96 protein-coding genes and 1 pseudogene (2 of these 97 only partly in view) are annotated in these 115,343 nt (G+C 35.6%); 49 read left to right on the plus strand and 48 right to left on the minus strand.

The genetic code is table 11. The features are described from left to right. Positions 1–284: the 5' end (the start) of a chitobiase/beta-hexosaminidase C-terminal domain-containing protein gene (locus ACM6F9_RS06505; RefSeq protein ID WP_414844937.1), read on the minus strand. Its footprint begins 583 nt before the window's first position; 284 of the gene's 867 nt are visible here — the first part of the coding sequence; the start codon lies at positions 282–284; its stop codon lies beyond the left edge, outside the window. A 207-nt stretch (positions 285–491) separates the two neighbouring features. Between ACM6F9_RS06505 and ACM6F9_RS06510 the strand changes: the two genes are divergently transcribed. Both ACM6F9_RS06510 and ACM6F9_RS06515 read left to right on the plus strand, forming a co-directional pair. Further along, complete coding sequence (locus tag ACM6F9_RS06510; protein ID WP_414844938.1) at positions 492–2,486, plus strand: prolyl oligopeptidase family serine peptidase; 1,995 nt, start codon at positions 492–494, stop codon at positions 2,484–2,486. 131 nt (positions 2,487–2,617) lie between these two features. Next, positions 2,618–3,109 (plus strand): DNA-deoxyinosine glycosylase, encoded by a 492-nt coding sequence (locus tag ACM6F9_RS06515; RefSeq protein ID WP_414844939.1) that lies wholly within the window; start codon positions 2,618–2,620, stop codon positions 3,107–3,109. A 139-nt stretch (positions 3,110–3,248) separates the two neighbouring features. On the opposite strand, the gene ACM6F9_RS06520 is transcribed toward ACM6F9_RS06515, so the two are convergent. From ACM6F9_RS06520 to ACM6F9_RS06545, 6 genes are all read right to left on the minus strand, one after another. Beyond that, positions 3,249–4,283 (minus strand): phosphotransferase enzyme family protein, encoded by a 1,035-nt coding sequence (locus tag ACM6F9_RS06520; RefSeq protein ID WP_414844940.1) that lies wholly within the window; start codon positions 4,281–4,283, stop codon positions 3,249–3,251. Beyond that, a complete protein-coding gene (locus ACM6F9_RS06525) occupies positions 4,274–5,188 on the minus strand; it encodes a nucleotidyltransferase family protein (RefSeq protein WP_414844941.1) in 915 nt (304 codons plus the stop codon). Before ACM6F9_RS06525 ends, ACM6F9_RS06520 begins: the two co-directional genes overlap by 10 nt. Further along, entirely contained in the window at positions 5,178–6,575 is a 1,398-nt protein-coding gene (locus ACM6F9_RS06530) for a Gfo/Idh/MocA family protein (RefSeq protein WP_414844942.1), read from the minus strand. Before ACM6F9_RS06530 ends, ACM6F9_RS06525 begins: the two co-directional genes overlap by 11 nt. Before the next feature lie 222 nt (positions 6,576–6,797). Continuing rightward, positions 6,798–8,333: a peptidase M61 gene (locus tag ACM6F9_RS06535; RefSeq protein WP_414844943.1), complete on the minus strand. Its 1,536-nt coding sequence runs from the start codon at positions 8,331–8,333 to the stop codon at positions 6,798–6,800. A 57-nt stretch (positions 8,334–8,390) separates the two neighbouring features. Next, entirely contained in the window at positions 8,391–9,083 is a 693-nt protein-coding gene (locus ACM6F9_RS06540; protein ID WP_414844944.1) for an AIM24 family protein, read from the minus strand. A 33-nt stretch (positions 9,084–9,116) separates the two neighbouring features. After that, complete coding sequence (locus ACM6F9_RS06545; protein ID WP_414844945.1) at positions 9,117–9,833, minus strand: hypothetical protein; 717 nt, start codon at positions 9,831–9,833, stop codon at positions 9,117–9,119. 154 nt (positions 9,834–9,987) lie between these two features. Between ACM6F9_RS06545 and queA the strand changes: the two genes are divergently transcribed. The 5 genes from queA (at position 9,988) to ACM6F9_RS06570 (ending at position 15,457) form a co-directional block, all read left to right on the plus strand. Continuing rightward, positions 9,988–11,037, plus strand: a complete 1,050-nt coding sequence (gene queA / locus ACM6F9_RS06550; protein ID WP_105704468.1) for a tRNA preQ1(34) S-adenosylmethionine ribosyltransferase-isomerase QueA — start codon at positions 9,988–9,990, stop codon at positions 11,035–11,037. Between the two features lie 71 nt (positions 11,038–11,108). After that, positions 11,109–12,143, plus strand: a complete 1,035-nt coding sequence (rlmN, locus tag ACM6F9_RS06555) for a 23S rRNA (adenine(2503)-C(2))-methyltransferase RlmN (protein WP_105704467.1) — start codon at positions 11,109–11,111, stop codon at positions 12,141–12,143. A 74-nt stretch (positions 12,144–12,217) separates the two neighbouring features. Beyond that, positions 12,218–13,168, plus strand: a complete 951-nt coding sequence (locus ACM6F9_RS06560; RefSeq protein WP_414844946.1) for a sterol desaturase family protein — start codon at positions 12,218–12,220, stop codon at positions 13,166–13,168. Positions 13,169–13,497: 329 nt separating this feature from the next. Continuing rightward, positions 13,498–14,406 carry a hypothetical protein gene (locus tag ACM6F9_RS06565; RefSeq protein ID WP_414844947.1) on the plus strand — a complete coding sequence of 303 codons (909 nt, stop codon included), beginning with the start codon at positions 13,498–13,500 and terminating at the stop codon, positions 14,404–14,406. Between the two features lie 73 nt (positions 14,407–14,479). Next, on the plus strand, positions 14,480–15,457 hold the full coding sequence (locus ACM6F9_RS06570) for a polyprenyl synthetase family protein (RefSeq protein ID WP_129039741.1): 978 nt from the start codon (positions 14,480–14,482) through the stop codon (positions 15,455–15,457). Between the two features lies 1 nt (position 15,458). Here ACM6F9_RS06570 and ACM6F9_RS06575 read toward each other — a convergent pair whose 3' ends face one another. Next, positions 15,459–15,752, minus strand: a complete 294-nt coding sequence (locus ACM6F9_RS06575; RefSeq protein WP_414844948.1) for a hypothetical protein — start codon at positions 15,750–15,752, stop codon at positions 15,459–15,461. Positions 15,753–15,890: 138 nt separating this feature from the next. Between ACM6F9_RS06575 and ACM6F9_RS06580 the strand changes: the two genes are divergently transcribed. Beyond that, complete coding sequence (locus tag ACM6F9_RS06580) at positions 15,891–18,323, plus strand: thiamine pyrophosphate-dependent enzyme (protein ID WP_414844949.1); 2,433 nt, start codon at positions 15,891–15,893, stop codon at positions 18,321–18,323. A gap of 54 nt (positions 18,324–18,377) precedes the next feature. Here ACM6F9_RS06580 and ACM6F9_RS06585 read toward each other — a convergent pair whose 3' ends face one another. Then, a complete protein-coding gene (locus ACM6F9_RS06585) occupies positions 18,378–18,794 on the minus strand; it encodes a carboxymuconolactone decarboxylase family protein (RefSeq protein WP_414844950.1) in 417 nt (138 codons plus the stop codon). Between the two features lie 108 nt (positions 18,795–18,902). Continuing rightward, positions 18,903–19,295 (minus strand): winged helix-turn-helix transcriptional regulator, encoded by a 393-nt coding sequence (locus tag ACM6F9_RS06590; RefSeq protein WP_414844951.1) that lies wholly within the window; start codon positions 19,293–19,295, stop codon positions 18,903–18,905. Between the two features lie 167 nt (positions 19,296–19,462). Here ACM6F9_RS06590 and ACM6F9_RS06595 point away from each other — a divergent pair, with 167 nt between their 5' ends. Continuing rightward, positions 19,463–20,524: an NADH:flavin oxidoreductase gene (locus tag ACM6F9_RS06595; RefSeq protein ID WP_414844952.1), complete on the plus strand. Its 1,062-nt coding sequence runs from the start codon at positions 19,463–19,465 to the stop codon at positions 20,522–20,524. 186 nt (positions 20,525–20,710) lie between these two features. Here ACM6F9_RS06595 and ACM6F9_RS06600 read toward each other — a convergent pair whose 3' ends face one another. Together ACM6F9_RS06600 and ACM6F9_RS06605 are read right to left on the minus strand one after the other, a co-directional pair. Next, positions 20,711–20,869 (minus strand): hypothetical protein, encoded by a 159-nt coding sequence (locus tag ACM6F9_RS06600; RefSeq protein ID WP_414844953.1) that lies wholly within the window; start codon positions 20,867–20,869, stop codon positions 20,711–20,713. Between the two features lie 196 nt (positions 20,870–21,065). Then, a complete protein-coding gene (locus ACM6F9_RS06605) occupies positions 21,066–22,268 on the minus strand; it encodes an aminopeptidase C (RefSeq protein ID WP_414844954.1) in 1,203 nt (400 codons plus the stop codon). A 196-nt stretch (positions 22,269–22,464) separates the two neighbouring features. On the opposite strand from ACM6F9_RS06605, the gene ACM6F9_RS06610 reads away from it, so the two are divergent. The 13 genes from ACM6F9_RS06610 (at position 22,465) to ACM6F9_RS06670 (ending at position 42,295) form a co-directional block, all read left to right on the plus strand. Continuing rightward, positions 22,465–22,983: an RNA polymerase sigma factor gene (locus tag ACM6F9_RS06610; protein WP_414844955.1), complete on the plus strand. Its 519-nt coding sequence runs from the start codon at positions 22,465–22,467 to the stop codon at positions 22,981–22,983. 12 nt (positions 22,984–22,995) lie between these two features. After that, positions 22,996–25,311: a T9SS type A sorting domain-containing protein gene (locus ACM6F9_RS06615; RefSeq protein ID WP_414844956.1), complete on the plus strand. Its 2,316-nt coding sequence runs from the start codon at positions 22,996–22,998 to the stop codon at positions 25,309–25,311. A gap of 66 nt (positions 25,312–25,377) precedes the next feature. Further along, positions 25,378–28,143, plus strand: a complete 2,766-nt coding sequence (locus ACM6F9_RS06620; RefSeq protein WP_414844957.1) for a hypothetical protein — start codon at positions 25,378–25,380, stop codon at positions 28,141–28,143. 3 nt (positions 28,144–28,146) lie between these two features. Beyond that, positions 28,147–32,670 (plus strand): TonB-dependent receptor plug domain-containing protein, encoded by a 4,524-nt coding sequence (locus ACM6F9_RS06625; protein WP_414844958.1) that lies wholly within the window; start codon positions 28,147–28,149, stop codon positions 32,668–32,670. Positions 32,671–32,801: 131 nt separating this feature from the next. After that, on the plus strand, positions 32,802–33,305 hold the full coding sequence (locus ACM6F9_RS06630; RefSeq protein WP_414844959.1) for a GbsR/MarR family transcriptional regulator: 504 nt from the start codon (positions 32,802–32,804) through the stop codon (positions 33,303–33,305). A gap of 50 nt (positions 33,306–33,355) precedes the next feature. Then, the gene (locus ACM6F9_RS06635) at positions 33,356–34,012 is read left to right on the plus strand and encodes a hypothetical protein (protein ID WP_414844960.1); all 657 of its coding nucleotides are present in this window, start codon (positions 33,356–33,358) and stop codon (positions 34,010–34,012) included. Between the two features lie 76 nt (positions 34,013–34,088). Continuing rightward, entirely contained in the window at positions 34,089–35,030 is a 942-nt protein-coding gene (locus ACM6F9_RS06640; protein ID WP_414844961.1) for a hypothetical protein, read from the plus strand. Then, positions 35,023–35,685, plus strand: a complete 663-nt coding sequence (locus tag ACM6F9_RS06645; protein ID WP_414844962.1) for a class I SAM-dependent methyltransferase — start codon at positions 35,023–35,025, stop codon at positions 35,683–35,685. The genes ACM6F9_RS06640 and ACM6F9_RS06645 overlap by 8 nt, the downstream gene beginning before the upstream one ends. A 152-nt stretch (positions 35,686–35,837) precedes the next feature. Further along, positions 35,838–36,314 (plus strand): SRPBCC family protein, encoded by a 477-nt coding sequence (locus ACM6F9_RS06650; RefSeq protein ID WP_414844963.1) that lies wholly within the window; start codon positions 35,838–35,840, stop codon positions 36,312–36,314. Positions 36,315–36,331: 17 nt separating this feature from the next. Next, the gene (locus ACM6F9_RS06655) at positions 36,332–37,036 is read left to right on the plus strand and encodes a YqjF family protein (protein WP_414844964.1); all 705 of its coding nucleotides are present in this window, start codon (positions 36,332–36,334) and stop codon (positions 37,034–37,036) included. A 97-nt stretch (positions 37,037–37,133) separates the two neighbouring features. Beyond that, positions 37,134–38,033 (plus strand): TIGR01777 family oxidoreductase, encoded by a 900-nt coding sequence (locus tag ACM6F9_RS06660; RefSeq protein WP_414844965.1) that lies wholly within the window; start codon positions 37,134–37,136, stop codon positions 38,031–38,033. A 50-nt stretch (positions 38,034–38,083) separates the two neighbouring features. Continuing rightward, positions 38,084–39,529, plus strand: a complete 1,446-nt coding sequence (locus ACM6F9_RS06665; RefSeq protein WP_414844966.1) for an alpha-L-fucosidase — start codon at positions 38,084–38,086, stop codon at positions 39,527–39,529. Between the two features lie 144 nt (positions 39,530–39,673). Continuing rightward, positions 39,674–42,295, plus strand: a complete 2,622-nt coding sequence (locus ACM6F9_RS06670; protein WP_414844967.1) for a glycoside hydrolase family 3 N-terminal domain-containing protein — start codon at positions 39,674–39,676, stop codon at positions 42,293–42,295. A 58-nt stretch (positions 42,296–42,353) separates the two neighbouring features. On the opposite strand, the gene ACM6F9_RS06675 is transcribed toward ACM6F9_RS06670, so the two are convergent. Then, positions 42,354–42,740: a hypothetical protein gene (locus tag ACM6F9_RS06675; RefSeq protein ID WP_414844968.1), complete on the minus strand. Its 387-nt coding sequence runs from the start codon at positions 42,738–42,740 to the stop codon at positions 42,354–42,356. A gap of 190 nt (positions 42,741–42,930) precedes the next feature. On the opposite strand from ACM6F9_RS06675, the gene ACM6F9_RS06680 reads away from it, so the two are divergent. The 3 genes from ACM6F9_RS06680 to ACM6F9_RS06690 all read left to right on the plus strand — a co-directional run bounded on the left by ACM6F9_RS06680 (position 42,931) and on the right by ACM6F9_RS06690 (position 45,755). Further along, positions 42,931–43,194 carry a hypothetical protein gene (locus ACM6F9_RS06680; RefSeq protein WP_414844969.1) on the plus strand — a complete coding sequence of 88 codons (264 nt, stop codon included), beginning with the start codon at positions 42,931–42,933 and terminating at the stop codon, positions 43,192–43,194. A 228-nt stretch (positions 43,195–43,422) separates the two neighbouring features. Then, positions 43,423–44,811 carry a dihydrolipoyl dehydrogenase gene (gene lpdA / locus ACM6F9_RS06685; protein ID WP_047378183.1) on the plus strand — a complete coding sequence of 463 codons (1,389 nt, stop codon included), beginning with the start codon at positions 43,423–43,425 and terminating at the stop codon, positions 44,809–44,811. Positions 44,812–44,954: 143 nt separating this feature from the next. After that, a complete protein-coding gene (locus tag ACM6F9_RS06690; protein ID WP_414844970.1) occupies positions 44,955–45,755 on the plus strand; it encodes a patatin-like phospholipase family protein in 801 nt (266 codons plus the stop codon). A gap of 109 nt (positions 45,756–45,864) precedes the next feature. Here ACM6F9_RS06690 and ACM6F9_RS06695 read toward each other — a convergent pair whose 3' ends face one another. Continuing rightward, on the minus strand, positions 45,865–46,302 hold the full coding sequence (locus ACM6F9_RS06695; RefSeq protein ID WP_414844971.1) for a hypothetical protein: 438 nt from the start codon (positions 46,300–46,302) through the stop codon (positions 45,865–45,867). Positions 46,303–46,747: 445 nt separating this feature from the next. Between ACM6F9_RS06695 and ACM6F9_RS06700 the strand changes: the two genes are divergently transcribed. Continuing rightward, positions 46,748–48,685 carry an SPFH domain-containing protein gene (locus tag ACM6F9_RS06700; protein WP_414844972.1) on the plus strand — a complete coding sequence of 646 codons (1,938 nt, stop codon included), beginning with the start codon at positions 46,748–46,750 and terminating at the stop codon, positions 48,683–48,685. A 63-nt stretch (positions 48,686–48,748) separates the two neighbouring features. Here the strand turns inward: ACM6F9_RS06700 and ACM6F9_RS06705 are convergent, their stop codons facing one another. From ACM6F9_RS06705 to ACM6F9_RS06725, 5 genes are all read right to left on the minus strand, one after another. After that, the gene (locus ACM6F9_RS06705) at positions 48,749–49,234 is read right to left on the minus strand and encodes a hypothetical protein (RefSeq protein WP_414844973.1); all 486 of its coding nucleotides are present in this window, start codon (positions 49,232–49,234) and stop codon (positions 48,749–48,751) included. An 18-nt stretch (positions 49,235–49,252) separates the two neighbouring features. Beyond that, positions 49,253–49,972, minus strand: coding sequence for an ABC transporter ATP-binding protein (locus tag ACM6F9_RS06710; RefSeq protein WP_414844974.1), 720 nt, complete (start codon positions 49,970–49,972; stop codon positions 49,253–49,255). A gap of 80 nt (positions 49,973–50,052) precedes the next feature. Beyond that, a complete protein-coding gene (locus ACM6F9_RS06715) occupies positions 50,053–50,613 on the minus strand; it encodes a hypothetical protein (protein ID WP_414844975.1) in 561 nt (186 codons plus the stop codon). Between the two features lie 380 nt (positions 50,614–50,993). Then, positions 50,994–51,689, minus strand: a complete 696-nt coding sequence (locus tag ACM6F9_RS06720; protein ID WP_414844976.1) for a LytR/AlgR family response regulator transcription factor — start codon at positions 51,687–51,689, stop codon at positions 50,994–50,996. Next, entirely contained in the window at positions 51,682–52,746 is a 1,065-nt protein-coding gene (locus ACM6F9_RS06725; RefSeq protein WP_414844977.1) for a sensor histidine kinase, read from the minus strand. Before ACM6F9_RS06725 ends, ACM6F9_RS06720 begins: the two co-directional genes overlap by 8 nt. A gap of 183 nt (positions 52,747–52,929) precedes the next feature. Here ACM6F9_RS06725 and ACM6F9_RS06730 point away from each other — a divergent pair, with 183 nt between their 5' ends. Further along, positions 52,930–54,045 carry an acyltransferase family protein gene (locus ACM6F9_RS06730; RefSeq protein ID WP_414844978.1) on the plus strand — a complete coding sequence of 372 codons (1,116 nt, stop codon included), beginning with the start codon at positions 52,930–52,932 and terminating at the stop codon, positions 54,043–54,045. A gap of 270 nt (positions 54,046–54,315) precedes the next feature. Here ACM6F9_RS06730 and ACM6F9_RS06735 read toward each other — a convergent pair. Beyond that, positions 54,316–55,353: pseudogene (locus ACM6F9_RS06735) on the minus strand (serine hydrolase domain-containing protein). Positions 55,354–55,463: 110 nt separating this feature from the next. On the opposite strand from ACM6F9_RS06735, the gene ACM6F9_RS06740 reads away from it, so the two are divergent. Beyond that, positions 55,464–55,976 carry a hypothetical protein gene (locus ACM6F9_RS06740; protein ID WP_414844979.1) on the plus strand — a complete coding sequence of 171 codons (513 nt, stop codon included), beginning with the start codon at positions 55,464–55,466 and terminating at the stop codon, positions 55,974–55,976. 276 nt (positions 55,977–56,252) lie between these two features. On the opposite strand, the gene ACM6F9_RS06745 is transcribed toward ACM6F9_RS06740, so the two are convergent. The 3 genes from ACM6F9_RS06745 to ACM6F9_RS06755 form a co-directional block, all read right to left on the minus strand. Continuing rightward, a complete protein-coding gene (locus ACM6F9_RS06745; protein ID WP_414844980.1) occupies positions 56,253–57,716 on the minus strand; it encodes a RagB/SusD family nutrient uptake outer membrane protein in 1,464 nt (487 codons plus the stop codon). Between the two features lie 10 nt (positions 57,717–57,726). Beyond that, positions 57,727–60,681, minus strand: a complete 2,955-nt coding sequence (locus tag ACM6F9_RS06750) for a SusC/RagA family TonB-linked outer membrane protein (RefSeq protein ID WP_414844981.1) — start codon at positions 60,679–60,681, stop codon at positions 57,727–57,729. A 194-nt stretch (positions 60,682–60,875) separates the two neighbouring features. After that, a complete protein-coding gene (locus ACM6F9_RS06755) occupies positions 60,876–61,025 on the minus strand; it encodes a hypothetical protein (protein WP_414844982.1) in 150 nt (49 codons plus the stop codon). Between the two features lie 414 nt (positions 61,026–61,439). Here ACM6F9_RS06755 and ACM6F9_RS06760 point away from each other — a divergent pair, with 414 nt between their 5' ends. The 3 genes from ACM6F9_RS06760 (at position 61,440) to ACM6F9_RS06770 (ending at position 65,034) form a co-directional block, all read left to right on the plus strand. Next, positions 61,440–62,351, plus strand: coding sequence for an SDR family oxidoreductase (locus tag ACM6F9_RS06760; protein WP_414844983.1), 912 nt, complete (start codon positions 61,440–61,442; stop codon positions 62,349–62,351). An 88-nt stretch (positions 62,352–62,439) separates the two neighbouring features. Further along, positions 62,440–63,360 (plus strand): AraC family transcriptional regulator, encoded by a 921-nt coding sequence (locus ACM6F9_RS06765; RefSeq protein WP_414844984.1) that lies wholly within the window; start codon positions 62,440–62,442, stop codon positions 63,358–63,360. A gap of 165 nt (positions 63,361–63,525) precedes the next feature. Beyond that, a complete protein-coding gene (locus ACM6F9_RS06770; protein ID WP_414844985.1) occupies positions 63,526–65,034 on the plus strand; it encodes an adenosine kinase in 1,509 nt (502 codons plus the stop codon). A 73-nt stretch (positions 65,035–65,107) separates the two neighbouring features. On the opposite strand, the gene ACM6F9_RS06775 is transcribed toward ACM6F9_RS06770, so the two are convergent. From ACM6F9_RS06775 to ACM6F9_RS06785, 3 genes are all read right to left on the minus strand, one after another. Next, positions 65,108–66,319: a winged helix-turn-helix domain-containing protein gene (locus ACM6F9_RS06775; protein ID WP_414844986.1), complete on the minus strand. Its 1,212-nt coding sequence runs from the start codon at positions 66,317–66,319 to the stop codon at positions 65,108–65,110. Between the two features lie 166 nt (positions 66,320–66,485). Beyond that, positions 66,486–67,448, minus strand: coding sequence for a zinc-binding dehydrogenase (locus tag ACM6F9_RS06780; protein WP_414844987.1), 963 nt, complete (start codon positions 67,446–67,448; stop codon positions 66,486–66,488). 25 nt (positions 67,449–67,473) lie between these two features. After that, positions 67,474–68,451, minus strand: a complete 978-nt coding sequence (locus tag ACM6F9_RS06785; protein WP_414844988.1) for an alpha/beta fold hydrolase — start codon at positions 68,449–68,451, stop codon at positions 67,474–67,476. A 94-nt stretch (positions 68,452–68,545) separates the two neighbouring features. Between ACM6F9_RS06785 and ACM6F9_RS06790 the strand changes: the two genes are divergently transcribed. Continuing rightward, entirely contained in the window at positions 68,546–69,412 is an 867-nt protein-coding gene (locus ACM6F9_RS06790; protein WP_414844989.1) for a LysR family transcriptional regulator, read from the plus strand. A 64-nt stretch (positions 69,413–69,476) separates the two neighbouring features. On the opposite strand, the gene ACM6F9_RS06795 is transcribed toward ACM6F9_RS06790, so the two are convergent. The 6 genes from ACM6F9_RS06795 to ACM6F9_RS06820 all read right to left on the minus strand — a co-directional run bounded on the left by ACM6F9_RS06795 (position 69,477) and on the right by ACM6F9_RS06820 (position 72,947). Beyond that, positions 69,477–69,962 (minus strand): hypothetical protein, encoded by a 486-nt coding sequence (locus tag ACM6F9_RS06795; RefSeq protein WP_414844990.1) that lies wholly within the window; start codon positions 69,960–69,962, stop codon positions 69,477–69,479. Between the two features lie 245 nt (positions 69,963–70,207). After that, positions 70,208–70,870 carry a hypothetical protein gene (locus ACM6F9_RS06800; RefSeq protein WP_414844991.1) on the minus strand — a complete coding sequence of 221 codons (663 nt, stop codon included), beginning with the start codon at positions 70,868–70,870 and terminating at the stop codon, positions 70,208–70,210. Between the two features lie 6 nt (positions 70,871–70,876). Further along, positions 70,877–71,512 (minus strand): hypothetical protein, encoded by a 636-nt coding sequence (locus tag ACM6F9_RS06805; protein ID WP_414844992.1) that lies wholly within the window; start codon positions 71,510–71,512, stop codon positions 70,877–70,879. A gap of 12 nt (positions 71,513–71,524) precedes the next feature. After that, on the minus strand, positions 71,525–72,157 hold the full coding sequence (locus ACM6F9_RS06810) for a hypothetical protein (RefSeq protein ID WP_414844993.1): 633 nt from the start codon (positions 72,155–72,157) through the stop codon (positions 71,525–71,527). Between the two features lie 53 nt (positions 72,158–72,210). Beyond that, positions 72,211–72,546: a helix-turn-helix domain-containing protein gene (locus tag ACM6F9_RS06815; protein ID WP_414844994.1), complete on the minus strand. Its 336-nt coding sequence runs from the start codon at positions 72,544–72,546 to the stop codon at positions 72,211–72,213. Beyond that, entirely contained in the window at positions 72,522–72,947 is a 426-nt protein-coding gene (locus tag ACM6F9_RS06820; protein ID WP_414844995.1) for a helix-turn-helix domain-containing protein, read from the minus strand. Before ACM6F9_RS06820 ends, ACM6F9_RS06815 begins: the two co-directional genes overlap by 25 nt. 464 nt (positions 72,948–73,411) lie before the next feature. Here ACM6F9_RS06820 and ACM6F9_RS06825 point away from each other — a divergent pair, with 464 nt between their 5' ends. Then, positions 73,412–74,428, plus strand: coding sequence for a helix-turn-helix domain-containing protein (locus ACM6F9_RS06825; RefSeq protein ID WP_414844996.1), 1,017 nt, complete (start codon positions 73,412–73,414; stop codon positions 74,426–74,428). Positions 74,429–74,508: 80 nt separating this feature from the next. On the opposite strand, the gene ACM6F9_RS06830 is transcribed toward ACM6F9_RS06825, so the two are convergent. The 6 genes from ACM6F9_RS06830 to ACM6F9_RS06855 all read right to left on the minus strand — a co-directional run bounded on the left by ACM6F9_RS06830 (position 74,509) and on the right by ACM6F9_RS06855 (position 84,248). After that, a complete protein-coding gene (locus ACM6F9_RS06830; RefSeq protein WP_414844997.1) occupies positions 74,509–75,009 on the minus strand; it encodes a hypothetical protein in 501 nt (166 codons plus the stop codon). Positions 75,010–75,028: 19 nt separating this feature from the next. Continuing rightward, positions 75,029–77,782 (minus strand): hypothetical protein, encoded by a 2,754-nt coding sequence (locus ACM6F9_RS06835; RefSeq protein WP_414844998.1) that lies wholly within the window; start codon positions 77,780–77,782, stop codon positions 75,029–75,031. A gap of 59 nt (positions 77,783–77,841) precedes the next feature. Further along, positions 77,842–78,420 carry a hypothetical protein gene (locus ACM6F9_RS06840; protein ID WP_414844999.1) on the minus strand — a complete coding sequence of 193 codons (579 nt, stop codon included), beginning with the start codon at positions 78,418–78,420 and terminating at the stop codon, positions 77,842–77,844. Positions 78,421–78,790: 370 nt separating this feature from the next. Beyond that, on the minus strand, positions 78,791–79,291 hold the full coding sequence (locus ACM6F9_RS06845; protein ID WP_414845000.1) for a hypothetical protein: 501 nt from the start codon (positions 79,289–79,291) through the stop codon (positions 78,791–78,793). A gap of 20 nt (positions 79,292–79,311) precedes the next feature. Beyond that, positions 79,312–83,589 (minus strand): hypothetical protein, encoded by a 4,278-nt coding sequence (locus ACM6F9_RS06850; RefSeq protein WP_414845001.1) that lies wholly within the window; start codon positions 83,587–83,589, stop codon positions 79,312–79,314. Between the two features lie 80 nt (positions 83,590–83,669). Further along, positions 83,670–84,248, minus strand: a complete 579-nt coding sequence (locus ACM6F9_RS06855; RefSeq protein ID WP_414845002.1) for a hypothetical protein — start codon at positions 84,246–84,248, stop codon at positions 83,670–83,672. 792 nt (positions 84,249–85,040) lie between these two features. On the opposite strand from ACM6F9_RS06855, the gene ACM6F9_RS06860 reads away from it, so the two are divergent. After that, entirely contained in the window at positions 85,041–85,868 is an 828-nt protein-coding gene (locus ACM6F9_RS06860) for an SDR family NAD(P)-dependent oxidoreductase (RefSeq protein ID WP_414845003.1), read from the plus strand. A 63-nt stretch (positions 85,869–85,931) separates the two neighbouring features. Continuing rightward, entirely contained in the window at positions 85,932–86,852 is a 921-nt protein-coding gene (locus ACM6F9_RS06865; protein ID WP_414845004.1) for a helix-turn-helix domain-containing protein, read from the plus strand. Positions 86,853–86,916: 64 nt separating this feature from the next. On the opposite strand, the gene ACM6F9_RS06870 is transcribed toward ACM6F9_RS06865, so the two are convergent. Next, a complete protein-coding gene (locus ACM6F9_RS06870) occupies positions 86,917–87,387 on the minus strand; it encodes a hypothetical protein (RefSeq protein WP_414845005.1) in 471 nt (156 codons plus the stop codon). Positions 87,388–88,261: 874 nt separating this feature from the next. Between ACM6F9_RS06870 and ACM6F9_RS06875 the strand changes: the two genes are divergently transcribed. From ACM6F9_RS06875 to gwsS, 4 genes are all read left to right on the plus strand, one after another. Next, positions 88,262–88,528: a hypothetical protein gene (locus tag ACM6F9_RS06875; protein ID WP_414845006.1), complete on the plus strand. Its 267-nt coding sequence runs from the start codon at positions 88,262–88,264 to the stop codon at positions 88,526–88,528. 54 nt (positions 88,529–88,582) lie between these two features. Then, the gene (locus ACM6F9_RS06880; RefSeq protein WP_414845007.1) at positions 88,583–89,626 is read left to right on the plus strand and encodes a hypothetical protein; all 1,044 of its coding nucleotides are present in this window, start codon (positions 88,583–88,585) and stop codon (positions 89,624–89,626) included. Continuing rightward, positions 89,610–90,536, plus strand: coding sequence for a hypothetical protein (locus tag ACM6F9_RS06885; protein ID WP_414845008.1), 927 nt, complete (start codon positions 89,610–89,612; stop codon positions 90,534–90,536). The genes ACM6F9_RS06880 and ACM6F9_RS06885 overlap by 17 nt, the downstream gene beginning before the upstream one ends. Positions 90,537–90,699: 163 nt before the next feature. Further along, on the plus strand, positions 90,700–91,788 hold the full coding sequence (gene gwsS, locus ACM6F9_RS06890) for a grasp-with-spasm system SPASM domain peptide maturase (protein WP_414845009.1): 1,089 nt from the start codon (positions 90,700–90,702) through the stop codon (positions 91,786–91,788). 354 nt (positions 91,789–92,142) lie between these two features. Here the strand turns inward: gwsS and ACM6F9_RS06895 are convergent, their stop codons facing one another. Beyond that, complete coding sequence (locus ACM6F9_RS06895) at positions 92,143–93,210, minus strand: alpha/beta hydrolase family protein (protein ID WP_414845010.1); 1,068 nt, start codon at positions 93,208–93,210, stop codon at positions 92,143–92,145. A 561-nt stretch (positions 93,211–93,771) separates the two neighbouring features. Between ACM6F9_RS06895 and ACM6F9_RS06900 the strand changes: the two genes are divergently transcribed. The 3 genes from ACM6F9_RS06900 to ACM6F9_RS06910 all read left to right on the plus strand — a co-directional run bounded on the left by ACM6F9_RS06900 (position 93,772) and on the right by ACM6F9_RS06910 (position 97,217). Then, the gene (locus ACM6F9_RS06900) at positions 93,772–94,911 is read left to right on the plus strand and encodes a helix-turn-helix domain-containing protein (RefSeq protein WP_414845011.1); all 1,140 of its coding nucleotides are present in this window, start codon (positions 93,772–93,774) and stop codon (positions 94,909–94,911) included. Positions 94,912–95,067: 156 nt separating this feature from the next. After that, complete coding sequence (locus ACM6F9_RS06905; RefSeq protein WP_414845012.1) at positions 95,068–96,126, plus strand: serine hydrolase domain-containing protein; 1,059 nt, start codon at positions 95,068–95,070, stop codon at positions 96,124–96,126. 71 nt (positions 96,127–96,197) lie between these two features. Continuing rightward, complete coding sequence (locus tag ACM6F9_RS06910) at positions 96,198–97,217, plus strand: S41 family peptidase (RefSeq protein WP_414845013.1); 1,020 nt, start codon at positions 96,198–96,200, stop codon at positions 97,215–97,217. A 114-nt stretch (positions 97,218–97,331) separates the two neighbouring features. Here the strand turns inward: ACM6F9_RS06910 and ACM6F9_RS06915 are convergent, their stop codons facing one another. Next, positions 97,332–99,731, minus strand: coding sequence for a hypothetical protein (locus ACM6F9_RS06915; RefSeq protein ID WP_414845014.1), 2,400 nt, complete (start codon positions 99,729–99,731; stop codon positions 97,332–97,334). Between the two features lie 508 nt (positions 99,732–100,239). Here ACM6F9_RS06915 and ACM6F9_RS06920 point away from each other — a divergent pair. After that, complete coding sequence (locus ACM6F9_RS06920) at positions 100,240–102,153, plus strand: amidohydrolase (protein WP_414845015.1); 1,914 nt, start codon at positions 100,240–100,242, stop codon at positions 102,151–102,153. A gap of 177 nt (positions 102,154–102,330) precedes the next feature. Here ACM6F9_RS06920 and ACM6F9_RS06925 read toward each other — a convergent pair whose 3' ends face one another. After that, the gene (locus ACM6F9_RS06925; protein ID WP_414845016.1) at positions 102,331–103,152 is read right to left on the minus strand and encodes an alpha/beta fold hydrolase; all 822 of its coding nucleotides are present in this window, start codon (positions 103,150–103,152) and stop codon (positions 102,331–102,333) included. 276 nt (positions 103,153–103,428) lie between these two features. Between ACM6F9_RS06925 and ACM6F9_RS06930 the strand changes: the two genes are divergently transcribed. Next, positions 103,429–104,022: a Crp/Fnr family transcriptional regulator gene (locus ACM6F9_RS06930; protein ID WP_414845017.1), complete on the plus strand. Its 594-nt coding sequence runs from the start codon at positions 103,429–103,431 to the stop codon at positions 104,020–104,022. 233 nt (positions 104,023–104,255) lie between these two features. On the opposite strand, the gene ACM6F9_RS06935 is transcribed toward ACM6F9_RS06930, so the two are convergent. The 5 genes from ACM6F9_RS06935 to ACM6F9_RS06955 all read right to left on the minus strand — a co-directional run bounded on the left by ACM6F9_RS06935 (position 104,256) and on the right by ACM6F9_RS06955 (position 107,094). Then, a complete protein-coding gene (locus ACM6F9_RS06935; protein WP_414845018.1) occupies positions 104,256–104,615 on the minus strand; it encodes a hypothetical protein in 360 nt (119 codons plus the stop codon). Positions 104,616–104,712: 97 nt separating this feature from the next. After that, positions 104,713–105,612 (minus strand): hypothetical protein, encoded by a 900-nt coding sequence (locus ACM6F9_RS06940; protein WP_414845019.1) that lies wholly within the window; start codon positions 105,610–105,612, stop codon positions 104,713–104,715. A gap of 275 nt (positions 105,613–105,887) precedes the next feature. Continuing rightward, positions 105,888–106,019: a hypothetical protein gene (locus ACM6F9_RS06945; protein ID WP_414845020.1), complete on the minus strand. Its 132-nt coding sequence runs from the start codon at positions 106,017–106,019 to the stop codon at positions 105,888–105,890. Positions 106,020–106,141: 122 nt separating this feature from the next. Next, positions 106,142–106,681 (minus strand): hypothetical protein, encoded by a 540-nt coding sequence (locus tag ACM6F9_RS06950; protein ID WP_414845021.1) that lies wholly within the window; start codon positions 106,679–106,681, stop codon positions 106,142–106,144. Positions 106,682–106,860: 179 nt separating this feature from the next. Continuing rightward, positions 106,861–107,094 (minus strand): helix-turn-helix domain-containing protein, encoded by a 234-nt coding sequence (locus ACM6F9_RS06955; RefSeq protein ID WP_047486272.1) that lies wholly within the window; start codon positions 107,092–107,094, stop codon positions 106,861–106,863. Between the two features lie 91 nt (positions 107,095–107,185). Between ACM6F9_RS06955 and ACM6F9_RS06960 the strand changes: the two genes are divergently transcribed. Then, positions 107,186–107,731 (plus strand): hypothetical protein, encoded by a 546-nt coding sequence (locus ACM6F9_RS06960; protein WP_414845022.1) that lies wholly within the window; start codon positions 107,186–107,188, stop codon positions 107,729–107,731. Between the two features lie 381 nt (positions 107,732–108,112). On the opposite strand, the gene ACM6F9_RS06965 is transcribed toward ACM6F9_RS06960, so the two are convergent. After that, entirely contained in the window at positions 108,113–109,330 is a 1,218-nt protein-coding gene (locus ACM6F9_RS06965) for a hypothetical protein (protein ID WP_414845023.1), read from the minus strand. 377 nt (positions 109,331–109,707) lie between these two features. On the opposite strand from ACM6F9_RS06965, the gene ACM6F9_RS06970 reads away from it, so the two are divergent. The 4 genes from ACM6F9_RS06970 to ACM6F9_RS06985 form a co-directional block, all read left to right on the plus strand. Continuing rightward, the gene (locus ACM6F9_RS06970; protein WP_414845024.1) at positions 109,708–110,379 is read left to right on the plus strand and encodes a hypothetical protein; all 672 of its coding nucleotides are present in this window, start codon (positions 109,708–109,710) and stop codon (positions 110,377–110,379) included. Between the two features lie 145 nt (positions 110,380–110,524). Next, positions 110,525–113,029, plus strand: coding sequence for a PIG-L family deacetylase (locus ACM6F9_RS06975; RefSeq protein WP_414845025.1), 2,505 nt, complete (start codon positions 110,525–110,527; stop codon positions 113,027–113,029). Positions 113,030–113,129: 100 nt separating this feature from the next. Next, a complete protein-coding gene (locus ACM6F9_RS06980) occupies positions 113,130–114,821 on the plus strand; it encodes a sodium:solute symporter (protein ID WP_414845026.1) in 1,692 nt (563 codons plus the stop codon). A gap of 35 nt (positions 114,822–114,856) precedes the next feature. Further along, a protein-coding gene (locus tag ACM6F9_RS06985; protein ID WP_414845027.1) for a DUF2911 domain-containing protein crosses the window boundary here: on the plus strand, positions 114,857–115,343 show its 5' portion. 32 nt of this gene lie beyond the right edge of the window; the window shows 487 of its 519 coding nt (coding positions 1–487); the start codon lies at positions 114,857–114,859; its stop codon lies beyond the right edge, outside the window.

Genomic DNA, 115,343 nt, shown 5'->3' on the forward strand with positions numbered 1-115,343 from the left:
CCTGTATAATACTTTTTACTGATTACAGTTGAAGAACTTCCCTGTCCGTTCACAAGAAATGCCTTGATTTCTTTATTCTGATCAATAGAAATCTGCACATTATTGACTGCTGAACTCGAACTCAGCGTTGGAGTGCTTCCATCTGTAGTATAGTAAATAGTTCCGTTTCCCGAAATAGTAGCCTGGTAAGGATTATAATAATGATTAGGAAAAGGACTTATCGTTAGTTGCGAAAAAATGAATGAGGATATAAAAAATGAAGAAAAAAGTAGAAATTTTTTCATATAAAATGGGTATTAGTTTGTTTTTTGTAAAATTAATGAAATTCAGTCATAAATAAGTTATTTATTTTTCAACTTTAGGAAACTTAATTGTTAATTCTTTCGTCCGTTTTTATTTTAAATATTAACTTTGGCAATCTTTGAATTTAATAAAAGGGTGTATTGAAATCAATAGGATTCCATAGATCCGTTAAAAATGAATATCAACATATGAAACTTAAGTACAGTCTGCTGGCTTTGGCAGCTCCGCTTTTAATGAATGCACAACAAGTAATGACGCCTGAAATTCTTTGGACTTTGAAAAAAGTTGGAGTACAGGCAGTTTCACCAGATCAGGGTTCTCTTATCTATAAAGTAGGACAGGTAGATCTGAAAACAGAAAAAACAAAAAACGAGAACTATTTTCTGAATGTTCTTAATAATCAGTCTTCCAAAATTGATTTCGGTAAAAAAGCCCTTATTCAATGGGATAAAAACGGAATCTATGCTCAGGAAGGAGATAAAATCTATCTTTCTAAAGATGCAGGGAAAACATGGACAGAATTTTATACCATCGGTGAAGCTGATAATGTTGTAATTTCTCCGGACGGAAAGAAAATTGCTTTCAGTAAGCAGGTATTGGTAGAAAAAGTGATGGGGAAAGACAAATTCAGTGATACCCCTAAAACTACAGCTCAGGTATATACAGACCTTAACCACAGACACTGGGACTATTTCAATGAAGGAAAATACAACCACGTATTTGTAGTGAATACTTCTGATAAAGTAGATGGGGCTAAAGATCTTCTGGAAGGGAAAACATGGGATTCTCCTCAAAGACCTTTCGGAGGTGCTGAAGACTTTATCTGGAGCCCGGATTCTGCACAGCTTTTATATGTTACAAAACCTAAAAGCGGAAAAGAGTACGCTACAAGTACCAATACTGATATCTTTGCTTACGATTTGGCATCAGGTACAACCAAAAACCTTACAGAATCCAACAAAGGATATGATCTAAACCCAAAATTCAGCCCGGACGGAAAATCTTTAATCTGGCAGAGCATGGCCAGAGATGGGTATGAAGCAGATAAGAATGATGTGAAAATCCTGGACTGGAAGTCAGGGAAGACCACAAACCTTACATCAGGATGGGACGAAAGTGTTTCAGGAGATGTACTTTGGGGTGCAGATTCAAAAACGATCTACTTTACAGCAGCATTCAGAGGAACAAAACAGCTTTTCTCGCTGGATTCAAAATCAGCAAAAGTACAGCAGATTACCAAAGGTGATTTTGACGTTAACGAAATCTTTACAGACAATAAATCTTCACTTTTAGTAGGAAGAACTGATGTAAACCATGCAACAGAATTGTTCTCTGTAAACGTTAAAAATGGAGAAATGAAGCAGGTGACTGAAGCTAACAAAGAAGCTTATGCTAAGTTAGCTCAAGGGAAATCTGAACTTAAAATGGTAAAAACTTCAGATGGTAAAGAAATGGGAGTTTGGTTCCATTATCCACCAAACTTTGACCCAAACAAAAAATATCCTACTTTGGTATATTGCCAGGGTGGACCACAGTCTGCTCTTACTCAGTTTTTCAGCGTAAGATGGAACTTTGCCTTAATGACAGCCAATGATTATATCGTAGTGGCTCCAAACAGAAGAGGTATGCCGGGCTGGGGAACAAAATGGAACGAAGAAATTTCAAGAGACTGGGGCGGACAGCCGATGAGAGATTATCTGGCAGCAACAGATTTTGCGAAAACTTTACCATATGTAGATGGTGACAGAGTAGCCGCTGTAGGGGCGAGTTACGGTGGATACAGTGTATTTATGCTGGCAGGAATCCATGAGAACAGATTCAAGACGTTCATTGCTCACGATGGATTATTTGATATGAAATCCTGGTATCTGACGACTGAGGAACTTTGGTTTGCCAATTGGGATCTTGGTTCTCCGTGGGAAAAACCACAGCCAAAAGCGTATACAGAATTCAACCCAAGCAACTTTGTAGATAAATGGAACAAGCCAATCATGATTGTTCAGGGAGGAATTGATTTCCGTGTTCCTTACGAGCAAGGGCAGGAAGCTTTCCAGGCTGCAAAATTAAGAGGATTAAAATCTAAACTGGTTTACTTCCCGAACGAAAATCACTGGGTACTTCATCCACAAAACGGATTGGTATGGCAGAGAGAATTCTTCGATTGGTTGAAGGAAACTTTATAAGACAAACAACAATTTATGATCAATAGAAACGGGCTTTAGCCCGTTTTTTTTATAATGAATAATCTGACTAGCTTCCAGCCTTCCTCTTCCGGCTTCCTAATCTACAAGTAATAAAATCTCTATATTTGAATATGCAAAACCGTATCTCTTCATTTCCACCCCTTATTGATGCCCAATCTGAAGTTTTAATTTTAGGCTCGATTCCCGGTGTGAAATCATTAGAAAAGCAGCAGTATTATGGTCACCCTCAAAACAAATTCTGGAAAATTATTTTTGAATTGCTGAACGAAGAATTCACAGATGATTACACGCAAAGAATAGAAACCATCAGGAAACATCATATTGCGCTCTGGGATGTCATCGATTCCTGTGAGAGAAAAGGAAGCCTGGATTCTGAAATCAGGAATGAAGAAGCCAATCAGATTGCAGAACTGCTGGAAGAACACCCGAATGTAAAAGCCATTTTTTGCAATGGTGGAAAATCTTACAAAAATTTACAGAAACTATTAGGAAAAAACTATAGATTACCCATTTTTCTATTGCCTTCTACAAGCCCGCTTCATACCGTTTCTTTTGAAAAAAAGCTGGAAGAATGGAAGGAAATTCTTGAATTTTTGGTTTGAGAGTGGAAGAGTTTTAGAGGATAAAGCTAGATTTCTACAGAATGACAAATTGTAGAGATAGATAAAGCACTCTGTTTGTCATTCCGAAGGAATCTAAATGTCGTATGTAATTTTAGTCCAAATAATAAGAATTTAAAAATCATTCACCTTCCAAGTATTCCCGTAGTCCTTTCAACAGCTCCAGCTGGTTTTTTGTCCTATCCAGGTTGTGCTCAGGATGCGTGATAGAATAGTAAGTACTTCCGTTCAGATAATCCGTTAAAAAACGAAGTTCCTGAATATAAATGGCGACTTGTGCTGCATAATCAAGATTCTCGGATTCTGTTGGAGTCAGTTTTTCTTTTAAATAAAACAGAAAACCTTTTTTTACAACCTTATACATTTCGGGATCGAAATTATTTGTGGCATTTCCGTCATCCTCATGGGTTGTATTGGTATAGGACTGGATCATTGTTCCAAAATCATACAAAATTGTAGAAATCATCATGGTGTCCAGATCAATCACAGCCAACGGTTGGTGATTTTGATCGAAGAGAATATTACTGATTTTTACATCGGCATGAATAATTCTTTTGGGAATTTGATTGGTTTTTTCCATTTCAATCCATTGATCAGGCAAGGATAAAAACTGGTTGGTGATTTCTATTTCAGTCTTTGCATTTTCTTTTAAATGGGGAGCCGCATCTTTTAATGCATTTTTATAATCTGCAACCCTTTTCTCAAAATTAAGAAAATTAGGAAGAGAATCTTCTATGGCCGGCAGTTTTTCAGTATTGATGGTGGTAAGGAAATAGCTGAAAGTTTTAGCTGCTTCAAAAGCCACTTGTAAAGAGGGAGCGGAAAGAAAGGTCATACTGTTTTCTACGAAACTCAGCATTCGCCACGGCTGGCCATTTACATCTTCTACCAAGAGCCTGTTGTTTCGAGAGAGGATAGGCTCAATAATTTGAAACTGATAATCATTTGCCTTGAGAATTTCATTAACCATTAAATGATTATTGACAATCACTTCCGGCTGTTTGAAAACATGATTGTTGATTTTCTGCAGGATAAACTTTTTTGCCTGATCTTTATCTTCCAAAAGATAGGTTGTATTGATCAATCCGTCCGTAATAGAAGTGAGTTCATAATTATCTGTACCAATAAACTCATTAATAATGTCATTTAATTCCATAAATCTTCCGGGTATCTGTTGTTCTTAATCTCTGAGGTCAGAAAATCTATAATTTCCTTTTTGTCATCGGCATAAGTAACTCCCATCCATTGGGAAGGAGAGGTCTTTACCTTTACTTTTACTCTGTTTTCGTTCATCATTTTTTGTACTGCAGAAGGAATGTAAAATTCCTGATTAGGCAGCGGATCAGATTCAATGAAATCATAAAAATAGGCTTCCAGATAACAGAAAATATGAGGATGAAAAATAAAAAAGTTCATGGATACCAATGTTTCCGGATCCAGTTTTATATTTTCTCCGTTTTTAATATAAATGATTGAGCTATTTATTTTTTGAATAGAAGTTTGTTCCTCAACTTTGATCAGATAATTTTCAGTATCCAATGTACAAATTCCCCTTGCAACAGCTCCGTTTCCACTCAATGTTGTTCCTACAGGATAGGCAACCATTCCTAATTGTATATCTGAAATATGATGATGGTTAATCTCATGAGCTGCCAGCTGATAGGCTTCTTTTCCATAGAAATCATCCGCATTAATCATCACAAACGGCTCCTGTATCGAATATTTGGCACAAAGAACAGCATGAGCAGTTCCCCAAGGTTTTTCACGATCAGGATAATCAAAGCCCTCCAGTGAAATAGGAATACTGTCTATCTCCTGATATACCCAATGAAGTTCAAAATTTTTATCTTTTGAAATGCTGTTGAGCCTTTCAATATAACTTTCGGGAATCAGTTTGTTGACAATAATAACTATTTTTTGAAAACCGGCCTCCAAAGCATCAAAGACAGAATACTCCAGAATCGGAGAACCGTTATTGAGTATTCCATCCACCTGTTTGAGCCCTTTGTATCGGCTGCCTAATCCGCCTGCTAATATGAGTAATGTCTTTTTAGAACTCATCAGTCATTCCAAATACAGGTTTACGGGTTTTCCATTTTCCATTGGTGAAATCAGGGATATCAACCACCTGGCCCCCTTTGGCAATAGACTCTTCACTCAATGGCGTAATCGAATACCATAAAGCAAGATCATATACATCCATCGGGAATTCTATATTTCGTTTGATACATTCAATAAAAGTATTCATCACAAAGAAATCCATTCCGCCATGTCCGGCTCCTGCAGCAGTATTTTCAAATTTCTTCCATATCGGATGATCATATTCTTTCATCCATTTTTCTGTGTTGTCCCAACGGTGGGTATGATTCATTGTTTTTTCAAAATAAATATTTCCCTGGTTGAAATCCCCCCATCCGAAATCCTGCCACAATCCCTCAGTTCCCTGAACTCTGAAGCCAAGGTCATAAGGTCGCTGCAAGCTTGTATCATGAGTCAGAAGGATGGTTTCTCCGTTAGCACATGCTATTTGAGTGGTTACGATATCTCCCTGGTTGAATTTTACTTTGGCACTTGGATGGTTTTCCCCACCTTTAGGATGTTCAACAATATACTTGTGAAGTCCTACAGATTTTGATGAAAATGAAGATAGTCTTGTTAATCGGTTTCCTCTGTTGATGTCCATCATCATAGCCACAGGGCCTAAACCATGGGTAGGATAAAGCTCACCGTTACGTTTTACATAATGCTCAGTTCTCCATTTCGCTTCACTGAATCCTTTTTCTCCGAACTCAGCGCCGGAATTATAAGGGGTAACACCATCATTGAAAAGAACTCCTCTCAAATCATGCTGATAACCGCCTCTTCCATGTACTAATTCCCCGAACATCCCTTTGCGGACCATATTCAGGATGGCCATGATATCTCTTCGGTAACATACGTTCTCCATCATAAAGATAGGAACTTTCGTTTCCTCGTATACTTTTACAAATTCCCAGCAGTCCTCAAGTTTGATGGCTCCGGAAACTTCCATACCTACAATTTTTTTGGCACGCATTGCTTCTACACCCTGTGTAAGATGCCATTCCCATGGAGTAGCAATTACAACAGCGTCTATTGTTTTTAATTTGAGAAGATTTCGATAGTCATGTTCTCCGTTGGAAAACTCCTGAGCAGCTGGTTTATTATTGTCTTTTAAGATTTTTTGAGACGCAGCAAGCATTTTTTTCTCTGGATCTGCAAATGCTACAATCTCTACATCATTACGTTTTGCCAGTAATTTTACATGTTCCTGACCACGAAGACCTACGCCGATAAAACCGACGCGGACTTTTTTATCTGTTTTAAAATCATGGGAATAAGCAAATAAAGAATTGGGTAAAACCAATGCCCCAAAACTTGCTAGAGCTGCTGTCTTAAGAAAATTTCTGCGGGAGTTACTATTGTCCATCTATTTTTTTTCTTAAATATATAAAAACTTTTGTAAATCCCGATAAGGTGATGGAGAATCGGAGGATGAAGAAGGGGAGACTGTTTGTAAGAATTTGAGGGTTGTTGGATTTTAAAGTTAAATGGTTTTTAAGTTATTGAATTATAGGTTGTTAATTTTCACTTTTTTTCTATTTTTTTTTCAATTTATTTTTTTTACCTGAATTGTTATCTGCATGAAAATTTATTGATTGATCCAAGCTTTTCTTAAAGCCAGTTGTTTTACATCAGGATTGGGTAGAGAAGTTACTTTTCCAGTGGCTTCATCATAGTTGAAACCTACTTTTTCCAGGTACTCTTTTAAAGGAATAGGTTGTGTGCCTTCTATATAATCTCTGAAAAATGTACGAATTTCCGGAAAAGTCATTTTGGTAATTTCATCGAAAAGGTCATCGTCATTAAAATATTTACCCGCTCCATACTTTTTCATGAGCATCTGCATCAGATCCTGGGTTCCCATTTTTCCGTTAGAAAGCTCTCTTAGTCTTATGTCCAGACACAATCCAAGTAAAGCTCCTTTCAGATAAAAATTCATATACTGATCCTGTCTTTCCATGGATTTTTTACTCATTTCTGTAAAAGACAGGGTATTGTCAAATGCTTTCATGCCTCTGATCTTTTCTTCCAGACTTTTTTCAAAATCTTCCAGACTGATCATTTTTTGTTTGATAGGCATGTGGATAGTGGCATACTCGGTCATCCCTTCGTATAGCCAAAGATGTTTAGACATAACAGGATTCAGGAAATCATAATGCTGAATTTCTCCTGAATGAATATTAAGCGGCGTAACGACATGGAAAAACTCATGGGAAGCAACCCTGTTCAAAGCATTCGGCAGAAACTTCATGCTTCCGGAGCGGTACAGACACACTGTAGAGTGGGAGTGTTCCAGTCCGTCACCCAAAAATCCATTCTCATTAGAAGATTCATAATAAATCAGAAATGCGTATTTGTTGACTGGTAATGTTCCGCCAAGATATGCCTGTTGATTTTTCAGAATGTTTTCTATTTCGTGGGCAATCGTTTTGGAATAATTCCTTTCTTTTTTGTTGTAGAATGAGACAAGTACTTTGGTATGGCCTATTTTGAGCCATGTGGTATCAGGAACAGAATATAAAACAGGAGAGTCTACCAATTCCCGGTAATCCTTTGCCCAAACCATATCTGTGATTTTATTTTTCTGTTTATAGTCTAAGGCTGAGGAAGCATAGAAATCCTTGTTTTTTGTAATGGTAATCTGATAGGGAATATCTTTCATTTCTTCAAAATATCCTACTAAAGAATTATAATTGATGACAAAAACGCTGTCTTTTATAAACATGCTGCCGGCAGATCGGGCTTCATTAGATTCTTTTTCCAGAGAGTCCCATCCGTCAGCTACCTGATATGATATTTTCTTTACACGGCTAAGATCATGCACCATCCAGCTGTTTTTGTCCAGGCGTTCGGTTATGATTTTCTTACCGTTTTTATCCGTGGCTGTGAAATCAGAAACATACTGTCCGAAATTCATAGCCTGATAAAATCCGGGTACCAGTTTTGGAATGATAAATTTGCCCTGTTTAAGATTATTCTTTGGGGGCGAAAAAGATACCCGGACTTCATCATTAGACATATGAAGAAGATCTATATTGTATTCGTAATTTTTCTTTGAAGTCTGAGCAATCATTACATTAGGTAGTAGTACGATCACAAAAAATAACTTGATAAGAGTATTCATGAGCTGCAAATTTTAATTATTACGAATATTTTAAATCACTTCTGAATTTGGTCTGTTTTATTTTTCCGTATAGTATACCTCTTCATAAGGCTGAATCAGTACCCACCCATGTCCTGAGAACTTCATCTGGAACTCTTCGCCGCTTCCTCTTCCGATAAGGCTTTTGAATGAAACATTGGTTTTGAGTTCAGGACTTAGGTTTCCGGACCATGCAACAGTAGCATTAGGATCTGTAAATACGGGAGTGTCAGGAGTTACAAGTAAAGTTAAAGGATCTCCGTGAGTAGTAATGGCAATATGCCCCGTTCCTGAAAGTTTTACCTGGAAAAGTCCTCCAGACATCATTCCTGCAATACTTTTCAGCATCGTAATATCACTTTTTACGCTTTGTTCGTGGGCAAGAACGTCATTTCCGTTCACACACACAGATTCATTATTCAGATACAGAATACGGACTTTCTTTCCGGAATCTGCTACATAGAGTTTTCCGGAACCTTCCGCTTTCATCAACTTGGCTCCTTCTCCGCTGATTGCTTTCTTCAAAAGGTTTCCAATTCCTCCGGACAGCATTCCCTGTCTTTCAAAATTGATATTACCCACATAACTTACCATACTTCCTCTTTTCGTCCATACTGCCTGATTATTAAGGTTGATTTCCAGAAGGTGTTTCGTTTCCAGTTCAAAATAATCTCTTTGCTGTGGATTCTCCTTTGTTTCGTTGATAAATGCTTCTATCGAATATTTACTCATAGTGATAATTTTTAATTTGTTGTTTTTATAGTGTTATTGTTTTAGTTTGTCGAGTTTATACTCTCTTTTGTTACTTTTAGGATTCAGATCTACAAATTCGTATTCTTCAAAGTGGGCAAGTTTTGCTTTGAATATTTCAGTTGCTTTTTCTACTGACCAGGTTTTAGGATAATGAAAGCCTTCAAACTTCACATTGAAGATCTGTGCTTTGAATTCATGTGAAAATTCATCATCACCCGTATAGGTCAAGGCTATTTTACCGGTCCATGTAATATCATATTGATTGTTGGCTGTCTTTGAAAACCGGATCTGATGGTCTGCACAGCTGTCATGCCCCAGCAGGTAAATATTGAAAGCAAGATCATCATCATCAAAATGTTGTTCAGATGGAAGATCGTTGCTGAAAAGATCATTTTTAATTACAGCTTCAAAATCCAGTTTTTCATCAAGGTTATTGATCCTGATTCCTCTCTGTTCGCCCCAATAATTTGAGGATAAAGTACAGGCATGATAGTTTCCCCATACGATTTTGGAGTCCCAGTCAGGCAGGTCTTCATCTCCTTCCTCGTTGTTTTCATTATCATTTGCGTAATAATTTTCTGTTTTTAAATGAAAATCAAACCAGATAAATCCATATTCGTCTATTCGTCCACTCCAACTGAATGTTTCAATGGCATGACCGTTAGGGTACGGATTATCAAGGAAGTATATTTTACTTACAGATTCCATATTGAATTTAAATTTTTCCAAAAATACTCTTTTTATACCTTGGAAATCCCCGTAAAATCACGGTTTTATATTTGATTGTAAATAATACTTGACAAAGGGGTATCCAATGTCGTATATTTGCACTCCGAAAATTACACCTTGTAATTTCAATAATTTTTAAACCGTAATTTAAAAAATGAAAACATCAGATTTTAATTTTGATCTTCCTGCGGAATTATTAGCAGAACACCCATCAGAGCACAGAGACGAAGCCAGATTAATGGTACTTGATAGAAAAACACAAACTATCGAGCACAAATTATTCAAGGATGTAGTGGATTATTTTGATGAAGAAGATTTGTTTATCTTCAACAATACAAAAGTTTTCCCTGCTCGTCTTTACGGAAATAAAGAAAAAACAGGTGCTAAAATTGAAGTTTTCTTATTAAGAGAGCTTGATAAAGAAACAAGAGTTTGGGACGTTTTGGTAGATCCAGCAAGAAAAATCAGAATTGGTAACAAATTATTCTTCACAGAAGATGAGTCTTTGGTAGCTGAAGTTATCGATAATACAACTTCAAGAGGAAGAACATTAAGATTCTTATTCGATGGTTCTTACGACGAATTCAGAACAAAACTAAAAGAATTAGGAGAAACTCCACTTCCAAAATATATCAAAAGAGCAGTAGAACCAGAAGATGCAGAAAGATATCAGACGATCTATGCAAAAGTGGAAGGAGCGGTTGCTGCACCTACAGCAGGTCTTCACTTCTCAAGACATTTGATGAAGAGATTAGAAATCAAAGGAATCAATTTTGCTGAAGTTACCCTTCACGTAGGATTAGGAACTTTCAACCCAATTGAAGTAGAAGATCTTTCTAAACACAAAATGGAATCTGAAGAGATCATCATTGATGAGAAAAATGCTGCTATTATCAATAAAGCAGTAGATACTCACAGAAGAGTTTGTGCAGTAGGTACTACAACAATGAGAGCTTTGGAAACTTCTGTTTCTTCAAACAAGAAAATCTCTGCATTCAACGGATGGACTAATAAATTCATTTATCCTCCTCACGATTTTGGAGTAGCTAATGCAATGATTACTAACTTCCACACGCCGAAATCTACCCTATTGATGATGATTGCAGCGTTTGCAGGAAGAGATTTTGTAATGCATGCTTATGAAGAAGCCGTAAAAGAAAAGTATAAATTCTATTCTTACGGTGATGCAATGTTAATTCTATAAAAAAGATAATAGGTAAAAGGTGGCAGGTAGTAGTTATCCGCCACCTGCCACCTATAATCTACAACCTTACAATGAAAGATATCCGTATATTATCACTAGACCAGCTTAAAGACTACTTTGTATCTTTAGGAGAAAAGCCGTTTCGTGCGAAGCAGGTCTATGACTGGCTATGGAGTAAAAACCTCCATTCGATTGATGAAATGACGAATCTTTCGAAATCACTTCGTGAAAAAATTTCAGAAGAATATACCATTAATCCTGTTTCCGTAGATCTTCTTCAAAAAAGTTCTGACGGAACCATCAAAAACGGCGTGAAACTTCATGACGGTCTGATGGTGGAATCTGTTCTTATTCCTACAGAAACAAGAACCACAGCCTGTGTATCTTCACAGGTAGGATGCTCATTAAACTGCGAATTCTGTGCTACAGCCAAACTGAAAAGGATGAGAAACCTTGAAGTTGCTGAAATTGTAGATCAGGTTGCCCTGATTGACAGCCAGAGTAGAATGTATTTTGAAAGACCGCTTTCCAATATCGTATTCATGGGTATGGGAGAGCCCATGATGAATTACAAAAACGTAGTGGAGGCCATCAGAAAAATTACCCAGCCGGAAGGATTGGGAATGTCTCCAAGAAGAATTACCGTTTCTACATCCGGTATTCCTAAGATGATCAAAATGCTTGCAGATGATGAACTGCGTGTGAAGCTGGCTTTATCTCTTCACTCAGCTATCGAGTCCAAGCGTAATGAGATTATGCCTTTCTCTGATAAATTCCCGTTAACGGATATTATGGAGTCTCTTCAGTACTGGTATCAAAAGACAGGTTCTGTCATTACTTTTGAATACTGCGTATGGAAAGGAATCAATGATGGAGACGAAGATATTAAAGCTTTAATCAAATATTGCAAACAGGTTCCTTCCAAAGTAAACCTTATTCAATACAACCCAATTGGGGATGGAAAGTATGACCAATGCAACAAACAGGCGGAAGAAAACTATATTCGTCAGCTTGAAAATGCAGGAATTACGGTAATGGTCAGAAGAAGCCGTGGAGGTGATATTGATGCTGCCTGTGGGCAATTAGCCAACAAAGCGACAGATTAAAATTTCCTTAAAAAAAACCTAAAGCTTCCTTAAAACATAGGCTAAAACCCTACCTTTGCACAAATTATTTTGTGATGATGGATTTTCTAATGAGCGAGGATGGGCTGGAAAATGTGTATGCGTGGTCTATTCCGGTGCATGCTACTGTTATTTTAGCCGAAATGATTTACAGCCACGTTTCAGAAGCTAAGCTATATAGTGGAAAAGACCTTCTTACAAATATTTATCTTGCATTGATGAATTTTGGTCTTGACCTTATCATGAAAGCATTTGCCATGGGCGTTATGTTTTTCTTTTACAGTCACAGACTTTTTTCATGGGATTTGAGTATATGGTATCTGCTGGCTTGTTTTATCATCACAGATTTCGCCTATTACGTACTGCATTATGTAGACCATCGTTCCAGAGCATTCTGGGCAGTTCATATCACACACCACAGCTCAGAATATTTTAACCTTACAACAGGTTTCAGAAGCCCTGTATTACAACCTCTTTACCGATATTTGTATTTTTCACCGCTAGCATTTTTAGGATTCAATCCATGGCATATTATGGTGGCATACGCGATAGGGCAGGTGTATGGAACGTGGGTGCATACACAGACTGTGAAGAGTATGGGATTTTTAGAATATATTCTTGTAACTCCTTCTCATCATCGTGTTCATCATGCATGTAACGTAAAATATCTCGATAAAAACATGGGAATGTGTCTCATCATATGGGATAAGATATTCGGAACCTTCCAGAAAGAAGATCCAAATATTCCTGTTAAATACGGAATTTATCCTAAAATGCCGGATAACAGACCAGATACAGTACTCTTTTATGAATGGAGAAAAATCTGGAAAGATTTGAAGCAGCCGGGATTAAAATTCACAGACAGAATTAATTATATTTTCAACTCGCCAGGATGGAGACATGACGGAACCGGAAAAACGGTAAGACAATACCAGAAAGAGTATTTTGCAAAACAGGCTAGAAAAAAAGAACAACAGCAAAATCAGAAACAGCAGAAATCTGCTTAACTTTTGATTTAAAATCAATAGAAATCTAAGGAAAAGCGGGCTATTTTAGCTCGTTTTTCTGTTATAAGAAGATCATTAACAAAGGTTGAGAGTAAAAAGGCAAAAGAGCAAAGCAATCTGCAAAAAAAAATTATCTTTAACCCTCAAATCCTACAACTTCACTAATCCTTACAATGTTTAGATTCCTTCGGAATGACAAGGTGTACGGATAGGCAAATCGTAGTTTGCCCATTCCGTAGGAATCTACACTTTCGCTCTCAAACGCTCTCACCCTCAAACTCTCAAACTCTCAAACCCACTACCTCAGAATAAAACCCTACTTTTGCCTTATGAAAAAATTCCTTCTGATTGTTGCTCTTTCCGTTGTTCAATCTGCATTTTCCCAGCAGGTTGACTTTCTGAAAATAAAAAAATACAGAGTTAATTATCTGGATGATAAAATTGAGGAAACTTCAGGACTGAATATTTTAAACGGAAAGTTGTATACATTCAATGATAGCGGAAATCCGGCCGAACTTTTTGAAATTGATAAAAAAAGTGGAGAAATTATCAGAACACTGAAAACCAATTTGATTAATACAGATTGGGAAGCTTTGACTAATGATGGAGAAAATTTTTATATCGGAGACTTTGGAAACAATGCCGGAACAAGAAAGGATCTCATGATTTACAAAGTTCCTTTCGAACGTCTTGATATGTCTAATGTAACTAAGATTCCACGTTCAGAAAGAGCTTTAGATGGGACGAAAATTCTTTTTTATTATCCTGAGCAGACTGAATTTATTTCTAAAAATACAAAAAACGACTTCGATGCGGAAGCTATGATTTATTTGAATGGAAAGCTGCATATATTTACCAAAGAATGGGCGTCAAAAGCAACCTCTCATTATATCGTAGATCCTGAAATTTCAGAACTGCAAAAGGCTGACAAAACAGAAACTTATAAAACAGGTTTTGTAGTCACAGATGCTTCTTATTTTGATAAAAAGCTTTATTTGGTAGGGTATACCAAGAAAACGGAAGTCTTTTTAGACATTTTTACAGAAACAGAACCCGGAATATTTTTTAAACAAAAACCTAAACATTATTATCTGGGAACAGCTCTTTCATTAGCTCAGATTGAAGGAATAAGTGTAGATGAAACGGGAATTTATATCTCCGGAGAAAAATTCAGATCTCCATTAGGAACTACAAAACCCTCTTTTTATTTTATCCCGAAAGATCAACTCCAGGATTAATTTTATCTTAAAATTGAGCGAAAAAAATTATCTTTGTGAGAATTAATAATTATTCACCCAGCATTCGCAGATTGTGGCAAATACAGTAGAAGAGATTAAACGACCGATCAATGATGAAATGAAACTTTTTGAACAGAAGTTTTATGAATCAATGCAGAGTAAAGTAGCTTTATTGGATAAAGTAACCCGTTTTATTGTTACCACAAAAGGTAAGCAGATGCGTCCTATGTTTGTGTTTCTTTGTGCCAAACTGGTAGGGGAGGTGACGGAAAAGACGTATCGTGGTGCTTCCATGATTGAACTGATTCATACCGCTACTCTTGTGCATGATGATGTTGTGGATGAAAGTTTTAAACGCCGTAATTTCTTTTCGATCAACGCTTTGTGGAAGAATAAGATTGCGGTTTTGGTAGGAGATTATCTTTTGTCAAAATCCGTTTTACTTTCTACAGACCATAAAGATTATGACCTGCTTGGAGTAATTTCCAGAACCATCCGTGAAATGTCTGAAGGAGAACTTCTTCAGCTCGAAAAAGCCAGAAAACTGGATATCACAGAAGATGTTTATTATGAAATTATCCGTCAGAAAACAGCTACTTTGATCGCTGCCTGCTGTGAGATAGGAGTTCTCTCTAATAATGCAGACGAAGCTCTTGCCAAGAAGATGATGGATTTCGGAACCTTTACAGGAATGGCATTCCAGATCAAAGACGACCTTTTTGATTACTTAAGTTCAAACGTTATCGGTAAACCCGTAGGAATTGACATTAAAGAACAGAAAATGACCCTGCCTTTAATTCATACCTTAAAGATAGCCGATGAAAAAGACAGAAAATATTATTTTGATACCATAAAACGATATAATAACAATCCTAAACGCGTAAAAGAGCTTATTGAATTTGTCAAAAACTCCGGTGGGTTGGAATATGCTATTACAGTCATGAAAGATTTCCAGCAGAAAGCGAAAAATATTCTGAATGAATTTCCGGATTCTGAAGCAAGAAAATCGTTACATATTATGCTGGATTATGTAATTGAGCGAAAATTTTAAGTTAAATAATTTTCAGGGTTACAATAATAACAGCTAGAACTATACAAAATAAAGCAATTAAAAATAAATAATCCGCAATACTCTCAAAGGTAGTTTCCCTCTTTTCAGTTTTGGTTCTGATCGCCAGAAAAGAAAAGAAGCAGCTGCAGGCAAAAAGAATACAGGCAAAACCAGCAAACTCATCCAAATACGTACTCTGACTGATCTTAGAGATTTTTAATGACGTAATAATAATAAGGGAAAATCCTAAAAGATTGCTCGAAGCGTTCAAAATGTGAGGTGACTTTTTTTCCATCATTTACAATTTTTATCAAAATAAAGCACAATTTTTTTTATTATCAAATTTTTAAAAAAGATTATTAAAAATTAAAATTAATTTAAAAAGTGTATATTAGCAAAATACTTGAAGATTAAAAAACTTTTTTACTTAGCTATGCAAACAACCTATATTGAAACACAGCAAATATCCTTTCAAGATTTTAAAAATCAAATACTTGAAGACTACAGGTTAGGAAGGATCTCTCGTGAAATGTCTTATCTCGGAAGGAGAGAAGTACTCACGGGAAAAGCTAAATTCGGAATTTTTGGGGATGGAAAAGAACTTCCTCAGCTTGCAATGGCGAAAGTTTTCAGAAATGGAGACTTCCGTTCAGGATATTACAGGGATCAGACTTTTGCATTGGCAATAGATGCTCTTACAGTAGAAAGTTTCTTTGCACAAATGTATGCAGATACAAGCGTGGAAAGAGAGCCTGCTTCAGCGGGAAGACAAATGAACGGGCATTTCGCAACAAGAAGTTTAAATGAAGACGGAAGCTGGAAAGATTTGACAGCTCAGAAAAATATTTCTTCGGATATTTCTCCTACAGCCGGGCAAATGCCAAGATTATTAGGATTGGCTCAGGCTTCTACAATCTATAAAAGTGTAAAATTTGATGGATCAGAAAAATTCTCAAGAGAAGGTAACGAAATTGCTTTCGGAACCATTGGGGATGCTTCTACAGCGGAAGGACACTTTTGGGAGACTTTGAATGCAGCTTGTGCTCTTCAGGTTCCTATGATTGTTTCTATCTGGGATGACGGATATGGAATTTCGGTTCCTACTAAAAATCAAAGAGCAAAAGGAGACATCAGCGAAATGTTGAGCGGTTTCCAAAGAAAAGAAGGAGAAAACCAGGGGTGCGAGATTATTCAGGTAAAAGCTTGGGATTATCCTGCATTATTAGATGCCTATGCTAAGGCAGAACATTTCGCAAGAACAGAAAGTGTACCGGTAGTAGTGCATGTGATTGATGTTACTCAGCCTCAAGGGCACTCTACATCAGGATCTCATGAAAGATATAAAAACGAAGAGCGTCTGGCTTGGGAAGCTGAGTATGACGGTCTTGCAAAATTCAAAGAATGGATTCTGAACTATTCTATTGAAATTGAAGGAAAAGAAGAAGTCATTGCAACTACTGAAGAGTTGGAAGCAATTGATGATGAAGCGAAAAAGATAGCAAAAGCAGGACAAAAAACTGCTTGGGAAAACTATCAAAAAGCTATTTCAGAACTTATTCAGTCTATTTTACCTTTAGTAGAAAATCTTAAAGGTCAGAATGCCGAAGTTGAAACGTATATTGCTCAATTTAACAAATTGGTTTCAAAAGCTAAAAAAGATATCTTCCATTTGGTAAGAAAAGCTTTATTGGCAACAAGAGGGACAAACTCTACAGAAAGAACTCAATTGATGCAAAAATACAATGAAGTAGCTGCTGTTGAAAAAGACAACTATTCTTCTCACTTATACTCTCAATCTGAGTGGAAAGCTGAAAACATCGAGGAAATCAAACCTGTATATTCTGACAGTTCTGAAGATGTAGACGGAAGAGTAGTGATCAGAAATAATTTTGATAAAATTTTTGAAAAATATCCTGAAACCCTAATCTTTGGAGAAGATACCGGAAATATCGGTGATGTAAACCAGGGATTGGAAGGAATGCAGGAAAAATATGGTGCTTTACGTATCGCAGATACAGGAATTCGTGAAGCAACGATCCTTGGACAGGGAATTGGTATGGCAATGAGAGGTTTGAGACCCATCGCTGAAATCCAATATTTAGACTATGTTCTTTACTGTTTACAGGGAATGAGTGATGATCTGGCAACAGTACATTACAGAACCAAAGGAGGCCAAAAAGCTCCATTGATCATCAGAACAAGAGGTCACAGATTAGAAGGAATCTGGCACTCAGGTTCTCCAATGGCTGGTATTCTGAACCTTTCAAAAGGTATTTTAGTATTGGTTCCTAGAAACCTTACGAAAGCTGCAGGATTCTACAATACAATGCTTCAGACAGACGAACCTGCGATCATTGTTGAATGTCTGAACGGATACAGATTAAAAGAGAAACAACCAGATAACTTAGGTGAATTCACTGTTCCTGTAGGAAAAATTGAAGTAACCAAAGAAGGAAAAGATGTTACTTTGGTAACGTACGGTTCTACATGGAGAATTGTAACGGAAGCAGCTAACGAATTGGAAAAATTAGGAATTTCTGCTGAAGTAATTGATATTCAATCATTAATTCCTTTCGATTTATCTCATGAAATTGCTGAAAGCGTTAAGAAAACAAACAGATTAGTAGTGATTGACGAAGATGTGGAAGGTGGAACTACAGGATTTATCTTACAGCAGATTCTTGAAAAGCAGAAAGCATTCAGATATCTGGACTCAGATCCGTTGACGATCTCTGCAAATGATCACAGACCTGCTTACGCAAGTGATGGTGACTATTTCAGCAAGCCGTCTACAGACGATATGGTAGAAAAAATCTACGCAATGTTTAATGAAACAAATCCTCAGAAATATCCGGCGATATTCTAATTGGGATTACAATAAAAAAGATCGGGCTTTCAGATTTCTGAAAGCCCGATCTTTTTAATCCTCTTCAGCTAAAGTAATTCTCAGCTTATTCAAAGTATTCATTAAAGTAATACTTGCCGTAAGTTCTACGATTTCCTGCTCATTAAAATAAAGCTTAAGTTGTTCTTTTATTTTATTCCATTGATCATTTCCGCTTGTTATTACTTCAGCCCAGCTTAAAGCCAGCTTTTGCTGATCATTGAAGGCATTCGTGTGTTTCCAGCCTGGGAGCCTATTAATGGTATCCTGTTCAAAGCCAAAATCGGATAATTCTTTAGCGTGATAACTGCAGCAATAGGCACAACCATTGATTTGAGAAACACGCAGCTCCACCAAAGCGATCAGTTTTTCATCAATACCGGATTTTCTAATGCTGTTGTGGGCTCTATACAGATTCCCAATCGTTTCCTTTGCAATGTCTTTGTAATTCATAATGAATATTTTTCTGCAAATTTGCATCAGAAATGCTTTTGAACCTATATACTTACCTTTTCGTTCTATACTTACCTTTTTGAAAGTGCAATCCAAAATGAAAGGCTATCAAACATTGACAGCCTTTATATTTTTTACATCCTCATTCAAAAAAGAACAGTTTTTATCTTCATGCTGTCCTTTTACCTGATATTTGGCTTCCCATTCTTCCAGTAAATATAAAATTGGTAACAAAGCCAATCCTTTTTCTGTAAGAGAATATTCCACTCGGGGAGGAAGTTCTTTAAACTCTTCACGAATCACCAGTCCATCAGCCTCCATCTCCCTCAGCTGGTCAGTCAATACCTTTCTGGAAATGACATTAATGCGTACTGCCAGTTCCCCGAAACGTAATTTCCTGTCTTTAATAACAAGAACAATAATAGGCTTCCATTTGCTTCCTAAAGCGGCCATTGCCTTGCCCAGAGGACAGCTATATTGCATCAATTCATTCTTTTTCATAAGGAGAAATTTATTTTAAATAATAGTACGGAACCTAAGTTTCATACGTTACTTTGATGTTACTAATGTAAGTTACTGCGAAGTTACCACTATTTTTTTAATAAAAGATACAAAAGTGAACTATTATTAGTTACTTTGTGTAACAATTATAAAATATAAATTTAAATATGAGCACATCATCATTATTTAAACCGTTTCAATACAAAAATTTACAGCTTAAAAATAGAATTGTAATGGCTCCAATGACCAGAGCACAATCTGATAATGGAGTTCCAACTCAGAATATTGCAGATTATTATGGAAGAAGAGCCGCTTCAGAAGTAGGATTAATTCTTTCTGAAGGAACTGTGATCAACAGACCGGGATCAAAAAATATGCAGAATATTCCAGATTTCTATGGAACTGAAGCTTTAAACGGCTGGAAAAATGTTATTGACACCGTACATCAAAACGGAGGTAAAATGGGGCCGCAGATCTGGCATGTAGGAGATACAAGAATGTCAGAAGAATATCCTTTGGTTCAAATGGAAAAAGCTTCCACAATGACAGTTGAAGATATTCAGGATACGATTGCTCAGTTTGCAGCATCTGCAAAATCTGCCAAAGATCTTGGTTTCGACTGTATTGAAATTCATGGAGCTCATGGATATCTTATCGACCAGTTTTTCTGGGAAGTAACCAATACAAGAACTGACGAATACGGTGGTAAAACATTAAAAGAAAGAAGCAGATTTGCTGTAGAAGTAGTAAAAGCAATCAGAGCAGCAGTAGGAGAGGACTTTACCATTATTATCCGTCTTTCACAATGGAAACAGCAGGATTATAAAACCAGATTGGCATTTACTCCTAATGAAATGGAAGAATGGTTATTACCATTAAAAGAAGCCGGAGTAGATATTTTCCACTGTTCACAGCGCCGTTTCTGGGAGCCGGAATTTGAAGGTTCTGATTTAAATTTTGCAGGATGGGCTAAAAAAATTACCGGACAGCCAACCATTACAGTAGGTTCTGTTGGTTTGAACGGAGATTTCCTTAATGCTTTTGCAGGGCAGGGAACAGAAAAAACAGATCTTACGGAACTGATCAGAAGACTTGATAATGAAGAGTTTGATCTTGTTGCAGTAGGAAGAGCCATCTTACAGGATCACCAGTGGGTACAGAAGATCAAAGATGGAAATACAGAAGCTCTTCTGGACTTTTCAGCAGAAAGTATGGGCGTTTTATTTTAATATCAAATTGAATCATGAATTCGCTTCGCTGTTAATTTTTTACAGCATAATTTAATCACTGCGAGGTAAAATTGACGATAAAAACCAGATATTAAATCAGCATAATTCACTTTATTTTATATTTAATTTTCACCTATTTATTAAAGAATCGGCTTTCAGGATTTCCTGAAAGCCGATTTTGTATGTTTATGGACATCCTATAGAATCCTGAACACATTTCCAGCGAGGTGGAATTCCATTACTGCCGGGAATATAGCAAGCTGTACTTCCTTCAGGACATTCTGGAGCATTTCCCCCGATAATTGTCTTTAAATCTGATTTTAATAATTTTCTTAGATTTTTCATATGTAATACGTTGTTGGTTAAAACAAATATAATATTTTTTAGAAATTAAACAATACTTTGCACTAAAATGGGAAATATATTTTTTCAAATAACATACTCTAAAAACAAACCCGCTTCCGGAATTTCCAGGAGCGGGTTTTAACAGATTTAAATATCTAAAACTGCCTTTTAAAGTGGCAGAAATGATTTCTTTATCTTATAAACCAATATTTTTAGTTGGTTTCAATTGTTTTAAGATGTTTTTTGGAATTGCATTTTTGTGAACAAGGATTGCTGTTGATTTGTATTCAACATAAGGTCTTGTTACATACAAATATCCGGCAAAGTCATTGGTTACTCCCCATGAGTTTTTCACCATATAATATTCTTTACCCGTTTGATCTTTCGCCAAACCTACGATATGCATACCATGATCATCTGTAGTAGAAAGGTTGTTCAACGCTTTCTGACGAATGTCTTCAGTAATGGTTTTATCTTTTTTAGGCTCTGTAAACAAAGTCTGCTTGTTTTCCGCAGTAATTTGATCAAGATCCATATCCGGTACGTAAGCTACCCCGTTTTTATAAGAAAAATAAGGCTCAGAAACGTCAGTTGCCCAACCTACAGAATATCCTTTGTTTACTGCATTATCAATAATTGCTGTAAGATCTTTCATAGGAACATTCCAGTCAGAATCATGGCTCCAGTTATCAGGAATCGGAACTACAAATTTCTCATAATAAGCATAATCTTTATAAGAAGATAATTCTACGTAATCTTCAGGATTGATTCCTACCACTTCTTTAGCAAATGTTTTCGGAGTATAGTTTTTCCCTTCATATGTGAAGTTGGAAGGTACTTTTCCTAAATATTCATCAAGAATAGCATCTACAGAGTCCATCCAGTTGTCTGTCAGTTTTCCTTTTGAAGAAGCCTGAACAAGACTGTCAAGAACCGGCTTTAGTTTCCCCTGCATTTCCTTGAAGTTATTTGTAGTTTGACCGGACTTTAATCCTGTATAAACATCCTGAGGAACCGCTCCGTACTTTTTGTACATATTGATTACGTCGTGAAGTTCTCCTCCGTCACCCCAGCTGATAGCACCATTATTCAAAACGTATAATTTTGCTTTATCATGATAAGAGTTTCTTGCTGTAAAGATTTCGGCAAGATCCACAGGTTTTTTTCCCATTCTCTGCATTTCAGATTCAAGGAAAGAGTTTCCGGAATAGCTCCAGCAAGTTCCTGATGAACCTTGATTCTTTACAGAAGTTGCGCCAACGTCTTTTAACGTTGTGAACTGAAAATTAGCATTTTGTGAGTGGTTGTTTTTTAACTTGTTGATTAAGTCATCTTGGGCAAACATCATACTTCCTGCAGACAAAACAAAAAGTAATGATGCAATTTTGGCATTTTTCATTACTATAAAAAGATTATTTATATTAATAGTCGTTGATAATAGAGATTTGTTACACAAGGAAAAGTTAAATTTGAAATTAAAAAAAATGCTAAAAACTGACTTTTAAAATTATTTTTTCTCCATTTTATTAAAAAAGTTGATCATGTTTCCAACCCTTTCAAAAGTTTCTGCATCTATAATAGTATAACTCCTGACTATGGAACAAGAATTATTATTGGAATGCCAGCGTAGCGACCGCAATGCCCAGCGGAAAGTTTACGAGAAAATGGCGGGCAGGCTCTACTCAGTCTGCAGACGCTATTTGAAAAACGATGAAGATATAGAAGAAGTATTAGCCGATACGTTCTACAAAATCTTTACGAAAATTAACCAGCTTCAGAATGCTGAAACCTTTGAAGCATGGGCAAGAAAAATTACGGTAAACGAATGTCTGCAAAAATTAAGAACCAATAAAGGACTGTTTATTTCCCTGGAAGAAAATTTTATTGATCATTCTGAAGGAGCTACAGAAAGTCTTTCCCTGGAAAAAGATATTTTGAGTTTACTGAATTTTCTCCCGGAAGGCTGTAGGGCAATCTTTAATCTTTTCGCTATTGAAGGATATCCTCATAAGGAAATAGCTGCCATGCTTTCCATCAGTGAAGGAACTTCAAAATCCCAGCTCAATTTTGCAAGAAAGAAATTGCAGGAACTTCTAGTGAATCAAAATATTTAAACTTTTACAACAATGGAAAATAATCATATAGACCAACAATTCAATGAAGCCTCTAAGCTTTCAGAAGAACCAACAGTTTTTCCTGGTTTTGAAAAAGTATGGGAAAAAATTGAAGAGAAATTAGATAAAAAAGAAGATAAAAAGAGAATGATTCCTCTTTGGCTGCCATATGGTATTGCTGCAAGTCTGGTGATAGGTCTGGGAGCTTTTTATTTTATGAATAAAAAAGAAGCTGCAGAACCTTTAAAACCTGTAATAGCAGAGAACACAACGTCAAGAGGTCCGATTAGCAAAACAGATATTGCAAAAATAGACCATACCATAAAAGAGAATATCAGAAAAGAAGAATTGCCTGTATCTGTACCTCTTCCTTTATCGAATCAACCTTCACCGGTTGTAGGAATGAATGTATACAAATCTCCGCCTACATGCAATTTGCCACCAGTACAAGCTCCTGATAGAATAACAGCATCTTTACCCACAATATATCATGATACTTTAAAAACACAAAGTATTGATGAAGTTGTAGTTACCGCACTAGGGATTAAAAAGAGTTATAAATCCGTTGCTTCATCTTCAACAGTTATGATTGCTTCCACAGATAAATCTTCTGTACGTCCTCCGGCTGCAGTATCTTCATTGTCAGGAAGGGTTGCTGGGTTAGAAATAACAACTGGGACTAAACGATCTGGTGAAATACTGATTAGAGGAGTAAAGAGTATAGACGGTCGTTCGATGGGTCCTTTATATGTAGTTGACGGAGTTATAATAGGAAGGAAATCTGAATTTTTTAATACACTTGATCCCAAAAAGATTAAAGAAGTAAAAGTCATAAAAAATGCAGAAGCTACGGCCTTATATGGAAGTAAAGCAACGAATGGAGTGGTTGTGATCACAACAAAAGGACTATCCAGAGCCGAAATAGAAAACTTAAAAAAAATATCTTCAGATAGTATAAAAGAATCCTCAAAAGAAGATGAAGAGCCGGAAAAAATACTTCCTAAAGCAGGTCAGCTGACAGCCGGAGAAGTAAATGATTTTTCTAAATGGGAGTATTGGACAGATATTGCAGTTCCAACCCTTGATCAGTATAAAAATACCTGGAAGTTTTTTCCTGATAATAGGGTTTCTGTTCAATTGGTAAACCGAGATAAAAGACCAGTGGTGGGTGAAAAGGTAAAACTGTTGGATGATAGGAAGAATGTTATTTGGGAAGCGGTTTCAGATAATCTGGGCAATGTGGAATTATGGATATCACCAATGGCAGATGAAAGCACAGACTCGGAAAAATATTATTTATCTGACGGTTCAGGGCAGGTAATCAGTAGTAATCTCAGAACATTTAAAAATGGGCAAAACCTGATAATAGTAGATAAGCCCTGTCTGCAAAAACGTGCATTGGATCTTGCTTTTGTGGTGGATGCAACAGGCTCTATGGGGGATGAAATTTCTTATCTTCAATCTGAGCTTTTGGATGTGTTAAAAAAGATAGAAGGAAAACTTAAGAATACTACAGTAAGGTATGGTTCTGTTTTCTACAGAGACCAGGGGGATGAGTATGTAACCCGGAAATTTGATTTTTCAGACAAAGCAGAAGATCTCGTTGGATTTATAAAAAAACAGAGTGCCGGAGGTGGTGGGGATACACCTGAAGCTGTTGTGGAAGCTCTGAAAGTTTCTGTTGACGAGTTGAAATGGAGTAATGAAAATTCAACCAAAATTATGTTTTTAATTCTGGACGCACCGCCACATCATTCAGAACAGAATATAAAGGAACTTTATAGTAAAATAAAAGCTGCTGCAAAAAAAGGTATCACAATTATTCCACTGGCTGCCAGTGATACAGATAAACAAACGGAATACCTCATGCGGACATTTGCTTTACTTACAAATGGCACATATACATTCCTTACAGATGACAGTGGAATAGGAAACAGCCATATAAAACCTACTATTGATTCTTATGAGGTTGAAAAACTGAATGATTTATTATTAAGATTAATCCTTCAAAGAGCCGTTTTGCCAGAATGCAGCGCTGGAATTTCAAATGATAATATCAATAAAAAAATGCAGACAGAAATTGACAGTCAGACGGATAGTAAAACTGTGATATTTCCAAATCCTACAAAAGGCTTCCTACAGATAAAGACGAGAAAAGAAATTGATGAATTATTTCTTTATGATCTTGCAGGGAAAATTATTATGAGAAAAGAAAAATTGCCAGAAGGTAAAAACACGATTGATTTAACTTATTATCCTCAAGGAATTTATCTTGTACGTGTTAAGACCAATGACCAATGGGAAACGTTTAAGGTCATTAAAAATTAACTGTTAGGGAAAAAGAAATTTCCCCGGAAATTTCTTTTTCCCTATTTTTAAGCATACTAATAACTGATGAAAAAGAATTATTTGCTGTTATTGCCATTTACCATTACCATTTTACAGGCACAAAACTCACAACTATATTATTTCGGAAAATTTTTAACATCTAAAAATAAGGCACAAAATTTTTTAAAGGTTCATAATAAAAACAGTGGAGTCTATGAACTTACTGATGATAAAGGATTTGCCATTATTGCCGCCAAACCGTATGATACACTTGTATGGAATCAAGGTAAAAATGTACATGTTATTGCTGCCTACGAAGTGAGAGAATTAAAATCAATTCTGGAAAATCAGACAGGAAAGAAAAATGTAGAGAATATTTACAGCAAAGCTTATGACAGTCTGGTTTCAAAAGAAACTAAAGATGAGTTTAGTATTGAAAAGACAAAAACACATTTAAGTAAAAAGTCCTATCTTTATTTTAGTGAAATAAGAAAATTAAAACAAAAAAATGATAGTCTTTATGTTTTAAAAAGCCTCAGTCAGAGAACATTCGTGTTGAATGGAAACTTTACCACTTCTCTTGATATTAAAAGCAGAAATGCCATTCCGGGGACTCAAAATAAGTATGTACAGGGAAGATCAGAAAATGGAAACCTTATCTGGAAAAGTCCTGAAACCAATGAAATGTTCAGTTTTGGACCCGATATTTCTACGTTGGGATTTAATGGATTACCTTATGAATATGATAGTAACGGAAGATTAATCTCCTGGGTTGACGGACTTCAGCATGCACAAAAATATAATAACAACCTTTTTAAAACTACAGTTGGTTACAATAATCAGTTGAATGTAAGTGCTTTTATAAAAGAAGGTTATGATGAGAAAATTCGTCTTTCTTTCAATATAGGACAGCAAAAGAATCAGATGTATTTCATCGATCAGTTTGATATTGCCAATACCTTTAAAACAAAGCTGAATACAAATTTTAGCGGATATTTTATCAATCTTACTTTTAATTACGAAGAAGATAAAGCTACAAATACCAATAGAATAGGACTATTCAACAGAGCCTATCAGAATTCATTGCTTACCCCCATTTCTTTTTCAAATGAACAGAAAGCTTTCCTAAATAATGGTCTGCAGAGAAGCTACAGCCAATATGCAGACAATCCTTCATTTCTTTTTGAACAGGACAGCAAATACCGATATCAAAACCGGCAAAGACAGTTTAGTCTTAATCTTGTTAAAACCTGGGGAGATTTTAGATTAAACCTTAACCAGTCTTATGAAAACAACAATATCAGAAACTGGGATCAGTATAAACCTTCTACGTATGGCTTCAGCAGCGGATCTTTTAATGAGAGGATTCAAAATAATGGTTTGTATCACTCTAATGTATTGGGAACATATACATTGGGGGATTATAATTTTAAAAATACATTCAGTCTGAATTTTATTTTAAATGATAGAAAATCTGATGTTTATAATAGTCTTCCTAACCAGAAAACTTTTTATAAGAGAACTTCTCAGGATCATATTTTGAATTATAATATGGATATTCAGGATCGTGACTTTGAAGCAGGTTTTAACCTTGGAAATTCATTCTACATCTCTAATACCTCCCTTAAAAACAGCTACTGGCTGCCAAGAACTAATTTCTATGTAAAATTCAAAGATATCTTTTGGAGTAATTACGATTTTAAGCTGCTCGGAAGTTATACCCAATCAAGCTCCGAACCGGATATTACAAGGTCATATGCCTCATATGCCACAACATTATTGAACGCAGAAAACTATAATCAATATTTCCCATTACAGGAAGTGGAAAGTTTCAGAGGGTTATCCAATATCAATACTAAAGAATGGAAAATAGGGGCAAAATTCAACCTTGGCTATAACATAAGCATAGATGGAGAGTATTTCAATAAAAAAAATGCAGACGATATATTTCCCGTTTTTGAAAACAATCAGTTAAAACTAAAAAACATTGCAGATCATACTTACAGTGGGTATGAATTCAATTTTACCTATGAACACCTCCGTCTTGGATATCATATAAATACAACCCATAAAATCTCCTTTTTCAAGTATAAAGATATCGTAGACGGGATAACTCCTGGATATCAGAATCTGGCAGTATCAGGATTCAAAGACATTTACAAAACATTGTCGGAAGGAGAGGTTTTAGGTGCTGTGATGGGAACTTATTTTGAAAGGAATGCTGCCGGGCAATTGATTATTGATGAGTTCGGATTCCCTAAAAAGGCAAACGGAATGAAAATAATTGCAGATCCTACACCGGATTTTGTCATGAAGTTCAATCATAATTTTGTGTATAAAAACCTTTCCTTAGATATCAATTGGGAATGGAAAAAAGGCGGTCAGATTTGGAACGGAACACAAGCCGTTCTCGATTATTACGGCCGTTCTGAAAGCTCTGGCGAAGAAAGGAATATTAAAAATTATATTTTCGAAGGTATACAGGCGAATGGAACGGTCAATCAGATTCCTGTCGATTTTTATAATCCCAATCGCAATGTTCAGGAAAACAGATGGTCGAGATATGGATATCTGGGTGTGGCAGAAAATTATGTTCAGAAGGCAGATTATATCAGAATAAATAATATCTCAATGTCTTCCAATTTTCCGATTAATTTTGGAAAACAGAATCTCAAACTGACCTTTTACGTCAATAATATAATGCTTTGGCAGGCCAATAAAGGAGTGGGTCCTAATCAGAATTTTTATGATATGGACCATGGAAGAGGGCTGGATTTTTTCAACCTTCCGTCTTTTAAAACTTTTGGATGCATTGTTTCACTTAGATTTTAACCTATGAATTTCAAATTTATATCACCCTATATCATCCTGCTGAGCTTATTATTGTCAACGATTTCTCTGAAAGCTCAACAATCATTTCAGGATTTTGAAAAAGAGAAGACTTACATTCAGACCAATCATGTTTTTTATAAACCTGGTGAGGAAATGTATTTTAAAATGTACGTGGTAAAAGGAAATAACAACCTTCCGACAGATGCCAGCAGGGTTGTTAATTTTGAAATCATTGATCCGGCAGGAAGCACTGTGAAAAAATTAAAATATGAAATTACCAACGGCTATGCTCAAGGCTATTTCTATTTTGATGAAGACATGAAAGGCGGGATTTATAAAATCAGAGCCTATACCAACTGGATGCAGAATGAAGAAGGGAAAAATATTTTCGAAAAAGAAATTACCCTCCAGAAAATAGTATCCCCAAGGATTCTCATGAAACTGGATTTTCCCAAAAAAGGATATGGTCCGGGTGATGAGGTAACCGCCGACTTTTCAATGAGAAGTCTTAGCAGCCTTCCGATTCCTTTTTATGAAGCAGATTATACGGTAATGTGTGATGGAGTTACCATTTCAGAAGGAAAACTGATTACTGATAAAGAGGGCAAAAAACTGTTGACCTTTAAGCTTCCTGAAGTCTTGAAATCCTCTGATGCCCTTTTGAATATCAAAGTGAATTTTGACGGATTTACAGAATCTATTTCCAGAAATATCCCAATTGTTCTGAATAATCTGGATGTGAAATTTTTACCTGAAGGAGGAACATTTATCAATGGAATAGAACAAAATATCGCATTTAAAATCCTTGACGAGTTTGAAAAACCTGTAGATGCCGTTTTAGCTGTTTACAATCAGAATCATGAAAAAATAAAAGAAATTTCGGCCTATAATTTCGGGATGGGAAGCTTTCGTTTTACCCCTGAAAAAGGAGAAACTTATTATGCTAAAGTTCTAAAACCTGAAAATATAACCCAGATTTTTAACTTCCCGGTAGCAAAAAATGAAGGATTGGTTTTGAATGTTCAAAATGAGAACACAAAACTGAATTTCACGATTATTTCAACAGAGGAAAAAAGAATTACCCTGAAAGGAAGTTTCCGTGGAAAGGAAATGTATAGCAAAGAAATTCTGTTAAAAAAAGGAATGAATTCTTTGGAAATTGAGGTCAAAGACTTCCCGACAGGAATTTGCAGATTTACTGTTCTGGAGAACAATATTCCAGTTGCAGAACGTATTGTTTTCACCAATAAAAAGAACCATCTCAATATAAAGGTTACCCCGGTGAAAAAGCATTATCAGCCAAGAGAAAAAGTTATTCTGAATATTGAAACTACCGATGAAAATAATAAACCTATTCCTGCCAATCTCGGAATGAGCGTGGTAGATGATAAGCTTTGGACATATGCAGACGATAAGCAGAATCATCTCATCTCATGGCTTCTGATGGACTCTGAACTGAAAGGGAAAATTGAAAAACCTCAGTTTTACTTCGATAAGAAAGAAGAAAAAGCCGATAAAAGCCTTGATCTTGTTATGCTGACGAATGGTTACAGATATTTCGAATTGATCCCCGAAGTACTGAAGACCAACAAATACAAATACCTTCCCGAAAAGAAAAATACAATTTATGGAGTAGTGGAAGATGAAAACAAGAAAACAGTGAAAGCTGATGTTTTCCTTGTAAGCACAAACGATAAAAAAATGCTTAAACAGGCTGTTGCAGAAAACGGAAAGTTTTATTTTTCAGATTTAAATGCAGGAAATTCATACAAAATTATTGCAAAATCTTATCAGCCAAAACAAAAACTGAAAATCAGAATTTTATCTTATAATCTGGATATTAATCCTTTAGAAAAACAAAAACTATCCAATATAGATGTTGAAGAAATTATAAAGGAAGCTGAAAAAAAGGAAGAAACAAAAACCGAAAACAGAAACAACACCAGTCAGGTAAATCGTCCGGGAAGATCAAAAACTGATACAATCAGTAAAAATAAAAGTATTGAAGAGGTCGTAGTATTAGGATATAGTTCAATAACCAGGAATAAAAGTATATTGGCATCCAATACCATAGCATCTTCTTTAGAAATTCAGAATCCCAATATACCTTCATTATTAAACGGAAAAGCTGCCGGCGTAATAGTAACTCCAGTTGGGCAGGCTGGTGCAAGTGCACAAATCAGAATAAGAGGAGCTGCTTCTATTGCCAATAAGAATCCATTATTTATTGTGGATGGAGCTCCTGTAGAAAATTTCAATACTACTATAAATCCCAATGATATCAACAGCATTACCATTCTGAAAGACGCAGCTGCTACTGCACTTTATGGAAGCAGAGCCTTAAATGGAGTGGTGATTATTAACTCATACAAAAATGGAAGTTCACAAATTAAGTGGGATATCACTCCGAAATCTTATATTGCTGTAGAAAGTTTACCATCCGGAAGACTGGTGTCATATGCTGCTGCAAGAGAATTTGCCTACCCGGAATATGAAACTACTAACACTTCGTATCGTTTCGATTACAGAGAGGCACTTTACTGGAATCCGGTGGTAGAAACGGATAAAAACGGTAAGGCGGCAGTGACATTTTATAATTCAGATGCCAATTCTACGTTCAGAGTAATGACAGAAGGTATATCTGCAACAGGACTTTTAGGAAGAGATGAAACCACATATGCTGCGCAGAGCCTTATTTCACTGGATGCAAAAATTCCGCAATACCTGACGAGAACAGATCAGATGATGATTCCTGTGGTGATAAAAAATAATTCTTCTGAAACCCGTAAAATGACCATGGATGTGATTGTTCCTAACCATGTAAAACTAGTCAGTTCTGATAGTATTATTACTCTAAAACCACTGGAATCGGGAAGATTATTTGTCAAAATACAGACTGATGAGATTGTGAATTCTGACATTCAGTTTTCAGTGAGATCCGGAGATTTTAGAGAAACGATGATTCTTCCATTTAAAGTAGAAGAAAAAGGTTTTCCACATCAGTTTTCCATTATTAATAATAAAACAGAAGATATTAAAATCAATATCCCGGAATACATCAACGGAACTCTGTATTCATCCTATTATGTATTTGAAAATACTGCACTGAAGCTATTTGAAGATTTGGAACAGCTGAAAAGAGAACCTTACGGATGCTTTGAACAGCTTTCCTCAACAGTATATCCTAATATTTTTATCCTTGATTATTTAAAATCAACTAAAAAAATAAATACAGCAACAGAAAATCTGGTGATTAAAAACCTGAAAAAAGGTTTCCAGAAAATGCTGAGCTATAAAAATAAAGATGGAGGGATCGGATATTTCAGTTCTGAAGAATCAGATGTAGCACTTTCTACATTTGCATTACTGGAATTTACAGAATTAAAGAAATACGTAAATCCGGATGCTAAAATTATTCAGGGACTTTCTTCATTTATTTTATCCAGAAAAAGCGGAAATGGATTATTTGAAGTCAGAAGACCTTATGAATCCAAAAAAACGTATTCCGAATATTCCTGGTCGAGAAATATGTATGTTGTTTATGCTTTATCCAAACTGGGCTTCAAAAATGAAATTGAAGATACCTTTCAGGTCACCCTGAAAAGAGCTTTGTCTACAAAAGATACCTATCAGCTGGCTTTACTTGCCAATGCGGCGGCTGATCTTGGAAAACAACAGGAATATGACGATCTGATGAAAATTCTTGACAAGCAGTATGAAACGAAGAATATAAAATCTGAAATCACTTTTACAGGTTCATGGGGAATGTCAGCAGAGGCAGAAACCCTTTCATTGTATATTATGGCACTTCAGAAAGATGAAAAATTAAACCAGTTGAAAATTGCAGAAGCAGTAGATATGCTGATTAGTTTCGATGGATATTTTGGGTTCGGTTCTACCCAGGCAACTACACTGGCAATACAGGCGCTGTCTGAGTTTTTCTCTAAAAATGAAAAAATATATGGAACTGAAAAGCCTGTTATCAAGATTAATCAGACACAAATTTCACCTATGATAAGCTTTTCGTCAGCATTTAAAGCTGGAGGTAATGATATCAGTATTCATTATCCGTCGCAAAAAGGACTGCCTTATAAACTGGGATACCAGTATTATACCCTACAGGCTCCGGAAAGCAAAAATATTCCTCTTACCATGGAAACAAAATTGAAATCCGGGATATCAAAAGTAGGGGAGACCAACAGAATGACTGTTACCATTAAAAACAAAATAAATGGTCAGCTGCCGATGACGATAGCGAAAATAGGTATTCCAGCAGGGCTGACCCTTCAGAATGCCTTATTAAAAGATCTGATTGATAAAAAGCAGATCTCTTATTATGAGATTTTCGACAACTATTTGGTTCTGTATTGGGAACATTTTGATGCTGAGGAAACAAAAACCATTAACCTTGATCTCAAAGTAGAATTTGCAGGGACTTATACCGGAAAATCAAGCAATGTGTATCTGTACTACATGCCGGAAGCCAAGTACTGGAACCAGGGGATAACTACTAAAATAGAACCTTAATTTTAAATTTTACAAATCTAAACAGGCATTCTCAAGGATGTCTGTTTTATTTTAAAAATTAATTTTCAGAAATTATTGAAAATTCAAAAAATATAATTACATTTGTTACAGAAATTAAAAAGGGAAACAAAATGCAACTTTCAGAAGCAAAAGAAAAATACATTCAGACCTGGGGAACCTTTGCTACCAATTGGGGGATCAACCGTACGATGGCACAGGTGCATGCACTGCTTTTGGCTAGTGGAAGACCCCTTTCTACTGATGATGTAATGGAACAGCTGGAGATTTCAAGAGGAAATGCCAATATGAATCTTCGAGCTCTGATAGACTGGGGAATCGTGAAAAAAGAGTTCGTGAAAGGTGACCGTAAAGAATATTTTGTAGCCGAAAAAGATGTTTGGTACCTGTTCAAACAAATTACAAAAGAACGCAGAAAAAGAGAAATAGAACCTGTAATTTCTTTTCTCGAAGAATTAAAAAATATTGAAGATAAAGATTCGGAAGAAGCTCAGGAATTCATTAAGCTGATGAACGACTTCAGTTCTGTAACCGGAAAAATTAACAATATTATGGATCTGGCGATAAAAAGTGATGATCACTGGCTGGTAGGGAAGATTACTAATCTGTTGAAATAAATTTTCAAAAAATGAGAAGTCTTTTATTATTATGTCTTTTAAACCTAATAATGAGCTGTCAGAAAAATGTAATGGCAAATTTCGACATTCATATAGAAAACTCTGATAAGTATGATGATAGGCATCACGATTTGTATAAACTTGAAATCTATAAGGATAATAAGATTTTCAAAATTCTAGAACCTGAAGAGTTTGCCCCTTCCCTATATCCCAATATAAAGCTGGATAGTTTAAATGAAGGAAAATATACATTTGTTTACGAAAACATTTTTGGAGAAAATATAAAAAAAGAAATAGAAGTTGTTGAATCTATAACATATAGAGTTAGTATTACTCCTGATTATTTATTAAAAAAAAATAAAAAATCTGTTTTTGAAAATCTAAAAAATTCAGAAGCAAAACTAGTGTTTCAATCTATAGGATGTTTTCATCAGGATAAAGATTCAATTATGATCATTAACAAAGACAACAATTACTTTCTCCGCAGAAAAAATGGAAGTTTGAAACCTATAGATAAAGCAGCATGGGCATATTTTGTAAAAACCGAAAATAAAATAAGAGAAATCCCTAAAAATGGAGGTTGTACCACCAGAGATGAATATATTTTCTATCATAAAGGGAAGTCAGATACCATTCATGACGGCACGTGTGAATTTTCTATCTGGTATACGCTGAAAGACTATTTAAAAAAGAATAAGCTACAATAAATAAATTTGGATGAAAATCCTTTTTTATTTCAATGTAGCTTTCAAAAATTACTGAAAATATAAAACTTATAATATTATGAAAAATTTTTTTAAACAATACCTCTATTTAAGCCTATTTTTAGCGGTTGTTTTAATTGTTGGCGTTTGGTTTTTTCTGGTTGCCCAAGGCGAATACGGTGTAACCCTATTTTTTACCATTCCAGTTTCTATAGGATTTGTCATTGGATATGTAAAGAATTTTAGAATCGGATTGGCGAATATTCTGAAGACCATTTTCAAAATAGTATTAGGATTAGTCATCTTCTCAGTGATCTTGATAGCAGCCGGAACAGAAGGTGCTATTTGTATTATTATGGCTATCCCATTTATTGGCTTTGCCATGCTCGTAGGCTTCACTATTGGTTTTATTATTGGGGTTCTTGATGAGAAAAGACATACGGGAAGTGTTATCGTATTTATTCTTTTCATCAATCCGGCATCTTATATTTTTGATACCTATACAAAACCCATTGAGGAAACTGTTACCACTGAAATGATTGTAAACTCTTCAAACGAGAAGGTCTGGAAGCTTTTAAATACACAAATCAATTTCAATACCCCTGATTTTATCCTGTTTGAAAAAGGAGTCAGCTATCCAAAAAATATAAAACTGATGAATAAAAACGGAAAATTAGGATATAGCTGCCAAACCAATAATGATGAACTACAACTTAATATTGATGAGTTTATAGAAAATAAAAAAGTAAAATTCTCTCTGGAAAATCAAACCGTTCCCATGAAAGAAATAACACCTTATGAAGATATTGATGCCAAGCATTTACATGATTATTTTATCGTGAACTATGGAGAAATTACTTTAGATAAACTGTCAGAAAATAAAACAAAAATAATAGCAAAAACAAAATACAGTTATAAAATAGCACCCACCTGGTACTGGAAAAAATGGTCAGGCTATATTATTGATAAAATGCAAAACCATGTATTACAATCTATAAAAACACAATCTGAAAATGAATGATCTGCAACAATATTTTGACCGCCTGCAACCCAGATATTATATTAATGAAATTGCATCTTTAGGGTTTACCAGACTATTCAGAAAGATGGCAGTCCGAAAGGTAAAAAGCTATGGAGACAAAAGAGTTTTGGATCTGATGAGCGGACAAGGAGAAAATCTGGAATTTATACAGTCTTACAATAAAAACACAGCCATTGTGGCACTGGATTATTCTTCAGCAATGCATATGAAGCTGGCTGCAACATTTGGAAATAAACTGTCAATACAACAAATTCAGAATGATTTTTTTGAAAGCCAATTTCCGGATCATTCTATGGACATTATCCTCTGCTCTTACGGAACAAAAACGATAGAAGACGATCAGAAGCCAATTTTTGCCGACAAACTGTCAAGAATCATTGATGAAAAAGGAGAAATCATCATCGTAGAATTTGTAAAACCAAAAACAAAGTGGAGATTCAGCTGTGTGAAATGGTATGTCGAAGTACTTGTTTCAAAGCTTTTTGGAAACGAATTCGGAAGACTGTTTCATTATATCAATAAAAATGAAAGCCTTGAAGATATTAAAAATCAGTTTATTAATAATAAACTTTCTATCATATCTCACAAAAGATACCTGGATCTGGTTGAAATTCTTCATGTGAAAAGAAACTGATTTTTTATTTGAGATTATATTTCAAAAATTACTGAACATTTTAAATGAATAATAATTATGAAAAATTTAATCATTCACTTATTCCTGATTATTTATTTCAGAAGAAAAGGATCACTTTAAACTATAGTTAACAACTTTAAAACTTTTTAAAAATGTCAACAATCTATTTAAATACAGTCATCAAAGCAGATATTCACTATGTCTTTGATCTTGCAAGAAATATTGATCTGCATCAGCAGTCTACCTCAAAATCCCATGAGAAAGCAATTGCAGGACGTACCTCAGGACTCATTGAAGAAAATGAAACCGTAACCTGGCGCGCAAAACATCTGGGAGTGTATCAAAATCTCACGACAAAAATTGTCAGTATGGAAAAACCGGTTCAGTTTATTGATGTGATGCAGAAAGGCGCTTTCAAATCTATGCGTCACCGACATATTTTTAAAACGGTAAACGGGAAAACTCTGATGACAGATATTTTTGAATTCGAATCTCCATTGGGTTTCATAGGAAAACTATTTAATGCCTTTTTTCTCAGAGGATACATGAAAAAATTCCTTGTGAAAAGGAATGAATTAATAAAAACCATTGCAGAATCTTCAACCCGTGACGGAATAGCCATTTTTTAATCTTAAAACACAGAATTATGAACTTTTTAAAAGCAGAGTGGCGAAAACTGGCCATCATCAATTACGAAATCAATCCCAATATCTTATTGCCTTACCTGCCAAAAGGGACAGAACTTGATTTTTATAAAGGCAAATGCTATGTAAGTCTTGTGGGATTTATGTTTTTAAATACAAGATTATTAGGTTTTCCAATCCCTTTTCACCGGAATTTTGAAGAAGTGAACTTAAGGTTTTATGTCAAGAAAAAAGAAAACGGAATCTGGAAAAGAGGAGTGGTGTTTATCAAAGAAATTGTTCCAAAACCTGCTTTAAGTCTGGTGGCCAATTCCATATATAAAGAAAATTATCATACCATGCCGATGAAAAACCAGATTCATGAAAAAGATGGTGAACTGCTGATCCGGTATTCATGGAAAGATAAAAGTTGGTATTCTATCCAGATTATGGCAGAAAATACAGCAAAACCAATGGAGGAAAACTCAGAATTTGAATTTATCACAGAACATTATTTTGGATTTACAAAAAAGGAAAATACAACCTCTGAGTATGAAGTCTGTCACCCAAAATGGAGTTGGTATACCGTAAAAGAACATCATTTGGAAATTGATTTTCAAAAAATCTACGGAAATGATTTTGAACACCTGAATGATCAGAAGCCTGTTTCAGTGATGCTTGCCGAAGGCTCAGAAATTCAAGTCAAAACAAAGAAATACATCAGCTGAAAAATGAAGAGATTAAAACATCTTGCTCTATTCATAAACATCTGTGTCTAAACCTTAAACCTTGAACCTTGAACTCAAAACTTTAAACTTCAAAACAATGAAAATAATCATAGCTGGAGGCACTGGATTTCTCGGCGAAAACTTAGAAAAACACTTTATAGAAAAAGGAAATCAAGTCTACATTCTTACCCGGAATCCTAAACGTAAAAACGAAATTTATTGGGATGCCCAAACGATAGGCGAATGGAAAAATTACCTCGAAAAAGCAGATGTTCTCATCAATCTGACAGGAAAATCCGTGGATTGTCGTTATCATGAGAAAAATAAACAAGAAATCTATTCCTCAAGAATCGAGAGCACAAGAATCTTACAGAAAGCCGTAGATCAGTGTTCTGAAAAACCAAAAATCTGGTTGAATGCCAGTTCTGCAACTATTTATGTTCATTCCGAAAAACACCTCAATACAGAAGAAAATGGAATTATCGGAGATGATTTCTCCATGAATATTTGCAAAAGCTGGGAAAAAGAATTTTTTGAAGTCAAAAATGAAGGAATACGAAAAGTTGCCCTCCGGACTTCTATTGTTCTCGGACAAAACGGCGGCGCATTTCCAAAATTGAAAATGATTACAAAGCTCGGATTAGGTGGAAAACAAGGAAGAGGAAATCAAATGGTAAGTTGGATTCATATCGAGGATTTTTGCAAAGCAATCGATTGGATAATTCAGAATGAAACTATTTCAGGAACTATTAACATAACTGCTCCAGAGCCTGTTTCCAATGAAAATATGATGAAAAAGCTTAGAAATAAAATGAAAATACCCTTTGGACTCAATGCTCCAGTCTGGCAGCTGGAAATAGCATCCATATTCCTAAACACAGAAACAGAATTACTTTTAAAAAGCAGAAACGTTTATCCGGAAAGACTCATAAAAAACCGATTTCAGTTTTCATATCCAGGATTTGATCAAGCCATTCTTAATCTCTTGGAAGCCTAATGTTTGTGGGTTTCCCAAAGGATAATTAAATTAGCGGAAAACTATTCCATATGCCGGTTATATCCAAAGTAAAACCCCTTTTTCTTTCATCCTTTTTGATAAGTTCAATAATATTTTCGCAGGCTCATAATGTGTCTGACGGCTATCAGAAGCCCACGGACCCTCTGGTCGCCCAGAACCTAGAACAGTGGCAGGATATGAAATTCGGGCTGTTTATGCATTGGGGAACCTATAGCCAGTGGGGAATTGTTGAAAGCTGGAGTTTATGTCCCGAAGACGAATCATGGACGCAGAGAAAACCTGAGCACGGGAAATCTTACTACGAATACGTAGAAAATTATGAAAACCTTCAGACTACTTTCAATCCAACCCAGTTCAATCCGCAAAAATGGGCTGATGCTGTAAAAAAAGCTGGAATGAAATACGTGGTTTTTACCACCAAGCATCATGATGGTTTTGCCATGTTTGATACCCAGCAGTCGGATTATAAAATAACATCTCCCAAAACTCCATTTTCAAAAAATCTAAAATCCGACGTGACGAAAGAAATTTTCAATACATTCAGAAAAGAAGGATTTAAAATAGGAGCTTACTTTTCAAAACCCGACTGGCACTCCGAAAACTATTGGTGGCCTTACTTTCCACCCAAAGACAGAAATGTAAATTATGATCCGAAGAAATATCCGGAAAGATGGGAGAACTTTAAAAAATTCACATTCAATCAGCTGAATGAAATCACTTCCAAGTATGGTAAAGTGGATATTCTCTGGCTGGATGGAGGCTGGGTGCGTCCTTTTCATACCATAGATCCTAAAGTAGAATGGCAGCGCACCATCAAAGTAGAACAGGATATTGATATGGACAAAATAGGAACAATGGCCAGAAAAAATCAACCCGGAATTATCATTGTGGACCGTACTGTTCCCGGAAAATGGGAAAACTACGTGACTCCTGAGCAGGCCGTACCGGAACACGCTCTTTCCATTCCCTGGGAAAGCTGTATCACGATGGGAGATTCCTTTTCTTACGTTCCGAATGACAACTATAAAACTTCCCAAAAAATTATTGAAACCTTGGTTAAAATAATCTCAAGAGGCGGAAATTATCTTATGAATATTGCTCCGGGACCGAATGGTGATTATGATCCAATAGTCTATGAAAGACTACAGCAGATTTCCGGCTGGATGGAGAAAAATGAGTCCGCGGTTTTTGCAACAAGAAGCATTGCTCCCTACCACGAAGGAAATTACTATTATACTCAAAGCAAGGATCATCATACAGTAAATATTTTTCATCTTGATGAAAAATCTGAATATCAGGCTCCTGCAGTTCTTACATTTTCTATTCCCGAAAATTTTAAACCAAAATCATTGAAAGTTTTAGGATTACCAAACAAAATTCAATGGAAAAAAATAGGGGAAAATACCCTTGAAATCAATTTACCTAAAGAAAGAGCCCAGTTAAAATATTCAACGGTAATTCAAATAATGCAATAGTTGAATTGGCAACTCATATTTATAGTAAAGTTCCAAGTCTTGAACTTTTGGTTCTTTTGCTTCAAGGTAAAAGAACAAATTTTAAACTAAATTATTTTTGAGATGTGTTTTAAACCTCGATTTAAAATTATAGGAATTTTCTTGTTGAGCTCAGTATTTATCTCTGCTCAAAAACCTTTATATAAAGACCCAAAACAATCCATTGAAACCAGAGTTCAGGATCTGTTGAAGAGAATGACCCCGGAAGAAAAATTCTGGCAGTGTTTTATGATCCCCGGAGATTTGGATAACGTCCCGAAAGGACAATATTCCCACGGAATTTTTGGATTGCAGGTAAGCGCAGAAAATCAGGGTGGAGGAGCGGCAGGACAGTTATTGCAATATAATGCCAATGAAGATGCGGAGAAGCTGGTGAAAAAAATCAATGCCATTCAGAAATATTTCGTAGAAGAATCAAGATTGGGAATTCCAATTATTCCTTTTGATGAAGCATTGCACGGATTGGTTCGTGAGGGCGCTACAGCTTTTCCGCAGGCAATTGGTCTGGCTGCTACTTTTAACCCGGAATTGATGACTCAGGTTTCAACAGCCATTGCAACAGAGTCAAAATTGCGGGGAATTCGCCAGATTCTGACACCCGTGGTCAATCTTGCAAACGATGTACGATGGGGAAGGACAGAGGAAACCTATGGTGAAGATCCTTTTTTGACATCGGTAATGGGAGTCAGCTTTGTCAGTTCATTTGAAAATAAGGGAATTATTACCACTCCAAAGCATTTTCTTGCTAATGTAGGGGAAGGAGGAAGGGATTCATACCCAATTCATTGGAGTAAAAGATACCTTGAGGAAACTCATTTAATTCCTTTTCACAATGCTTTTACAAAAGGAAAAAGTCGCTCAGTAATGACTTCTTATAACCTGCTTGATGGAAGACCGGCAACAGCAAATCATTGGCTGCTCACAGAAAAATTAAAAAAAGACTGGAATTTCAAAGGATTCGTCATCAGTGATGCAAGCGCAGTAGGAGGAGCAAATGTACTGCATTTTACAGCAAAAGATTATGATGATGCTTCTGCACAGGCCATCAATGCTGGACTTGATGTGATTTTTCAGACAGAATATAAACATTATGAACTCTTTATGCCTCCATTTTTGGATGGCAGAATATCAAAAGAACGAATTGATGATGCTGTTTCAAGAGTACTGAGAGCCAAATTTGAGCTCGGGTTATTTGAAAATCCTTATGTTGCGGCAAAAGATATTGAAGAACTTAAGAAATTGAACCATAAATCCTTGGCAGAAAAAGCAGCTGCAGAATCCTTTGTTTTGCTCCAGAACACTAACCAGACTCTTCCTGTTTCCGAAAAGGTAAAAAAGATTTTAGTGGTAGGCACAGATGCTGTAGATGCAAGATTAGGTGGTTATTCAGGACCGGGAAATCAGAAAGTAAATATCCTGGATGGGCTTAAAAATTATACCAAAAATAAAGACGTTGAAATCATATACTCAAAAGGTATTGATTGGAATGTAAAAGATTTTGCGACAATTTCAAACGAATATTTATCTTCTGAGAATAAAAAAGGATTAAAAGGAAGTTACTTTTCTAATACAGATTTAAAAGGAAATCCTGCCTTTGAAAAACAGGATGAACAGTTCAATTTCAAATGGACGTTATATTCTCCCGATCCTGAAAAACTTCAGCCGGATAATTATAGTATTCGCTGGACAGGTAAACTGGAAGCTCCGGGTTCAGGGAAATACCAATTAGGATTGCGAGGAAATGATGGATACAGATTATACCTTGACGGAAAATTAGTCATTAATCAATGGGAAAAATTGAGTTATTCTACCAAAACAGTTGAATTAGATTTTATAAAAGGAAAAAAATATGATCTTAAGATTGAATTCCATGAAAACCGTGGCGAAGCCAATCTGGAACTGATCTGGAACTACGGCCTGCCCAACTATCAGAAAGATTTTAATGAAGCTTTAGATCTTGCTCAAAAAGCAGACTATATTATTGTGACAGCCGGAATTCATGAAGGAGAATTTCAGGACCGTTCATCACTGAGTCTGCCAGGAAATCAGGAATCCTTTATTCATCAGGTTTCAAAATTAAATAAGCCAATTACAGTTGTGTTGATAGGAGGTTCAGCCATAAAAACAACAGCATGGAAAGATAAAGTAGGAGCTATCTTAGATATCTGGTATCCAGGTGAAGAAGGCGGAAATGCCGTAGCTAAAACGCTCTTTGGTACTGAAAATCCGTCCGGGAAGCTACCCATTACTTTCCCGGTTGAGGAAGGACAGCTGCCTTTAACTTACAATCATCATCCAACAGGAAGAGGGAATGACTATTACGATCTCAGTGGAGAACCTTTATATCCGTTTGGCTTCGGGTTGAGTTATACTACATTTGAAATTTCTGATCTACAATTGGATAAAGCCCAATATTCAGAAAATGAAACTATTGTGGCTAAAGTTAATGTGAAAAATACAGGAATGAAAGCTGGAGATGAAATCGTTCAGCTGTATGTAAAAGACCTGCTGGCTTCCGTTTCAAGACCGGTTATTGAACTGAAAGGATTTCAGAAAATAGAATTGCAGCCCGGAGAATCAAAATCAGTAATCATCGAAGTACCAGTAAAGCAATTACAGTTTTTAAATGAAAAAATGGAATGGGTAGTTGAAAAAGGAACCTACAGAATAATGGTCGGCAATTCATCAAAAAACCTTCCTTTAAAACAAAATATTGAAATATTATAAAAACTAAAAACGAGCAGTTTTTTTGCTCGTTTTTAGTTTTTATTGCATTTGCATTCGGTTAAATCAATCTGCACGGGACTTCCAGATCTTCAGTAAGATAATAGCTGCAGCATAATCTGTGATAACCATCTGCAATAATGAGCTCATGCTGGCCTCTTACCAGCAATATTGGAGAAAGTTTCTTGTTTTTTTCTACCTTTTTCAGATTTTCCTTTACATGAATATTGGTTTCAGGAAGCAGCGCAAGTTTGCTAGCCCTTAAGATATCCTTCGATTTTTTTGTGATGGTAGGTGCAGATTTTAATTTTTCAACCATCTTTTGTGCTTCATCAGGTTCGAAAAGAAGTTCCAGATAATCTTGTGCTGCAGGAAAATCGTGATCTTCCGGTTCTTTCATCCAGATACCGTCTTTTGTCAGATTATTTTTTTTTGCAGATGTTTTCATAGATGCCTGTTTAAAAGGTAAATAAATGTATGAAAAATAGATCATCTTTTAATACTCAATCATGATTACATTATATGTTTTACTTTTTATAAAAAATATTGGTATGATATATGCAAGATTCATGATGAACCGGAATGAATTTAATTAAATGATATTGAATTAATTGAAAGCATTCAAAAATAAGAACATTATGAAAAAGTTATTAATCTCAATGGTATTGTTACTAGGTTTATCCGTGAATGTTTCAGCTCAGAAACATCCGCCAGTTCCGCCACATCCTTCAAAAAGCGAGTTGGTGAATATTAAAATGCAGGAGCTTACCAAAAAATATAATACGGAGAAAAAACTCATCCTTAATCACCCTCTTGCTACCAAACAGATGAAAAGAGATCAGATGAAAGCCTTAAACCAAAGATATGCGGCTGAAAAACGATTACTTAGACAGGCAAAATAATAAAGAATTTTTGCAGTTATTAAAATTGAAAAAGCCGTTTTTTATATTTTGAACTTTGATAAGTTTTCAATATAAAAGAAAATTTATTGAAAGAGAATGCGTTTTGTATTCTCTTTCTTTGTTTAAAATTGAATAAAAATAGCTTTATTGATGCAATTTAAGATCAGTTTTCAGAAACATGAAACATCCAATATTTTTCCTTAAATTCGCATAAAAATTTTTAAAGTAATGAATTACGATATTATTGTCATTGGAAGTGGTCCTGGTGGATATGTTACTGCGATCAGAGCAGCACAATTAGGTTTCAAAACCGCAATTATCGAGAAAGAAAATTTAGGAGGAATCTGCCTTAACTGGGGATGTATTCCAACTAAAGCTTTATTGAAATCTGCTCAGGTTTTTCATTATATCAACCATGCTGAAGATTATGGTTTAAATAAAGTGGAGGCAAGCTTTGAATTCCCGAATGTGATTCAGAGAAGCCGTGGTGTTGCCAGCAAAATGAGCAAAGGAATCGAATTCTTGATGAAAAAGAATAAGATTGACGTAATTCTTGGTACTGCAAAAGTACAGAAAGGTAAAAAAGTTTCTGTTACAGATAAAGAAGGAAAAGTAACTGAATATACAGGTACTCATATCATTATCGCAACTGGAGCTCGTTCAAGAGAATTACCAAACTTGCCACAGGATGGTAAAAAAGTAATCGGATACAGACAGGCATTATCTCTTCCTGAGCAGCCAAAATCTATGATCGTTGTAGGTTCTGGAGCTATTGGAGTTGAATTTGCTGACTTCTATAATACAATGGGAACTAAAGTAACTGTTGTTGAATTTATGCCAAACATCGTTCCTGTAGAGGATGAAGAAATCTCTAAACACTTAGAGAAATCTCTGAAAAAGACAGGAATCGAGATCATGACTAACGCTTCTGTAGAAAGTGTTGATACAAGTGGTGAAGGGGTAAAAGCTACTGTGAAAACAGCTAACGGAAACATCACTCTTGAAGCTGATATCTTATTATCTGCTGTAGGTATTGCTGCTAATATCGAGAACATCGGTTTAGAAGAAGTAGGAATCCAGACAGATAAAGGAAGAGTATTAGTAAATGAATGGTATGAAACTTCAGTACCTGGTTACTATGCTATCGGAGATATCATCCCAACTCAGGCATTGGCTCACGTAGCTTCTGCAGAAGGAATCACTTGTGTTGAGAAAATCAAAGGAATGCACGTTGAAAAAATCGACTATGGCAATATCCCTGGATGTACTTATTGTCACCCTGAAGTAGCTTCTGTAGGTCTTACTGAAAAGCAGGCTAAAGAAAAAGGATATGAAATCAAAGTAGGTAAATTCCCTCTTTCTGCAAGTGGTAAAGCTACTGCAAACGGAAATACAGATGGATTTATCAAAGTGATTTTCGATGCTAAATACGGTGAGTGGTTAGGATGCCACATGATCGGTGAAGGAGTAACGGATATGGTTGCTGAAGCTGTTGTTGCTAGAAAATTAGAAACTACAGGTCACGAGATTATCAAATCTATCCACCCGCACCCAACAGTTTCTGAAGCAATTATGGAAGCTGCTGCTGCTGCTTATGGTGAAGTAATTCACATTTAATCAATTATTTTAAATATATAAAAGCTCAGATTTTTCTGGGCTTTTTTCTTTGATATCCGTTTATTTTCTTAAAATAATTTTAAAATTAACAGATTTATAAAAATTAACTTAATTATCTCAGGCTGTTTTCTTACATTTATTCAATGAATTTTGAGAGAGTAGGACTTGTTTTATCAGGAGGCGGTACCAAAGGAATCGCTCATGCAGGAGTATTAAAATTCTTACAGGAAAAAGGAATTGAAATTGATATCCTTTCCTGCTGCAGTGCCGGATCTATTGTAGGATGCCTTCATGCTATAGGAAAAACTCCGGAAGAAATCCTGGAATTTTTCAATTCTGTGTATTTTTTCAACTGGAAACACTTTACCTTCAATCAGCCGGGGCTGGTTTCTTCAGTGATCTTCAGAAACTATCTGAAACCTATTTTCCATGAAATGAAATTGGGTGACCTTGATATCGAGGTGAAAATTGTGGCGACTGAGCTTGTTGCCGGAACGCAGAAGATTTTTGATAAAGATTTTGAGATCGTGGATGCCATCATTGCTTCCTGTTCCATTCCTGGGATCACAACACCTTATATCATGGGTGATGAAATGTATTGTGATGGGGGAGTCTTGAATAATTTTCCCGCAGATATCATCAGAGAGGATTGTGAAAAGCTGATTGGTGTATTTGTCTCTCCGCCCAACGAAGCCAAGATTAAAGACCTGAACTCCATTAAAGCGATTGTTTCCCGTTCTTACGATCTGCTTTCCTACAGGATAGAAAAAGTAAAATTTGATTACTGCGACTGGTTCATTTCGTCCCAGAAATTATCTTCCTACGGAACTTTTGAACGCAGAAAAGACAGATTGGAAGAGATTTTTAATATCGGCTACAAAGCAGCAAAAGAAAGCTACGAAGAAAGTACTTTTTTTACAGAATTAAGGCAATCCGGAACATAAAAAAATCCCGCATCAATATGCAGGATTTTTATTTTATAAGAAAGGAAAATAATTTCGAGTTCTTAGATGGTAGTTATAGAAAGACAATAATAACTTCCCGTCTTTATACTTAATTTTTCACTACATATCCATCCTGACGAACGATTTCACGGTCATTAGAATCATTGACAACCAATGTATAAGGTGCCTTTTTTGCGGAATCTGTAAGGTAATTTCTCCAAACCTGATAGCTGTGTCCTTCATTATTGAAGTTGATGTAATAGTTACCTCCTGAACCATCAGGAATCAGTTCACCATCACTGATGATCATGCTTGGTTTAGCTGTAATCTTTGCATTGGCATTCCATGATTGATAAAGGTACTTACCATTCGGCTGTTTATCAATTCTTATCTTGAACTTTTTGGTTTTAATAATAACCGTCTTTGGTACCTGCTTAAGAGCAGATGAGGTTATAAAACGATCTGTTTTCAGGTTCGGAACTTCTTTGGCATAGACGAATGAAAACTGAGCTAAGCAGAACGTTCCTAATAAAATGTGCTTTATCATATTGAGTGGTTATTGGTTAACATTTCAGACTCTATCAAATATGAAGCCATTTTGCATTAAAGAGAAGACTTATAGCTCTGAAAAAGAAGTCTTTAAAGCTTTTATATGTAGGGTGTGAAAAATAATAATATTGATTTTCAATTGATTACCATTTTGTTTGTAAAATATTGTCAAATTCTGAAACAACTGAATACTTTTCTTGTGTACATTTGTACCATCAAAGGATCTCGTTCCTTTATTATCAAAATGAAACTAATTAACATTAAGTTTTTTCTATTAAAAGTATCAGAAATCATCTTCACGATTTTTAATACTTCTCCTCCTGTAATTTCTTAATTTTTTTCGAAAGAATTATCACATAATTCGTACTCTGTTTTTTCATATTCTGAAGAATCAGAGCACAATCCCTGTTTTAAAATTTAATCAAAATCAAAAACAACAAACTATGGAATTAACTTTTCATGGCTGGATGGTTCCGGCCGTAATTGCACTTTTGTGCGTACTTTTTTACAAATTCATTTTAAGAATTTTCTTTGGATTAATCATTGTTCCCCAGGACAAAATTGGTTTAGTTACTAAAAAATTTGTGTTAGTAGGTAAGCAGGAACTTCCTGAGGGAAGGATTATCGCCACCAATGGAGAAGCAGGCTTTCAGGCTCAGACACTGGCTCCGGGAGTCTATTTTGGAAAATGGATATGGCAGTATTCTATCGATTTTCAACCTTTTACAGTGATCCCGACCGGTAAAATAGGATTATTACTGGCAAAAGATGGTATAGAGCTGGAAACCGGAAGAATTTTAGCCAGAAAAGTGGACTGTGATTCTTTTCAGGATGCTGAAGCTTTTTTAAAGAACGGAGGAAGGAAAGGCCGTCAGACCGCAATTATTGCCCCTGGATCTTACAGAATCAATACATTGTTGTTTGAGATAGAATTAACGGATATGACTCAGATTCCTGATAATGCGGTAGGAATTATTACAACAATGGAAGGAAGTCCTCTGGAAGAAGGCCAGATTGCCGGGAAAATTATCAGTGATCATAATAAGTTTCAGGATGTTGATACCTTTTTAAACAATGGAGGGTATAAAGGTCTTCAGGAACAGGTTATTCTTGCTGGTTCATATTTCCTGAATCCCTGGTTTACAAAAGTGGAAATGGTAAAAATGACGGAAATCCCGATTGGTCACGTGGGCGTCATTATCAGCTATGTGGGAGAAGATGGAAAAGATCTGAGCGGTGTTGATTTTAAACATGGAAACATTGTTGAGAAAGGTCATAAAGGAGTTTGGGCAGAACCCATTGGCCCAGGAAAATATCCTATCAATCCTTATATTATGAAAGTTGAGCTTGTTCCTACAACCAATTTAGTACTGAACTGGGCTTATGAAAGAAGTGAATCTCACCAGCTTGATAAGAACCTTTCAACCATTACAGTACGAAGTAAAGACGGTTTCCCTTTCAATCTTGATGTTTCGCAAATCATTCATATTCCAACTTATGAAGCTCCAAAAGTAATCGCCCGTTTTGGAAATATGATCAATCTTGTGAGCCAGGTTTTAGAGCCAACCATTGGAAATTATTTCAGAAACTCAGCACAGGACAGTGATGTGATTGCATTTTTGGGAAGCAGAAAAGAAAGACAACAATCGGCAAAGGATCATATTAGCAGTGTTTTAGAACAATATAATGTAAACGCTGTTGATACTTTGATAGGTGCAATTGTTCCTCCGGAAAGTTTAATGAAAACTTTGACAGACAGAAAATTGGCTGAAGAACAGAAGATAACTTATGAAACTGAAATGCTGGCTCAGGAAACACGTCAGGCTCTGGAAAAAGAGACGGCCGTTGCTGATATGCAGAAGGAAATTGTAAAAGCAGATCAAGGAGTTGTAATTGCAGAAAGAATTGCTGATGCATCCGTGAAAAAGGCAACCGGAGATGCCAATTCTGTAAGATTGCAGGCGAATGCAGAAGGAGACAGATTGAAGCTGTTAGCAACCGGAGAAGCAGAGAAAACAAGACTTCTGGCAAAAGCTGAGGCCGAAAAAATCGAATTGCTGGCAAAAGCAAGCGCTGAACAGATTTCATTAACCGGTAATGCGGAAGCCGAGAAAATTCTGGCCATCGGTAAATCTAATGCGGAATCTTACAAACTGTCTGTAGAGGCAATGGGCGGAAATAATTTTACACAATTAAAAATCATGGAAAATATAGCGAGTCAGAATGTAAGAATAATGCCTGAAGTATTAATCGGGGGAAGCGGGGATTCTGCCAATGGAGGAATCAGCGGACTTTTGGGACTTCAGCTGTTGGAACAGGTTCAGAAAAAAAATGTTGAAACGGTTTCTATCACTGAAGAAAAAACAGATAATAACTCTTAGGTCTAAAAAAATAAAAGCTCTAATTTTAAAATTAGAGCTTTTATTTTAAATAATATGAAGTGATTATTTAAATATTTCTTTGAACTCATCAATATAAGAGAGCTGTTCATAGCCTAAGTATTTAAAGTTTCCTTGAATGTAATTTTTTATCTGAAAATAATTTTTATGATAGAATTGCGACATTTTTATAACTTTCATTCCATCTTTATACAAATAAAGGTATTCATAAGTTCCTCCTTTACCTGTCAAATGGCTATATTTCCAGCCTTCAATCTCAGAGAATTTATAAGTTTTAGTTTGAAGTCCAAAAAATCTTTTTACAACGATTTCATTTTTGTTGATTGTTACGCTGATACATTTTGTTCTTACTTCTCCAAATACTATTAGAAATGAAAAAATAAGTATACTTGGGATAAATATTCTTGGAAATAATGGGGTATTATAATTTTCTGTGATAATGATCCCGGGGATAACTACTATAATAAGATATAAAAAAGGAATTAACAATAAAGCAGGTAAAAATGCTTTAAAAGTAAATTTTGTCTTCATAATTACAAAACAAAACTCCTAATTTTTAAGCTCAACCTCAAAATTTTGCGTATAACTTGCAAAAGCATCTTCCAGACTTTCAAACTTGCCTTTAAACTCATTGATAGGGCAGTCCTGAAGAATATTTCCTTTGTGTATAAGAATAACTCTTGAACAAAGGGCTTCTACTTCCTGCATGATATGAGTAGAAAGTAAAACGGTCTTTTGCTGTCCAATTTCTTTTACCACGTTACGGATTTCAATAATTTGGTTGGGATCCAGACCATTGGTAGGTTCATCAAGAATCAGTAGATCGGGTTGATGAATAATAGCCTGTGCAAGGCCTACACGTTGTTTGTATCCTTTAGACAACTGACCGATTTTTTTTGATTTTTCGGGGGTAATGCCTACCAGTTCTATTACCTCATCTACTCTGGATTCCGAGATTTTATGGATATTGGCTACAAACTGAAGGTATTCTTTCACATACATTTCCAGATAAAGCGGGTTGTTTTCAGGAAGAAAGCCTATTTTCTTTTTGCTTTCAATCTCATGGTCGGAGATATTCATTCCATTGAAAATAATTTCACCCTGATCAATTTTCAGTGCTCCGACAATGGATTTCATTAAGGTGGATTTTCCGGCACCGTTCGGGCCAAGAAGACCAATGATTTCATTTTTATCAATAGAAATATTGATATTGTCTAGGGCTGTCTGCTCACCAAATTTTTTGGTTAAATTGATTATCTGAAGCGGCATATGTTTTACTATCTTTTTGCAAAAATAAAATAAAAAAACTCATCCGATAGAATGAGTTTCGCAATATTTATAAAATATGATTATTTTCTTGATTTTTTCTTGGCCCCACCTGATGCAGGAACGGCATTAGATGCTGTATTTCCGTTTCCTTTATTCGCTGAAGGGTTTACAGAAGCAGGTTTGTCATACATAGCATACTTTCCATTGGTTCTTCCGAAAACTTTCTCCACTTGTTTTTGAGTTAAAAACTGTGATTTTCCTATGTATTTTCGGTTTTTATTGATTACCTGTATAAACTGAACTGTCTGTTGGCCGTAATTCTTTTCATAATGAAGTTCGATAATGTCATTAGGAAGTTCTAGTACAATATTCTCTTCCGGAGGAGTAACAAAGCCTTCCATTATCATTTTAAATAATCCGGCAACATCCCCATTAAGGTTCTGAAAAGAAAAAGATCGGATTGTATTCAGATTACTGGTGTTCAGATCCTGGTAGTTGACTGTAAATTTATCTTCCTTTTTATATAGACCAACGGAATTATCTTTACCAATTTCCACCAAACTTTCATTCTTCAACACTTTAATCTGTGAGAAAACTGAAATACCGAACATACATGTAATAAGTAGAATTATTTTTCTCATAAAATCAATTTTAATGTTTTATTACTTGGTGTACATAAATTTACTAATAAAAAAGCAAAAAACAACTTTATTAGTTCAAGCAAAAATAACATTTTTTTTTAATATCAATAGGAGATTATCTTTGGATAGTATGGATTTCATTGTTTATTTAATGAATTAGTAATCAATTAATTAGTTGTTTTTTGTGCGAAATGGTGATTCTAATTGAAGACAGATTTGCAAGAGCTAATATGATGTAATGTGCTGAAAAACAGATTAAATATTACTCAAATAAGTTAGAATCGAAAACTAATTTGAAATAAATGTTAAAAATGTGACTTTATAGATTAAATTCTAAAAAATAAGTGAGAAATTCAATATTGAGGTTTCCTTAAATGGCTTCATAGCAGCTTATTTCTGGAAACAGAAGATATAAAGGTATCAAACTCATGCTTATAGCTTCTTCCCACAGGAATCTGATGATGGCAGACCACAATCTCATTATTACTGAAAGCAGTTACAAAAGCAGAATTGATAATAAAAGACCTGTGAATTCTTACAAAACCTTTTCCAGATAAAGTTTTCTCCAGATCAGCAATCTTATTTTTGGAAACACAATTTTCCTGATTGGTAAGTACTATTTTGATATCATTTCCCTGGCTTTCAAAATAAGCAATCTCCGAAAGGGAAATTTTACGGTGCATTCCTTCAGTTTTGATGATAATAAAATCTTCGTTACTGTCTTGTGTATTTCTGAGTATCCGTTCTACAGATTTGAAGAACCGTTCAAAAGTAATAGGTTTAAGAAGATAATCTACTGCTTCCAGTTCGAAACCTTCAATAGCAAAATCCCGGTAGGCTGTCGTGAAAATGGTTTTAGGCTTCTGGGTCAGCGATTTTAAAAAGTCTATTCCGTTTAAATGAGGCATCTGTATATCAAGAAACATCAGATCCACAGGCTGATTCTGCAGTATTTTATAAGCCTGCATTGCATTTTGTGCTTTTCCTGTCAGCTTTAAATCGTCAATCTTAGAGATATGATTTTCCAGCAATGAGGCAGCCAGAGGTTCATCATCTACAATAATACAGTTAATCATAATGGGGAGGAGTGATTATTTCAACTTTAAAAATATTGTTTTCCTGTAAAACCCGGAAGGTACAATTTCCTTGATAATGAAATTGTAATTGTCTTTGTATATTCTGCAGTCCGATTCCTTTTTCGTTATCTTTTAGAGGATAGGAAAAGGTATTTTCAATTTTAAAAACAGAATGCTGCCGATTGGTTTCTATCTCAATCTTTATTTCCGTTGCTTCCCGGTTTTTTCCTGCTCCATGTTTAAAAGCATTTTCTACCAAAGTAAGATATACCAATGGTGGAATGGTATTTTGGGAGTTTAATATAATATGTTTCTGAATTTTTAATCTTTCCTCATGATACCGAAGACTTTCCAGAGCGATATAATTATCAATAATATCCAGTTCATCAGAGACCGCTACCCATTTTTTCTGTCCTTTGTAGAGAATATAATCCAGAATATCAGAAAGCTGGCTGATAGATTGAGGGGTTTTATCAGAATGATTGATGGACAGGGAATAAATATTATTCAGCGTGTTAAAAAGAAAATGAGGATTGAGCTGGGATTTAAGAGATTGTAGTTCCAGTTCGGTTTTTTCCTTCTGCAGTTTGATGGTATTTTCCTTTTCATCTTTATACCGTATGATAAACATGATTGAGATAAAGATAAATGCCCCACTGATAATCGGAAATGTATAATGGAGTAACAGATAAGGAATATCTGTGAAAATATCAAAAGCACTGTCTTTTGATTCATGAGTGAAAAGAGGTTCTGCGATATAAACCAGAAAAAATCTGTTGAGCACTGAAATAACGTAAAGACTGATAAGAAGATACAGTGCAAATTCAAAATACTTTTTTCGATCGAAGAAATGACGGATAAGAACAAAGTAAATAAAATTGGCTCCGGCGATCTGGAAAATCCAGTGACAAAAATTGTAAATGATCAACTCTTTAAAAGCTTCGCTATCATATTCTCCATATATTCTTACTATTCCAAACAAAAATAAAGCTGCCCAGAATAGCAGCTGGAAGGATAGATTTTGTCTGATATGAATTTCCGATAGGGGTTTTATCATCCTCAAAAATATAAAATCCTAAGTAACATCAAAGAGAGGTCGTATTAAAGGCTTTAAAATAATGGCAGATGACATTATTTATTATGCAGACTGCTTATGTTGCTGTTGATTCCGAATTGGCTGTAGTCTGGACTCTATATCAGAATGTGGTCTGGAATCTATCAATATTTGCATAAAAAAATAATGACAGAACGTTCTGAAAGGCTTTACGGATTAGATCATCTGAGAGCTGCCGCTATTTTACTCGTATTAATGTACCATTACCGTGCTTTTAAACATCCGGATTGGATTGACAGTATCGGAAGATTTGGATGGACTGGTGTGGATCTCTTTTTTGTTTTAAGTGGTTTTCTGATCTCATGCCAGTTGTTTAGAGAGATAGAGATTAATGGAAAAATCCATCTGAAAACATTTTATATAAAACGCTTTTTCAGGATTATTCCGGCTTATTTTTTTACGCTTTTTCTGTATTTTACATTTCCTTTTTTCAGGGAAAGAGAAGCTTTATCTCCATTGTGGAAGTTTATGAGTTTTACTCAAAATTATGGTTTGGACGTAATTAACCGAGGAACCTTTTCCCATGCGTGGTCATTGTGCATTGAAGAGCAGTTTTATCTTATTCTTCCTTTATTCCTTTTGATAGTAATGCCAACAAAACTGTTCAGATATCTGGCAGTTCTGATGATGGTGGTTATCGGGTTTTCTATGATAGCCAGACTAATGGTATGGAATGAATTTATAATAGAAGTGGATACTGCTTCCTCAGATTTCTGGAAATTATGGTATATGAAAATATATTATCCCACTCATACACGACTGGATGGACTTGGAATAGGGGTTTTGATCGGATATCTCATGCAATATTCTTCAGGCTTCAAAAAAATGGTGAATAACAACGGAAACAGACTTTTCTTTTTAGGAATTATGCTGTTGGGAATTTCTTTCTGGGTATGTGATGAACAGGCTTCAAAAACAGCTTCCCTATTTGGATTTACGCTGGTAGCTGTGAGCTATGGAACTATCCTTATGGCAGCGGTTTCCCAATCGTCTTTCCTGTATAGAACAAAATCTTATTTTACTGCTCAATTGGCCGCTTTATCTTATGCTGTTTATCTTTCACATAAAGGAATTATTCACATGATACAGGAGGGTTTTGATTATTTTAAACTGGAAAATTCAGATAATATAAGTCTTATAATTTGTCTTTTCGCTTGTATTTTAGGAGGTTTATTCTATAGATTTTTAATAGAAAAACCTTTTTCTATGATTAAAACGAAAGTTTTGAAAAGAAATGTATAATATCTACCATTTTCAGGATAGATTTTCAAAAATTAAAAAGTATTATCCCATTATCCTTGCTAAAAATCTTTGATTTTTTTTGCGCCTTAAAAAAATGCAGGATTAAAAGACTTGCGCCTTTGCGTTTTCCAACTAAACTTTTTTTATTTATGTTTTTTGGAAAATCGCAAAGGCGCAAAATATTATTATAAAGTTGTTATAAGGCGCAAAGATTTTATCTCCGATAAAATTTAATAATGCTTATTTCAAATACTTTATATGACAATTTTTTTATTTAGCCGTAATTGCTTTCAGAACTGCATTCTTTATAGCGGCTTCTTTGAAACTCCAGTATTCGCGGTTTTCAGGCATTTGATTTTCAAGGATAACCAGAGTAGTATCTGTGGAAGGTAAGTAGACATTCAGGCAGGTAAAGCCATCACCAAGCCCTGTCACTGCATAATAATCCAGCCCAGCTTCTTTGATAAACCTCACGTTATACCCGAATCCCATGCTTTCTTTTCCAAATACATCATGCTGAGAGCTGGTGGAAGGGGTCAGCATCTGTTTTTGAAACTCTGGAGACAGAAGCTTTCCTTTAAATAATGCCTGATCCCATTTTGCAAGATCCTGTACTGTAGAAATGATCCCGGCAGCAGGAGCAATATTTTCGTTCAAAAATGATTGTTTTACTTTTCCAAACTGATTGTTCTCGTTCATATAACCGGGAACGGGAGATTGATTATTCTTTGTACTGTAAACAAAAGTGTGATCCATTTTCAATTTTTTGAAAAGAGAATTGGCCAGTTCTGTGAAGCTTTTTCCAGTTGTATTTTTAAGGATTTCTCAAAGCATCATGTAGGAAAGATTTCCATATTTGAATTGGGAACCCGTTTTAAAGATTGTGGGTTTTTCCTTATCTGTAATACCATGAGTATGGTTCAGGAGATGATGGATCGTAACTGTATCTGCCCAGGTTTGAGTAAGAGAAGGAAGATATTTTTTTATAGGGGTGTGAAGATTTAGTTTTCCCTGTTCTGCAGCCTGTAAAATTAAAACAGCTGTCACCTGCTTGGAATTTGACATGATTTCAAACTGATCATCTGTTTTCAACGGAACTTTTTTCTCAAAATCTTTGTAGCCATTGGTTTTCAAATAGTGTGTTTTTCCTTTTTGCGCAACCAAAACCACTCCGTTGAATTGTATCGGACTGGAAGCTGTGATAATGCTGTCAATTTTATGAGTATAAGTATCTTTTTTCTGAGCTGTTGCATTAATAGATAGTAGCGTGGAAAATACACACGTGAAGAGTAATTTTGTTATGGTCATTATGTTTTTTTGTATTGAAAAGTAAGAAATGAATGTAACATTAAAATGTTTTCAAATATATGTATTTCCTATCTTGCATTCATTTCAAATATTGTAATAATTTAGCATCCATGAAAATTAAAACTATTAGCCTCTCAATCATCTTTATCTCTTTTATTTCCTGTAAAAAAGATAAAGAATACCCGAAATATGTTGAGCTGGAATCTGGAAATGGAACCTATTCACTTTATATAAAAGATGGAACTTTTGAGTTTTTAAAAACAGAACATGTAAGTTATGATCAGATTGTAACAGCAACTTTCTCTGAAGGGAAATATAAAATATCAGGTGATGAACTGATTTTGGATAGTGATAAAGGAAAAAAATATATTTTCAAGATTGGAAATGAATCTGAACTGATCCCTGAAAAAATCGATTCTTTAAAGGATTTGAAAGGATTATATCCTATTCAGATTTTTCACTCCAACAAAATGCCGAAAGAAATGGGACGTCTGGATTCGTTAGGAAGAAAAAATGCATTGTGGCTTTATTTTAACGAAAAAGGGAAGATCATTAATCAGAGATTGTACAAAAATGGTGAGCTGGTGAAAGACAATTACAAATCTGATATTGTTATAAAATAAATAATCTGCAAGATTTTTTTAACGCAAAGCCTCTTTGATGCTTTTATAATTTTTAAGGAAGCAAAGCTGGAATCAATAAATTGATTCTTTCCAAGCAGACGTATCATCATCATCCACATTCATCAGCGAGAAAGTCGGACTCCTTTGCCTCCTTAAAAATGAACATTTGAATAATTCTTACTTTGTGTTTTAAATTAAACATAAAAAAGGCGCCATTTACTTGTAAATGGCGCCTCGTCACTGAATATATTTGAATGTAAAATTGTTTCTGTTTATCTACTCATTCTGTTTGATTTGTGGGTTATTATTAATCTCTTTATTAGGAATCTGGAATCTGAATTTATCCGGTGTCAGGTTGAATCTTCCAAAAGTATGATTCGTTCCTGTGTATACTCTTTCTAAAGGAGTATTTAATCTCTTCATATCAAACCAGGCGTAGCCTTCGCCCCAAAGTTCTATCCTCTTTTGCAATACAATTTCATTGATCAGCTCACTGCCTGACTTTGTAGATGTCGTATAAGCTTTATCTCTTTTGGAGGTAATTTCAAATAATACCTGTCTGGCTTCCGTTTCTCTCCCTTGTCTGGCAAGGGCTTCAGCCTGAATATAATACAGAGAAGAAGCTCTGATGTAAATATAATCTCCTTCAAAAAGGGTAGGATCTTTAAACTTCCAGCTTACGTAAGGCGGATAATTTTTTGTTTTTCCATTAAAAGTATACGATGCATTCTGGCTTCCATTAAATACTTTCTTACGGTAATCCGTTGCCGGAATAGCTTCATAAAGACGCTTATCTATCAGTTTACGGATCTGTGCAGCTCCTGCATATCCTTCATTGGTATTATCAAACATCGAGAAGAAGGAAGCATAATAATTCCCGATACTCATAGTGGAAATCGTATTATGAAAACCCCATATTACCTCAGGATTATTGATGTTGGAGAATCCTGTATTGGTATAATCATCTTCGGTCATAAGGGCAATTCCTTGCTTGCTTTCCTCTGCATATTTGGCTGCTTTGATGTAATCTCCTGTTTCAAGAAATACTTCTGCAGCAATAGCTTTAGCCGTTCTTTGGTCTATCTGAGCTCTGGAAGGACGGGAATAGGTATCCAAAAACGCAACAGATTCCTCTATATCTTTCTTGATTTGCGTATAGACCTCAGCAACCGTTGATCTTGGAAGTCCCTGGCTTGGGTTATTGGCCGTAAGAACCAATGGAAGTCCAGGTTCAGACTGATGTCCGTTGTAATCATTAGCGTAGAAACGAACCAGATAAAAGTAAGAATAGGCTCTCAAAGCGAGAAGCTGTCCTGCAATTGCTCTGTTTTTTGCATTAGCATTTTTATCCAGGTTGTCAAGAAGTTTGTTGATGATAAATATTCTAGCATAAAAAGTGGTCCATACAATCTCAGAGGCAATATTGCTGGCATTGGTAGCTTCATAATTATAAAACATTCCCAAATGCTGGTTGGTAGACTGGATGACATCATTGGACATCAGGTCGGCACCTGCCTTGATTCCCATGATTCCGAAATCTGAGTGAACGGTAGTACCGCCCGCACCATTGCTGCGAAGGTCAAGATAGATTCCACCCAGGATTTTTTCCGGACTGTTAGCATCATTATTCAGTTGTTCACCGGAAATATCTCCATCCGGTAATGTATTGAGATCATTGGCACAGCTGGTAGTAATGAAACTTATGGTTACAGCTGTTATAATGTATTTTATTTTTTTCATTCCTGTTCTTTTAAAAATTAAGTTTAAAGCCTAAAGAGACGCTCGATAACAGAGAATAACGGTAGGCATCAGAAACTCCTGTCAGTGAAGCTCTTGGATCATATCCTTTTCTCTTGGACCATAAGTATAAGTTGTTTCCTGTCACATAAACTTTCAGACCTGATAAGCCTGCCTGCTTTGCAAAACCGTCAGGAAGCTGATAGGAGAGCGTAACATCCTGAAGACTGATATAATCTGATTTGATCAGATAAAGCGTTGAATTCCCGTTCTGGTTCGTTGCCGTAAGATCTACTCTTGGCAATGCAGCTGTAGGATTCTCCGGAGTCCATGTTTTATCCAGATCCGTTGAATAGTTAGAACCATAGCTGTCAGAATGGAATAAACTTCTGTAAATATCATCATATCCATATCCTCCAAACTGATACGCAAAATTCACTGCCAGATTAAATCTTTTATAGCTAAAATCTGTCCCGAATCCACCATATACCTTTGGAATTGCGGATTTTCCGGTGTTATAATCAGTGGCATCCTTATAATTGCTGGTGACTGTTCTTTCTTCCTTTTGAGTGGTAGGGTTTATAGTGGTTCGGTACCACAAAGCATCACCATTCTCGGGATTCACTCCGGCAAATTCTTTCAGGAAATAAGTGTAACGGTCTCCGCCTTCTGCAAGAATAAACAAGCCGCTCACCAGTCCTGTATTTCTCTGCTCAGCCGGTAATCTGGTAATCTTATTTTTATAATGGGTGGCATTCGCATAAAAACTCCACTGGAATTCTTCACCACGAAGAATATCTACACTAAGATTAGCCTGAATACCTCTGTTGGTCATATCTCCAATGTTTCCATATTTTACATAAGATCCTGCATTGGATGGAGGAAGAGGAAGAGCGTAGATCATATCCGATACTTTCCTTTCAAAATAATCTGCATTTAGGGTGATTCTGTTTTTTAAAAGTGAAATCTCAAAACCAGCGTTCAGGTTTTTGGAAGTTTCCCATTTTAAATCCTTGTTTCCTTGTTTTTTAAGAGACAAAACTGGTTTGTCATTTCCGAAGTTATTAATCCCATAGATATCCTGATAAGGATAATAGTCTCTGGTAGATCCGCTTAAAAGAATGTTGTCATTTCCTTGCTGCCCGTAAGAAGCTTTTAATTTTAAAGAATTAATTACACTGTTGTCCTTAAGAAAATCTTCTTTTGCAATATTCCATGCCAGCCCTAATCCGTAGAAATTTCCCCATCTGCTTTCAGGAGAAAATACTGAAGAACCATCTCTTCGGATATTGGCATTGAAGAAATATTTACCATCATAGTTATACAATAACCTTGTGAAATACCCTTCTACAGCATATTCATAACCGCTTCCTGATAAACCTGTAATTTTTACGGCATTATCAAATGCTTGAGAATCCGGTAATAAAAGCTGCTGCTTGGATCCTGATAATCCATCATCTTTTATCTTATTCAGTTCATGTCCTACAAGAAGGTTGAAGCTGTGATTTCCCAGTTTTTTCTGGTAAGTAAGCAATTGCTGGTGGTTCAGTGTATATTTAAAGTTCGAACTTTGCGAAATTGTTCCTCCTACAGAAGAAGATGTTCCTCCTTCCGTATTTCCGAACTGAAGGTTTCTGGTATTTTCAAGATAGGCTCCGAAATTATAGGTAAAATCCAGCCCTTTGATGATTTCATAATTTAAACCAAGATTAAGATTGGTCACATTACTTACGATCTGTGATTTATTCTTTTGAAGGTTACCTACAGGATTTTCAAACACAGCATAAGATCTGGTGGCTCCGTTAGGTCCCTGGCCGTCTCCATAATCATATAAAGCATTTCCATAGCTGTCATAAAGCCTTTGGTAGTTGTTGTCTCTCAGGAAAACAGGATAAAAAGGAGCAATATTTCTAGCAAACTGGAAAGGGTTGGAGAAACCTCCGGTCTCACCGAAATCCTGCTTGCTATAGGTATAGCACAAAGCACTGGTTAACTTTAATTTTGAGGTGATAGCGTAGTCTACATTAGACCTGATCCCGAATCTTTCAAAACCTGAAGAAATCAAATATCCTTTGTCATCAAGATAATTAAGGGAAGTATATGATTTTACCTGATCACCATTGGCATTGATCCCTACAGTGGCTTCTCTTCTCAAAGAAGGTCTGAAAAGCAGTTTCTTCCAATCGTCCTGATATAATAGTTTTGCATCCGGATTAAAAGAACCGTCTTTTGATATTAGCTGATTAAAAGGAATATTATAAGCATCGTATCCTAGTTTGGCCAAAGCTGCAAGCCCTACATCATGTGGCGAAGGGCCGGAAGGAACAGCTCCCGGTTGTTTCAATCTTGCAATTTCACCAATTCTGGCTCTGTTGTAATATGCACTATAATAATCCTGCGGAGAAGTATAAACTGAATAATCTTCAATTGATCTGAAATTAACTCCTGTTTTTACATCGGCCTCAATACTTATGCCCTTGTTTTTACCTCTTTTTGTATTCACAATAATCACTCCATTGGCTCCTCTGGAACCGTATAAAGCATTCGAAGAAGCATCTTCAAGGAAAGAAATACTTTCAATATCTGATGCTGCGATACTGTTCAGGTTTCCGCTGTATGGAATGCCATCCAGTACAATTAATGGATCACTTGAAGCATTGATAGAGCCTATTCCTCTCATTCTGATGGTAGGTTGAGAACCCGGCTGCCCTGAGGAGATCACCTGTACACCAGCCACTTTTCCTCCAATTCCCTGAAGGATGTTGCCATTTTGAAGATTAGAAAGGTCTTTTGCTTTCAGCGACTGTACAGATCCTGTGATTTCTTCTTTTTTCTGCTTTCCAAAAGCTACCACCACCACTTCTTTGATGGAAGTTTCACCGGAAAGGCTGTCTTTACTCTGTGCAAAACCATATTCCGCGAATAGGAGTAAGGCCAATACACCAAGTTTGCATTGTTTCTTTTTCATTATATTAATCTAGGTTTAAAACTGAATTGTGTATTACTGTTGATCTCTCGGTAAGAAATAATAATTTCCTGCCTCCTTTTTCAGGGAGGATATAAAAAATGGAAAATTAAAGTTTACAGGAGATGTACCCGGATGAAAGAAGCCTTGAACTCTTTGGCTTTAATTCCTACAGTAATGAATGTATCTCTTAAAAGTTAGTACATCATCATGCACATCATATCAAAGCACATGTTTTGAGAAATACTGTTGTGCTGTGAAAAGGCAGACATTCCACAACAATTTTGCTGTACAGGAGCTGCCGCCGTAAAGGTGCATAGGTAAGAATTAAAGGTATTCTTATTCATGAGAATAAAGTTTATGATTTTTTTAACTGGGTCAAAATTATTTAATAAATGACAAACCCCTATAAAAAGGGAGTATGAGATAAATCATATTAGTCTACTAAATTAGTAGGTTAATGGTTTGAATTGGTGAGTGTTGGTTGTAAATAATTGTAATTCAGAAAATTAATTAATTGTGTTAAAACGTTAAAAAATGGTAAAAAAGTATAATTTTATCAAAAAATTAAAGTTAATATTGAAAGTCTATTCATTTTGTAGACTTTTTGTTTATTTTATAGCTCTAGAATGTTCAAGAGAGAAATATTGATAAGAAGAGACGCTATTGATAAAGTTTGGTTTTGGCTAAGGAGAAGATAGATCCGGCGAAATCTTCCTGATATTCATTTCGGAATTTTACATCAACAAAAAAATAAAGAAATGAATATTGTTTTAACAGGTTCCATCGGGAACATCGGAAAACCACTTACAAAAGAATTAGTAGACAAAGGACACTTTGTAACGGTGATCAGCAGTAATGAAAGCAGAAGGGAAATTATTGAAGCTATGGGAGCAAAAGCAGCTATTGGGAGTATGTTTGATCCTGATTTTCTTACTGAAACATTTACCGGAGCAGATATTGTCTATCTCATGGAAACTATGGAAGCGGCAGGTGATTTATTTGACAAAAATGTTGATTTTATCGGAAAGATAAGTGAAATTGGGCATCACTATAAAACTGCTGTAGAGCGCTCAGGCGTGAAGAAAATTATCCATCTCAGCAGTATTGGAGCTCATACGGATCAAGGAACGGGGATTATTGTGTTTCATCACCATGTAGAGCAAATTCTGAAGCGGCTTCCGAATGATGTTGCCATTAAATTTATTCGTCCGGTAGGCATTTATTTCAATATGTTTTCATTCATCAATACGATTAAAAACAAAGGTGCGATTATTTCCAATTGGGGAGGAGATCAAAAAGAACCGTGGGTTTCCCCGTCGGATATTGCAGCTGATGTAGTGGATGAAATTGAAAAGCCATTTGATGGAAGAATAGTACGTTATGTAGCCAGTGATGTGGTTTCTCCTAATGAAATTGCAAAAGCTTTGGGTGATGCCATCGGAAAACCAGATCTTCAATGGAAAGTAATTTCAGATGAAGAATTATTGAAAAGCTGGCTGGATATAGGTTTCAATGAACAGGTTGCTAAAGGCTTTGTAGAAACTCAGGCAAGCCAGGGAAGTGGAGTTGTGTATGAAGATTATTATCTAAATCAGCCTGTTTTAGGAAAAGTAAAATTGACAGACTTTGCCAGGGAATTTGCTATTGCTTATCAAAATGATGAAGTCTAAATACTGAGCCATAAAAATTGGAAAATTTTTGTAATATCCAGGCAAAAAAGACAGGGTTCACTGCAAAAACAATTTGTAATTTTATGATATGAAAAAGCGGGCAATAAAAAGAATAAAATCCATTACAGAATTTCACCGCTCAAGAGGACTGCCTCCTCCTGAACATCCGTTGATCAGTGTAATTGACTATAAAGAGGTAAAGCGGCCTGCCGATATCGGAGAGTTCAACTGGATGCTGGATTTTTATCAAATTTCTTTAAAAATAGGCATGAATGGAAAGTTGAAGTACGGTCAACAGGAGTACGACTTTGATGAAGGAACTCTGTTTTTTATTTCCCCGAACCAGGTTTTTAGAATTGAATCAGATCCCGGTGTACAGGAAAAACAATCTGGCTGGATGCTGTTGATTCATCCTGACTTTCTGTGGAATACTTCTCTGGCCAAGGCTATAAAACAGTATGACTTTTTTGACTATTCTGTGAATGAAGCCCTATTTCTTTCAAAAAAAGAAGAACTTACCATCAATGGCATTATAGAAAATATTGAACAGGAATATCACGCGGTCATTGATAAATTCAGTCAGAATATCATCATTTCCCATATTGAAACATTGCTCAATTATTCCGAAAGATTCTACGAAAGGCAGTTTATCACCAGAAAAATGACCAATCACTCCATTCTTAATCGATTGGAAGATTTGCTGAGGGATTATTTCAATGATAATGATCTGATATCAAAAGGATTACCAACAGTTCAGTTTGTTGCCGGTGAACTTGGAATTTCTCCCAATTACCTCAGCCGGTTATTAAAAACCCTTACCGGACAGAGCACTCAGCAGTTTATTCATGATAAACTCATTGAAAAAGCAAAGGAAAAGCTCTCTACAACAAATTTATCTGTAAGTGAAATTGCTTATGAATTAGGCTTTGAGCATCCACAGTCTTTTACAAAACTGTTTAAAAATAAAACCCAATGCTCTCCGTTGGAGTTCAGAACCTCTTTTCAGTAAAAACGGAGAATCATTTTTGATAGATAAGAAAAAGAAATATTGGAAGGTTTTTTACAGAAAAATTAATCTTATTTTTGAAATAGCTTTTATTCTGCACAATTTTTGCTGTAACAAGCTACTTTTATCGTTTAAGACATAAGCGATAGTACAAACCCCACCTATATTATGATGAAAAAATATCTTATCTATATATCACTTTTGGGAGCACCCTTATTTTGGGGACAAAATAAAGTGAATGAAAAATCTGTATACCAGCAGAATCTGGCGCTATCAGAGAAAGAAAACGAGTCGATGGCATTTGATGCTGATATACAATTATCCGATACAGAAATTGTTTTGGACAAAAAATTATTCCAGCTCCGTAAACAGTTTCTCAGTGATACGGAAACGAAAAAAATATCTTTATATAACAGTTCTTTTAATGAATTAAAACCATTAATAGAAGGCAGTAAGCTGTTTGAAATTCTTCAGACCATGCCGAAAGGAGGTTTACTGCATACCCACAGCGGAGGAATTACCGATGTGAAATGGATTATTTCAACTGCCAGAAAATATCAGGAATGCTATGTTTTTGATCAGAAAGATAATGATCAGTTTATTTTCGGACAGCTTGGATTTTTTGAAAAAGGAAAAGTTCCGGTCGGATTTGTAAGTCTTGATAAAAAGTTGGCTTCAACCCCGGATTTTGAAAATAAACTGTTGGATCTTCTTACCTTAAAACGTGATAGTCTCTGTTCTTACACAGATTATTGGATTGAATTTGAAAAACGTTTTAAGCGCATCAGCCTGTTGCTTCCATACCGTCCTTTCTTTAAAGAATATTATCTGAAAGGATTTCAGGATTTGATAAAAGACAAAGTACAGCATGTAGAAATCAGATATATTTTTGAGGAACTTTACGATTTTCAGCATGGGAAATATCCTTTGAAAACTACGATCACAGATCTGCAGGATATTCTTAAAGAAGTGCACAAATCTGATCCACAGTTCACTTTGAAACTGATTTATTCAAGCTTTAAATTCTTAGATAATGAAAGCATTGAGAAGCAGCTGGAAACAGCATTTGAAATGAAAAAAGAATTTCCGGATATGATCTCAGGTTTTGATCTTGTAGCAGATGAAGCAGCTGGGCATAATATCAATTTTTTTGAAAAAAGTTGGGCGAAAATGAACACATTTAGTAAAAAGTACGGTGTAGAACTACCTCTTTTCCTTCATGCCGGAGAAAGCAATTCTGCCCTGAATAAAAATGTTCTGGATGTTGCCCTGCTAAATAATAAAAGAATTGGTCACGGACTGAATCTGATTTATTTCCCTAAAACAATGCAACAGATCAGAAAACAGAACAAATTGGTAGAAGTAAGTCCGATCAGTAATCAGGTTTTGGGATATGTAAGTGATCTGAGAAACCATCCTGCAAGAGTTTTATTAAGCAATGGAGTGCAATGCTCGATCAGCAGTGATGATCCGTCTGTATATGGGTACACAGGGCTGAGTTATGATTTCTGGGTAGCACAGGTTTATTGGGAACTGGATGTGAAGGCATTGAAGAAACTGGTGTTCAATTCTGTTAATTATTCATCTTTGAATGACAATGAGAAAAAGAAAGCAGTAACTTATCTGAACCAGCAATGGGATGATTTTGTTAAGAAAACAAATCAGAAATTAAACTAATCAGGATTATCCTGAAAAAATAAAATCGCATTATTATTTCAATAATGCGATTTGTATTTTAAATAGCCCTCAATTATTTTTTAAAATTTAATCTTGACAATTCTTTTTTTACAAGAGTACTCAATTTTGATGGACTTACCTTTGTCAGAACCAGGGATTCACAGCTATTGAAAACTGCAAAACGTTTCATAGTTTCTACGAAAGGCTTAAACCATAACTCAGGTTCTATAGTACTGTTTTCAATATGCAAATGAATAAGTTCCAGCTTTTTTTCTTTTCTGTGGGCTTTACAGTCAACCCTTCCGATAAACTGATCTCCAAACAGAATAGGCAGACAGAAATATCCATACTGTCTTTTTTCTTTTGGAGTATAGCATTCCAATCGGAAATCAAAATCAAAAACCTGCTTGATTCTATCCCGATGAATAACAGCATTATCAAACGGAGACAGCAGCCAGATATTGGAATCTTTAAAATCAAACGTCTTTTCAAGCATATCATTCCGAACAAAAGCAGAAGACAATCCTCCAATTTTGACCTGAGATATTGATCCTTCTTCCAGCATGGTCTGTAAAACCTGGTTGACATTTTTCTTTAAATCATTTCCTTTTCGAAGGTGGGTGATCTGTTTCAATGTAGTAAATCCATAAGCTCTCAGGTTGGTTTTTACCAGATATTCAGCCAGCTCAAGTGGAGTAGGTTCTGTAGTATCAATGAAAGATGGCAAGACTCTTTCAGCCAAATCATATGTTTTCTGCATTCCGGAACGCCCGCTTATCATCAGGTCTCCTTGCATGAAAAGTCTTTCGAGAGCTAATTTGGCAGGTTTCCAATTCCACCAGCTTCCTGTTTTGTGGCTTTCATTTTCAAAATCTCTTGCTCTTTTTGGACCTTCATTACGAATAGTGTCTACCACATATTCCATTACTTTAGGATCAGCGTTGTAATATCGGGATTCTCCTCGCTTGATTGTCAGCATTTGAGGTAAAACATATCGAAAATCCTGCATAGGAAGGTAAGATGCTGCGTGGAACCAATATTCAAATACTTTACGATCTTTTACCAGTTCTTCCAGATCATCTGCCTGGAAGTCTGGAATTCTTGTCCAAAGCGTATGATGATGAGCTCTTTCTACTATCGATAAAGTATCAATTTGTATATATCCGAGATGTTCCAAAGCATTCAGAACCGCAGTTTTTCCGGTTCCGAACGGAATATTTTGTGTTAATCCCTGACTTTCTAAAGTTACAAGCTTTAATTGTTCTGGCGTCAGCGTCTTTTCCATATTTTAATTCAAAGAAAAACAGGTTTTTGATGTTTTTTCAAATATAATGATTTGATGGAAAATGGATCATAAATAAAGGATTAGACTGAAGTGTTTTTTTCTCAAAACGATCTCTCTCTTAATGATTGAAAAAGAGAATTTCATAATATAAGATTCCGAATAAAAATTACACCGACAATACAATCTTGCCGAACAGGGGTCTTTCCCGTTTCGAATCTTCCATTCTTTGATGGGCTTTTTGAGCATCTTCAAGCGGATATATACTGTCTATAACAGGTTTTACATGTCCGTTCTCAATTAATTCAGTAATATGATGAAGCTCATCTCTGCTTTGCCGGGTGAAAACAAAATGATAGGTAGCATTTTTTTCCCATGCATTAATGAGATTTTGTGGCTGTGGAATATCAACCAGTGTTACAACAGAACCATAGTCAGCTAAAGCGAGCGGACTGTCCGAAAGGGTACTTCCTCCTACGGTATCAATAATTATGTCTACACCTTTTCCATTCGTATGTAATTGTATTTCTTCAATCCAGTTTTCTTTATGATGATCAATTACTACATCTGCTCCAAGATCTTTTAGTTTTTCATGTAATATACTTTGTCCCGTTGTATAGACAAAAGCCCCCAGAGATTTAGCTACCTGTATGGCAAGTGTTCCTACACCACCTGCGCCGCCAAGAATGAAAATACGATCTCCCTTTTTTAATTTTGCCCGTACAACAAGCATTTCCCAAACCGTTCCTCCTATAAGTGGAACAGAAGCAGCTTCCTCATAACTAATATTATCAGGCATTCTTGATAATAAAGACTCGTCAGTAAGATGATATTCTGAATAGCTGCCAGGGCTGCCAAAACGTGGAGAATAATAAACCTTATCACCAGCTTTCCATTTTTTAACAGCTTTACCTACTTCAACAATATCGCCGGCAATATCGTGACCTGTTATAATAGGTAAATCGAAAAATGATGCATAATCACCTCGTCTAATTTGATAATCAAGAGGATTAACAGAGGTTGCTCTTACTTTTACCAAAACCTGAGACGGATCTTTTATAACGGGAACAGGTATTTCCTCTAGCTGCAGAATTTCCGGTCCGCCGTAGTTTTTAATAACAATTGTTTTCATATTTCTTAGCAATTGATTATATGCTCTATTGAGGTAATGTTCCCATAAATTCAAAGATTTCAGCACCTATTTCTTCTGCGTTTGTCTCAAGAGCAAAATGTCCGGTATCATAAAATTTTAATTGAGCATCCGGAATATCCTTTTTATAAGCTTCCGCTCCTGCAGGAAGGAAATATGGATCTTTGTTTCCCCATACTAATAATAATTTAGGTTGGTATTTTCTGAAATATTCATGAAATTTTGGATATAAGGCTACATTGGTTCTGTAATCTCTCATCAGATCCAATTGGATTTCTACATTTCCCGGTCTGTCAAGAAATTTCTGATCAAGGGTATAGGCTTCAGGGGCAATTAAAGAAGGATCGGAAACACCATGATGATATTGAAATAAGGTAATTTCTTTAGAAACAAAGCCTTTTAAAGCAATGCGGTTTGCCTGTGATGGGTCTTTCCAGTATTTCTGGATCGGATTCCATTCATTGCTTAATCCTTCCTCATAGGCATTCCCGTTTTGTGAAACGATACCTGTGATTTTCTCAGGGTTTTTCATGGCAAGACGTAAGCCTACCGGAGCGCCATAATCAAAGATATAGATGGCAAAACGTTTTATTTCCAGTTGGTCTACAAATGCCTGCATTGTTGCTGCAAGATTGTCAAATGTATAAGAGAACTTATTATGATCCGGAGCATCAGAATAACCGAATCCCGGAAGATCCGGAGCAATGACATGATATTTCTTGCTCAAAATCGGGATCAGGTTCCTGAACATATGAGATGAAGTAGGATATCCGTGCAGAAGAAGTATTGTAGGTGCATTGACAGGACCAGCTTCTCTGTAAAACAGATTAAGATCATTTACTTTGATGTTGCGATAGTGAATAGGATGGTTTTCCATAATTTGATGATTTAAATGTAATTTTTGATTAGATTGAGCGATTGTCATATTGCTTGTGAATAAAGCAACCGACAGCCCTGCAATGAATTGTCTTGAAATTATTTTCATTTATTTTTTTTGGCAGTTCAAAATTAATACGGATATTTGATTATTAAAAATGATTAATTATAATAAATAGAATCACTTTTAATGATTAATTAAAATGAACACACACGATTTGAAAATATTTGAAGCTGTAGCAGAAAGTGGAAGTTTTACAAAAGCTGCCAATATGATGTTTACAGTTCAGTCGAATGTTACAGCAAGAATAAAAAGTCTTGAAGAAGAGTTTAATACTAAGCTTTTCTCCCGTACTTCCAGAAGAGTAGAGCTTACTTCCGAAGGAATGATTCTGATGCAGTATTCTAAACAGATCCAGCATTTGGTGGAGGAAGCCAAAAATAATATCCAAAGTGGTGACAATATCAGAGGATGTCTGAAAATAGGCTGTATAGAAACAACGATGGCTTTGAAAGTCCCTGAAATCCTTAATACTTTTGATGAAAAATATCCAGGTATTGAGCTGGAGTTTAAATCAGATACCAGAGATTCAGTGCTGTCTGATGTCGTAAATTACAATCTGGATGCTGCTTTTGTTTCTGCTCCTGTGAATGCTAAAGGACTGGAAAAAGTTTGCATTAAAGAAGAACAGCTAGTTATTCTTGCTTCCTCAAAAGGTCCGAATCTGCAGACACTCATAACGAATGAACCACTGAAAATAGTAGTATTTGATGAAGGATGTATTTTCAGGGAAAGATTAGAATCCTGGTTAAGCCATAAAGGAATTCTGAATTACAAAAGTACAGTTCTGAACTCTATTGAAGGAGTGATTAACTTTGTAGAAGCAGGTTTGGGAATCAGCATATTGCCGGAAGAAATTGTGTCTAAATATTACGCCGGAAGAAAGATTAAGACTTATGGACTGAACAAGCAGCTGGGAACCATGAATACAATTCTTGTTTTTAGAAAGGATGGGCCACAGTCTAGAGCTTTACAATGCTTTATTGATATGCACGCAAAAATGGTGTGATTCTCATAAAACGTATAAAAAAACTGCCTCACTTTTGAGGCAGTTTATTTTTATCTTAAACGATTTATTTTTTAGGTGTTAAAGAGAAATTATCTACATAAACAGCTTGATGTACACCGTTCAGTAAAACTTTCAGTGCCAAGTGCGTATCTTTTTTGATAGAAATGGTATAAGTTTTCTTTTCTCCCGAAATTTTAGAAGCTTTAGCAATGGAAGTGTAAGATTTTGCATCAGAAGCACTGCCTACCGAGAAAATCTCCAGTGAAGTTTCTCCACCGTTATCTGAAATATCAAGGCTCAACGTATAGGTACCCGCTTTTATTTCCGGAGTTACCAGATACATATTCTCTCCAGGATTGTTCATGGAATAGAAAATGATTTTCTTGTCACTTGCATAAAGCATCGCTTTTCCTCCTTGAGCAGTCCAGCATTTGTTAATGTCTTTCCATGTATCAAAATTTTCTGTGAGTGCTGTTACAGGTTTACACTGTGCGTTTGCAGTAAGAAACCCTCCTAAAGTAACTATTCCCGCCAATATGAATCTTTTCATAAGTTATTTATATTATTATGTAAAAATACTTAAAAAGTGTTGAATTTGCTGGGTTTTGAAGTGATTTTAGGAAAAAAAACTGTAAGAATAAATTGAAAATTGTTTTTGCCTGTAAAGCGTTACTTGGTGAAGATTTACCCTTGTCAAGGTTTTAAACCTTGACAAGGATAGCAAGGATAAAAATCTCCGAAGTCGGGAGACTTCGGAGAGCAGGAATTGATGAGCGGAAACTTTTTTTTAAACAATTAAAAGCCTGAAGGTTTGTTCAATGCTTGTGCGGATCCGTTTGTACCACCCAGATCCTTTGTATCATCATTAATATTCTGTTTTGTGATAAGATATTTATAGGCCATTAAATAAAGATCAACTTTAAAACTATTGTAAGTACCGTTCGGGCTGGTGTACCGTTCTAATCTGCTATTCGTAAAATTTGCTCTGATGTGCCAGGTGCCGTTACTTTTAAAGGTATTTACATTGGGAGACCCTTGTTTATTATCATTAACGCCGTTACTGCCATAGTCAAGAGCAACTTTTGTAGAGCCATTACTAAGTTGGAATGAATAATTATGCACTACTACCAGAAATTTAGTAGCATCTATTTTAGTGTCATAATCTGCGATTCCTGTGGAAGGAACTCCTGAAATGGTGAGTTTGATATAATTAAATAACCCGCTGGTTTCAAGTGCTGGATTATACACATCCAGGGTATTTTTAGAAGTAGCAAGAAAACGGCCTCCTGTTTTATCTGGCTCACCAGGATTTCTTAAGTATAAAGAATTGGTAAAGCTTGAACCGTTTACATCCAGTGTTTCGGATGGTGTTTCGGTATTGATTCCTATTTTTGTATTTTGAGCATTAATAAATATTCCCAAAAGAAATATAATTGTGCTGTAAATTACTCTTTTCATATTAGTTTATTGAAGTCCTGTTGGTGTATTTGTTGAAGTTCCTGTAAACGAACTGTTCACGCTTCCTGTGTAAGTTCCCCAGTCTTTAATGAGTGCTTTTTCATAGACACAAAGTGTAAGGGTCCAGGTTCCGTTCTGCGCAGATGTTGTGCCCGCCCCCTTAAAACTCAGGTTAACAGCATTATAAATTTTCCCTCCACTTGCCACATGGGTTATTTCTGTAGAATATGCTCCATATGATGGGATGCTTGTTGTTGCATTTACCCCAGCTGTAGCATCTGTGAAAACGGCTCCCGTAATGGCAACAATGTATTTTTCTGTTTCCAGTCCTGTGTTAAGACTAACAACATCTGTCTGGCTCACATTTTTGAGGGTAATAGTATACGTATTAACAGGAGCTACATTTCGAAGGGAAATATCAAGAAGCTTGACCTTTCCTACTGGTGTTGTATCTTTTGAACGCGTAAGCAGATAGTAGTTACCAGCTGCATCTGAATTAGCGGTATCAATGACATAAGATTCAACAAGTGTTCCTCCTTGAACATCCAGCATTCCCTGCGGATTTTTTGTGTTTATTCCCACCTGTGCATTGGCTCCAAAATAAGTAAATGCTGTCAATAAAAGTGCGGTTATTTTTTTCATATTTTCTTTTCATTATTGGATTAAAGGAGCAGAAGCAGCGCCTGTTCCGGAGGTATTAACGGATTGTGCAGAGGTAAATTCCTTGGCATAAGCTCTGTCAAAAACCAGTAAATTGAGTGTCCAGACCCCATCAGGTAAAGAATCATCTGTTGAAAACCCTACATAATCAGCTTTGAGTTTCCAGGTACCATTGGTATTGTAGGCAAAAACTTCGGGTACGGGAGTAATTACTGTTGAGGTATAAGTAAACACAGGCTGCGTAAAACCATATGAGGCAATAACAACTAGAAATTTATTTGAATTAATTTTAGTATCGTATTCATCTACCCAATCTTTGTCTGCACTATTACAAGTGATCTTATATTGGATAAGGTTAATAGGAGCCGGAGTGGCGGGCACAAAAGACTCGTTATAAGATGTGATTTTGTTTTGGGGAGCCGGAGATTTGATTAAAAAAGAATAATTTTCATCTGCTCCAAGTTTTTCCAGAGGATCCTTCAGGGTCATACCGGATGTCTTCATCGTTCCATTTACCGTAAGTTCTTTCTCTGGATTAGTGGTATTGATTCCTACATTTCCTGCGTTTTGTGCGCACACAGGAATAAAAGCACCGGTGAGCAGTACTGTCAAAATAATTTTATTCATTAATGTTGTGTTAAATGTATGATATAGTTTGCATGGAAATTAGTAAGCTGAAGCTAAATTTTAAAGCAGCTTTTCCATTTTGTGATTGTGTTTCTACTGAGTTTATAGTGATTAGACAGCTGGGTATTATTAAGTTTATATTTTTTCTGATATTCCAATATCTGTATAATGGTCTCATCATCATAAGAACGCAGCCGCTGATTCTCTGATGAAATTTCTTCAATACCGAAAATTTTCTGATTGAGCTTAATAATATCCAGGACACCCAATTTTTCCTTGGAAAGTATAGATTGGCATTCATCAATCTTTTCTGGAAACTTGATTTGGAGAATATCTGTATAGATTTTTTTATAGTAAGGTTGTTCTATTTTTTGTTTTTTTCTATCCATTTGTATAAAGTAGTTTTAGGAATATTATATTCGCTTATAACCTGGCTTTTGGTTTTTTTTCCGGATTCAATCATTTCCAGCATAAAATTGATGACTTCTTTGGTGTAAATATTCTTACGGAAATAAGGCATCTCAGAGTTGGGCCTATTTTTCTTGTTTTTTACATCAGGTGACGCGGGAGAATAGAAGATCAGGTTTTGAGAATAGAATCGGAAGAAATCATATTCCAAAATTTTGCTCCATTTCAGGAGAATTTCTGTATCCAGACTTTTGGAAGTATACATTTCCGAAATATCCTCTTCAGTACAGTTGAAAAATTTACAGATTCTCGGCATAGGAGTTTCACACTCTTTCACACGCTTATTGATCATCGAGCCAATGTGTATGTTCTTGAACTTCATCTAAGCGGGAATTTGAGGTAGGGGTGTAACAAAGTAATTGCGAGTCTCGAAATAATGTTTTTTTATCATAAATTTTAATTTTTTTATCCTTTGTGTGTGTAGAAAATGATAGACATAAACCAACTTGATCGTTTGTTAAATTATCTAAAATTGGTGTTTTTTTTGTATTTTTTACTAATATATTATTGTTTGATGTAATTGTTGCTTTTGTGTAATATTTGAATTAATTTACCAGCATTTATCTTTGTATAATGATTTATATATGATAATTTGAAAATTGATTTATATTATTCATCATTTTGAATGTAATCATATATTATTAAATTTGTAACTTACTTTAGCAAAATTAAGAGATAAAAACAATCAAAAAGTGAATGCTTCAATTGAATTTTTAAATTCATTTAATTTTTATAAAGATTTGATATTTAATATTTTGCATGAGTTATTTTTTGAAATACATTAGAATGACAGATGATAAAGAATTCACAGAGCAATCTGTAGATGGTCTTAAGAGAAAACTTATTTCGCAATATGTTTATCTCATGTCCGGCATATTGCTGGCTTATTCTATTGTTTTCTACTTTATCATTAAAGATGTCTTTTTTGCAGGATGTACGCTTATCTATTCCGTTACCATGTTTTATACCTTTATGGTAATCCGGAAAAGTTATAATATAAAGATTTTGGTACATCTCTATATTTCGTATGCACCCTTATTTGCAGGATTTATCATGTTGGATTTCTGGAAATTTTCTGCTGCTACTGCTATGTGGCTTCTCCCTGTACCCCTTGGAGCTCACATTTTTCTGGGGAAAAAGTATATCTATATTTATACATTGTACATTTTACTGATCATAGTGGCTGTAAGTATTCTTACCAGGTTCTTTGCCTTTGATTATTTCATCCTCAATGATGTGAAAGTAATGGTTGCCTCTGATACTTTTGTAGGAGTTTCCAATATAGCGGTATTTGGCCTTTTGCTTTATTATAATGAAAAGATCAGGAAAGTTGAAATAGAAGGGAATATTTTGGCTAGAATGGGAGTTTCAGAACAGGAGAAGTCTGCTGTGCCTGAAGAAGCTGCTATTGAAAAAGATAAGGAAGTGTATGTCAATTTTGAAAATACAGAAAAATATAATCTTCTGTTTAGTGAAATACGGGATATTGTGGAAGATAAAGGATATTATAAAGATGTTGGATTTACCATTTCTCAGTTGTCTAATATTTTGAAATCCAATAATTTGTATATATCTAAAGCGATTAAATTAAATGGGTTTTCAAACTTCAGCCATTATCTTAATAGCTGCAGAATAGAGAACGTGAAGAAGCTGCTTCAGGAAAATGATATCAGCAAAGTGACCCTTATGTACATTTATACAGAATCAGGATTTTCCAATCAGTCCACATTTAACAGGGTATTTAAACAGATTGAAGGGGTTACTCCATCAGAATATCTGACTAATTTAAATCTGGAAGAATAGAAATAAATTCAATAGTAAATTGTCATAAAAAAGTCCGGCACCAAAGGTGCCGGACTTCATCATTAATCTATCAAAATTTACTATTTCCAGAAACTCCAATTAATGCCGTCAAATACAGCCATTGTTTTGCTTACGGTATCATAACATATGGTTCCTGCTACCGGACTTTTCATATTTGTTACAGGATCATTCACCTTAGGTAAAACCAACGCTTTGCTGGTGGATTCTAATACCAATACTCCCTGTGCAGATGAGCTTCCGGCGCCAATAATCACTCCACCTCCGGTTTCTGCGGAAGTATTGGGCATTGTTCCCGTAAGGTTTCCCGCATCAGATAAAGGCACCCACACATCATTCTGGCGCATTTTCATCGTAAGATCAGTTTTATCCAGAAGAAACGTACCGTTGGTAGCTGCTGCACCCGTAGGAAGTACTTCCACTATAGGAAGAATAATTCCGGTTTTAGAAACGGGAAAATCTAAAATAGCATCTCCGTCTACAGAGGCCTTACCCATACCCACCTGTGCTTTAAAAGAAGAAAAGCCGGTGAAAATAAGGGTTAATATGATTACTTTTTTCATTTTTGATGTATTAAAATTATTATTGATTACAGCTTCTTACTACACAGTTCCAGCTGGTTCCGTTATAAAGCTTCATACATTTACTTACCGTATCATAAATAAGCATGCCTTCTACAGGATTTACAATAGCTGAACTTTGTGTACGGGTAATAACAAAACCTTTGGTTTTAGACTCCAGGGCAACAGCACCGTTAGGAATACCTTCAGGCCATCCGTTTTGCTTAGACTGAGTCGTAATACCTATTTTGGTAATCATATCAGCAGGGGAGTTATTAGGGGTATGGGTACAGTATGTAAATTTTCCAAACGTGAAAAATTTCCCATTTGGGATCTGAATAGCAGGAGTAGAACCAGCTGTAAGATGTACATTGACAACATTAGTAGTCATTGCTGCATCATCAGCATATACAAGATACGTTGCCTGGCTGTCAGAGGTCTTAATATATAGATTCTGTGCCGTACCCGTAGACTGTACTTTCCATCTGCGCAGCATTAAGTTTTGAACATTATACGTTGTTGCAGCACCATTATTCCCGGTTACAAAATAAAACTGATCATTTGTAATATTGGGGTGAGCCGTAACAGTATTAGCTCCTGTAAAATCATTATTGGTACTGATGGTAATGATATCTGCGGCTGCATCCTGTGATTTTGCAATTCTCTGATGCAATGCTTCTGCGTCATCTCTTGCTATCCCTATCACATTGGTTTGATATGAACTTACCGCTGCAGACCATACCGTTGTACCATTAGTGCTGGTATAGTTCATGGGAGCTGCAAATGTTCCCAATGTTACACCGTATTTAATAGCCATATAGGATACAACTTTGTTATAATCTGTAGCATTCAGTACGGAATTATACATAATGTTTTCAGGCATTATAATGTCTACACCATCATCGGGTCCTCCATCAGCATCTACACCTATCAATAAATTGGTTCCGTTTTTTGTAAGCGTGGCGCCACTACCTTTTGATATACTGTTTACCTGATAAGCAATTGTTCCTGTTCCCGTAGCTGAAAATGTAGTTACGGCAGGGATATTTACTGTATACGAAGCAGTTCCGGTAGCACTTGGCCACGCAATAGGTGAATTGCTGTAAGTTCCAAACCAGCCGCCAGAGGTACTTGTTGTATTTAGGCTGGCATTATCATGGAAGCTAAACATATTTCTAAATCCTAGAGGAAGCGTTGGGTTTTTATTCAGTGCAATCATGGTATAATCATCCCCGGCAGTGGCAAATGCATTCTGCATACCAAGTCCGGAAGTGGAAGTAGATTGCGCTACAGGGTTGAAATTGATATTCATTGCTGAAGAATTTCGATACAACGGACCGGTAGTCTGTAATGCAATGGTATTAGGAGAAGGAGCCCCTCCAATGAAATTTCCACCAATCGGCGATCTGTTGGGCCACGTGCTTATCGCTACGTTATCAGTAGTATTTCCATTGGGATTATCATCTGCTTTTATCCAGACGCGCAGATTATTTAAAACCCCTCCCGGAGCCTGAACGAAAGCTCCTAAAGTAAAAAACTGCCCATTGGCAAACGAAACATCAGCATAATTGTATACAATTCCGTTAATCGTCTGTGTGTTAGCAGACATATCAGTCACCGTATTACCAGCCGCAAAAGTAGGATCTGAACTGTTCTGAATCAACTTTAAATTATTCAGCCCCTGCGGCCACATTACTCTCACCGTTCCTACAGCCCCTGTGTTCTGAACTTTCCAGACAGAACCAAAAAGATAATTAATTCCCGGAATGTTTGCAGCAGAAGTAGCCGGCATTTTTGCCAGACCATTATCACCAATAACAAGTGCCTGTCGGTCTCCTGAGAATATACCGGTATTGGCGGCATTTGTATTGTTCATAGCTGTTAGGCCAATTAGAATCTGCTGTCCTGCATTGATGCTCATCGATTGCTTTTGATTCAGCACAGAGTTGTCGTCTCTTGCAATACCCGTAATATTGTTGTTGTAACCGGTATTAGTGGTTGCATTCCAGTATACGGTTGTTCCGTCTGAACCAATATAATCCCCGAATTTTGTAATTCCGTATTTCAATGAAAGGTAGCTTTCTATCTGAGGACGTTCCAGGTTTTTTGTGGTATTGTAAATCACGATTTCAGCGATATCGACATTCACAAAATTATTAAGTCCCTGGCCTCCTACCCAAACAGGCTGTGTACCTGCAGTAGAAATAGTATTACTATTTGTAAAGGTAGAAGACTTAAATTGGCCATTAACATAGACATTCATTGAACTTGCAGTTCCGTCTGTTGACTGTAACCTAATTTCATTGATTGCAGGTGTTGTAGAACCTACACTACGGTTTGTAATAAGCATCCCTCCATTGGAGTTTCCTCCCACATTCCATGTTCCTCCAAAACCATTAGAATGGTTGTATAAAGAGTTTGCAGTACTTCCTACTTTTCTGTAGACCACATATTGTGATGATTGATAGGGAGATGGTGAACTAACTGTTACATTTTGTGGAACACTTGGTGCTGCCAAACGGTCGTCTACACCATCAAATCTTACTGATGGGTTAAAGTTAATCTGACTTGTATTATAAGCAGGCAAAGTACTGGTTGCTGGTGCCTGTTGGATAAGATCATAAGTTCCCGGAGAAGCACTGTTATTCCATTGATTTACAATTCCTGATGAAGAATTTACCCCTGCATCGGCTTTATACCATAGCTGAGGTGCAATTCCACCTGGGCTTTGGGCGTTTGTGAAAATGAATATATTAGCCGTTAGAAATATACCCATTAAGATATTATTTTTTTTCACCTTAAGTTTTTGAAATTAAATATTAATACGTGTTTATCTTAAATCTGTTCAAAAGGTGGAGGACGTGTTTTATACTGAAATAGATATGAACCTTTACAAAAGATAAAGTTCTTTCTGATTACCTTATTTTTATCATTATTTAAATAGGTATAAGAAAGTTTAAGTTCTTTATAATCAGTTGAAAATACTGGATGATCATGAGGCGTCGCCAAAGCAGAAATAGCCTGTCCTTTCTGATAAGTCAAAAAGAAATTATCGGGAAGAGATATTATCTGTTGAACAGGTTGAGGCTCTATTTTTACTCTTTCTTTAGAGATGTTGGGAGTTTCAGTGCTTTTTATCCTTTTAACAAGGGATCTCGATTTTCTATTGAATGCATGCTTTTCTGTTTTATCCGAAATGATTGCATCTCCCTTAAAGTTTTTTAATCTTTTTTCATTGACTGCTCCTGAATCAGTAACATATAATGTGGTATTTTCAAGGATGGTGACTTCAGTATCTCCTTGATAATAAAACACCTGTGCATTAATTTTTGAAATTGAAGAGAAAATAAACAACAGTATTGAAGCCCCCTTATAAAAAGGCAAAATAGACTTCAACTGTTGTAAGGATTTCATCAATGTGTTTCTAATATTTAAAAGCCAAAAATTTGGCTCAATCCATTCTGCTTTAAAGAAGAAAAAGATGTAGGGTTAATTTTTTCCTCAGCATCCGTTATCTGATCTCTTATTTGATAATGATCTTCAGATTTTCAATGCTTAAAAGGGGAACATTTTCCTTTAGCGAAATTAGCGGATGAAAGCAATCAGAAAAATAAGGCTTCAATATAATTTTAAATTTGATTTACATGTATTAATGTGTTGATAATCAAATTTTTGGATAAGTGTTTTTTGAAAATAGTTAGAAAGTTATTTGATAACAATCTTATTGAAATAAAAAGCCCGGCACCTTTGGTGCCGGGCTCCACAACTATAATCTCATAAGCTTCTATTTCCAGAAACTCCACTTAAGTCCGTCGAATACAGCCATTGTTTTGCTTACTGTATCATAACATATGGTTCCCGCTACGGGACTTTTCATACTGGCTACCGGATCATTCACCTTCGGTAGAACCAATGCTTTATTACTAGCTTCAAGCACCAATATTCCCTGAGCAGGAGAACTCGCAGCGCCTATAATAACACCGCCTCCCTGTTCGGCTGAAGTGTTGGGCATTGTACCTGTAAGGCTGCCGGCATCTGATAATGGTACCCACAAATCATTAGAACGCATTTTTATGGTAAGATCGGTTTTATCTACTAAAAATGTTCCGTTGCTTGCAGCAGCTCCTGTAGGAAGTGCTTCTACAATAGGAAGGATAATACCTGTGTTGGATAGCGGAAAATCCAGAATGGCATCTCCGTCTACAGAAGGCTTACCCATACCGACCTGTGATTTCAGAGAAGAGAGACCGGCAAAAATAATGGTTAGTATGATTATTTTTTTCATTGTTGATTCTTTAAAAATTATTATTCATTACAGCTTCTTATCACACAGTTCCAGACGGTTCCGTTATAAAGCTTCATACATTTATCTACGGTATCATAGATCAACATACCCTCCACAGGATTCGTGATCATTGAGCTTTGAGTACGCGTGATTACGAATCCTTTTGTCTTAGACTCCAGAGCTACCGCTCCGTTAGGAATATTTTCAGGCCATCCGTTCTGCTTGGTCTGGATCGTAATACCAATTTTGGTAATCGTATCGGCAGGGGAGGTATTAGGGTCTTTCGTACAGGAAGTACATGCAAGGATTTTCAACAGATTAGACGGTACAGAATTCGCCGCTCCACACTGAGACTGAGGGTCTACCGAAACAGTAGCCTGATTGTTAAGGAATTTACTTCCGTTAGTGTCAGTATATGCCATTGTAGCAGAATTGTTGGTATCCACCTTGAACTTAACTACTGCAGTTTGTCCCGGAGCGATACTTATTCCCGAAATATAAAGCAGACCTCCGGTGAAAGTAGCTGTTCCGTTAGCTGTAAAGTTAGTCTGAACCAAAGATCCGGCTACATAAGTCTGGGCAGCATCAAGGTTATCCATAAACTCAACATTGGTAATAGGGTTTGTATCATTATTCGTGATATTCACTGTGTATTCCAGCTCAGTTGAAGACGTTCCGAAACATCTGCTGACAGATTTTGTTACCGTTGGTTTAGCTAATGCTGTGCTTGTTGTAAAAGTAATGCTGGTATCCTGGAAGCCTGCGCTACCACTGTCATCATCACTTCTGTAAGGATTAGGAGTATTGATTCCTCCGTTTACCGTATAATTGAAGAATGTAGCATATGTTCCCGCTCCTGAAGGTTTTACTTTGATATAAAGATAAGAGTTTCCTGCAGGTACGGTAAGATTGTTCAATGCAAAATTCTGTCCTGAATAGGCAGGCGTTTCTGCTCCGAGCCCTACATAGCTGTCTGCAACATACTGCAATCCTGCCGGTAAAACATTACTGATATTAATAGTTTTGGATAAACAGTTGTTATTTTTAATATTCAGTTTCAGCGTTGCTTCCTCACAGGTTGGCAGCTGGCTTTCAATATAAGAAGCAATCACATTTACGTTGTCAGCATTAGGCTCAATAGGGTTTACACATACAAATGACATGTCACCAATATAAAGGAAGTCTACCTTACTGAATACCTGTTCTCTGTTGATCGTCCATTCTATTACAATTTTTTCAACCGGTTTTTCAAACTCTACATTTACTGTTGCAAAATCCAGAAAATCCAGAAACGGTTCAGTCCCGGTTACTGTACCTGTTGAATTATCAATAGTGTATCTTCTCAGTAAAGCATTCAGCTCAGGTGTGGAATTGTAAGCATAGTTCAGTTTTGGATTTACCTGGCTTGTTCCGCAGTAACCTATTATTTTCACAATAGCAGCCTGTCCGGCAAGTCTGGTGATACCCGCAACCTGGAAGCTGGCTTTAGCGGCTTTACTTCCGCTTACATCTTTTAAGTTTACGGTATAAGATACTTTACCTGCAGCACCGTCCAGAGCATCATATCTTGAAAGCTGAGTCCATGTACCAAACATTCTAGGGAAAACAGTAGGAACCCATTCAACTCCTGAAGGATAAGTAACACTGATATCCGCAGATAATGCTCCACTCGTAGGTGCAGCACCCGTTAACGGGACGTTGCTTAATGTATTACTGTTCATGCCTGTTGTTCCGCCGTTAAACCAGGCCTGTGCATTCTGAAGGGTTTGCTTTCCTCCGTTACAAGTCTGGCAGGCAGCCGGACCTACACGGCCAACTACTGTGAAGTACTGCCCGTTTTTAAGGTTGTAATAAAATACTGCTTTTCCTCCGCTTACACTTATAGCAGGGATAAAACCTGTGTTGGTGGTCAATCCGCTGTCATCAGCAAAAAACAGAGCGATTTCACTGTTGATATTATAAGAAGATAAATCAACCTGTAAATAAACGGCATCTACAGTACCTGTTTCCTGTACCAGCCATGTTTTGTTGATTCTTTCAAGACCATTCTCCAAAGCCGGGCAGCTCACAGCTGTAGTTCCTGTATTGATATTATTATCCCCAAACATCATGAAGCCTTTATCGGCAAGAGAAGTTCTGGTTACCGTAGAGTTCGGAGATGTGAAATCATTTATCGTGGATACGGTAAGAATACTGTTGTCATTGATACTGTTGGAGATTTTTTGATCCAGCGTACCGGAAATATCTCTTGCGATACCGAAGATACTGTTATTAAATGCGGTATTCGTAGAAGAGTTCCAGACAACGGATGCGTCAGAATTAATATAATTTTGTGGCTGTAATAGTGTAATACCATATTTTATGGCAAAATAAGAATCTACCTTATCTCTGTTCTGTGTGGATAAGCTGGTATTATAATAGGCAACTTCCGGTGTTCTTCCTGCAAAGCCATAGACCCCTCCGCCAATCTGGAGATTAGGATAGAGACTGCCATTACTTACTGCATCAGAAAATGTGGTGAAATTTCCATTATACCCTATCTGTTTGTTATTACCGCTTACCACAGAACTTACCTGTGCTCCCAGTAAAACCATTTTGTTTAAAACCGGGGAAACTGTAGTATTCTGTACATTAGCAACAGCACCATCCACATAATGAAGTGTTGGATAGTCTCCTATGGGGCTAAAGGTATTGTCAATACCCAAACCGAAGCTATGTGCTGCTCCACTTGTTGGGATATTTGCAAACCTGAAAATATGATTATAGAAAACATTTGTATTTCCGGATTTGGCTCCTACCGCAAAAGTGGTATGTAGCCTGCCTAAAACCGTCTGATCTACGACTCCTGTAAAATGTATAGGATCTGATGCATTAAAGGTATAAAACGGATTATAATTACTGTTCGCATCTCCGCCTGATAATAAAATAGTTCCAGCTTCAGCACTTTGGTTGATCGTAAATCCGCTGGATCTGTCTGTCCAGTCCGTAAGAGTAGCTGTAATACCTGCATCATACCAGTATTTCAATCCGGCGGTAACTCCTCCCGGAGCCTGAACAAAAGCACCAAAAGTAAAAAACTGTCCGTTGGCAAGGGAAACATCGGCATAGTTATATACAATTCCGTTAATAGTCTGTGTGTTGGCAGACATATCCGTCACGGTATTACCAGACGCAAAAGTAGGATCTGAGCTGTTCTGAATCAGTTTTAAATTATTCACGCCTTTAGGCCACATAATTCTTACTGTTCCTACAGAACCGGTGTTTTGAACTTTCCATACCGCATTAAAGATATTATTCACTCCCGGAATGCTTGTAGTAGGAACTCCCAGTGTTTTTGCCAGACCATTATCTCCAACAACAAGAGCCTGCTGGTCTGCTGAGAACGCACCGGTATTGCCGGCATTCGTGTTGGCCATAGCCGTTAAACCGATTAAAACCTGTTGCCCAGGATTGATGCTCATGGATTGTTTCTGATTCAGCAAAGAACCATCATCTCTTGAAATCCCTGTGATATTATTGTTGTAACCGGCATTGGTTGCAGCACTCCAATAGACCGTTGTTCCGTTGGAAGCAACATAATCACCGGATTTTGTAATTCCGTATTTTATAGCCAGATAGCTTTCAATCTGAGGGCGTTCTGCTGTTTTGGTCGTATTGTAAACTACAATTTCCGCAATGTCAGCATTGGAAAAATTATTAAGTCCCTGGCCTCCTACCCAAAAATTTTGTGTGGAAGGAAGAGCGGTAGCAACAATATTACCATTTACAAACGCAGAAGATTTTAACTGTCCGTTCAGATAAACATTGGCTGCACTGGAAGTTCCGTTGAGAGACTGCAAACGTATTTCATTAGCAGCCGGAGCCGTAGAATTCACACTTCGGTTAGTGATCAGCATGTCTCCATTTGAATTTCCTCCCACGTTCCATGTTCCTCCTGCACCATCAGAATGGCTGTAAAGAGGAAGCAGGGAAGCACCTAATTTTCTGTATATAATATACTGTGATGTCTGGTAAGGAGCTGCCGCGGTAGTTGTAACGGTTAGCGGAACACTGGCAGCTGCCAGCCGATCGTCTGTACCATCAAATCTTACTGACGGATTGAAATTGATCTGGCTTGTGTTATAAGCAGGTACCGTAGTAGCTGCTCCCTGCTGGACAAGATTATAACCTCCGGGAGCACTGTTGCTCCATGTGGTTACTGTTCCGGCAGAAGGGGTAATTCCTGCATCTGCTTTATACCACAGCTGGGGACTGATTCCTCCGGGACCCTGAGCTTTTGTGAACATGAATATATTCATAACAAAGAATATACCCACTAAAATGTTGTGTTTTTTCACCTTTATTTGTTTAAAATTTTGATATTAGTATAGTTTTTCTTTTAAATAAATGAAGTTGGTGGAGGGCGGTTTTTGCACTGAAACCAGTAATAGTCTTTAAAAAGAATAAAGCTATTGCCGACAATTTTATTATTGGCACGGTTAAAATAACCATGGATAAGTTTTAGTTTTTTATTCTCAATTGAAAAATTCGGGTAATAGTGAACAGTTACAGAAACTGAAATGGCTTCTCCTTTTTGATATGCTGAAAAGAAATCATCTGGATGGGGTGCTGCCCATTCCTGAGATTTTACTATGGGATAGGTTTTCGTTTTTTCTGCCGGGCGTTTTGCACTATTTTTTACAGGATCAGCATTGAAAGGGAATTTTCTTTGCTTTCTGGATTTCAGTCCGCGTTTCTTTTCCGGAGTTTTGATCTCAAAATTCTTCAGATCTTCCTCATGCACTTCTCCGGAATTGGCAACATAAACAGTAGTGTTTTTGCCAATTGTAATCTGAGTATCCTTTATGTATAAAACCTGCGCTTCAGCATCAGGGACCAGGAAAATTAAAAACAACAACAATGAAGCTCCCTTGTAGAAAGGGAAAAGGAACTTCAGTTGTTGTTGTGGGGATTTCATTGTGTGTGTTTTATGGGATAAGAAACAGGACTTTTTTGTCAGTACTTTTCCTGATTCAGAATTTTTCTGAATCATATATAATGAGGGAATTAAGGTTCTGGTTGGTTGTGATGAGGTGATGCTTATAACTGTATCAATATCAGTTATGCTTTCTTGAGTCCGGGAACAATGGGTTGAAAAATATTTTACCCAAAAGAATTAAAATAATAAATTTTTTTCATGTTGTATGGTTTTATAATGGATACTTTTTTTATGTGTTTTTATTATATAAGGATTTTATGTATAGAAAATTTTAAACTAAAATACCTTTGATTTTTTGTTTTATTCTCTTCGGTAAAATTAGATGATTTTTATAGCTTTTATTGAATTTTGTTAATAATTTTAAGTGATTTTAGTAATTTCATTTATATTGTATAATTATTTGTATTTCAGTGTTTTATTTAAGTTAAAAACCTAATTTAACATAATAAGTCAAACAATGGTGTGCTAACTTTTTTAAATAAGATAAAATTTGGCTTCTTTGAACTTCCTAAAGAAACAAAATGGAGAATTTATATGATCGTAAAACCAAGTCGTATTATCATAACAAAAAAATACTGAATGAACTTATGTGAAATGTTAAAATGTAAATTTTACTAGCAATTTAATTAAATGTGAAAAATATTACATTTTTTAGATGTGGGGTGTGCTCAAAATAAAGATCCTCAATTCGCCTACAAACGTCCTCAATTTGCCTACAATTTCAGGAAACAGGCTGTATAACTTTGCTTTATCAAAAAAACATTTAAAATTATGATACAGCAAAATAGAATCTGGTTCATTACCGGAGCATCAAGAGGTTTCGGACGCATCTGGACCGAAGCAGCATTGGAACGTGGTGATAAAGTGGTTGCCACAGCAAGAAAACTGGAAAGTATTGCAGACTTTAAAGAAAAATATGGCGATAATGTGCTGACTCTGGAACTTGATGTTACCAATCCAAATCAGGTGAAAGAAGCGGTAAATAAAGCGCATCAGCATTTTGGAAAACTGGATATTGTACTGAATAACGCAGGATATTCATTGGTAGGAACCATAGAAGAGGCCAGTGCAGATGAAATACGCGCTTTATACGAAACCAATATTCTGGGACCTGTAAGTGTTATTCAGGCGGCACTGCCGATATTAAGAGAACAGGGGCATGGACATATTTTGGGTACCTCAAGTAACCTGGGTCATTTTACATTGCCTGTCATTGGCTATTACAGCTCTTCGAAATGGGCTTTTGAAGCCATCCATGAAAGTCTTGCAGAAGAAATAAAACAATTCGGGATTAAAGTAACCATTATAGAGCTGGGTGCTTATGCCACAGAATTTGGAAGCCAGGACTCCCTTAAGTTTTCTCAAAATTTAGAGGTGTACAACGACTTTAAGGCAGAGTTTGTAAAGACTATTCAATCTTATGAAAGAGGAAATCCTAATGCAACGCCACAAGCGCTTTTTAAAGTTGTAGATGCTGAAAACCCGCCGTTACGTTTTCATTTGGGAAGTCATAATCTTCCACAGGTGAAATCTGTATATGCTGAAAGAATCAGTCTTTGGGAAGCGTGGGATGAGGTTTCCAGTGCTGCGCAAGGGTAGTAACAACCATAAAAACCGGTTATCAATGTATAACCGGTTTTTCGTACCTTTAAAATACTATTTATGAAAAAGACAGATCAAACTCCATTAAAATTTGAATCCCTATTTGAAGCGAGTCAGTTTTTTGGACTGCCGAAACCCAAACATCCTCTCATTAGCTTAATGAATGGGGCACACAATCTGGTGCTGACGGATAAATTGTCTCAAAGGCATGTTTTGAGTTTCTATAAAATATCCTATAAACCCAAATTAGACGGTAGAATAGAATACGGGCAGGGCTATTACGATTTCAACGAAGGTGGATTATTGTTTGCAGCACCAGGTCAGGTAATAGGAGGGAACGGAAACAGTGATACAGTCTGTTCACAATATTCTTTGCTCATACATCCTGATTTCTTTTTGGGATATCCCATCGCCAGGAAAATCAAACAGTATGGTTTTTTCTCCTATTCCACAAAGGAAACACTGCACCTTTCTGAAGAAGAGAAAAATACAGTACTTTCTATTTTTAATTTCATTGAATCCGAACTCAACAGCCGTATTGACGATTTCAGTCATGATGTGATGATCTCTCAGATAGAACTGCTTCTTAATTACGCCAACCGTTTTTATAAGCGCCAGTTTATTACCCGTAAAGCGACCAGCAGCACCCTTTTACAGAAATTTGAAGATTTGCTGGATGCTTATTTTAAAGATGAAATGTCTCTTAATAAAGGAATACCAACCGTGAGTTATTTTGCAGAGAATCTTCATCTTTCACCAAGCTATTTAAGTGATATGCTGCGTTCTTTAACAGGGCAGAGTACCCAGCAGCATATTCATGATAAACTGATCAGTGAGGCTAAAGAAATGCTTTCCACCACAAGTTTATCTGTAAGTGAGGTTGCGTATGCACTGGGATTTGAGCATTCCCAATCCTTCAGTAATTTATTTAAAACAAAAACCAAACTTTCTCCTTTAGAATTCAGGAAGTCTTTTAATTAACAGGATGGCTGTCATCTGGTTAATGAGAATTCTGCTGCGCGAAACCTTCTGATTTTGTGTAAAACTAGCGCACAAGAAGATAGATTCCAACACCAATGGCGGTATAAGCGGTCACGGTAAGAATATCTGCAATGGGCTGTGAAAAACGTTTTTCTGCAATTTTTTCGCTATTGATCTGGTTCTTATGGAACTTCAGACTTGTTTTAGCATTACGAACAGGATGGGCTACCAGGCTGTCGCTTTCCCATCGGTCAACGATTACTTTATAACTCTTACCATTGACTTCAATTTTAACATTCTTACCAGGGGCAAGCTTCTCCTGCACATTCACCGGAGCAGGTGCCTGTACTGCATTCAGGTTTTGAGGTGCCGCTCCTGTACTGTTCATTTGCGGGGAAGCAGTATTGGCAAGAGCTGTATTGTTTTTAGGGGCTTGCTTGTTGTTGGCTGCCGGATCCACAGGCTTTTTTACCTGATAGGTATAGCAGCTGGTAAGGGAAAATAAGATAGTGATGAGATAAAAATTCTTTCGCATGAGCCAAATTTAAGAATTAAACGGAATATTTAGCATTTTCTTTTGAAAGATACCGTTTTTTAAAAGAAATCTTTGCTATACAGCGTCTTCTTACTTTGAGTCAGCCGGAAAAATCTTTTTTTGATGTGCTCTAAAATCTGCGAAGTATTCATCTATTATGATGTATCGAGGGTTCGACTCCCTTCCTCTCTGCAAGTATTAAATATAAATCTACTGATAATCAGTAGTTTTTTTTTATTAAAGTTTTCTTTCCCACATTTCTTACATAACTAAGATAATGATTTCTTATCTCAGTACCTCATTTAGTAAATTTTCAGGAGCAAAACAGACTGTTGTATCTCTCGAAAAATCCCCAAACTGAAAATATTTTATCTTTTTTTCGGAAAAATAGAGATAAGCCCGATTTCAAAAAGAGAGGGCATATTAAAACTAAAACAAAGGGAGGGGTTTGTTATTCATATGGGTGGTTAAACTACATATAAGAGCTAATTCAAGTATTAAAATGGGTTTTCAAATTCTGGATAAAACCACTGTTTTATCAATATCATCTTAGTCATAATCAAAAATGTCTTAACACTCTTTGTTTCAAATCTTAAAAAATCATTGTTTTAAATGTTGAGAATTTTAATCAAAAAAAGCTTAGATATTGCTAAAATTACACTTGTATTTATTATAAAGTGAAATGTTAGCAATTGTAATTGTTTTTTTATTAATACTTGTGTTGTGTTGAAATGTTGGAATTATTAATAAAAGTTATAATAATTTGTTTTTATGATATCGAATTTGTTTATTTGTTATTAAATTCACTTGTTAAAATTTAATTTTAAGTGAATGTAGCAAAAAACATTTTATTAACATTTTAAAATTTATTTTGATGAAAACAAAATCATTAGAAAAGTTAGGAAGTTTTCAACTTCAAAACGAAAAATTATCAACAGTTTTAGGGGGACAAGGAGGTCCTGCTTTACCAAGTTTTGGACTTGGAGTTGAACCAACAGTTACTGGAGGTGGAGAAGTTGAATTACCTTCAGGTCCTGGTGGTGCATGTGTGTGTACTGGTTATACAAGTGATTTAGATTTCCATAACGGAGGTATGGGATATAATGGAACGTATCCAATAGATAAATCTTGTAACCCTTAGAAAAGAAAAGATGAGAAGCATTATTGCTTCTCATTTTACAATTAATAAATATCAATGAGAAGTACATTAATATTACTGTTTGCAATAATCAGCTTAACAATAAGTGCTCAAGATTTTGAGTTGAAAAACCAGTATCTTATCAAGTATTATGAGTTGGTAAATGAAGCTGAGAATAAAATTATCTCTAATGATTTAGCAGATGCAAACAACCTCTATAAACAAGCTTTCAAAGAATTTAAATACCCACATGCAAAAGATTTACAAAACAGTATGAATGTAGCCTTAAGAGTGAAAGATTTTGAAAATGCCTATTATGATTATCATTCGTTAAAATGTTTAGGAAAGGTGTTTGATGATAGTTTTTTATCAGAAAACTTTAAAAATAGTGAGGAGTATAAAATAAAGCCTTGTGAAAACAAAACTGACTTACAATATAAAAAAACTTTAGATTCACTGTATGAGCTAGACCAGTATTACAGAAAATTGTCGGGGGGTAACTATGAAGCATATAAAAAAGAACTTACAAAAAGTGACAGTATTGCATCCACCAACTTGCTTAAATTGATTGAAAAGAAAGGATTTCCTAATGAATATAATATCGGACTGACTTCAGCAGATAATATGTTCTATCAAAAATTTTATTACATTATTTGGCATCAATTGGCTAATAATCATTATAGTAGTCAGAAAGTTAATTTTTCAAAGGAGATACTAAGGGCTTTAAATGAAGGAAAGATAAGACCAGACATTGCAGGACAATTGTTTGATTTGAATAATGGGACAAAGGATTATTCTTTTTTTAAAATTTATCAATTTAAGGTTAATAATGAGAAAACAGATTGTTGTTATATATCCGAGGCAATCTTACCAGAAAAGAGAGCATCAGAAGTAAATACTAAAATAAAAGAGATTAATAGAAAAAGAGAATTAATAGGTCTGACATCAACTGAAGAGGAAGTTAAAAAAAATATATTCTTTTTAAGTAATAAAGATTATGTTTTCACGAGTATTAACATTGAAGGTTTTCAGTTTAAGAATAATAATGATGCTGAGTTATTCAAAAAATACTTAATTAAGTTGGATGATACTAATCATTAGTGTAGATAATGATACTATGACCGATGAGATTTGTACTTGGTTGTCTTATCAAAATAAAGAATTTGTTCGTCTAAGTGAGAACCAGCATATTAACAAAATTTTTTTCGATTTTGAGAGCAATGTTTTCAAAATTTTTATTGGAGAAATTGAGTATAAATTAGAAGACTTTAAATCAGTATTCTATAGAAATGGTGGAATTTATTATGATACAGTAGCAGGTGAGATTGATAGTAATTTAGTTGATTTTTATAATTCGGAACTCAAATCTATATCGGAGTTTATTTACTATTATTTCAAGGTAAATGGGGTTCGTATCTTTGGAAACCTCTTTAACAAAGAGGTTAATAAGTTGGAAGTTTTATTTTTGGCAAAATTTCTAGGGTTAAAAATCCCTGATACTTACATTTTATCAGAAGTAAATGACTCGGGACTCATTAATATGTCTCAGGCTTATATTACAAAGGCAATTTCTGAAATGAAACCTATTATCGTTGAAAATGACCTGTACCTGAATTATACACATGAAATAGACCTAAATAATATTCATCATAAAAAAGAAAGTATTATACCTTCACTAATTCAAAGAAAGGTTGATTGTCTTTATGAAATAAGGGCATTCTTTTTTGAAAAGCAGATTTGGGCAATTGCTACATTTGATTTTTCTGACAATGTTGATATTAGGAACATAAGGGAGAAGGACAAAAAATATCTTCCTCTTGAGCTTCCATCAGAACTTAAAAGGAAAATTTTAAAATTAGCAAAGAACCTGGACTTGAAATGTGGAACGGTTGATTTGCTAAAGTCTAATGATGATTATTATTTTTTAGAAGTGAATCCATTAGGGCAGTTTCACCAAGTTAGTCATTACGGAGGCTATCAAATAGAAAAACATATTGCAGATTTATTATGAAACAAGAAAAAGAATTATACCTAAAGGGAATTGAGTACTCCTTACAGGTATGGAAGAGAAGTAACAGCGTGTCTCAGGTTAAATATTCTGAGAATAAAGATAAGAAAAGTAGAAAAACCAAGATTTTCCGTTCACAAAAACATTATTCCCTTTTGTATTAAGTATGTTTTTAAAGTTATTTGACTCGGTTAAAATTACCAGAGGTATTAAGAATTCTGTTATCTTAGATACAAGTACTGGGTTTTTACAACTTATTCCGATTGTTTTTTTTGATTTACTATCAAATGAAAATCAAAACTATTCCGTATTAAAGAAACAATTAGATAACGAGAGCTTAGAAGTACTAGAGGAGTATCTTAGTTTTATTATAGATAATAAGTTAGGAGTTATTCTGGATACTAAGAAAGAATTATCAACTTTTCAGAATGCATCAGAATTTAAAGAAACACCTTCTTGTGTTGACTATTTAATTTTGGATGTCAACAATTCAGATGTCTTAGATGATGTGCTGGTGCAGCAAATTTGTGATTTGAGAATTAAATATCTACAAATCAGATTTTCAGAATTGGAATTAAATGATATAATAAAAATAATTAGAAAATTAGATTTGCTTAATGATTCTAGTATTAATGAAGTATCAGTTGTTGTAAATTATGACTTACAATTGGTCACATTTATCAAAGAGAATCACTACAGTATTTCAAATAAATTCCTACACTTTATATTGCACTCATCGGATGAACAAGATTCTCAAACTTTAGAACATGTTCAACTAAGTATCATTAAAAATAGAATTAACATCCCTTTAAGTTGTGGATTGATTGATTTAAAAAATATAAATCTTAATCGTAACTTTTATCTTGAAGCCAAGCAAAATAATACCTGTCTTAATAAAAAAATATCAATAGATGTAAAGGGCAACATTAAAAATTGCCCCTCCATGTCTCAAAGTTATGGAAACATCAAAGATGTAACATTAGAAAATGCTTTAAATCATCCTGAATTTAAAAAATATTGGAACTTAACCAAAGATAGTATTGAAGTCTGCAAAGATTGTGAATTTCGTTACATCTGCACTGATTGCAGAGCTTACACCGAACAAACAAGTGTAAACAAAGAAGGACTTGATACTTCCAAACCCTTAAAATGTGGTTACAATCCTTATACTGGTGAGTGGGAAGAGTGGAGTACAAACCCTTTGAAACAAAAAGCAATTCAGGCTTACGGAATGCAGGATTTGGTCAAAAAATAAAATTTACCATTTTTGAGGTACGGCTTCATATGTTGCTTTATAAAAATAAAGTGAGAACACAATTACTGGGATGGTTCCTGCAATGCAAATATAAAAATCTAATTCCGAACACTTGAATTTTAAAACTCAGCAAAGCATAGCCACCATGAGGTAATAGACAATTAATGAAGTTGGACTGATTCTTTTTAAGTGTACGCATAGCCCTACAGTTTTATCTGCTACATTGTCACTCCCTTAGCTTTCTTATCAATAAATAGATTGATTTTTTTCTTTGCGTTTTAGAAAAACAAAGGCTATGGAGGTATTATTTATAACCTTCATAATTTCCTTCTTCCAGCTCCCAGCCTCCTTTCTCTAATTCGTCTTTATACTCCTGAAAATTTTATATTGAGTATCCACCACCGAATGATTAAATCCGTGTGCAGCTTTGGGAAGTAGGAAATATTCTTTTTTAGGGGCTTTCAGAGCATCGAAATATTTTTTCGACATTTCTTTAGGCGTCAGAATATCCTCTTTTCCCTGAATAAGATACACGGGGATTTTGAAATTTAAGTTATCCTTCATCATATCAATGGTAGCTCCCATAGATTGTACACCCAGTTTCTGATCACCAACAAAATTCACAAATGAATAATCATCTCCGTCTTCTCTGTTTTTGCTGTCCTTTTCATTATCATATTCCGGAGCCAGTACAAACCAATTTGCAGGAGCGGGAGTAGAATTTGCCTTTTCATATTTTTTGATCACTCTATAAAGCATTCCTGAGTTTTTTGCACTGGAATAAGGGGGCTGCCCTATGGTATTCAATATTTTCAAAGCATCATCATCCTTTCTGTCTTCTGCCATTTTATAAAGCTTAGAATATCTTTCAGTACTGAAATTAGGATTCACAATTTGAGAATGTCCTACATAAGCATAAAAAAGTTCAGGAGCTTTCGTGGCTATCTTCACCCCAAGAGCAGATCCCCAGGAGGTACCGGAAAGAATAATTTTTTTCTTTCCAAGGTGTTGCAAAAGATATTGGGAAAGCGTAATGCCGTCATTGGTCATTTGTTCCAGCGTAAGGGGATGGGCTTTTAAATATTCCGGAGTCAGTTCTTCCGGAGGATTGTTGTGCCCGTACGTTCTTCCGGAACCACGCTGATCCCACTGAACCACAATAAAATCTTTTTCCAGATCTTTATATAAAACATCAATATAAGGAGTGATGGGACTTCCCGGGCCACCATGAAGAAACAGAATAATAGGTTTGGAAGGGTTTCCATTAATGGTTACCCATTGTTCAATGCCATTGATGGGAACATATTGTTCCTCATGAATCTGATGGTTGGTGGTTTTTGTATTCGGGTTTTGTGTTGTTTGTGCAGAAGCCCAGAATGGCAGCATGAATGAAAATAGGAAAATAGATAATTTAACGCTCATAAGTGATCACGGATATTTGAATAGTTTAGTTTAAAACGGCTCAAATGTAGGGATAAATTCAAAGATTTGAGTTGAAAATTTCAGATTCATTATTTGTGAAAGTTGGGAATGGGAAGCGGGAAGCTGGGTCGTTTTGGTTATAATAATGAATAGTCACTGTAAAACGGGATTCTTTAAAACGCAAAGGTTCAAGAGTAACATTGTATTATTTTTAAGGGAGCAAAGAATGGAATCAACGGGTTGATTCTTTTTAAGCGAACGCATAGCCTTGCTGCTTCATCTGCGACATTGTCGCTCCCTTAGACTCCTTATCAATTAATAGATTGAAATTTATCTTTGCGTTTTAGGGAAATAAAAGCTGGGATGTATTATTTATAACCTTCATAACTTCCTTCTTCCAGCTCCCAGCTTCCAGTTCCCTCTTCGTAATTAAGAAAAAAAACCAGTCAGTATCAATCTAATTTTTATATTTGCACGTGTTGGATTTTGAATGGTAAAAGACTGTCGAATCCCAATAAAAACTTAAAAATAAAATAACCAAAAAACAAAGAAGAATCAGGAATGGATAAAAGTAATTTATTAATTATTGTAGCTTCGGTTTCCATATTCATTTCAGTGCTTCTTGCTATTTTCCTCGTTACCGTAAAAACCAAATACAGGATAAGCAATGTTTTATTTGCTGTTTTTCTCATTATCAACGCCATAGATATGAGTGATCCTTTATTTAATATGATATCGGATGGGCCATCCAATCTTGGGGTGTTTAAAAATATGCTTGTTTTCCTGCAAATCCCGGTTTTTTATCTCTATGTGCTATCTGTCTGTTATTCCGATTTCAAACTTAAACCCAAACATCTGCTGCATGCGCTTCCGTTTTTAATTGCTAATCTGACTTTACTGCCCCGTTTTTATGGTGTAGATACTGCTTCAAAAATTCACTTTGTTGAAAACCGCCAAAGTATGATAGAATTGAAGTTTAATCATATTCTGCTCCATGTTCAGATGATCATCTATTTCGTTGCGGTTTTCAGAGTATTAAGAAAATCGAAGACGCTTTATCTTGAAAATTATGCAGGGAAAAGTATAAATTCTTACAAATGGCTGTTCCAGTTTACAATTGTTTTGTGTATTGTATATGCTATAGCTCTTTTAAAAAATATTCTTAAATTTTCAGATTATGTCCATATTTCAGAATGGATAAAGGCCGGGCTTTTATTATTATCACTTTTCATTATTTGCTGGTACCTTTTCAAAGCATTAAATAACCCGGAGCTTTTCAGAAACGTAGATTCAAAATTGAAACTGGTAGCTGAGATGGTTTCAGAAGAAAAAAGTAATGAAGAATCTGTAACGAATGACAGTGAATATAAGGAGGAGATTTTGAGATTGAAAAGTTATATGATCGAGAAAAAACCTTTTCTTAATTCTTCTCTCACCATTCAGGAAGTTTCCAGTGAGATTGAAATTCCTGTCCGTGAACTGTCTCTTTTAATCAATTATCAATTAGGGCAGCATTTTTATGATTTTGTAAATAGCTATCGTATAGAAAATGCGATGAATATCTTAAAAGATGAAACCAAAAGTAAGGTGACGATCCTTGAAATTCTATATGAAGTTGGTTTTAATTCAAAATCTTCCTTTAATACTGCCTTTAAAAAACATACTGGGAATACACCAACTTATTATCGTAAGAATATGTAATTCAGTTGTTTGTAATTACTCGTACTTTTTTTCTGAAAGATTCGAACCTATTTTTCTGAGCAAATGGGATCGATTACTTTTATTCGGTCGCATAGCTTCAGCGTCTTCCACATCTTTGTATCGAAATAAATTTTTAACATTTAAAAAAACGATACAATGAAAACTTCATTCTCACTTTTAGCAGTACTTTTATTCATCAGCAGCTTTTCTTTTGGACAAAAATTTTCCACAAAGATTGATTCTATCATACAGGATAATTATAAAAAAAATCCTAATGTAGGGATCAGTGTTGGCTTCATCAGTAATAACGAAGAATATTATACTGCATATGGTAATCTGAATGCGGAAAGCCAGGCCAAAATTGACAAAAATTCTCTATTTGAAATTGCATCAATCACTAAAATTTTAACTTCAAATTTAATTGCTCAGGCAGTTATTGATCATAAAATAAAATTAGATGATTATATAGACGGTTACCTTCCTAAGGAATATGTATTGAACCAGAATCTTAAAAACAAAATCAGAGTTTCAGATCTGGCATCCCATCAATCTGGTTTACCCGATATAGATTTTGCAAAATTGATTGAGCAGAATCCACAACAGCCAGTAAGTAGTGTTACTCAAAATACCTTGACCTCAATTATCAATAACTGCAGTGAGCTGAAAGATTATGGTAAATACCGATATTCTACCATTGGCTATACTTTATTAGGGCAGATCCTGGAAAAAATATATGGTAAAAGCTATGATGTCATTATCAGAGACCAACTTATTCAGCCATTGAAAATGACCACTACATTTACTAAAGATTTTAATGTGAAGAACAGAACAACGGCCCACAATCCGGAAGGAGGAATTCAGGAATTCTTCAATTGGAATATTACAGCACCTGCGGGATTAGTGAAATCTAATGCGGTTGATATGGTCAGGTTTCTAAAAGCTGTATTAAATAATAAAACAAGAGTAGGGCAGGCATCTATAATAGGGGAAAAAATCTTTTACACAGATGAAAAAAGAGAAATGGGATTAGGTTTAGGAATCTCAACAGATGATAAAAATACAATTTATTATAAATCAGGAGATTCTATGGGGCAGTCTTCCATTATATGTTACAACAGAGCAAAAAAATGGGGGTTCATTATCCTTCTTGATCAGAGAAACTCAAAAATGAGACAAGATCTGATGAATAAAATTTATGACACAATTCTGAAATAATTGTAACATGAAAATGAATCTTTTACAAGTAAAGAGAATTCCTATTTGTTAAATATCAATATCCATTTCCCATGAAAAAATTACTGACCGGAATTGTTTTTTTTCACTCCCTGTTATCTTACGCACAGAAGGATGAAAAAACAATCGTTCTTTCTGAAATTACAGAAAAAGTGAAGCGTTATTATATCGATAAAGAAGCTTATAAAAAAGTAGATTCTTCATTTCAAAACGACCTTAAAAAAGGAGTATTTAATAAGCTGAATAAAAATGATTTTGCAGCGCTTCTTGGCAGGAAACTGAGATCAGATATAAAAGACTACCATTTTTCTTTCAGATATCTGGAAAACTATAGCCCTGAAAAGGTAGTTGACGAGAAAGAAAAGGAGAAACTACATGATTTTCATAACAGTCTTGAGAATTTTGGTTTTGAAAGTGTTCAGCGATTGGAGGGGAATATAGGGTATATTAACTATAAAGGCTTTGCTTCATCAAAGTCCAGCGAGGCTACATTGGCTGCTGCCATGAATTTTATTGCCAATACCAACGCCTTGATTATTGACCTCAGAGAAAATCAAGGGGGAGATAATGAAATGCTTCTCCTGTTCTGCAGTTATTTTTTTGATAAAAAAACAGACCTTTATACCACCTATTTCAGACATGAGGATAAGACTGTGATGAACAGTACACAACCCGATGTTTTGGGGAGAAAGTATCTCCATAAAAAAATCTATATCCTTACCAGTAAAAATACTTTTTCTGCAGCAGAAGCGCTTGCTTATTTTTTGCAGCAACATAAACTGGCTGAAGTAATAGGTGAGAAAACACCTGGAGCAGCCAATCCGGTAGATCATTTTGTTATTCAGAATCAATATCTATTACTTGTTCCGACAGGAAAAGTAAGTTCTTTGGTCAATCAGAAAAACTGGGAACATATCGGTATAAGTCCTGATCAGGAGGTGAAATCCAAAGATGCTTTAAAAGCGGCTCATAGTAAAATTTTAAAAAGTATTTTAAAAACAGAAACAAAAACAGAGCTAAGCACATCTGAAATAAAAAATCTTAGTGATAAATTAGAACAAGAGATTAATTGAAGTGACTTTTGATAGTTTGCTGTTTTTTAGAATCTATCAATAAAAAGGGACAGATCCAGGTTTAGATTTGTCCCTTTTTATGGCTATAATAAGATTTTAATACTATGGAAAAATTTATTTTAAAATTTGCTGATCATAAAGAATATTGTCGTATTCATCAAAGCTTATAATCAGGACTTTATACTGTTTTGCACTGTCATTATTGAAAAATTTAATTCTTGGAGGAACATAATCGCTGTCAAATAGATTAGGATTCCAATACAGTGTTTCTCTGGTATCATTTTCAATTTTTTCCGGAGCATCACCATCAATCATTTCAATAGGGAATTCCGAAGGTCTGTCGTATCCTTTTATGATGGCTGAGTTATTGTTGGGGGCTTCTTTTTCAGTGCTTTTAGATTTCATATTGCCTTTCATTGTATAAATGGCTACTGCGTCACCTATTAATCCTGCTCCTTTAATGATTTTTACCATCGCAATATTGTTTATAGGAAGGTTGGAAATCATGGTAGGGTCAGTTTGTACTTCATCTAAATAGAGCTTAGCCTGCTGACCACGGATATAAGGTACATTTACCCCTGAATTGTTTCTCTGAAACGTTAATCCGGCAGCTCTTCCCTGAAGCCAGTCTAAGATATTATTGGATCCTCCGGCATTTTGGTTTTCATTAACGAAGTCAAATACAGTAGAGTTAACAGAACTGAACATTCCGGTGGACAGTTGTTTGTCTAACTCTTCTTTTGGATCTTTCTTTTTTCCTACCAAGGCTACTTCCTGGATCTGGATATCAGCACTTTCTTTCTTTTTAATATTTTTCTGCGTGTTGATGGCTCTGGCAATGCTTGGAGGAAGGGTTTTGTTTTCACCCGATTTTACTAATGTATATTTTGTGCTCGGGAAATTGCCTTTAAATGTGGTAGGAATCACTAAAGGTTCCACTGTAACGAATAAATTATCACTACTGGCATCTTTATCTTTTTCCGCGTTTACAAATAAAGAAACGTTCAAAGGCTCATCAGTATTGATATTGTTCAGATAGACATATCCGTTCTGATCCGTTTGAAACTGATTGATGGCAGGGTCTCCTTTACCAGCTCTCAATACCAGGTTTACTGTACTGTTGACTAGCAAAGCATTATTTTTAATGGGTTTTACCCTGTAGGAAAGAAACTGTTGAGAATTGTTTTTAATGGCTGGAGAAGATCCGTTAAGAACAGAATTCCAATCGAATCTTTTCCAGGTTTCAGAAATTAGCAGGGCGTCCAGTGCTTCAGTATTGGCAGTTTTAGAAAAATATTGGGCAGGACTGTCTATTTTTGAAGTAAAATCTCCTGTTAACCAAAGCCCGCTCAGCAGATTCTCTTCTTCTGTATTTGGAGTGCCGTTGTCCTCACTTACGAGAACTGTATAGTTTTTAAAATTAGATTCCGGGGAAAGATCAATGCTGTTGAAGGCTCTGGGAGTTGGTTTCAGGCTCTGACCTACTATTTCTGCTTTCTCCACCTTTAAATTGCCGGGTTTTATAAAGCAAAGCCTCTTGGCAACAAGATTATCCTGCTCATCAAAAATGGCCAGCTGCAAAACAGCATTAGCTCCATTGCTTACTTTTGTAGGAATAAGACTGGATGCTTCATTGGTCAGATGGTTGATATTAGCTCTGTAAGCAAGGTGGTTATTGATAATTCCAACAATTTTATAACCCTGAAGCTGTTGTTTTAGGTTAATACCTTTCAAAGTATATTTAACACCTTCCTTAGAGCTGCTGACTTCTACATTAAGGCCGCTGTCTGCAGCATGTGGCAGGTCGATTGTCTGGTTTTTTCCGGTATTATCCTGAATGATAGCCTGGTATTTTTTTCCTGATGTTGCAGTGAGTGTAAAAGAGGCTACATTTTTATCAAAAGATTTAAATGTAGCGACAGGAGTTTTGGGGTTTTGGATATCTATTACTTTTCCGGACCAGTTTTCCGGTAAAGATGTGTTGCTGGATAACCTTACAGCAAATTTCGTTGGCATACCATTAATAAAAGTTCCTCCTTCCGGAAAAGCTTTTGCAGACCAGTCAGAACTTTTGGAAATGACCAGCGATTCCTTAGATTTTGGATTGTAAACCGGAAGTGCTTTGACAATTTGGAAGTCTTCATTAAAATTGGTCATGTAAGGAGTATAAGCTCTTATAAAGTAAACCTGCTCAGGAAGATCTTCTTTCAGTTGAAAATCTCCGCTGCCTTCACCATTGGTCAGAAGTGTTGTTTTCCAGTCTATTAATTTTTTATCAGCATCATACAATTCAACAAATAGGGTAGTAGATAATGCAGAACGGTTATAGCCATCAAATACAAAACTTTTAAACCAAATCTTGTCACCTGCTGCATATTGCGATTTGTCGGTAAGTAAGTATACTTTTTCTTGCTCGTAATTGTCCTCAAGATTGGTAAGTGCTTTTTCCAGTTTAGTTTGTGCCAGTACGGGTTGAACCATGGAAAGAAGCAATACACAGAATATATTTTTCATAGAAATCTTAACGCATTTAATTCTGTGCTAATGTAATGATTTAAAGACTTTGAAAATTGATATTTAACGTCTTATTTTCAGAAGAAAGAAATAAGATGAGAATATTTTCTTCCTATAATTCCTGAACCAGAAAATAGTATTACCCGAAAGTGATCACCGTTAAATATTGAGAAAAACTGATGTTGTAAGTATGGATTTCACGGGAACGTTTTGTGAATTAAAGTTTTATATCATAAAAGTTAATCAATATCTGGTGAAAAAAAGGGTATTGAATGAATATTTTTATTATTTTTATAAAAGAAACTAATACATGAAAATATATGAAAAATATTTTTACATAAATATTTATTTAAATATAATATACTAAAAATAATCTATTTTAATTTCAATAATATAATTGATTTTGCTTTTTCATAGGCGTGCATTTCTATGGCATAAAAGCAAGATGTAATTAAAATAGATACGGATAGAATTACAATTAAACATACAATCAAACCCAATTATTCTTATGGAAAAACTACACCAACACACGCATGGCTGTACGCACTGTTCTTGCAACAATCCTGTTTTGGAAGTTCTTAAAGAAGAACTTTTCAGTGCAGAAAATCTGACAAAAATAAATCCGGGTTCAGGAAAAGCAACCCACGAAAAGCCACAGACTCTGATGGTCAGTGGAGGGATTATTCGTCCCATGATTGGCGGATCAACAGACACCGTTGAAGCCATTGGTTTTGCTGATGGAAAAGTGGTGGTAACCGGTGAGAAAAAAGAGGTGGTAAAATATATGAAGAAACACCATCCGAAACATCAAAAAAAGGAATTAACAGCAACTCAAACTTTACTTCCTGGTCTGATAGAACCCCATGTTCATATGGTTCCTACAGCAATGATGAATGGCTGGCTGGATCTGAGCCCTTTTGAAGGACAGAATTTAAAGGCTGTCTATGATCTGAACTCAGTTGGAACTATCATCAATGCACATATTCCCCCTAAAATTCTCGGAGCTGTTATCTTAGGAAGAGGATTGGATCCGTCATTAATGCCTTTTAAGGAAAAAGACGGTAAAAAAGAGCTGATAACGATCGACAATGTAGTACTTGATAGTATTAATGCTAAAACGCCCATGATGTTATTAAGTGCTTCCATGCATACGCTTTATCTGAATACGATGGCATTGGAGCATGTATTTAAGAATAATACTGACATACAGACTGAATATAAAACCGTTGAAAAATATATTATTGAAACCAAAGGCCAGCTGCAGGAAGGTTTGCAAATGACTCCTGCATTGAAGACTGTAAAGTTGCAGATTATTGCGATGAGCATAGAGATCAATAGATATCTGACAGATCTTTTTAATACAGCCAATTCAAGGGGAGTTACTTTTATGTATGATGCCGGATTGAATAAAGGATCAGAAACACTTTTAACCAAATATTTTGAGACACATACTGAATTGGTAAGAACAGGTGGAGCATACCTTTGTTCCAGCCAGGAAGATGTAGATAAACTGGATCATTATAAAGAACCGGATCGCTACAAGCCTGTATATAATGGGCATATTAAAGTGGTTTCAGATGGTTCCAATCAGGGTTTGACTGGTTATCAGAGTGCTCCTTATCTGTGTAATCCTGTCGATAATACGGGAGTATTTAATTTCCCGCAGTCAGGTATTCCGGCGCATACGATTCCACCAAGTTATAATACATTAATCAATACTGTTGTCGCTGTAAAAGGCTGGCCGTTAATGGTTCATGCTAATGGAGATCAGGCAGTAACATTTGCAATCAATGCTTATCAGCGTACCCTTGCTCAATATAAAGGTCCGGAGCTTCGTAACCGTATAGAGCACTGCTCGCTTCTGACATCTGATCAAATTACCATTATGCTCCAAATGGGTGTTTCACCAAGTTTCCTTATCGGGCATGTGGGCTATTGGGGATACGCTTTTAAGGAAGTGATATTCGGTGAAAAGGCACAAATGCTTGATCTTTGCGGTTCAACACTTGCTGCGGGTATGAGAATTACCCTTCACAGTGACAATGAAGTAAGTCCATTGGGGCCTTTAAGAATGATGGAGCAATCGATTACCAGAATCATGGAAAAAAATCCAAAGGATATTGAAGTTTTAAATAGTGCCGAACGTATTACCCCTGAACAGGCTTTAATTGCTGTTACTTATGATGCTGCCTGGCAATGCTACGCAGACAAATGGGTGGGATCTTTAAATGCAGGATATTTTGCTGATTTTGTTATATTGGAACAAGATCCTCTTTCATTAAATACACCATCATTACAATATATGAAAATGCGGGATATTCCGGTTTTGGAAACATGGGTGGGAGGTATACCTGTTTATGTAAATAATAAGAGTACGGAAGGAGCAGCTGAAAAACAAGTGCTTTTTTCAGATAACGGATAATTTATTTCTGAGAAGAATTAAATAGTTGCTAATCAAACCCAATCAGAGTAGATCATTTCTGCTCTGATTTTGTTTTTATGGCTATTGTAAGTCAATAAGGAGATATTGATTCTAAAGTTATCTAAAAATAAAGAGATGAATCAAACTGATTCATCTCTTTATTATATTGCTCTTTTATTAAGCTTCAATAAATTCTAAAAGATCTTTGTTAATTGTTTCGTGTTCCGTAGTTGGCATTCCGTGAGGAAAACCGGGATACGTAATCAACTTTCCGTTTTTCAATAGTTTTGCAGATTTTATAGCAGAATTTTCGATAGGGACAATCTGGTCATCTTCACCATGAAGAACCAAAACCGGAATATCCACCGCTTTCAGATCTTCAGTGAAATCGGTTTCAGAAAATGCTTTGATTCCGTCATAATGAGCTACAATACCACCCATCATTCCCTGTCTCCACCAGTTTCTTTGTACACCGTCTTTTACATTTGCACCTTCTCTGTTGTATCCATAGAAAGGGAAAGTTAAATCAAAATAAAACTGGTTTCTGTTATTCAAAGTCTGTTCTCTGATCCCATCAAAAACTTCCATTGGAACACCGTCAGGATTGTTTTCACTTTTTACCATTACCGGTGGAACGGCACTGATTAAAACTGCTTTTTTTGCTCTGCCATTGGCATATTTATGTACATATCTGATAACTTCACCACCTCCTGTAGAATGTCCGATGTGTACAACATCTTTCAAATCAAGGAATTCTACAAGTTCTGCTGCGTCAGAAGCATATTGCTCAATGGTGTGATTATAGATGTTCTGGCTTGAACGGCCGTGGCCTCTTCTGTCATGGGAAATTACTCTGTAACCTCTCTGAAGGAAGAAAATTACCTGTGCATCCCAATCGTCAGAGGATAATGGCCATCCGTGGTGAAACATCAATACAGGTCCTGCTCCCTGGTCTTTATAAAAAACCTCTGTTCCGTCTTTTAATGTAAATGTGCTCATAGTTTTAAATTTTTAGTATTAATGAATATTTTATTTGATAATTTTTTGTTGTCTTAATTCTTTAGCAAATGTAGGACAGTTCGCGTTCCCTGAAATTAATCTAGTTTAATTTCGTACCTATTGATAGCAATTTTTTTGTTTTGCTTGTTTAATCTGCTTTCTGTTTCCAATTTTTTCTTCAGATAACCATTATGTTAGCTTTTCGGTGTCATCAAATAGCTTCTGAAGGCTGAATTTTACTCACTTTTTTCTAATTTGCGCCCGTAAAATAAATGTATGTTTCAGAATATTATTAAAAACATCTCACGATTTGTGATCCTGACCCCGGAAGAAGAAAATATATATGAAGGTTTGCTGACCCTTCAGAAGTACCCGAAGAAAACACATCTTCTGCGCGAAGGAGAGATTTGTCAGTTCGAAGGATTTATAAAGGAGGGTTGTGTGCGAACGTATTATCTTGATGAAAACGGTTTTGAAGTAACCCTTCTCTTTGCTGTTGAAGATTGGTGGATTACCGATATTGATTCTTTTAATAATAGAACGCCCTCGAAGATTTTTATAGAAGCCCTGGAAGACACCGAAATTTATATGCTGAATCCGGAAACTAAAGAGGAATTGATGCAGAAAGTTCCGAAGTTTGAAAGAGCATTCCGCCTGATGATGCAGCGGTATGTGGTGACGCTGCAAAACCGACTGGTTAACACCATTTCTCAACCGGCTACAGATCGTTATTTGGAATTTATCAGGGTGTATCCTTCGATTCCGCAGCGTGTAGCGCAGTATTATATTGCATCGTATCTTGGTGTTTCTAAGGAGTTTGTGAGCACCATCAGGAAACGATTAGCGAATAAGGCAAAAATAGATCAATAGTGTAAAGCCTGTAAAAACATAGGATTAAATATTCTTTTGCTTAAAAAATCCCAACAAAAGCTGGGATTTTTTTTGTTTTGATTTTTGCTGTGTGACGTTGTGAGACTTTGAGCTGGAAATATGATCCTTTTCTTTAAACTTATGCAAAGTCAGGATACTTCAGAGATTAAGGGCTTATACAAAGAATTAGTTTTGAATAAAGTAATTCAATTATTTAGTAAAACATGAAAATGTTACATTTTGTTATTAAGATTTGTCCAATCATCATAGTTAGTATTTTCAAATATGTTTATTAATTTTTCAGCTAAAACAATATTTGCTTCGTCTGAACTTACTCCTTCAATAAGATTTATTTCTCCTGTTGGCATATTTAAGATATTCTCTTGAGCGTAATTAATGTAAGCCCTATAGGTATTATCTTGAATATTTGCAACAATCCCAATTGCAATTCCATATTGATTCAAAAATATACTAAAGAAATCGTAGTAATCCAGTTGAGCTTCCATATATCTAGAATGAATGAATCTTTTTACATCATTACTACTGTCAAAAAAGTATTTTAACATTTTTGAATTAAATTTTGGATTTCCCATAATTATAAGTTTTTATTTTTAATACCATGAAAATTAAGAAACACTATTTAATTTGTGGCTAGTAAACAAGATCATTACCTTTAAACTTGCGTCAAAGTTAGTCGTCTTTTGCGAATTTTTTTTTCATAAGTCTACTATAATTCTTCCCAAAGACATTGATGTAATTTCTTGTTTCTCTCTTTTTTAAAAGAGTTTTGTTCTTTTTTATACATGAAAAGTCATCAATTTCGTCATAGAATATATGTTCAAAAACACACGCATATAAATCAAGCATAATTAAAGCTCGATGACATATTAAAAATGTTTTTTCTCTAGATCTTAGAATAACTCCAGCATTTTCTCTATTTTTAAGATTTACATAGAAATGATTTGGGAATTGTGAAGAGTCAATATGTGTTTTTGAACTAAGTTCTCCATAAATAATACCAATACTTGGATAAAATTCTTTTAACTTGGAAATCGATCTGGTTGGTGATTGGAAATCTTCAATTTCATTTCTGAATTGTGTATCATATGCAAAAGCAATTTGTTCTATTATTTGTCGGATTATTGCATAGCATTCGTAAATATAATCATATTTAATCAACATTCTTAATGCGCTAAAATTACTATCCAGTTTTTTATAAATTATACCGCAATGAGAATAAGCAGTGCTTTTTTCTTCAAAATTTATATCACCTAAAACTTGTTTATATTTAAGATAAATTTTTTCCTGGAATTGAAAGAATATATTTCTCAAATCATCATATTCTTTAAGTTCACTATTGCCATAGTCTCTTTCATTTTCTAACATCATTTCAACGTGATCTTTAAAATAACTGTTTTTAAAAATGTTATCAACAGAAGTGTTTCCAAAAAACAGAGTTCTTAATGCTGCTTTTACATACTTTTCCTGCTCGAAAGTGAAAGTGTCAGGAACAATTAACGGTGTATCTGCAAACCAAATAACTTTGGTTTTAGCAAAATCAATAGAGTAAATATCTTGTTTTATATCCATTACTAAATTATTTATTATTCATTAAGAATTATCGCAAAATAAATAAAAGTCTGCGCATTCTTTTTGCGTAATAATATATGTTTTATCGTATCTTAAAATTATCATTCTTCAAAAAATTGAAAGATCAGATGGATTCAATTTTAAAGCCCGTAATTAATTTGCTTGAAAAAAAATTAAAGTCATAATATTTTAAAGAGTATTATTAAGAAAATTGGATGCATAAATTCTTATAACAAAAATCCCAACGAAAGCTGGGATTTGGTATAATATATAGTTTATTTACCTTGCTGTTTCTTAGGTGGTTTTAAAGAAGGTGTATTTCCTGGTGTCTCTTTATTATCGCGTTGGCGTTTGTCTGGTTTACCTGTTGATGTTGCTATTCTTTTTGGCCCTGTTTTAAGTCCCATAATATTAATGTTTTATTGTTAACTAAGTCAAATTTACAGATGATAATTTATATTATTTCACGGTTTTCCGTAAATAGCAAAACATACTCCAAAATCAGGAGACTTAGGAGAGCGGATTTTTATTATTGTTTTGTCAAGTTTTGCATTTTTTTTAAAACAATATCTTTTATTCCAAACTCTAAACACTCAGTACTTCCTCTAAAAGTTAAAATTGGTTTGTACGATAGTTTAGAATATTTATTTTTTAATTCGCTTTCTAGTATCATAGCATCTTCACCAATATTTATTTTTTTGCTAAATAATATTTTATGTGAATAAGGAATTTCACCTTTTAGTACTCTAGTTTCAATATCAGTTATAGTTACTCCGAATTTCAAGAATCTTTCTCCATTTCCAAAACACTCAATTAAATATAAAAACTTAGATTTATTATACCATTTACTTTTATGAAATCCACTTTTTTCACTTTTATCGCAACTTGGACAACCTCTTTTATCAGAATAGTGAGCTCTTGGTCTCATTTCAAAATCTCCGTGTTCATTACATGTTATAATTACTCTGTTTTCTGTAGTCGTATAAATAACCTTAGAATAATCATACTTGCTACCATGTACTTTTTTAGATCTCCTTAAAAAATCTTCAAATGTTGTTCTTTGTGACATATTTGTGAAATTTTACATAATATTATACCAATATATCTAATCATATATTCGCCATATTATAGTCTCTTTTAAATGATAAAAATAAAAATTATGTCAAAATTATTAATCCGTATTTTTACGGAATTTCTTAAAAATTTCGAAAATTTCTTCACAAAAAAAAATCCCAACTTTCGTCAGGATTATTCATTTATAAGTTTAAAGAAATCAGATAAACTAATTTTTCTTGCTTCACATATTTTAAAAAGTGTTTCAACAGGTATTCTGTAAGTTTCTTCACTTTTAATTTTTCTGATGGTGCTTTCTTCTACACCATGATTTTTGGCAAATGAATTTTGTGACTTGCCTTCTTGAAGCCAAGGTATCAACCATTTTTTTGTAATGTATAAACAAATTTTCTCGTTTATATCTGTCATAGAACAAATGAAATAATTAAATAGTGAAAAATTACGGTCGATCGACCGTAATTGAATTTCTTTTATTACATTTATAAAAAAATACAAACTCATGAAAAAGATAAAAACAGATTTTACTCACCGGTTTCGGGCAGACAAGAAGAACTCCGGCTTACAGCTGATGGAAACTTTCTTTCAGTTCAATGAGCTGGATGTTTCCAAAGAATTGCTCAGCAACATTATGAATTATGCAGTAAAGAGAAATAGCTGGATCCATGAAGATCCGGCGGTCATCTTCCAGTTTCATCAGTCGATGAGGTCGTTGATTAGGGCAGGATATCTCATGATGCTGAAAGAAAGAAAATGGACGGTCGATAGCCAGCCGGAAAAGATTTCCCCGTGGGTTCTTGGGCTGCTTTCGGAGAAAGAATACCGGAATCCTTTGCTGGTTTTCAAAAATGCATTCAGTGAATACAGCATCAAAGAATTTGATTATTTTATGTCCGGAATCGTTTATTTCTCAATGGGTGTCTATGAAAATCTGCCGGAAAGAAATATCGTGATGCCCTACATTCATACAGTTAAAATGCTGGAGGCTGCACACCTTATCCTTCAAAGAAGAAGAGAAAAGAAATTGGCTGAAACCAATTCAGGATAAGAGGGTTGTGTATAAATTATTGATTCAGATAGGTAATGTTCTGGTGACGTGTTTTTCTGACGCAAAGGTTTCATTGTTAAAACTGTTGATTGTAAGAAAGCAAAGAATAGAATCAATAAAGTTGATTCATTGAAGCGTATGTATAAGTATACTGCTTCATCAGTGACAAAGTCGCATCATTTTACCCACTAAAATAAAACAGAATTAGTAATGAACTTTGCGTTAATCTTTTTTTCAAAAAATAGCTTCAAATATTGTGTTCTGCTATGCAAAGCCCGACTTTAAGATTATTCCAAAGTCAGGAGACTTCGGAGAGCAGAGAAAAGAAAATGGCTGAAACCAATTAAAAATAAAAAATGCCCCTTTTTCAGGGGCATTATATTATTGTGCTTTTACTTGCTCTAGCTTGATGAATATTTTAGTAAGGTTAGGTTGGGAATTGCCCGAAGTAGGGGCTCCTGCCATAATGGTTGCGGTATAAGCAGTTTTTGAAGAAGAATTACTGTCTATCCAGGTATATCTTCTATGCTCAGGTCCGCCACCGGATCCATCGATAATCCCTATATTCCCCCAGTAAGCGTTACCCATTGCTCCTGTACCTTGAGGAAACCAGGTAGCCGATGAATCTGCCATACCACCCCAAACTCCTGAAGTGATATTGTTGGTTGTTACAGCGGAACCAATATAACCGCCATATTCGGTATTATAATTCCAGTACAGATTAACTGTAGCACCTGTATTATTAAACAACTGTACATTAGGATTGGCAAGGGTTGTACCACTTGTGGTATCAAATATTACCCTGATTGAATACTTACCGTCTGGGGTAGCAAGAGGGAAAGTATACGCTTGCTTCCCATTGGGATCGGTTGTTAGGGTAGGGTAGCCCATCACAGCGACAGACGCAATGTCTGCACGGCTGCTATTTCCTACTGTAGCAGTACAGTTCTGTCCTGATGTTAAGAAAGGAATTGCAGTGCTGTTCAGAGGAAGAGTCATATCATTAGCAGTGGTAGGTGTTCCCGTTACTGAGAATACTAATTCGCCATCACCAAACTCTAAAGTTCCGGGTCTTAATTGGAAGGTTAATCCATTTACAGTAAAAGGAGCTCCTGAATTATAGGCACCACCGCTTCCCTGGCTATAGGTGACTTTTAGGTTTCCGGTGAAAGGTGTACCGGCAGTATAAGTAGAAGGACTTAAGTAAGCTGAAGTACATTGTAATGCAGAAATCGTTGGAGGGATAGCATTTGTTGCTTGTGTAAGTCTTTGCCACACAGATCCATCAAAATAATAATAGCCCATAGCAGTAACATTAACACGTTGTCCTGCAGTATCACCACCAGTAACGTCTGTAATATAAATCAATGCTCCGCTCTGATCGCTGCCGTAACTTGCCGTATTTGCTGTAAGCTCAGCTCTTGTAAGCCTCGGAGCCTGTAATCCGAATGTTTGTGTGTTATCCGTAATCACTCCCGAAATATCTCTTTTAGCAGATACATCCACTATTGTTTTTGGGGAAGTTGTATTAAACCCTACTTGGGCTAATGAGAATCCAGAGATAAGAATAGCACTGAATTGTGTAAATTTTGTTTTCATATTAAAGTGATTTATGTAGTGAGCCAAATATAGCTTTTTTTATGGAAAATAAAAAATAATAGCCTTATAATTGATGAGAATTAACTAATTGGTAATGTTTTATTTGATTTCAGTATTCTATTTTTAATTAAAACAGAATTATTAATAAATCTCGCGTTCAACTTTTTAATCAATAATCAATCAATCTGGTTTATTGGTATAAGAAGTAGAATTAACATTTTTGTAAAATAAAATCGGGTGCATTCAGGTATATAATGCCATAATTTGTTCTATATTTAGAAATATATTAGTATATGTATTTTACTGATATTTAGAAAAATGGCTTGTGTTTGTATTTTACACTCTAAAACATGCCTGTAAATAATATAAAAAAGACAATGCCAATAAACCCAATACCTCCGGATGGAGGCCTTTTATATAAAGAAACAGATATGACTCAGTTTTTTCCTGAGCCATTAAATGCAATAACTGCCGTATTTTTTTTAGCCATAGCCATTTTCTGGACCATTAAAATGAAGGGTAATTTTAAAGAATATCCTTTTTTAGCATACTGCCTGGTTTTATTATATGTGGGTGCCATAGGAGGAACTGTTTACCATTCATTCAGGCAATGGCCGGTATTTATCATGATGGATTGGTTACCGATTATGTTGCTTTGCTTGTCTGCCGGATTTTATTTTGTTGCTCAGAGTACCCGATGGTATTATGCTGTAGTAATGGTTCTGGCATATGCAGCACTTATGTTGGGTTTGAGAAACTGGATTTTGAAAGATAACCCTTCTCTTTTTATCAACGTCAATTATGCAATCATGGCCTCATTTGTGGTTTTCTCGGTACTAAGGTATTTGATGTATACCCACTGGAAAGCTGGTAAATGGGTAGGTTTTGCTGTATTGTCGTTTGTTTTTGCATTGACCTTCCGTATCGCTGACAAATGGGAATGGTTCAGTTTCGGAACCCACTTTTTATGGCATACTTTCGGGGCGATAGCAACGTTTTGTATGTTTAATTATATCTATCTTACACGGAATACAATTAGAAAAATATAAGTGGTTTTTATTTTCCTTGAAACTTTAATTTATACATAGGTAATCAACATTGATGTTTATTTTATTTTGTGAAATTTAGAGTTTAATTCTTTTAAGGTTGAAAGAAAGATGATTTACTTATATTTGCTCTGCAAAGCAAATCTAAATGTTCAAAAAAGTAAGTACAGTATTTATCCTCGGATTTTATACGGTTTTTTGTTCGGCCCAACAGGTCCGGCCTTCCAAATCATCTGAAATTTACCGCGAAATCAAAACCCTTAAACAGCTGCCTAAAGTTTTATACCTTGCGGCTCACCCTGATGATGAAAATACGGGATTGCTCTCCTGGTTAATCAACGACCAAAATGTAGAAACAGGCTACTTGTCTTTAACCAGAGGTGATGGCGGTCAGAATTTATTAGGTACAGAGCAAGGTGCTGCATTGGGTTTAATCAGAACACATGAACTTTTAGAGGCAAGAAAGTTAGACGGTGCCCAACAGTTTTTTACCCGGGCGATTGATTTTGGGTTCTCTAAAAATACAGCTGATACTTTTAAACAATGGGATGCAGACAGTATTACAGCGGATGTCGTTTGGGTAATCCGTCAATTCCGTCCTGATATTATCATTTGTCGTTTTCCTCCTACTGCTGCGGCAGGACATGGACAACATGCAGCTTCGGCTGTGGTGGCAGAAAAGGCTTTTAAGCTGGCAGGAGATAAAACCGCTTTCCCGGATCAACTGAAATATGTTAATGTATGGCAGCCAAAACGTGTATTGTGGAATACTTTCCGATTTGGTGGGGTCAATACAACCGCTGAAAATCAACTGAAAGTCACGGTTGGGCAATATGACGCACAACTGGGGATGGGCTATGGTGAATTGGCAGGATTAAGCAGAAGTTTACATAAAAGCCAGGGTGCGGGAACACAATCTGTAGCCGGGATCAGAACTGAATATTTTTCCCATGTTATCGGTGAGCCAGCAAAAACAACACTTTTTGACGGAGTAGTCAAAACCTGGACTTCACAAGGAAACGCTGATATTGACCAATCATTGGATCAAATTATTTCATCTTTCAATTTCAATAATCCAGACCAGAGTTTACCTGCTTTACTTGCTTTGAGAAAAAAGGTCATGGCACTAAAAGATGCAGATCTGAAAAAGGATAAAATTAAATATCTAGACAACATTATTTTAAGTTGTGCCGGTTTTATGGGTGAGGTAGTTACCAATCAGGCTGAAGCTGTTGCCGGGGATCATTATAATTTCAGATTAAATCTGATTTCAAGAGCTGCAAATCCTGTTGTTTTAGAAAATGTAAAATGGTTAAGCCAATCAGAAAATTTCAATAAGAAACTGTCAAAAGATTCTTTAATTACCATTCAGCATGACATTCAGATTCCTGCAGATGCTGCACTCACAGAACCTTACTGGTTAGCAAAACCAGCTACGAATGCAGCAACTTTCTCTGTTCCGAATGATACTTTAATCGGTTTGCCAGAGGCAGAATCACCCCTGAATGTCTTACTTGGATTAAAAATCGGTTCTGAAAATTTTCAGGTTAAACTTCCTTTATCTTTCAAGAAATTAGATCCGGTGCGTGGTGATGTAGTGGAAGCTTTGCGTATTATTCCTGCATTGGAACTGAAATTTACACAGCCCCTTTATTTAATCAAAGAAAATGAAGATTTACATTTGAGTTTAAACTTTAAGGTTAATGCTAACAAACAGTTCAGTAATGGTAAGCTTAACCTGATCTATAACGGAGAACGATTAGGAGGCGCTGATGTAAATTCGCTCAATGGCAAAGATTTTACTGTTGACTACGTTATTCCAAAAACTAAGCTTGCAGCAATAAGTTCATCTCGCTTACAATTGGATGCTAATTTTGTTGCAGATGGAGTCACTTATAATAAAAAACAAATATTAATTCAGTATCCGCATTTACCCTCTTTACAATATTTTACGCCTGCCACTGCCATCGTAATGAAAGGCGATATTCAGACGAAGGTTAAAAAAGTAGGGTACATAGAAGGTGCAGGTGATTTCATTCCTGAGTTCCTGCGCATTGCAGGTATTCAGGTAGATGTCCTGAAAGATGAAGATTTTTACGGCAACCTAGATGAATCCGGTGGAAACGGTAATCAAAACAAGCTATCACAATATGACGCCATCGTATTAGGGGTTCGTGCCAATAATACCGAGAAAAAATTGGGTCGATGGATGCCTTTCTTATGGTCTTATGCAAAAGCCGGAGGTAATTTGGTGATGCAGTATAACACCAATCAGGATACAACCGTTGACAAATTGGGGATGTACAATTTCAGCATTGCAAACAAACGTGTTACAGAAGAAAATGCTATGGTTACATTTTTAAATCCCAATCATAAATTACTGAACTTCCCGAATAAAATTACTACTGATGATTTTAAAGGTTGGGTACAGGAGCGTGGCGCCTATTTCCCTGCTCAGTGGGACGCAGCGTATGAACCGCTTTTTGAAATGCATGATACGGATGAAGAACCTCTTCAGGGATCCACTTTATATGCCAAATACGGGAAGGGTAATTTTATTTATACACCGTTGGCATTTTTCAGACAGTTGCCTGCAGGAAATGTTGGTGCAGCACGTTTATTTTTAAACTTTTTATCTGCCCAGAAAAACTGATGAACAAGAAACTTAAAAATTGGAATATTTGGTACATACTATTAGCAATTGCATTAGTATTGCAGATCGCATTTTATTATTGGTTTACTAAATTCTGGGCATGAGTAATATAGATTGGACAGTTCTCATTTTTACACTTGTTGCAGTGGTTGTTTACGGCGTATTGATCGGTTGTGGTCAAAAGAGCAATGAATCCTACCTGAAAGCAGATAATAAAATGCCCTGGTACATTGTACTTTTAGGGATTATGGCCACGCAGGCAAGTGCCATTACATTTCTTTCAGCACCGGGACAGGCTTATACAGACGGGATGCGTTTCGTTCAGTATTATTTTGGTTTGCCTTTGGCGATGATTGTGATCTGTATTACTTTCATTCCGATTTTTCAGCGCTTAAATGTTTACACGGCCTATGAATATTTAGAAAACCGTTTTGATAAAAAAACAAGAGTCCTTACTTCATTGCTTTTTCTTTTTTCCAGAGGTTTATCAACCGGAATTAGCATTTATGCTCCGAGTATCATCTTATCAAGCGTTTTAAACTGGAATATCTATTTGACTAATATTTTAACAGGTGGCATTCTGTTGATTTATACTTACGTTGGCGGAGCGAAAGCAATCGCTCACACCCAAAAATTACAGTTTCTTATTATTCTGGGAACAATGGCTTTTGCAGGGTATTTACTTATTCAGAATATGCCGAATGGAATTGGTTTTAATGATGCACTTTATCTGGCGGGGAAATCAGGAAAGCTGAATGTAATCACCACAGAATTCGATTGGAAAGATAAATACAATATCTGGAGCGGTTTAATTGGAGGTTTTTTTCTGGCACTTTCTTATTTCGGTACGGACCAGAGCCAGGTTGGGAGGTATATTACTGCGAAAGACAATACCAATGCAAAAATGGGCTTGCTGTTGAACGGATTGGTTAAAATTCCGATGCAGTTTGCTATTCTTCTGATCGGTGCTTTGCTTTTCGCATTCTTTTCTCTAAAACCGGCTCCGATTTATTTTAACGAACGTTCTTATCAATATTTAAAGGATACAAAACCTGATCAGGCTGCGGTTTTTGAAAAAGAACATCAGGATTTACAAATAAAATTTAATGCAGAATCGAAAGAAATTCTAAAGTTGAAAGAAACTCATTCTCCACAACTTCAAAAAACGATTCAGGATTTTAAAAATACACAAACCGAAGTAAAAGCTTTGCATGGAAGGGTAGAGGAAGCGATCAATCAATCAAACTATAACGCGGAGAAAACGGATACGAACTACATTTTCCTGTATTTCGTAAAAAACACTTTGCCTGTAGGGATGATTGGTTTGCTGTTTGCTGTCATTTTTCTGGCTAGCTGGGGTTCCATTTCGGCAGCGTTGAATTCTCTTGCTGCCTGCTCATTAAAAGATATTCATTTAATATTCAAAAAAGAAATTCCTGATGAGAAAACCGAATTGAAGTATAGTCGTCTGCATACGTTAGCTTGGGGGATTTTCTCAATTGGCGTGGCGATGTTTGCCACTCAAATGGGTTCCCTTATTGAAGCGGTGAATGTACTAGGTTCTCTTTTCTACGGTCCGATATTGGGGATTTTTCTGGTCGCATTTTACTATAAAAAAATCACTGGCTCAAATGTATTTATAGCTGCCATTTTATCAGAAATTACGGTTATTGCCGTGTATCAATTTGATATCGTTTCTTTCCTTTGGCTTAATGTAATTGGCGCAGCAGCAGTTATTGTATTTTCTGCAATCGGATTGCTGTTTTATAAACAGAAAGAAGTAAATTCGTAAGCAAATAATAATAAAAACAAACAAATAAAAATAATATGAAAACAATCATGAAATCTGCCGCCGTACTTGTTGCGACAATGACAATCTCCTTGAACGCCTTTGCACAGGAAACTAAAAAACCTGCCAGTCCTCCAGCTACAGCTACGGGAAAAATTAAAGATGCAACTATTACCATTGCCTATAGCAGTCCTTCAGTAAAAGGGCGTACTATCTGGGGTGGTTTGGAAGCTTATGATAAAGTTTGGCGTGCGGGTGCCAATGAAGCCACTACTTTCGAAACGGATAAAGATATTACTGTTCAGGGTAAAAAACTTCCTGCAGGTAAATACAGCTTTTTCTTAATCCCTAAACAAAGTGGAACCTGGACTGCAATTTTTAATAAAGAGCCAAAACAATGGGGTGCTTACAAATACGAGGAAGCAAAAGATGCTTTACGTGTTGATGTAAAAACAAAGGCTTTACCAGCAACACAGGAAGCTTTAGTTTATAAAATAAACAATAATGGATTCACAATGGATTGGG

It is taken from the genome of Chryseobacterium sp. IT-36CA2 (genome assembly GCF_949767875.1).
Taxonomy (GTDB): domain Bacteria; phylum Bacteroidota; class Bacteroidia; order Flavobacteriales; family Weeksellaceae; genus Chryseobacterium.

Excerpts from the sequence above, each read along its gene's own strand:
- ACM6F9_RS06700 (WP_414844972.1), top strand. The coding sequence starts at position 46,748 with ATGGAATTAACTTTTCATGGCTGGATGGTTCCGGCCGTAATTGCACTT.
- ACM6F9_RS06695 (WP_414844971.1), bottom strand. The coding sequence starts at position 46,302 with ATGATAAAGCACATTTTATTAGGAACGTTCTGCTTAGCTCAGTTTTCA.
- ACM6F9_RS06725 (WP_414844977.1), bottom strand. The coding sequence starts at position 52,746 with ATGATAAAACCCCTATCGGAAATTCATATCAGACAAAATCTATCCTTC.
- ACM6F9_RS06690 (WP_414844970.1), top strand. The coding sequence starts at position 44,955 with ATGAATTTTGAGAGAGTAGGACTTGTTTTATCAGGAGGCGGTACCAAA.
- ACM6F9_RS06600 (WP_414844953.1), bottom strand. The coding sequence starts at position 20,869 with ATGAAAAATCTAAGAAAATTATTAAAATCAGATTTAAAGACAATTATC.
- ACM6F9_RS06870 (WP_414845005.1), bottom strand. The coding sequence starts at position 87,387 with ATGCGAAAGAATTTTTATCTCATCACTATCTTATTTTCCCTTACCAGC.
- ACM6F9_RS06710 (WP_414844974.1), bottom strand. The coding sequence starts at position 49,972 with ATGCCGCTTCAGATAATCAATTTAACCAAAAAATTTGGTGAGCAGACA.
- lpdA (WP_047378183.1), top strand. The coding sequence starts at position 43,423 with ATGAATTACGATATTATTGTCATTGGAAGTGGTCCTGGTGGATATGTT.
- ACM6F9_RS06645 (WP_414844962.1), top strand. The coding sequence starts at position 35,023 with ATGAATGATCTGCAACAATATTTTGACCGCCTGCAACCCAGATATTAT.
- ACM6F9_RS06925 (WP_414845016.1), bottom strand. The coding sequence starts at position 103,152 with ATGAGCACATTTACATTAAAAGACGGAACAGAGGTTTTTTATAAAGAC.
- ACM6F9_RS06940 (WP_414845019.1), bottom strand. The coding sequence starts at position 105,612 with ATGGATATAAAACAAGATATTTACTCTATTGATTTTGCTAAAACCAAA.
- ACM6F9_RS06915 (WP_414845014.1), bottom strand. The coding sequence starts at position 99,731 with ATGAAAAATATATTCTGTGTATTGCTTCTTTCCATGGTTCAACCCGTA.
- ACM6F9_RS06965 (WP_414845023.1), bottom strand. The coding sequence starts at position 109,330 with ATGAAAACAAAATTTACACAATTCAGTGCTATTCTTATCTCTGGATTC.
- ACM6F9_RS06905 (WP_414845012.1), top strand. The coding sequence starts at position 95,068 with ATGAAAACTTCATTCTCACTTTTAGCAGTACTTTTATTCATCAGCAGC.
- ACM6F9_RS06800 (WP_414844991.1), bottom strand. The coding sequence starts at position 70,870 with ATGAAAAGAGTAATTTACAGCACAATTATATTTCTTTTGGGAATATTT.
- ACM6F9_RS06655 (WP_414844964.1), top strand. The coding sequence starts at position 36,332 with ATGAACTTTTTAAAAGCAGAGTGGCGAAAACTGGCCATCATCAATTAC.
- ACM6F9_RS06640 (WP_414844961.1), top strand. The coding sequence starts at position 34,089 with ATGAAAAATTTTTTTAAACAATACCTCTATTTAAGCCTATTTTTAGCG.
- ACM6F9_RS06770 (WP_414844985.1), top strand. The coding sequence starts at position 63,526 with ATGATGAAAAAATATCTTATCTATATATCACTTTTGGGAGCACCCTTA.
- ACM6F9_RS06730 (WP_414844978.1), top strand. The coding sequence starts at position 52,930 with ATGACAGAACGTTCTGAAAGGCTTTACGGATTAGATCATCTGAGAGCT.
- ACM6F9_RS06840 (WP_414844999.1), bottom strand. The coding sequence starts at position 78,420 with ATGAAATCCTTACAACAGTTGAAGTCTATTTTGCCTTTTTATAAGGGG.
- ACM6F9_RS06945 (WP_414845020.1), bottom strand. The coding sequence starts at position 106,019 with ATGGGACTTAAAACAGGGCCAAAAAGAATAGCAACATCAACAGGTAAA.
- ACM6F9_RS06665 (WP_414844966.1), top strand. The coding sequence starts at position 38,084 with ATGCCGGTTATATCCAAAGTAAAACCCCTTTTTCTTTCATCCTTTTTG.
- ACM6F9_RS06680 (WP_414844969.1), top strand. The coding sequence starts at position 42,931 with ATGAAAAAGTTATTAATCTCAATGGTATTGTTACTAGGTTTATCCGTG.
- ACM6F9_RS06950 (WP_414845021.1), bottom strand. The coding sequence starts at position 106,681 with ATGTCACAAAGAACAACATTTGAAGATTTTTTAAGGAGATCTAAAAAA.
- ACM6F9_RS06510 (WP_414844938.1), top strand. The coding sequence starts at position 492 with ATGAAACTTAAGTACAGTCTGCTGGCTTTGGCAGCTCCGCTTTTAATG.
- ACM6F9_RS06825 (WP_414844996.1), top strand. The coding sequence starts at position 73,412 with ATGACAGATGATAAAGAATTCACAGAGCAATCTGTAGATGGTCTTAAG.
- gwsS (WP_414845009.1), top strand. The coding sequence starts at position 90,700 with ATGTTTTTAAAGTTATTTGACTCGGTTAAAATTACCAGAGGTATTAAG.
- ACM6F9_RS06650 (WP_414844963.1), top strand. The coding sequence starts at position 35,838 with ATGTCAACAATCTATTTAAATACAGTCATCAAAGCAGATATTCACTAT.
- ACM6F9_RS06575 (WP_414844948.1), bottom strand. The coding sequence starts at position 15,752 with ATGGAAAAAAAGTCACCTCACATTTTGAACGCTTCGAGCAATCTTTTA.
- ACM6F9_RS06760 (WP_414844983.1), top strand. The coding sequence starts at position 61,440 with ATGAATATTGTTTTAACAGGTTCCATCGGGAACATCGGAAAACCACTT.
- ACM6F9_RS06910 (WP_414845013.1), top strand. The coding sequence starts at position 96,198 with ATGAAAAAATTACTGACCGGAATTGTTTTTTTTCACTCCCTGTTATCT.
- ACM6F9_RS06865 (WP_414845004.1), top strand. The coding sequence starts at position 85,932 with ATGAAAAAGACAGATCAAACTCCATTAAAATTTGAATCCCTATTTGAA.
- ACM6F9_RS06850 (WP_414845001.1), bottom strand. The coding sequence starts at position 83,589 with ATGAATATATTCATGTTCACAAAAGCTCAGGGTCCCGGAGGAATCAGT.
- ACM6F9_RS06880 (WP_414845007.1), top strand. The coding sequence starts at position 88,583 with ATGAGAAGTACATTAATATTACTGTTTGCAATAATCAGCTTAACAATA.
- ACM6F9_RS06835 (WP_414844998.1), bottom strand. The coding sequence starts at position 77,782 with ATGGGTATATTTCTAACGGCTAATATATTCATTTTCACAAACGCCCAA.
- ACM6F9_RS06520 (WP_414844940.1), bottom strand. The coding sequence starts at position 4,283 with ATGGAATTAAATGACATTATTAATGAGTTTATTGGTACAGATAATTAT.
- ACM6F9_RS06775 (WP_414844986.1), bottom strand. The coding sequence starts at position 66,319 with ATGGAAAAGACGCTGACGCCAGAACAATTAAAGCTTGTAACTTTAGAA.
- ACM6F9_RS06565 (WP_414844947.1), top strand. The coding sequence starts at position 13,498 with ATGAAAAAATTCCTTCTGATTGTTGCTCTTTCCGTTGTTCAATCTGCA.
- ACM6F9_RS06810 (WP_414844993.1), bottom strand. The coding sequence starts at position 72,157 with ATGAATAAAATTATTTTGACAGTACTGCTCACCGGTGCTTTTATTCCT.
- ACM6F9_RS06525 (WP_414844941.1), bottom strand. The coding sequence starts at position 5,188 with ATGAGTTCTAAAAAGACATTACTCATATTAGCAGGCGGATTAGGCAGC.
- ACM6F9_RS06515 (WP_414844939.1), top strand. The coding sequence starts at position 2,618 with ATGCAAAACCGTATCTCTTCATTTCCACCCCTTATTGATGCCCAATCT.
- ACM6F9_RS06765 (WP_414844984.1), top strand. The coding sequence starts at position 62,440 with ATGAAAAAGCGGGCAATAAAAAGAATAAAATCCATTACAGAATTTCAC.
- ACM6F9_RS06975 (WP_414845025.1), top strand. The coding sequence starts at position 110,525 with ATGTTCAAAAAAGTAAGTACAGTATTTATCCTCGGATTTTATACGGTT.
- ACM6F9_RS06935 (WP_414845018.1), bottom strand. The coding sequence starts at position 104,615 with ATGGGAAATCCAAAATTTAATTCAAAAATGTTAAAATACTTTTTTGAC.
- ACM6F9_RS06590 (WP_414844951.1), bottom strand. The coding sequence starts at position 19,295 with ATGAAAAAGAATGAATTGATGCAATATAGCTGTCCTCTGGGCAAGGCA.
- ACM6F9_RS06815 (WP_414844994.1), bottom strand. The coding sequence starts at position 72,546 with ATGGATAGAAAAAAACAAAAAATAGAACAACCTTACTATAAAAAAATC.
- ACM6F9_RS06875 (WP_414845006.1), top strand. The coding sequence starts at position 88,262 with ATGAAAACAAAATCATTAGAAAAGTTAGGAAGTTTTCAACTTCAAAAC.
- ACM6F9_RS06830 (WP_414844997.1), bottom strand. The coding sequence starts at position 75,009 with ATGAAAAAAGTAATCATATTAACCCTTATTTTCACCGGCTTTTCTTCT.
- ACM6F9_RS06605 (WP_414844954.1), bottom strand. The coding sequence starts at position 22,268 with ATGAAAAATGCCAAAATTGCATCATTACTTTTTGTTTTGTCTGCAGGA.
- ACM6F9_RS06955 (WP_047486272.1), bottom strand. The coding sequence starts at position 107,094 with ATGACAGATATAAACGAGAAAATTTGTTTATACATTACAAAAAAATGG.
- ACM6F9_RS06795 (WP_414844990.1), bottom strand. The coding sequence starts at position 69,962 with ATGAAAAGATTCATATTGGCGGGAATAGTTACTTTAGGAGGGTTTCTT.
- ACM6F9_RS06805 (WP_414844992.1), bottom strand. The coding sequence starts at position 71,512 with ATGAAAAAAATAACCGCACTTTTATTGACAGCATTTACTTATTTTGGA.
- ACM6F9_RS06900 (WP_414845011.1), top strand. The coding sequence starts at position 93,772 with ATGGATAAAAGTAATTTATTAATTATTGTAGCTTCGGTTTCCATATTC.
- ACM6F9_RS06860 (WP_414845003.1), top strand. The coding sequence starts at position 85,041 with ATGATACAGCAAAATAGAATCTGGTTCATTACCGGAGCATCAAGAGGT.
- ACM6F9_RS06845 (WP_414845000.1), bottom strand. The coding sequence starts at position 79,291 with ATGAAAAAAATAATCATACTAACCATTATTTTTGCCGGTCTCTCTTCT.
- queA (WP_105704468.1), top strand. The coding sequence starts at position 9,988 with ATGAAAACATCAGATTTTAATTTTGATCTTCCTGCGGAATTATTAGCA.
- ACM6F9_RS06885 (WP_414845008.1), top strand. The coding sequence starts at position 89,610 with ATGATACTAATCATTAGTGTAGATAATGATACTATGACCGATGAGATT.
- ACM6F9_RS06920 (WP_414845015.1), top strand. The coding sequence starts at position 100,240 with ATGGAAAAACTACACCAACACACGCATGGCTGTACGCACTGTTCTTGC.
- ACM6F9_RS06855 (WP_414845002.1), bottom strand. The coding sequence starts at position 84,248 with ATGAAATCCCCACAACAACAACTGAAGTTCCTTTTCCCTTTCTACAAG.
- ACM6F9_RS06715 (WP_414844975.1), bottom strand. The coding sequence starts at position 50,613 with ATGAGAAAAATAATTCTACTTATTACATGTATGTTCGGTATTTCAGTT.
- ACM6F9_RS06625 (WP_414844958.1), top strand. The coding sequence starts at position 28,147 with ATGAATTTCAAATTTATATCACCCTATATCATCCTGCTGAGCTTATTA.
- ACM6F9_RS06595 (WP_414844952.1), top strand. The coding sequence starts at position 19,463 with ATGAGCACATCATCATTATTTAAACCGTTTCAATACAAAAATTTACAG.
- ACM6F9_RS06780 (WP_414844987.1), bottom strand. The coding sequence starts at position 67,448 with ATGAAAACAATTGTTATTAAAAACTACGGCGGACCGGAAATTCTGCAG.
- ACM6F9_RS06740 (WP_414844979.1), top strand. The coding sequence starts at position 55,464 with ATGAAAATTAAAACTATTAGCCTCTCAATCATCTTTATCTCTTTTATT.
- ACM6F9_RS06980 (WP_414845026.1), top strand. The coding sequence starts at position 113,130 with ATGAGTAATATAGATTGGACAGTTCTCATTTTTACACTTGTTGCAGTG.
- ACM6F9_RS06580 (WP_414844949.1), top strand. The coding sequence starts at position 15,891 with ATGCAAACAACCTATATTGAAACACAGCAAATATCCTTTCAAGATTTT.
- ACM6F9_RS06745 (WP_414844980.1), bottom strand. The coding sequence starts at position 57,716 with ATGAAAAAAATAAAATACATTATAACAGCTGTAACCATAAGTTTCATT.
- ACM6F9_RS06660 (WP_414844965.1), top strand. The coding sequence starts at position 37,134 with ATGAAAATAATCATAGCTGGAGGCACTGGATTTCTCGGCGAAAACTTA.
- rlmN (WP_105704467.1), top strand. The coding sequence starts at position 11,109 with ATGAAAGATATCCGTATATTATCACTAGACCAGCTTAAAGACTACTTT.
- ACM6F9_RS06620 (WP_414844957.1), top strand. The coding sequence starts at position 25,378 with ATGAAAAAGAATTATTTGCTGTTATTGCCATTTACCATTACCATTTTA.
- ACM6F9_RS06705 (WP_414844973.1), bottom strand. The coding sequence starts at position 49,234 with ATGAAGACAAAATTTACTTTTAAAGCATTTTTACCTGCTTTATTGTTA.
- ACM6F9_RS06630 (WP_414844959.1), top strand. The coding sequence starts at position 32,802 with ATGCAACTTTCAGAAGCAAAAGAAAAATACATTCAGACCTGGGGAACC.
- ACM6F9_RS06750 (WP_414844981.1), bottom strand. The coding sequence starts at position 60,681 with ATGAAAAAGAAACAATGCAAACTTGGTGTATTGGCCTTACTCCTATTC.
- ACM6F9_RS06585 (WP_414844950.1), bottom strand. The coding sequence starts at position 18,794 with ATGAATTACAAAGACATTGCAAAGGAAACGATTGGGAATCTGTATAGA.
- ACM6F9_RS06615 (WP_414844956.1), top strand. The coding sequence starts at position 22,996 with ATGGAAAATAATCATATAGACCAACAATTCAATGAAGCCTCTAAGCTT.
- ACM6F9_RS06960 (WP_414845022.1), top strand. The coding sequence starts at position 107,186 with ATGAAAAAGATAAAAACAGATTTTACTCACCGGTTTCGGGCAGACAAG.
- ACM6F9_RS06790 (WP_414844989.1), top strand. The coding sequence starts at position 68,546 with ATGAACACACACGATTTGAAAATATTTGAAGCTGTAGCAGAAAGTGGA.
- ACM6F9_RS06820 (WP_414844995.1), bottom strand. The coding sequence starts at position 72,947 with ATGAAGTTCAAGAACATACACATTGGCTCGATGATCAATAAGCGTGTG.
- ACM6F9_RS06755 (WP_414844982.1), bottom strand. The coding sequence starts at position 61,025 with ATGAATAAGAATACCTTTAATTCTTACCTATGCACCTTTACGGCGGCA.
- ACM6F9_RS06540 (WP_414844944.1), bottom strand. The coding sequence starts at position 9,083 with ATGAGTAAATATTCGATAGAAGCATTTATCAACGAAACAAAGGAGAAT.
- ACM6F9_RS06895 (WP_414845010.1), bottom strand. The coding sequence starts at position 93,210 with ATGAGCGTTAAATTATCTATTTTCCTATTTTCATTCATGCTGCCATTC.
- ACM6F9_RS06635 (WP_414844960.1), top strand. The coding sequence starts at position 33,356 with ATGAGCTGTCAGAAAAATGTAATGGCAAATTTCGACATTCATATAGAA.
- ACM6F9_RS06535 (WP_414844943.1), bottom strand. The coding sequence starts at position 8,333 with ATGAATACTCTTATCAAGTTATTTTTTGTGATCGTACTACTACCTAAT.
- ACM6F9_RS06930 (WP_414845017.1), top strand. The coding sequence starts at position 103,429 with ATGTTTCAGAATATTATTAAAAACATCTCACGATTTGTGATCCTGACC.
- ACM6F9_RS06610 (WP_414844955.1), top strand. The coding sequence starts at position 22,465 with ATGGAACAAGAATTATTATTGGAATGCCAGCGTAGCGACCGCAATGCC.
- ACM6F9_RS06970 (WP_414845024.1), top strand. The coding sequence starts at position 109,708 with ATGCCAATAAACCCAATACCTCCGGATGGAGGCCTTTTATATAAAGAA.
- ACM6F9_RS06560 (WP_414844946.1), top strand. The coding sequence starts at position 12,218 with ATGATGGATTTTCTAATGAGCGAGGATGGGCTGGAAAATGTGTATGCG.
- ACM6F9_RS06785 (WP_414844988.1), bottom strand. The coding sequence starts at position 68,451 with ATGAAAATAATTTCAAGACAATTCATTGCAGGGCTGTCGGTTGCTTTA.
- ACM6F9_RS06720 (WP_414844976.1), bottom strand. The coding sequence starts at position 51,689 with ATGATTAACTGTATTATTGTAGATGATGAACCTCTGGCTGCCTCATTG.
- ACM6F9_RS06530 (WP_414844942.1), bottom strand. The coding sequence starts at position 6,575 with ATGGACAATAGTAACTCCCGCAGAAATTTTCTTAAGACAGCAGCTCTA.
- ACM6F9_RS06675 (WP_414844968.1), bottom strand. The coding sequence starts at position 42,740 with ATGAAAACATCTGCAAAAAAAAATAATCTGACAAAAGACGGTATCTGG.